This is a genomic window from Bordetella bronchiseptica (genome assembly GCF_900636925.1).
GTDB lineage: Bacteria > Pseudomonadota > Gammaproteobacteria > Burkholderiales > Burkholderiaceae_B > Bordetella > Bordetella pertussis.
This window is the reverse complement of record NZ_LR134326.1, coordinates 3,286,876-3,401,703: the sequence shown is the minus strand read 5'-3', so window position 1 is coordinate 3,401,703 and position 114,828 is coordinate 3,286,876. Positions and strand designations below refer to the sequence as shown.

Sequence of the window (114,828 nt, the reverse complement as noted above, 5' to 3'; positions counted from 1 at the left end):
CAGCAGCCCGATGCGCCCGGCTTTGCCTATGGCTGCCAATTGGCGCATGCGATGGCGCGCAACGCGGCCGGGCTGGCCGGCGAGCTGGCGCAGGTGTGGAGCGCGCAGGGCGAGTTCGGCCGCCAGTTCACCCATCCGGCGCCGGCCAATGATCTGTATCGCAGCCCGCAGGAAGTGGCGGCCGAGGCCGTCAAGGCCTTGTCGACCGGCCTGCAGTTCGCGCGCGACGTCAAGTTGCTGCCGGTGCTGGGCGAGAGCGCGGCGGCGGCGCGGCCCAAGCGCGCGGCGTTCTGGCGCAGCGGCCAGACGGCCGCCACGCTGGCGGCCGGATTGCGCGGCATGCGCGCGTTCTACGAGGCCGGCGGGTATCCGCTGGGCGACGCTGGCTGGATCGACGCCACGGTGAAGAGCGAGCTGGACCAGGCGGCCGGCGCCGCCGAGCGGGCCCAAGGGCCGGCCGAGGCGCTGGCCGAGGACGGCGAGCCGCGCGATGCGCTGGCGCTGGCCGCCCTGGTGATCAAGAACGCCAAGGACGTGGTGGACCAGAACCTGGCGCCCGCCGTCGGCGTGACCATAGGATTCAATGCCCTCGATGGAGATTGACCGTCGCGCCTTCCTGGCGCTGGCGCTGGCCGGCGGCGCCGCACCGCGCGCCCTGTGGGCAACCACCCAGGCCGATCCGCTGTACCTTGCCGCGCGCCGGCGCGGCGAACGGTACGAGGCGGTCGTGCTCGGCCCCGATGGCCGCGACCGCCTCGCCGTACCGATGCCGGCGCGCGGGCACAGCTTCGCGCTGGACGCGCCGCGCCGCCGCGCCGTGGTGTTCGGCCGCCAGCCGGGGTTCTTCGCGGTGGCGTTCAGCGTGGATGGCGCCCGACCGCCGCTGGCCCTGGCCGCCGCGCCGCAACGCCACTTCTTCGGCCATGGGCTGTTCCTGCCCGATGGGCAGCGCATGCTGGCGACCGAGAACGACTACGAGGCCGGCCGCGGCGTGCTGGGCGTCTACGACGCCTCGGCGGGCGGAGGCTACCGGCGCCTGGGCGAGTTCGACACCGCCGGCATCGGCCCGCACGAGGCGCTGTTGCTGCCCGACGGCAAGACCGTGTGCGTGGCCAACGGGGGGATCCTGACGCACCCCGACTACGGCAAGCTGGAACTGAACCTGGACAGCATGCGCGCGTCGCTGGCCTACCTGGACGCGAGCGACGGCCGATTGCTCGAGAAAGTGGAACTCGATCCGGCGCTGCATCGGCTGTCGATCCGCCATCTGGCGGTGGCCGCCGATGGCGCGGTCTGGTTCGGCTGCCAGCACATGGGGCCGCAGTCGGAGCGGCCGGCCCTGGTGGGGCGCCACCGGCGCGGCCGCGCCATCGAGCTGTACGCCGGACCGGCCGAGACGCTGCGCGGCTTTCGCAATTACATCGGCTCGGTGGCGGCGGGCGATGGCGGCCGGGTCATCGCGACTTCCAGCCCGGTGGGCGGGCAGGTGGCGTACTGGGACAGCGCCACGGGGCGCTGCCTGGGCGTGACGGCGCTGGCCGACGGCTGCGGGGTGGCGCCGCTGGAGACGGGCGGCTTCCTGATTTCCAGCGGGCTGGGCGCAATGGTGCACGGCGGGCCGGATGGCGGCGCGCAGGCCATGCTGGAGGCCGGCGGCCAGGTTTCCTGGGACAATCATCTGCGCCGCTACGCGGCCTAGTCCTGCGGCCCGGCGCGTGCGTCATGGGCGCGCCGGGCCGCGTCTGATAGAGTCTGCGCTATTGGCGCCGCGCCGCCGCGCGCGCGAATCTTGACAGGAGCCCGCATGAAAGAAACCCTGAACGAAATCTCCACCCTGATGCCGCAGCTCGTCGACCTGGGAATCAACCTGGGCGTGGCATTGCTGATCCTCATCCTGGGCTGGTGGGCCTCGTCGCTCTTGGGCGGCTGGGTGCGGCGCGCCGCGCAGCGCTCGCCGCGCATCGATCCCACCATCGTGCCGATGTTCCAGAGCACGGTGATCTGGACGGTGCGCATTTTCACGCTGATCGCGGTGCTGGCCCGTTTCGGCGTGCAGACCGCCAGCCTGATCGCGGTGCTGGGCGCCGCCGGCCTGGCCGTGGGCCTGGCCCTGCAGGGCACGCTGCAGAACATCGCGGCGGGCATCATGCTGCTGATCCTGCGCCCGATCCGCGCCGGCGAGTACGTGGCCCTGAGTTCGGGCTCGGACGGCACCGTGGAGGAGGTGGGGCTGTTCCTGACGCGCCTGGTCCAGGTCGATGGCATCCACATCACCCTGCCCAACAGCACGGTCTGGAACGCCACCATCATCAATTACAGCCGCAACGCCAACCGGCGCCTGGATATCCCGGTGACGGTGCATTATGGCGACGACCTGGGCGAGGCCATCGCCAGGCTGGAGGCGCTGGTGCGCGGCCACGAGATGGTGCTGCAGGATCCCGCGCCCATCGTCAAGGCCAGCGAATACCGCGACAACGGCACGGTGGTCAATGTGCGCGTCTGGACCCAGGCCGCGCAATACTGGGACCTGCGCTGGGACCTGTTCCACCAGATCCGGCGCGCCCTGGGCGAGGCGGGGTTCCGCGCGCCCATCCCGGTGCGCGAGATCCAGGGCGGCGGCAAGGACGCGGCCGCCTGAGGCCCGCTACGCCTTGGGCGCCAGGCGCGCCAGTTCGGCGCCGATCCAGCCGGCGATCTCGCGCTGGCGTTGCGCCGGCATGCGGTCGATGATGGCGGTGACGCTGACGGCCAGCACGGGCGCGCCCTGCGCGTCGAGCAGCGCGCACCCCACGCCCAGCGCGCCGCGCACCGCGTGGTTGCCCACCACCGAGTAGCCGCGCGCGCGCGTGTTTTCGATCAGGCGGTGCATCTCTTGCGGCGTCATGCCGCCATATTCGTCCAGCCGGCCCGAGTTGCGCTGGACGATGGCGTGCGCTATCTCGTCGGGCAGGGCGGCCAGCAGCGCCATGCCGCCCGAGCCCACGCCCAGCGGCTGGCGCTTGCCGGCGTAAGTGGCCAGGATCTGCACGGGGTAGCTGCCGATTTCCCGGTGCAGGCTGACCGAGTCGTCGCCGTCCCGTACGACCAGGAACACCGCGTCGCCGGTGCGGTCGGCCAGCCGGCGCAGCACCGGCAGCATCTGGCGCACGCGCGGGTCGGGCGCCGCCAGGTCGGCGTCGGCCGCCAGCTGGGTGCGGTATTTCTTGGTGCCCCGCAGCGGGACCACCAGCCCGGCGTCCAGCAAGGCGGCCAGCAGGCGGTAGATGGTGGGGCGCTGGATGCCGGTCTGGCGCGCGATGTCGGTGACGCTCAGGCCGCGCGGGCCCTGGTCGCGCAGGGCGGCCAGTACCATCAGGCCGCGCCGCAGGGTGCGCGGGCCGGCACCGGAATCAGTCTCTTGCATGGTGCTTGGATATCGGATCGGGTATGCAGGGGCGGAACCAGGGAAAACCATCGTCCGCACAGTGGACTCTACCTTGCCCTGGCGCCTGTGTATAGCGCAAAATCACCGGCTAAACAATTCTTATACGTCCATTACATGGACATTTTTCAGGAGACCTTCCGATGACCAAAAGTCAGCTGCCTCGTCTCGGGCGTTTTGCCGTGCGCCTGTTTGCCGGCATCCTGGGCGCCGCCGCCATCAGCGCGACGGCCCATGCCGCCTATCCCGACAAGCCGGTGCGCATCGTGGTCGGCTTTTCCGCCGGCGGCACCACCGACGTGATCGCACGCATCATGGCCAAGGAACTGACCGAGGCGCTGGGCCAGTCGTTCGTGGTGGAGAACAAGCCGGGCGGCGGCAGCAACATCGCCACCGACTATGTGGCGCGCGCCACGCCGGATGGCTACACCTTGCTGTTCGTGGCGGTGACCAGCGCCATCAACCAGACGCTCTACAAGAACGTCAACTTCGACCTGACCAAGGATTTCGCGCCGGTCGCGCTGGGCGCCAAGGTGCCCAACATCCTGGTGCTCAACCCCTCGGTGCCGGTCAAGTCGGTGCAGGAGCTGGTGGCCTATGCCAAGGCCAACCCGGGCAAGCTGGCTTTCGCCTCGTCGGGCAGCGGCACCTCGATCCACATGGCCGGCGAGCTGTTCAAGCAGCGCGCCGGCATCGACGTGCTGCACGTGCCGTACAAGGGCAGCGCACCGGCGGTCACCGATCTGATCGGCGGCCAGGTGCAGTTCATGTTCGACAACATGCCGTCGTCGTGGCCGCATGTGCAGGCCGGCAAGCTGCGCGCGCTGGCGGTGACCACCACCGAGCGCTCGGCCAGCGCGCCCGACCTGCCGACCATGAAGGAATCGGGTTTCGAGAACTTCGACGTGTCGTCGTGGTTCGGCCTGATCGCCCCGGCCGGCACCCCGCCCGAAGTCGTGAACACGCTGAACGCGGCCATGGTCAAGGCGCTGGACAAGCCGGAGGTCCTGCAGTCGTACGAGAAGCTGGGCGCGGTGGCGCAGAAGACCACGCCGGCCGAGTTCGGCGCCTTCATCAAGTCCGAAGTGGAAGGCTGGGCCCCGGTGGTCAAGGCCTCGGGCGCCACGGTGGACTGACGGCCGGTCCGTCTCGAGCGTGAAGAAGACGCCCGCGAGGGCGTCTTTGCTTTTGGAGCCGTGCGGATGCCTGTCCCGGCGGGGACAGGCACCCTTGCCGCTGGAGTCGCTCTCCGTGTGGGGACAGGCACCCCACCGGCGCGCCGGGAAGGGGGTTATTTCGGGCGGTTCGGGGCGATCATGGCAGTGCACACGCCGCGCAGCATGTCCACTTCGTCGCGGCTGAGCGCGCTGCGCGTGAGCAGGTGCTTCATGCGCGGCATTAGTTTCTTGGGATGCGCGGGGTCGAGAAAGCCCACGGCGACCAGCGCCTGCTCCCAGTGCGCCAGCAGGGCCTGGACGGCCGCGCCGTCGGCCGGGGCGGCGCCCGGGTTGGCCTGCTGGGCCGACGAGGCCGGCAGCAGCGACTGGCCGGTGCCGGCCAGCAGGGCATAGCGCAGCTCCCAGGCGGCCAGTTGCAGGGCCTGGGCGACGTTCAGCGAGCTGTATTGCGGGTTGGCCGGGATATGGCAAATACGGTGACAGAGCTCGATCTGGGCATTGGTCAGCCCGGCGCGCTCGGTGCCCAGAACGATCGCCACCACGCCCGCCTCGGTGTCGTCCAGGTGGCGCCGGGCCAGGCCGGCCGCTTCGCGGATGTCGCAGGGGGGCGGGCCCAGGTCGCGCACCCGCGCGGTCAGGGCGAAGGCCAGGGTGACCGGGGCCAGCGCTTCTTCCAGCGTGTCGTGGACGGCGGCGCGCTCCAGCACGTCGAGCGCCCCGCTGGCCAGCGCCACGGCCTCCGGCTGGGCGGTCATGTCGGGAAAACGGGGGGCGACCAGGACCAATTCGCCAAAGCCCATGGTCTTGATCGCGCGGGCCGCCGAACCCACGTTGCCAGGGTGGCTGGGCTGGGTCATGATGAACCGAACGCGTGAAAATGCTTGAGTCATTTAAAATGCCATGTTTGGCTTAGCGCCTTCCTGGTTTCCGATTGTATTGGCCGCGTGTTTTTCCGGCTTGCAAGGCGGCCGCCCTCACTGCGTTTGTACGGAATTCTATGCATCCGATGCTCAATACCGCCATCAAGGCGGCCCGGCGTGCCGGCACCATCATCAACCGCGCCAGTCTCGACCTGGAGCGCCTTACCGTGGCCCGCAAGGGGCCGCGCGATTATGTCACGGAAGTCGACCGCGCCTCCGAGGAGGCGATCGTCGAAGTCCTGCGCACGGCCTATCCCGACCATGCGGTGCTGGGCGAGGAGTTCGGCCTGCAGGGGCCCGAGCAGGCCGAGTTCCAGTGGATCATCGATCCGCTGGACGGCACCACCAACTATATCCATGGCCTGCCCAATTACGCGGTCTCGATCGCCTTGCTGCATCGCCGCCAGGTGACGCAGGCGGTGGTCTACGATCCGTCGCGCAACGAGCTGTTCACCGCCAGCCGCGGCAGCGGCACGTTCCTGAACGATCGCCGGGTGCGCGTGTCGGGCCGCATCCGCTACCACGACGCGCTGCTGGGCGCGCACTGGCCGCACTCGACCGACCCCGACCAGGGCTCGGGCCGTTTCCGCGCCATGGCCGAGGGCAGCGCCGGCGTGCGCCGGCTGGGATCGACCGTGCTGGACCTGGCCTACGTGGCCTGCGGCCGCCTCGACGGCTTTTGCGGCGTGGGCCTCAAGCCCTGGGACGTGGCCGCCGGCAGCCTGCTGGTGCTGGAAGCCGGCGGCCTGCTTGCCGACTTCGACGGCGAGCAGGGCTGGCTGGACACCGGCAACGTGCTGGCGGGCACGCCCAAGGTCTTCACCCACATGCTCACTGCGCTGCAGCCCCGTACGGCTTGATGCGCCATACGCCGGCTGATCGGCCGGCAGGCCGCGCCCACGCTGGATGCGCGGTCGCCGGGCCGCGCCGGCGCAGGCGCGGCCGAGCGCCGTCACCGGCGTGTCATGGCATTTCCATGTACGATTACCGGTTCCAAAACTTCCGGAGCTCCTGATGGAGTGGCTGCAGGACCCCGCCGCGTGGGTCGGCCTGCTTACCTTGGTCGTCCTCGAAATCGTACTGGGGATCGACAACCTTATCTTCATAGCCATCCTGGCGGACAAGCTGCCCCCCGCGCAGCGCGACCGCGCGCGCATCGTCGGGCTGAGCCTGGCGCTGCTCATGCGCCTGGGCCTGCTGTCAGTGATGTCCTGGCTGGTCACGCTGACCACGCCGTGGTTCTCCGTGGGACCGATGTCGTTTTCCGGCCGGGACCTGATTCTCATGCTGGGCGGCCTGTTCCTGCTCTTCAAGGGCACCATGGAGCTGCACGAACGCATCGAAGGCGGCCAGAGCCTGGACACGGGCGGTCCGCGCGTCTATGCCAGCTTCTGGGTCATCGTGACCCAGATCGTGGTGCTGGACGCGGTGTTCTCGCTGGATTCGGTCATCACCGCGGTGGGCATGGTGGACCACCTGGCCATCATGATGATCGCCGTCATCATCGCCATCGGCATCATGCTGCTGGCGTCCAAGCCGTTGACGCGCTTCGTCAACGCGCACCCCACGGTGGTGGTGCTGTGCCTGGGCTTTCTGCTGATGATCGGCTTTTCGCTGCTGGCCGAGAGCTTCGGCTTCAAGGTGCCCAAGGGCTACCTGTATGCCGCCATCGGCTTTTCCGTGGCCATCGAGGCGCTCAACCAGGTGGCGCGCCGCAACCTGCTCAAGCTGGACGCGCGCCGTCCGATGCGCGAGCGCACCGCCACGGCGGTGCTGCGCATGCTGGGCAAGCGCCCGCCCGCCAGCGACGAGTCCGACCTGCCCAGCGCCATGCCCGCCGTGCCGGCGTTCGGCGTGGAAGAGCGCAACATGGTCAGCGGCGTGCTGACGCTGGCCGAACGTTCCATCCGCTCCATCATGACGCCGCGCACCGATGTGTCGTGGGTCAATATCGATGATGACGCTGCCACCATCCGCCAGCAGCTGACCGCCGCGCCGCACAGTTTCTTCCCGGTGTGCCGGGGCTCGCTGGACGAAGTGGTGGGCATCGGCCGCGCCAAGGACCTGGTGGCCGACCTGATCACGGAAGGGCGGGTGCGCCGCAATCGCCTGCGCGACCCCATCATCGTGCACGAGTCGATCGGCATCCTGCGCCTGATGGACACCCTCAAGCGTTCGCGCGGCCAGCTGGTGCTGGTGGCCGACGAGTTCGGCGCCATCGAAGGGCTGGTGACGCCCATCGACGTATTCGAGGCCATCGCCGGCGAGTTCCCCGACGAGGATGAACTGCCCGACATCGTCGCCGAAAGCGAAAATGTCTGGAAGGTAGACGGCGCCGCCGACCTGCACCACCTGGAGCAGGTGCTGGAGATCGAGGGGCTGATCGACGAGTCCGAGGACTACTCCACCCTGGCAGGCTATCTGCTGGCCCGTTTCGGCCATCTGCCCAAGCCCGGCGATACCTGCGAATTCGAAGGATCCCATCATCGGCGCGTGCGCTTCGAAGTGCTGCAGATGGATGGGCGGCGCGTGGCGCTGGTGCGGGTCGAGCGCCTGCCCTACGACACCGTCGACGAAAGCGAGGCGGCCGACGCCGATTAACCGTTCTTACCCGGATACTGATTAGTGACTGATAGCACGCTCCACCTGCTCAAGGCATTCTTTCTCGGCATCGTCGAAGGCCTGACCGAGTTCATCCCGGTGTCCAGCACCGGGCACCTGATCGTCATCGGCGACTGGATCAACTTCGCGTCCAGTTCGGGCAAGGTGTTCGAGGTGGTCATCCAGTTCGGCTCCATCCTGGCCGTGATGTGGATATTCCGGGCCCGCCTGTGGCAATTGATCCGCGGCACCCTGACCGGGGTGCGCCAGGAGGTCAATTTCACGCGCAACCTGCTGCTGGCGTTCCTGCCGGCGGCGGTCATCGGCGCCATCTTCATCAAGTCCATCAAGCAGGTCTTCTACCACCCCGGGGTGGTGGCGGTGACGCTGGTGGTGGGCGGGTTCATCATGCTGTGGGTCGAGCGGCGCGCGCCGCACACGCCGGGCGATGCGCCCGGCGCGGCCGACGATACCGCCTCGGACGAGCGCGCCACCGCCCATACGCTGGAGCAGATCAGCGCCAAGCAGGCGCTGGGCGTGGGCGTGGCGCAGTGCGTGGCCATGATCCCGGGTGTTTCGCGCTCGGGCGCCACCATCATCGGCGGCATGATCGCCGGCATCCAGCGCAAGACCGCCACCGAGTTCTCGTTCTTCCTGGCCATGCCGACCATGCTGGGCGCGGCGGTCTACGACCTGTACCGCAATATCGGCCTGCTCAGCCAGCACGACATGTCGGCCATCGCCGTGGGTTTCGTGGCGGCCTTTCTCAGTGCGCTGGTGGTAGTGCGCGCGGTGCTGCGCTTCGTGGCCAACCATACCTACCGCGTGTTCGCGTGGTACCGCATCGCCCTGGGCCTGGTGGTGGCCGCCTGGATCTACGCCAAATGAAAAAGAGCCTGTCCCGACGGGGACAGGCTCTTTTTCCCGGCGCGGATAGATACCGTCCCGGCCGTCAAGCGTTCATGGCGCATGACGGGGTGCCTGTCCCCGCGGGGACAGGCACCAGGATTCCTGCGAGGACAGGGGCCTCATGGCGGGGCCTTCAATCTTCGTCTTCGACCAGGTCGAAGCACTGCAGGCCATCGCGGTCGATGACCAGCCAGCCGCCGCGCGGCGGATCGGCGTGGTCGCAGTCCCAGTCCGGCAGCACCCAGCGTTCGCGCTTGCGGCCGTCGACCGACAGCACATGGCGCGCCGGCCGGTGGGTGTGGCCATGCACCAGCACATCGACGTCGGCCTCGCGCAGGGCGGCCTCGACGGCCGCGGGATTGACGTCCATGATTTCCATCGACTTGGCCTGGTTGGCCGCCTGGCTTTCGCCGCGGGCCTGCTCGGCCATGGCCAGCCGTTCGGGGATGCTCATGGCCAGGAACTGCGCCTGCCATTGCGGGTTGCGCACCATGGCGCGGAACTGCTGGTAGGCGCTGTCGTCGGTACAGTACTCGTCGCCGTGCGTGAGCAGGATGCGGCCGTAGTCGGTTTCGAGCAGCACCGGCTCGGGCAGCAGATGCGCGCCGAGCGCGTCGGCCAGCTCCTGGCCGATCAGGAAGTCGCGGTTGCCGCGGCCCAGGTAGACCGGAATGCGCCCGGCGGCCGCGCGGATGCCTTGCAGCACCGCCGCCAGCCAGGGCGGCGCGGCCCGGATGACGTCGTCCCCGATCCAGGCGTCAAAGATGTCGCCCGGAAGAAGCAGGGCCGACGCTTCGTCGGCGGCGGCCTGCAGCAGTCCCAGGAATGCTTCGGCGGTAGCCGGCGTGGCCGGCCCCAGGTGCAGGTCGGAAGCCAGCCACAACGGCCCCTGCAGCGCCAGCTTATTCAAGGACTTCGGCCTTTTCGATGATCACGTCCTCGGCCGGCACGTTCTGGTGGAAGCCACGGTTGCCGGTCTTGACGTTCTTGATCTTGTCGACCACCTCGGTGCCCTCGGTGACCACGCCGAACACGGCGTAGCCCCAGCCGTTGGGCGTGGGCGCGGTGAAGTTGAGGAAGTCGTTGTCGGACACGTTGATGAAGAACTGCGCGGTGGCCGAGTGCGGATCGCTGGTGCGGGCCATGGCGAGCGTGTATTTGTCGTTCTTCAGGCCGTTGTTGGCCTCGTTCTCGATGGGCGCCTTGGTGGGCTTTTGCTTCATGCCGGGCTCGAAGCCGCCGCCCTGGATCATGAAGCCGTCGATGACGCGGTGGAACACCGTGCCGTCATAGAAGCCGTCCTTGGTATAGGCGACGAAGTTTTCCACGCTCTTGGGCGCCTTTTCGGCATTCAGGGTGATGATGATGTCGCCCTGGTTGGTGTGCAGCTTGACGCGGGGATTCGTGCTCATGGATGAGGTGCCTTTTGAAGTAGGGGTGGAGTTGGCGGGCTGGGCGCCCGCGCCTGCGGGCAGCAGGGCTGCCAGCGCGATCGTGCACGCCGTCAGGCGCAGCATCTTAAGCGGAAAATGGCGGAACATCATTTGGGCTGTTTATCCTTCAACAGGGATTCGATTTCCTCGACGCGGGCCTTCATGCCCGGCACGCCGCGAGCCGCCTCCTGGCGGTAGGTGCGCAGGGCCATCATCAGCTGGATGTCGCCGAGGTTGGCGCGCGCGGCGGCGTAGTCGGGATTCGCGCGCAGGGCCATCTGTAGACTGTCCTGGGCGCGTTCGAGTTCACCGCGCGACGCATAGATGGCGGCCAGGTTGTTCCAGGGTTCGGGCAGCTCCGGGAATTGGTTCGTCATGTCACTGTATACCGCAATGGCCTCGTCGGCGCGACCCAGCGCGGCCAGCGCGCGGGCGTGCTGGAACATCAGCTGCACGTCGGCGCCGCGCTGGCCCTTGATGGCGGCCTCGCGCCGCTCGATCAGGCTGAGGGCCTCTTCGTTGGCGCCGCGGTTGAGCAGCTCCTCGATGCGGTCGGTGATCTGCGAGGGCGTGGGGTCCAGGCGCGTGTCCACGCCGGGCTTGGCGGCCTCCAGCAGGTTGGCCAGCCCCTGCCAGCCGCCTTCGGGCGGGTAGGGGTCCAGCTTGGTCTGGTTGGCGTAGCGGTTCTTGGCCGAGCCGCCGGCCATCGACTGCGCCAGCACGGGGGCGCTGGCCGATATGGCGATGGCCAGGGTCAGGAGGGCAGTGCAAAGGCGCGGCTTGGTGGTCACGATGGCATCCGTAGTAAGGCCCGGGGAACCGCGCGCTGCGCGTGCAGTCAGGCCGCTTGCTATACTTGACGATCGCCATTTTAGCCCTGGTTGCGTTTCAGGCTCGAGCGCGGCCGTGCAGGCTGTCCGGGCCGGCGCCATGTGCCTGCCGGCGGGCCCGCCGCGGCGCCCCGGGGCAGCCTGGGTGCGGCGGCGGTGCTGCCTTGCCCGCGCAACCTTTCCAACAATTCCAGAGCGCCATGCTGCACATCTACAACACGTTGTCGCGTACCAAAGAACCGTTCAAGCCGGCCCATGCCGGCCAGGTGCGCATGTACGTGTGTGGCATGACCGTCTACGACTATTGCCACCTCGGGCACGCCCGCATGCTGGTGGCCTTCGACGTGGTGCAGCGCTGGCTGCGCGCCAGCGGGCTGGCGGTCGACTACGTGCGCAACATCACCGACATCGACGACAAGATCATCCGCCGCGCGGTCGAGACCGGCCGGCGCATCGGCGAGGTCACCGAATACTACATCGCCGCCATGCACGCGGACGAACGCGCCCTGGGCGTGCAGCCGCCCGACCGCGAGCCGCGCGCCACGCAGTACGTGGGCGAGATGCTGGACATCATCGGCCGCCTGGAGAGCAAGGGCCTGGCCTACCGGGCCGAGGACGGCGATGTCAATTACGCGGTGCGCGGGTTCGCCGACTACGGCAAGCTGTCGGGCAAGTCGCTCGACGACCTGCGCGCCGGCGAGCGCGTCGCGGTGGGCTCGGCCAAGCGGGATCCGCTGGATTTCGTGCTGTGGAAGTCGGCCAAGCCGCAGGAGCCGGACGACACCAAATGGGAGTCGCCCTATGGGCTGGGCCGCCCGGGCTGGCATATCGAATGCTCGGCCATGAGCAAGACCCTGCTCGGCCTGCCGCTGGATATCCACGGCGGCGGTCCGGACCTGAAGTTTCCCCACCACGAGAACGAGATCGCCCAGACCGAGGGGGCGTTCGGCGGCGCGCTGGCCAATGTCTGGATGCATTGCGGTCCGCTGATGGTCGACGCCGACAAGATGTCGAAGTCGCTGGGCAACTTCCGCACCATCCGCCAGACCATCGCGCAGGGCGCGCTGTCGGACACGCAGGCCGAATACGCGGTCAATCCGCGCGAGGCCGAAATGCTGCGCTTTTTCATCGTGCGCAACCACTATCGCAGCCCGCAGAACTATGCGCCGGACAACCTGGTCGACGCGCAGAACGCGCTCGACCGGCTGTATCAGGCGCTGCAGAACACCGCGGCCGACGGCCAGGGCGTGGACTGGAGCGAGCCGCAGGCGCAGGCCTTCAAGGCCGCCATGGACGACGATTTCAACAGCTCCGGGGCGGTCGCCGCCCTGTTCGAGCTGGCCTCCGAGGCCAACCGCACCGGCAGCGCGCGCGCCGCCGGCCAGCTCAAGGCGCTGGGGGCGGTGCTGGGCCTGCTGCAGCAGGACCCGCCGGCCTATTTCCAGTCGCCCACGCGCTATTCGGCCGCCGCCCGCGAGCAGGGCGCGCCCGCCGCGGCGCTGGACGCCGCCGCCATCGAGGCGCGCATCGCCGAGCGCGCGGCCGCCAAGGCGGCGCGCGACTTCGCCCGCGCCGACGCGATCCGCGCCGAGCTGCGCGCGGCCGGCGTCGAGCTCGACGACAAGCCCGGCGGCCTGACGCAATGGCGTCGCGCTTGAGCCCCGGGAAACGCAGCTCCATGTCCAGCGCCGATATCGTCATCGTCAAGCCCGATTACTGGGACGACGCGGTTGCGCACCTGATGCGCCGCGACCGCATTCTCAAACGCATCATCCCCCAGCACGGTGAAACCTGGCTGACCTCGCGCGGCTCGCCGTTCGTGACGCTGGCGCGCGCCATCATCGGCCAGCAGATCTCGGTCAAGGCCGCCGACGCGCTGTGGCAGCGCTTCCTGGAGACCGTGGGCAAGCGCCCCACGCCGGCCACCGTGCTGCGCGCCGGGCTGCCGGCGCTGCGCGCGGCCGGCCTGTCGCAGCGCAAGGCCGAGTACCTGGTGGACCTGGCCACCCATTTCGGGCAACGCCTGGTGCATCCGGAGAAATGGGCCGCCATGGACGACGAGGCCGTCATCGCCGAGCTGGTCGCGATCCGCGGCATCGGCCGCTGGACGGCGGAGATGTTTTTGATTTTCAATCTGCAGCGCCCCGACGTCCTGCCGCTGGATGATCTTGGGCTGCTGAAGGCAATCTCGTTACACTATTTCAGCGGCGAGCCCGTTTCGCGCTTCGAGGCCCGTGAGGTCTCGCTGGCATGGCAGCCCTGGCGTACCGTGGCGACCTGGTATTTGTGGCGCAGTCTGGAACCGGCAGCGGTCCAGTACTGAACCGGCCAGGCCGCCCATCAACGGAACCTCACATACATGCGCAATACTTTCCTGGAATTCGAACAACCGCTCGCCGAGCTTGAGAACAAGATCGAGCAGCTGCGCTACGTGCAGGCCGACTCCGCGGTGGACATCTCCGACGAAATCGGCCGCCTGCAGCAAAAGAGCCAGAACCTGGCCAAGGAAATCTACGGCAAGCTGACGCCATGGCAGACCGCGCTGGTGGCGCGCCATCCGCAGCGCCCGTACACGCTGGACTACGTGCGCGAAATCTTCACCGACTTCCATGAGCTGCACGGCGACCGCATGTACGCCGACGACCAGTCCATCGTCGGCGGGCTGGCCCGCTTCAACGGCTCGGCCTGCATGGTCATCGGCCACCAGAAGGGCCGCGACACCAAGGAGCGCGCCGCGCGCAACTTCGGCATGCCGCGCCCCGAGGGCTACCGCAAGGCGCTGCGCCTGATGCGCCTGGCCGAGAAGTTCCGCCTGCCCATCTTCACCTTCATCGACACGCCGGGCGCCTATCCCGGCATCGGCGCCGAAGAGCGCGGCCAGTCCGAGGCGATTGGCCGCAACCTGTACGCCATGGCCGAGCTGAAGGTGCCGGTCATCTGCACCGTGATCGGCGAGGGCGGTTCGGGCGGCGCGCTGGCCATCGCGGTCGGCAACGCCGTGCTGATGCTGCAGTACGCAACCTATTCGGTGATTTCGCCCGAAGGCTGCGCGTCCATCCTGTGGCGCAGCGCCGACAAGGCGCCCGAGGCGGCCGAGGCGCTGGCCATCACCGCGCCGCGCCTGAAGGACCTGGGCCTGGTCGACCGCGTGGTCAACGAGCCGGTCGGCGGCGCCCACCGCGACCCGCGCGTGATGGCGCGCCTGCTGCGCCGGGCCCTGGGCGACGCCCTGCGCCAGCTGCAGGGCCTGGGGCCCGAGCAATTGGTCGACCAGCGCCTGCAGCGCCTGATGTCGTACGGGCGCTTCCAGGAAGTCCGCGCCTAGCGGCCGCGCGGGCTGGCCACGCCAGCCCGCCAGCGCGTCACGCCGGCGCCGACAGCCACCATGTCCACCTCCACCGCAGCGCCGGCTCCCTCTCTTTCCGATCTATGCCCCGCGGCCTTGCGCCGGCCGGTGGCGGCCGCCCTGCGCGCCCTGGATCCCGCGCCGGCGCGGCTGGCGGTGGCCGTCAGCGGCGGCGCCGATTCGGCCATGCTGGCCGTGGCGGCGGCCGCGGCCTTGCCGCCCGGCTGCACGCTGCGCCTGTTCCATGTCCACCATGGGCTGCAGGCGGCGGCCGACCAATGGGCTGCGCAGGTGCGCGGCCTGGGCGCGCTGCTGGGCGTGCCGGTGGACGAGGCGCGCGTCACCGTGCCGCCGGGCCAGGGGCTGGGCATGGAGGCCGCCGCCCGCCTGGCGCGCTACCAGGCCCTGGCCGGGCTGGCCCGCCAGCATGGCGTGCGGCATATCCTGCTGGCGCATCACCGCAACGACCAGGCGGAGACCGTCCTGCTGCGCCTGCTGCGCGGCACCGGCCTGCAGGGCATGGCGGCCATGGCGCCGCTCAGCGAGCGCGACGGCGTGGCCTACCTGCGGCCCTGGCTGGACGTCGACCGCGCAGCCATCCTGGCGCTGGCCGGCGCGGTGCGCGCGCAGTGCGGCTGGCAGGCGGTGCAGGATCCCACCAATACCGACCCGCGCTATGCGCGCGCCGCCGTGCGCACGCAGCTCGCCCCGGCGCTGGACGCGCGCTGGCCCGGCTGGCAGGCCATCGTGGCGCGCCATGCGCGCCAAATGGCCGAGGCGGCCGAGATCGTGGCCGAGGTGGCGCGGGCCGATTTCGATACGCTGGAGCCGGCCGATGCCGGCCGCAGTTTTTCGCTGGCGGCCTGGCGCGGCCTGTCGGCGGCGCGCCAGGCGCAGGCGTTGCGGCACTGGCTGGCCAGCCAGGACGCGCCGATGCCGACCGAGGCGCGGCTGGCGGAACTGCAGCGCCAGTTGCGCCAATTGCACGCGCTGGGCCACGACCGCCACTTGCGCTGGCAACACGCCGGGCGCGTCGTGCGCTGCGAGCGCGGCCGCGTCTGGATCGACGATTAGGGCCTGGCGCGCCGGCGCTGCGCAAATTTTTACCGTCGCGTTAAAATACTCAGCTTTGCCCGCCCAGACTCTATGCGGGCTTGTCAGCCAGAGTACGAGATGTCCCTGATCGTTCAAAAGTATGGCGGTACTTCGATGGGCTCGGTCGAGCGCATCAAGAACGTGGCGCGCCGCGTCGCGAAGTGGCATGCTGCCGGCCACAAGGTCGTGGTGGTGCCGTCGGCCATGGCGGGCGAGACCAATCGCCTGCTGAGCCTGGCGCGCGAAATCAGCCCGCAGCCCGACGGCCGCGAGCTCGACATGATCGCCGCCACCGGCGAGCAGGCCAGCAGCGGCATGCTCGCCATCGCCCTGCAGGCCGAGGGCGTGCCCGCACGCAGCTACGCGGGCTGGCAGGTGCCGGTGCGCACCGACTCGTCCTATACCAAGGCCCGCATCAAGTCGATCGACGACAAGCGCGTGCTGGCCGATCTGGACGCCGGCCGCGTGGTCATCGTGACGGGGTTCCAGGGCGTGGACGACGACGGGCACATCACCACGCTGGGCCGCGGCGGTTCGGATACCTCGGCGGTGGCCGTGGCGGCCGCCATCAAGGCCGACGAATGCCTGATCTTCACCGACGTCGACGGCGTGTACACCACCGATCCGCGCGTGGTGCCGGAAGCGCGCCGCATGGCGGTGGTGTCGTTCGAGGAAATGCTCGAAATGGCCTCGCTCGGCTCCAAGGTGCTGCAGATCCGCTCGGTCGAGTTCGCCGGCAAGTACCATGTTCCGACCCGCGTGCTGTCCTCGCTGACCGACCCGCTTATCCCGCTCGAAGAAGAAATGCGTTCGGGCACGCTGATTACTTTTGAGGAAGACGAAAAAATGGAAGCCGCCGTTGTCTCCGGCATCGCCTTCAGCCGCGACGAAGCCAAAATCACCCTGCTGGCCGTGCCGGACAAGCCGGGCATCGCCTATTCGATCCTGGGCCCGGTGGCTGCGGCCAATATCGATGTCGACATGATCGTGCAGAACCAGTCGGTGGCCGGTACGACCGACTTCTCGTTCACCGTCAATCGCAACGAATACCAGCGCACCCTGGACCTGCTCAAGCGCGAGGTCATCCCCGCGGTGAGCGCGCGCGAACTGGTCACCGACGAGAAGGTCGCCAAGGTGTCGATCGTCGGCATCGGCATGCGTTCGCACGTGGGCGTGGCCAGCCTGATGTTCCAGACGCTGTCGCAGGAAGGCATCAACATCCAGATGATCAGCACCAGCGAGATCAAGACCTCGGTGATCATCGACGACAAGTACATGGAACTGGCCGTGCGTTCGCTGCACAAGGCATTCGGCCTGGACCAGGTCCCGGGCGATCAGGTCTAGGAAAAGATCGGCACGATTTTTCGCTGTTCGGGGCAGGGCGCCTGCAGACGCAGTGGAAATCGTGCTAGAATCCTCGACTCTTTTGGAGATGTGCCCGAGAGGCTGAAGGGGCTCCCCTGCTAAGGGAGTATGTGGCTAAAAACTGCATCGTGGGTTCGAATCCCACCATCTCCGCCAAAGATCAAAAAGGCCCTTGAGCAATCAAGGGCCTTTTTCTTTTGCGGCGCGGCGGCGCCTGTCCCCGCGGGGACAGGCGCCTGCAACCGAGCCACGTCACCCGGCCTTCCATCGGCCGGCCACGCCCGGTGCCCGCCCCTGCGGGGACAGGCACCCCCGATCGAGCCACACCGTTCCCGGTGCCTGTCCCCGCGGGGACAGGCACCTGCAACCGAGCCACATCGGACGCATGGAGTTCGAGTTGCGCGCACGCTACGAATAACAGGCCTGTCCTGACATAATTGTCAGTTTTCCGGGAATTCCCTAGTACTGTCCGCGTTTTCTCGTCCATATACTGACTGTCATGTCAGTAAAAATGAGCGCAATATGAAACAGCAGCATGAGCCCGGCATCGCCGTGGTGGTCGGGCCGGACGAGGGCGACAGCTTCTGGCAGCCGGTGCCGGCCAACGGCTTCGTGCGCACCTTGCTCAACCGCGCGAACACCGGCGCCTCGGTCGATTTCAGCGCCGGCACCCAGACGGTCGCGCCGGGCTGCCACGTGCGCGAGCACTTCCATGACGACCGCGAGGAAGTGATCTTCATCACCGAAGGGACCGGCACGGCGCTCATCGACGGCGTCGAGCATCCGCTGGCCCCGGGCGCCTGTCTGTTCCTGGGCAAGTCGCGCAAGCACAGCTTTCTCAATGCCGGGCCCGAGCCCCTGTCGTTCTTCTGGATCCTCATGCCGGGCGGGCTGGACGATTTCTTTCGCCAGATCGGCCGCGCGCGCCAGCCGGGCGAGCCGGCGCCGCAGCCGTTCGCGCGCCCGGCCGACATCGACCGCATCGAAGCCAACACGGTATTCGGCTGGACCGCCAAGTCCTGAGCCGCTCGCCCCGTTTCACCTCTACCCGTACGGAAGTTCCAGTGTTTATCGAAGAACGCGATTACCGCATCAAGCCGGGCAAGGCCGGCCTTTTCGTGGCCACCTACGAAGCGCACGGCCTGGCGCTGCAGAAGAAGTACCTGGGCCGCTTCCTGGGCTATTTCATGTCCGAGATCGGCGAACTCAACCACGTGGTGGCCTGGTGGGCCTACGACAGCCTGGATGAACGCGACGCGGCCCGCTCGCGCATGCTGGCCGATCCCCAGTGGCAGGCGTACCTGGAGCGGGTGACCGACCTGATCGACCTGCAGCAGACCCGCATTCTCAAGCCGGTTTCGTTCTCGCCCATCCAGTAGCAAGCCATCATGAATCACGTAGCAGTAATCGGGGGCGGCATCATCGGCGCCTCCTGGGCCGTTGTGTTCGCGCGCCGCGGGTTGGAAGTGACCATCGTCGAGCGCGACGCGGCGTGCCTGGCCGAGCTGCCCGCGCGGCTGGCCGGCATGATCGAGCGCAGCGCGTCCCTGCTGCGGGCGGGCGAGCAGCCCGGCGACGTGGCGGCGCGCATCGGCGCGACCGACGCGCTGGCGGCCGCGGTGGGCCGCGCGGATTATGTGCAGGAAGCGGTTTCGGAGAACCTGGCGCTCAAGCGTACGCTGTTCGCCGAACTGGACGCGCTGGCGCCGGCCCATGCGCTGCTGGCCAGCTCCACCTCGACCTATGGCGCCAGCCAGTTCACCGAGGCGCTGGCCGGGCGCGCGCGCTGCCTGGTCGCGCATCCCATGACGCCGCCGCATCTGTCGCCGGTGGTGGAGATGGCGGCGTCGGCCTGGACCGACCCGCAGGTCCTGGCCGGCGCCGAGGCGTTCATGCGCTCGCTGGGGCAGCATCCAGTGCGCATCAGGAAGGAGATTCCGGGCTTCGTGCTCAACCGGCTGCAAGGCGCCTTGCTGATGGAAATGTTCCGCGTGATCGCCGACGACGTGATTTCGCCGGCGGACGCCGATGCCCTGATCAGCCAGGGGCTGGGCCTGCGCTGGGCCACGCTGGGGCCGCTGGAGGGTGTGGACCTGAATGCGCCGGGCGGGATTGCCGACTATCTGCAGCGCTACGGCCACATCTTCAATGACATGGCGGCCGGCCAGGGCTTGCCCGCGCCGGTCGATGCCGAGCTGATCAGCGCGCTGGATGGCGCGATGCGCGCCGCGCTGCCGCTGGAGCGCCTGGAGGCCAAGCGCGGCTGGCGCGATCGCGCCATCGCCGGCGTACGGGTGGCGCTACACGATTACACAGGGGAAAAACCATGAAATTGATCAGGGCCGTCGATGGCCTGAATCGCCTGGCGTGCTGGCTGATGGCCGGACTGATGCTGGGCATGACATTGTGCACGCTGTGGCAGGTGTCGGTGCGCTTCCTGCTTACCGGGCTGGGCTGGAACGTGGCCGCGCCGTGGAGCGAAGAGGTATCGCGCTACCTGATGATCTGGATCATCTTTCTCGGCGCCGGCGTGGCCTGCCGCAAGGCGCAGCTGATCGCGCTGGAGCTGGTGGTGACGCTGCTGCCCGCGCCGCTGGGGCGCGCGCTGCGCTTTGCCGCGCTGCTGGGCTGCCTGGTGTTCTTCACGCTGATGATCTACCTGGGCCTGGAGTTCATGGAGTTCGGCGCGATCGAGACCAGTCCGGTGCTGTCCATGCCCAAGACCTGGATCTACCTGGCCATGCCGGTGGGTTTCGGACTGATGTTCCTCAACACCGCGACGCTGATCGCCGAATGCCTGCTGCAAGGCATCGACATCCGCCACGCCAGCCAGCAAGAAGCCCAGGAGTAATCATGCTTTCAGCCGTTGTTCTGCTGTTGCTGCTGTTCGCCGCCAGCATCCCCGTGGCCCTGAGCCTGGGCATCGCGCCGCTGCCGGCGCTGCTGGCGCGGGACGTGCCGTTGCTGGCCGTGCCCCAGACCATGTTCGAGTCGATGGACTCGTTCGCGCTGATGGCCGTGCCGTTCTTCGTGCTGGCCGGGCGCCTGATGCAGACCGGCGGCATCGCCGGGCGGCTGATGGACCTGGGCCTGGCGCTGATCGGCTGGGTCAAGGGCGGCCTGGGCGGCGCCGCGGTGCTGACCACCATGTTCTTCTCGACCATCTGCGGCTCGTCCTCGGCCACCACCGCGGCCATCGGCTCGGTGATGATTCCCGAGATGGAGCGGCGCGGCTATCCGCGTCCGTTCGCCGCGTCGGTGGTGGCCTCCAGCGGCGAGCTGGGGGTGATCCTGCCGCCGTCGGTGCCGATGATCATCTACGCCATGCTGACCGGCACGTCGGTGGCGCAGATGTTCGTGGCCGGCATCCTGCCCGGCCTGCTGATCGGCCTGTCGCTGATCATCACCATCCTCATCATGTCGCGCCTGGGCGATTACGGCGGTTCGCAGCGCGTGAGCGTGGGCGAATGGGCGCTCAACGTCTGGCGCGCGCTGCGCCGGGCCAGCCTGTCGCTGCTGATGCCGGTGATCATCCTGGGCGGCATCTACGGCGGGCTGTTCACCGCCACCGAGGCCGCGGTCGTGGCGGTGGCCTATACCTTCGTGGTCAGCGTGTTCATTTACCGCGAAATCAAGTGGAAGGACCTGCCCGAGATCTTCTGGTCGTCGGCGGTGACCTCCGGCATCGTCCTGTTGATCGTGGGCTTCGCGTCGGTGTTCGCCTATGTGCTGTCGCTCTACCAGGCGCCGCAGCAGGTGGCCGCGCTGTTGCTGGGCGTGTCCGACAACCCGCTGGTATTCCTGCTGCTGGTCAATATCGCCCTGCTGGTGGTGGGCCTGTTCATGGAGACCTTCGCGGCGATCCTGATCCTGGCCCCGGTACTGGCGCCGGTGGCCGTCAGCCTGGGCATCGACCCGGTGCATTTCGGGCTGATCGTGATCGTCAACCTGGCGGTGGGCATGGTCACGCCGCCGGTCGGGGTGAACCTGTTCCTGGTATGCGGCATCGCCCGCGTGTCGATGGAGCGCCTGATGCGCCCGCTGTCGGTATTCCTGGGCGTGCTGCTGCTGGACCTGATGATCATTACCTACGGGCCGGTGCTGTACGCCCGCTTTTTCTGAACCCTGTCACTTCCCAAGGAAGCGCAACATGAACGTCGTGAAATCCCTGTTTGCCGCGCTCGCACTGGCCGGCGCATCGTTCGGCGCCAGCGCCGAGCCCATCCAGATCAATATCGGCCACGCGCTGGGCGACACCAGCTCGTACCAGGTGGCCGGCCTGCATTTCGCCGAGCTGATGAAGCAGAAGGTGGGCGACAAGGTCAAGGTCACCCTGTATCCGTCCGGCGGACTGGGCGGCGAGCTCAAGCTGGTGCAGGGCGCGCGCACCGGCGTGGTCGATGCGATGATCATCGCCCAGGCCTCGCTGGAGAACACAGTGCGCGAGTACCGTGTCCTGTCGCTGCCGTACCTGTTCACCGACTACGAAGAGGCCAACCGCATCATGCAGGGCCCGGTTGGCGATCGCCTGCTGGACGTGCTGCCCAAGTACAACATGGTCGGGCTGGGCTGGGGCGCGGTGTATGCGCGCAGCCTGGCGTCGATGAAGCCGGTTCCCGACCTGGCGGCGATGAAGGGCCTGAAGGTGCGGGTCATCCAGTCGCCGGGCTTCGTCGAAGCCTATCGCGCGCTCGGTTCGCAGCCCACGCCGACCGCCTACGCCGAACTGTTCCTCAGCCTGCAGAACGGCGTGGTCGACGCCGCCGAACTGAGCCCCGACCAGACCGTGGCCGATGGCTTTGCCGACGTGATCAAGTATTACTCGGTGACCGCCGCCCACCAGCTGCCCAGCCTGTTCATCATCTCCAAGGCCAAGTTCGACCGCCTGCCCGAGGACGTGCGCAAGGCTGTCGAGGAAGCGGGCCGCGAATCCATGCAGGTGGCGGTGAAGTTCCAGGACCGGAAGCTGGCCGAGGCGTTCGACGTGCTCAAGCAGCGCGGCGTGCAGGTGCAGTACCCCGACCAGGCGCCGCTGCGCGAGGCGGCCCGTGGCGCGTGGGATCAGATCGCCAAGGCGGCGCCGGGCGGCGAGCAGTTCCTGGTAGAGATCGAAGCGGCCCGCGCGGCCAAGTGATCCGGCAGCGCATGACGGATTTCACCGTGATCCTGCCCGACGGCGCGCGCCTGGCGGCGCGCGAGACGGGCGCGGGCGAGGCCGTGCTGCTGGTCAGCGGGCTGGGCGGCACGGGCGCCTTCTGGACGCCCGTGGCGGCCGGCCTGCAAGGGCGGCGCTGCGTGATGTTCGACCAGCGCGGCGTGGCCGGCTCCACGCGCGGCGATGCCGCGGTGGACATCGCCCGGCTGGCCGCCGACGCCTGGGCCGTGCTGGATGCGCGCGGCATCGAACGCGCCCACCTGGTGGGGCATTCGACCGGCGGCTGCATCGTGCAGCAGATGGCCCTGTCGGCGCCCGCGCGGGCGGCCAGCCTGGTGCTGGGCGGCACCTGGGGCGGGCGCAACGCCTATATGCAGTCGCTGTTCGCCATGCGGGCCGCGCTGCTGGAGGCGTCGCCGGCGCTGTACGAGCAGGCGGGCGCCTATCTGTCGTATCCGGCCGCCTGGTTGCTGGCGCATCCCGAAGCCGTGCCGGCGGCGGCAGCGCCGTGGCCGGCGCAGCGGGTCGCCGTGGTGCGCGAGCGCATCGCCGCCTTGCTGGCGTACGATCGCCTGGACGATCTGCCGGGGCTGGACGCGCCCGCGCTGGTGCTGGGCGCGCGCGACGACCAGATCGTGCCGTTCGCGCTGCAGCAGCAGCTGGCGCGCGTGCTGCCGGGGGCGCAATTGCGCCCGCTGGAGCATGGCGGCCATTTCTTTCCCATTGTGCGCGGCGCCGATTACGTCGCCGCGCTGCTCGATTGGCTTGGACATCATTCCCTATGACGCATCGCATTGCATTCATCGGTCTGGGCGCCATCGCCTCGGACGTGGCCGCCGGCCTGCTGGCCGACGCCGCGCAGCCGTGCCAGCTGGCCGCGCTGACGCGCAACGCCGCGGACCTGCCGCCCGCGCTGGCCGGGCGCGTCGCCTTGCTCGACGGGTTGCCCGGCCTGCTGGCCTGGCGTCCCGACCTGGTGGTCGAGGCGGCCGGCCAGCAGGCGATTGCCGAGCACGCCGAGGGCTGCCTGAAGGCCGGCCTGGACATGATCATCTGCTCGGCCGGCGCGCTGGCCGATGACGCCTTGCGCGCACGCCTCATCGCCGCGGCCGAGGCCGGCGGCGCCCGGATCCGCGTGCCGGCCGGGGCGATCGCCGGTCTGGACTACCTGCAGGCCGTGGCGGGCCGCGACGACGCCGAAGTGGTGTACGAATCGCGCAAACCCGTGGCGGCCTGGCGCGCCGAACTGCCCGGCATGGGGATAGACCCGGATACGCTGGCCGAAAGCCGCACGCTGTTCAGCGGACCGGCGCGCGAGGCGGCGCTGCGCTTTCCCAAGAATCTGAACGTGGCGGCCACGCTGGCGCTGGCCGGCATCGGCATGACGCGCACGCGCGTGGAGGTGGTGGTCGATCCGCGGGCGCGCGGCAACCAGCACCGCATCCAGGTGCGCAGCCCGTTGGGCGAGATGCAGATCGAGCTGGTCAACGCGCCGTCGCCGGCCAATCCCAAGACTTCATGGCTGGTGGCGCAAAGCGTGCTGGCCACGATCCGCCGCCATCTGGCGCGCTTTACCATCGGCTGAGCCGGGAGCAGGACATGACGCAACGCTTATCCGGCAGGATCGCCATCGTGACCGGCGCGGGCTCGGGAATCGGCGAGGCCACGGCCCGCCTGATGGCGCGCGAGGGCGCGGTCGTGGTGGTGGCCGACAAGGCCATCGAGGCGGCCGAGCGCGTCGCGCAGGCCATCGTGGCCGAGGGCGGACGCGCCCAGGCGCGCCAGGCCGACGTGGGCGAGGCGCAATCGGTGCGCGCCCTGGTCGACGCCGTGGCGGCGCGCTGGGAGCGCATCGACGTGCTGGTCAACAATGCCGGCTACGGTATCGCCGCCACCGTGGTCGATACCGACGAGGCCGACTGGTCGGCGCTGATGCGCGTCAACGTCGACGGCGTGTTCCTGGGCTGCAAGTACGTCATCCCGATCATGCAGCGCCAGGGGGCCGGCGTGATCGTCAATACGGCGTCGGCGGGCGCGCTGGTGGGCTTGCGCCAGCGCGCCGCGTATTGCGCCTCCAAGGGCGCGGTGGCGGCGCTGACGCGCGCCATGGCGCTGGACCACGCCACCGAGGGGATCCGCATCAACTGCGTGGCGCCGGGCACGATCGAGTCGCCGTACTTCCGCGAGATCTACGCGCGCAGCGACGATCCCGAAGCCTTGCGCGCCAGCCTGGCGGCGCGCCAGCCCATGAACCGCCTCGGCCAGCCCGAGGAAGTGGCGCGCGCCATCGTTTTCCTGGCCAGCGACGACGCCTCGTTCGCCACCGGCAGCACGCTGGTGCTCGACGGCGGCCTGACGGCGGCGTAGCCGAGGGCGCGCAACTGGCCCTAGAATGCACTGTTTGCCGTGGCGCGGCGGGCCGCCCGGCATGACATCGAAGGAGGCAAGGACACGGTGAAGGAAACCCCGGCTCAGGTTCCCATGAAAGAGCGCATCAAGGAAGTCGCCACCGATATGCTGATCGCGCACGGCAGCTCGGGCTTTCGGTTTCAGCAGATCGCCCAGGCGCTCGACTGCACGCGCGGCAATATCCACTATCACTACCGGCACAAGCACGAGTTGGTGGAAGACGTCACGATCGAGTATTGCCAGCGTACGATCGGCCATTTCGACCAGATCTGGCTGTCGGACTCCACGCTATCGCAGAAGATCCAGCTCAGCATGCAGTTCAACGAGATGCGCTATCTCAAGCGCAACCCGCAGGGCGACACCAGCCATCCCTGGAGCCTGATCGCCCGCATGCGCCTGGAGAGCGCGCTGATCACGCCGGCGGCGCGCGAGGCGCTGGCGCGCTATTCGCACGAGCTGCAGCGCAGCGTGGTGGCGGGGGTGCGCCGCGCGGTCGAAAAGGGCGAGTTGCGGCCCGATACCCCGGTGGAAATGGTGGCCCTGCCCATCATCGAGATGGCCAACAGCGCCGATCCGATCACCCGCGACGCGGGCCGTTTCGACCGTCTGCGCCAGATGTACCAGGCCGTCGACCGGCTGATCCACGACGCCTACGGGATGGCGGGGCACAAGCCGGCGCCTTGAGCGCCTAGGCCTGGAAGCTGTCGGGCCGCGCCTGCAGCACGACCGCGCGGTAGGCTTCGAGCAGCAGTTCGGCATGGCGCGTGAGCGGGCGCAGGCGCGAGCGCACGATGCGCGAGCGCACCGGCAGCGCCGGCAGGAAGGGCTTGATGACGAGGCCGGTGGCGCCAAAGGGCGCGATGGCGGCCGGCTCTACCAGCCCCACGCCCACGCCGGCGCGGATCAGGGCCAGCAGGGCCGCCGACGAGGTGACTTCCACCGCCACCGGCATGCGCACGCCGGCCGAGGCGAAGGCCGTCTCCAGCATGGCGCCGAAGTTGGTCTGCGGCCCGTACGAAAGAAAGGTCTCGTTCCTCAGGTCGTGCGCGGCGACGTGTGGCAGGCCGGCATAGCGGTGGCCGGCCGGCGCCACGCACACCACATGCTGCAGGCCCAGGTCTTCATTGAGCGTGGACACCGACGGGGTGATGTCGTGCACCAGGCCGAAATCGGCCTGGCCGCTCTGCACGCGGTCGACGATGGGCTGGTTGGCCAGGATCTCGACCGTGACCGTGATGCCCTGGTAGCGCTCGCGCAGCCGCTTGATGGCCTGCGGCAGGAAGGTCGTGGCCTGCGTCGGGATGGCGGCCACGTTGACATGGCCCGTGTCCGGGTCGGCCAGGCTGTCGATCTGGCGCTGCACCACCCCGTAGGCGCCGTAGAGCTGCTCGACGCTGTCCTGCAGGCCTTGCGCGTGCGGCGTGGGCACCAGCCGCTGGTGCTGGCGCTCGAACAGGCGCAGCCCGGTGTCGTCCTCGAGCTGGCGCAGCATCTTGCTGGCGGCCGATTGCGTCATGCCCATCAGCCGGGCCGCGCGCGACACCGAGCCGGTGATCATGATCGCATGGAATACGCCCAGTTGCGCAAAGCTGGGCTCGTGCAGCGCCTTGGGCTTGGCCAGGCCGACGGGTAAGGGTGGCATCAGGGGAAGACCTAGGGATAGTACGGACAGGTGCAAAACTCATATATTGCATGAACCCGGCCCGGTGATCACTATGGTTTTTCCCCAAGTTCCCATGCGAGGACGCATACCATGAAGATGTCTGTACCGCAGGATGGCTGGCTGGCCGACGCCGCCGAACTGGCGCTGCAATCCCCTGGACTGACGTCGGCGCGCCGACGCCAGCTGCTGGGCATGCTGGGCGCGGCAGGCCTGGCGTCGCTGGCGCCCATGCGGCCCGCCGCGGCCGCCGCCGACCGCATCGTCGTGTGCAACTGGGGCGGCGACGCCATCAAGAACCAGCCGCTGGTGTGGGGCAAGCCATACGAGAAGGCCACCGGCACCAAGGTCGAATTCGACGGCACGGGGCCGTCGTTCGGCAAGATCCGCACCATGGTCGAGTCCAGGAACGTGGCGTGGGACGTGTGCGACGCCAACCTGGCCGCGGGCCACTCGCTGGGCAAGCGCGGCTACCTGGAGCCCATCGACTACGGCGTGGTCGATCGCAACAAGGTGCGCCCGGGCTTCAGCAGCGAATTCGGCGTCTCGCATTTCATCTACAGCTTCGTGCTGACCTACGACAAGAAGGCCTTTGGCGACCGGCCGCCGCGCACCTGGGCCGACTTCTGGAACACCAAGGACTTCCCCGGCACGCGCATCCTGCCCGACCGGGTGCTGGCCACGCTGGAGGCGGCCCTGATGGCCGACGGCGTGCCGGCCGATGCGTCCCAGCTGTACCCCATCGACGAGCGGCGCGCGCTGGACAAGATCGCCGCCATCAAGGACAAGACCATTTTCTGGAAGACCGGCGCCGAGAGCCAGCAGCTGCTGCGCCAGGGCGAGGCCACCATGGGCCTGGTCTGGCATACGCGCGCCACCGTGATGCGCCGCGAACCGGGGTCGACCATCGATTTCACCTGGAACCAGGGCATCCTGATCCCGGCGGGGTGGCTGGTGCCCAAGGGCAACCCGGCCGGCCGCAAGGTGTTCGATTTCATCGCGTCGACGCAATCGCCTGAAAGCCAGATCGAACTGCTGCGCCTGATGGGCAACGGCCCGGCCAACCCGGCGGCCAACGCCCTGGTGCCGCCCGAGCTGCGCCAGGACAACCCGACCGACGAAGAGAACTTCCGCCAGCAGGTGGTGGCCAACTACACCTGGCATGGCGATAACCAGGACCGCATCTACAACGAGTACGTCAAGGTGATCACGGGCTGAGCAACGCACCATGACGATGTACGCGGATTTGGTATTGCATGGCGGCAGCATCGCCACGCTGGACGACAAGCTGGAGCAGGCCCAGGCGGTGGCGATCGCCGCCGGCCGCATCATCGCGGTGGGCTCGGATGCGCATTGCCTGGCGCTGGCCGGGCCGGGCACGCGCCGCATCGGGCTGGGCGGCGCGTGCGTGATGCCGGGCATCAACGACAGCCATTGCCACCCCGACGGGCAGGCGGTCAAGGCCGGGCGCTGGGACGACGTCTCGCAGGTGGCGACGCAGCAGGCGCTCTTGGCGCGCATCGCCGATTTTCACCGGCGCATGCCGGCCGGCGCCTGGTACCTGGGGTTTCGCTTCGACGATACGCACAGCGGCGGCTATCCCGCGCGCCAGGCGCTCGAACAGGCGGCGCCCGGCCGGCCGGTGTTCCTGTTGCGCCGCGATGCGCAGGTCGGACTGGCCAGCGCGCCGGCCCTGGCCGCGTTGCTGGCCAGCGGCCTGGCGACGCAGGTGCCGCCGCATTGCCTGGACGCCGCCACCGGCCTGGCGCGCGGGCGCGGCGTGTTCGCCTTCACGACCCATATCGCCGCCGCCGACAGCCTGGACGATTACCTGGAGGGCTTCCCGACGCTGTTCGCGGAAATGGGGCGCATGGGCATCACCAGCGTCCACAACGCCCTGACCAGCGCGCTGGCGGTGCAGGCCTACCGCGCGCTGCACGGCGCGGGCCGCCTGCCGGTGCGCGTGGGCATGATGCTCAACGGCCGCGACCAGCGGCTGGTGGACGAGACGCTGGCGGCCGGGCTGCGCTTTGGCGCGGGCGATGACCGGCTGTACCTGCTGGGCGTGGAGTATGGCTCGGACGGCAGCACCAGCGGCCGCACGGCGGCCTATTACCAGCCTTACGTGGGCGAGGAGGGGGGCGATGGCCGGCCCGCCAACCGTGGCGACGTGAATTTCTCCGCCGAGGACCTGGCCGCCAAGGTCGGGCGCGTGATGGCGGCGGGCCTGCAGGCGGCCGCCACCGGCAACGGCGACCGCGGCATCGACTTCGCGCTGGATGCCTTCGAGCAGGGCCTGCGCGCCCACCCCGGCGCAGTGCCGCCACGCATCGAGCATTGCTGCTGCGCGCCGCCGGCCATCCAGCAGCGCATGGCGGCGCTGGGCGTGATCGACTCGTCGGCGGCGGGCTTTGCCTACAACCTGGGCGATGCCTATCTGCGCAATCGCCCGAGCGCGGAAATGGCCTGGATGTGGCCGCACCGCGACATGCTGGACCGCGGGGTGCTGGTCTGCGCGCACTCCGACGCGCCGGTGTGCGAGCGCAATCCGTTCCTGGGCATGTGGTCCATGGTGACGCGCAAGACCGCGTCGGGCGCCAGCCTGGGCGCCGGGCAGGCCATTACGCCGCTGGAGGCGATGCGCTGCTATACCGCCAATCCGGCGCGCGCCGAGGGGCAGGCTGCGCGCAAGGGCACGCTCAGTCCCGGCAAGCTGGCCGACCTGATCGTGCTGGACCGCGATCCGTGCGCCGTCGACCCGGACGAGATCCGCCACACGCAGGTGCTGGCCACCCTGGTGGGCGGCCAGGCCACTTATCGCGCCGCGGGCGCGCCATCCTGGGCGGACGAGCTGCCCATGCGGGAGTAACCATGCGACGATCGCTGCCAGCCTTGCTGGTGTTGCCGGCCGCGGTACTGATAGGCGGGATGTTCCTGCTGCCGGTGCTGCGCATCCTGGCCATCAGCTTCACCGAGCCGCATGCCGGCCTGGGCAATTACGCGGCGCTGTTCACCGAGCCGCTGTACCTGAAGATCATGGCGACCACGGCGCGCATCTGCGCCTGGACCACGCTGATCGCCCTGGGCCTGGGCTATGTGCTGGCCTATGTGATGGCCAATTCGTCGCCGCGCATGCGCAGCTGGATGATCATCGGCCTGCTGGTGCCGTTCTGGCTGTCGGTGCTGGTGCGCGCCTTCGCCTGGGTGCTGCTGCTGGCCAGGGAAGGACCGGTCAACGCCACGCTGATGGCGCTGGGCGTGATCGACAGTCCGCTGGCGCTGCTGCGCAACGAAACCGGCGTGCTGATCGGCATGGTCCATTACATGATTCCCTATGCCGTGCTGCCGATGCTGACCAACATGCTGGGTATCGACCGCTCGCTGATGGCGGCTGCGCGGGCGCTGGGCGCGGGGCCGGTCGCGACCTTCCTGCGCGTCTACCTGCCGCTGTCGCTGCCGGGCGTGCTGGCCGCCGGCGTGCTGGTGTTCATCTTTTCGCTCGGGTTCTTCATTACGCCCGCGCTGCTTGGAGGAGGCAAGACCGTGATGGTGGCGCAATACATAGAATTCGGTATCAGCGAGACCATGAACTGGGGCATCTCGACCGCCTTCGCGGCCACGCTGCTGGTGGCGGTGATCATGAGCCTGGTGCTGGTGTCGCGCGTGGTGCGCGTGCCGTCGCTGTTCGGTGCGCCATGAGCGTGCGCCCCTCTTGGTGGTTCGCCGCGGCGGCGGTGGTGGCGGCGCTGGTGCTGGCCTTTCTGTTCCTGCCGGCGCTGGTGGTGATCCCGGTGTCGTTCACCGACCGCTCCTATCTGTCGTTCCCGGCCGAGTCATGGTCGTGGCAGCACTACCGCCAACTGGTGGACAGTCCGGTGTGGCGCGGCAGCCTGCTGCAAAGCGTGGCGGTGTCGGCGGTGTCCACGCTGGCGGCCACCCTGCTGGGCGCGGCCGCGGCCATCGGCGCATGGCGGCTGGGCGCGCGCCTGGGGGCGCTGGTGCGCCTGCTGGCGCTGCTGCCGCTGATCGTGCCGACCATCGTGGGCGCGTTGGCGTATTACCGCCTGTACATCGACCTGGGCCTGCTCGACACCTTCACCGGAGTGGTCATCGCCCACGTCGTGGCCGCCATGCCTTTCGTATTCGTCTCGGTCGGTTCGGCGCTGGCCAACTTCGATCCGCGCCTGGAGCAGGCCGCGCGCTCGATGGGCGCGCGGCCCTGGCAGGTGCTGTGGCGCATCACCCTGCCGGGCGTGCGCAGCGGACTTGTCTCCGGCGCCATCTTCGCCTTCATCGTGTCGTGGGACGAGCTGGTGGTGCTGCTGTTCGTGACGACCCGCAACGTCTATCTGCTGCCGCGCGCCATGTGGGACGGCATCAACGAGAACGTCGACCCCACGATCGCGGCGGTGGCGACGCTGATGATCGTCATTACCTTCATCTGCCTGTGCGCCGAACGGCTGCTGGCCCACCATCGACAAAAACAGGAGCTGTCATGAACGCTGCGGCCACTACGCCGACGCCTTTGCTGCGCGTGCGCGCGCTGAACAAGCGCTTTGGCGCATTCCAGGCGCTGCGCGGCGTCGATTTCGAGCTGGGCGCGGGCGAGTTCCTGACCCTGCTCGGTCCGTCCGGGTCGGGCAAGACGACCACCCTGATGTCGATCGCCGGGTTCGTCGCGCCGACCTCGGGCGACATTCTCTACCAGGGCGCCTCGATCACCGGACAGGCGCCCGAGGCGCGCGGCTTTGGCATGGTGTTCCAGGGCTATGCGCTGTTTCCCCACATGACGGTGGAGCAGAACGTGCGCTTTCCGCTGGCGATACGCGGCGTCGGCCGCGAGCAGGCGCGCCGGCGCGCCCAGCAGGCGCTCGAGCAGGTGCAGCTGGGCAGCTACGGCGCGCGCTATCCGCGCCAGTTGTCGGGCGGCCAGCAGCAGCGCGTGGCGCTGGCCCGCGCGCTGGTCTACGACCCGCGCATCCTGTTGCTGGACGAGCCGCTGTCGGCGCTGGACAAGAAGCTGCGCGCCGATCTGCAATGGGAACTGCGCAAGCTGAACAAGGAGTCCGGCGCCTCGTTCCTGTACGTGACGCACGACCAGGAAGAGGCGCTGTCCATGTCCGACCGCATCGCCATCTTCAACGAAGGCGGCATTGCCCAGATCGGCTCGCCCACCGAGCTCTACGAGCGGCCGGCCAATCTGTTCGTCGCCGGCTTCCTGGGACGCAGCAATGTGCTGGCCGGCAAGGTGCGCCAGGCCGGCGCCGACGGCGTGGCGGTCGAGTACGAGGGCGGCGTGCTGGAGGTGCCTAAGCCGCGGCGCCAGTATGCGCCGGGCGAGGCCGTCAGCCTGGTGGTGCGGCCGCACCAGATGCGCCTGGACGCCGCCGGGCGCCAGGGGCTGGCCGCCAAGGTGGAAGCCATCAGCTATGCGGGCAACCTGATGAACTATCTGCTGCGCACGCCGCGCGGCACGGCGCTGTTCGCCGAGGCCGTGGCCGGCGCCGGCGCGGCCCTGCGGCAGGACGACCTCGTATCGGTGGGCCTGGACGCGGCGGCGGTCAGCCTGCTGGAGGCCGCCGACTGATCCGTCCCTTGCAGGCGGGCAGCGCCTGTTTTACAACCTTGCAGAAAGCCTGCTATAATCTTTTCTCTTTACAGCGCCCGTAGCTCAGTTGGATAGAGTACTTGGCTACGAACCAAGGGGTCGTGGGTTCGAATCCTGCCGGGCGCGCCACATTTACGGTTGCCGTTTGCGCTTTTTGCGCTCCTGCAGCCGGCAAGCAGTACCGAAGCGGCTTGAGAAGACATTCTCAAGCCGCTTTTTTGCGCCTGTCCCGTGCGGGGCAGAGGCCGCTTTGGCGGCGGGTGCCTGTCCCGGCGGGGACAGGCACCCCTGCCGCAGGTGTCGCTTTCCGTGTGGGGACAGGCACCTCGCGCCTGGCGGTGGGCCAGCCGCCCGCTTCAATCGAGCAAGGGGCGCTGTTCCATGCCGGGTTCGTAGGCGCGCAGGGGTTCGCCCGCCAGGCTGCGCGCCAGCCAGTCGGGGTTGGCCAGGAACGGGCGGGCCAGCGAGACCAGGTCCGCCTGGGTGGCCGCGAGCGCGGTTTCGCAATCCTGCAGCGTGGCCAGGCCGCCGTTGACCATCAGCGCTTTCGGAGCGGCCGCGCGCGCCAGCTGCGCCAGCAGTCCGCCCCACGGTTCGGGCTTGAGGACGCGGCGGCTGCTGATGTGCAGGATGTCGGCGCCAGCCTGGCACAGGCGGGCCAGCAGCGCCGCGATCTCGGCGCCGCCGCCGGGCGGCTGGTAGCGGTATTCGTCCATCTTGTAGATGGAGTAATTGAATCCGATGGGCAGCGGGCAGGATTGCCGCACCGCGCGCAGCACGGCCTCGGCGATGCGGGCGCGGTCGGCGCCCCATTCGTCGTCGCGCACGTTGTAGGCGCTGAGGAAATCGTTGACCAGGTAGCCGCGGGCGCCGTGGATTTCCACGCCGTCGAATCCGGCGTAGTGCGCCAGGCGCGCCGACAGCGCGAAGCCCTCGATGATGCGCTCGATCTCTTCGGCGGTGGCGGCGTGGGCGGGCGCATTGGGCTGTTGGGTCTGCCACGACAGGCCCTGCGCCGCGCCGTCGACCGGGCCCAGCGGGCGGGCGTGCAGGCCCGGCTCGGCCAGCTTGCCGGCATGCTGCAACTGGGCGATGACGCGGCCGCCTTCCTGGTGGACGGCGCGCACCGTGGCGCGCCAATGCTCGGCCTGCGCCTCGCTGGCCAGCCCGGGCTGGTTGAAGTAGGCACGCGCGGCGGGGCCGGCGGTGTACAGCGCTTCGGTGATGACCAGTCCGGCGCCATGGCGCGCGTAACGGGCATAGTAGGCGGCCGTTTCGGCGGCGGGATGGCCATGCGCGTCGGCTTGCGTGCGCGACATGGGGGCGACGGCGATGCGGTTGCGCAGCGCGATGCCGGCGATGTCGATGGGCGAGAGCAGGTTCATGGCTTGGCGGGCAGACAGGGTTCCCCGCCGGTGGCGGGAAGGGTGGCGGGGCAGTCCGGGCTGCGCTCCATGCGGACGATGCGCGGGTTGTGGTCCACCGACAGCGCCGCGGTCAGGCGGCCCGCGGCGCGGCGCAGCGATTGCAGGTAGCTGCCGCACCACAGGCTTTCGTCGTCGGCCGAGTGCATGCGGCTGACGTTCAGCGCGGCGATCAGGCGGCCGTGCTGGAAGATCGGCACGGACAGTCCGGTGGTATGGTCCTCGACCTCGCCGCAGCTCCATGCATAGCCGCGCCGCCGGACCTCCTGGATGATGTCGCGCAGGGCGGTGCGCTCGGTCACCGTGCGGGCGGTCAGCGGCCGCAGTTCGGCGGTCTGCAGATAGCTCTCCAATTGTTCCGGGGTGAAGCCGGACAGCAGGACCCGCCCGGCCGAATGGCAATACAGGGGAATGCGCGAGCCGATCGACAGGCCCTGGTTGAGGGTGCGGTGCAGCGGGATGCGGGCGACGTAGACCAGCTCGGTGCCGTCCAGCGCGGCGATGCTGCAGGTCTGGCGCAGTTCTTCCACCAGCGCTTCCAGCACGGGTTCGGCGAAGCGCCACAGTGGCATGGACGACAGGTAGGCATAGCCCAGCGACAGTACGCGCGGCGTGAGCGCGAAGTGGCGATCGCCGCAGCGCGCCGCGAAGCCCAGCTCGACCAGGGTCAGCAGCACGCGCCGGGCGGCGGCCCGGCTCAGCCCGGTGCGATAGGCCGCCTCGGCCAGGGTCAGGGCGCGCGCCTCGTTGTTGAACGCCTGGATAATGGCCAGCCCCTTGGCCAGGCCATTGATGAAATAGTCTTCCTGCCTGGATTCAGCCATGGCGTCGCCTAGATCTCGACCAGCGCGTCGGCGGCATACAGCCTGCCATCCGGGCCGGCGATGAGTGGGTTGATGTCTACCGAGGCCACGGCGCCCTGTTGCGCATGCAGCCAGGCTCCCAGGCGGGTGGCGGCATGGGCGAGCTCCTGCACGGGCAGCGGATTCTCGCCGCGCACGCCGTCAAAGAGCGCGGCCACGCGCAGCTTGCGCAGGCATTGCTCGGCATGGGCCTGGTCGAACGGATACACCAGCGTGGCGACATCGGGCATGGCCTCGACATACTTGCCGCCGTCGCCAACGATGACGATACAGCCAAACTGGCTGTCCCAGCGCGCCCCGATCATGAATTCGCGCCGGGGCTTGACCATGGACGCGACGATCACGCCGTCGAACGATTTGCCCATGCCCAGCACTTCCTGCCGCAACACGGGAAACAGCGCCCGCGCGCGCTGTTCGTCGGCGATGCCCAGGTGTACCAGCCCGTATTCCGATTTGTGCGGAATCTGCGCCGAGCAGGCCTTGACCGCCCAGGGGCCGGGCAGGCTGCCGAGCGCCGAGCCCATGCTGTCGGCGTCCAGGCACAGGCGCCACGGCGCGGTACGGATGCCGATGGCTTCGATCTGTTCCAGGCTGTCGGCCTCGGACAGCAGGCCCGCCGTGCGCGGCACCGGCGCGGCGGGCGCGTGCGGCGCTGGCCGCGCCAGCCGCAGCGCGGTTTCGCGCAGGCCGGACAGGCGCGCCAGCTGGCCCAGGGCGGCCAGCGCGTCTTCGTCGTGCTCGAAGGTGGCCAGGCCGGCCTGCGCGAAAATCCGGCGGCTGGCGGCCAGCGGGCAGCTGACCACCACCGGCAGGCCCGTCTCGGCGGTGAAGGCGGCCGCGTCGCGGGCGAATTGATCCGTGTCGTATCCCTTGCCGGACATGGGCAGGGTGATGAACAGCGCGTCGCAGGCGCGCGCCGAGGCCAGGATGGGCAGCACCTGGCCGAACAGGTGGTTGTTGCTCAGCAGGGCCGCCGTGAGGTCGATGGGGTTCAGGCTGCTGGCGAAGCCGGGCAGCACGGCGTCGATCCGGGCGCGCGTCTCGGCCGGCAGGGGCGGGACCTGCAGTCCATGCCGCTCGGCGGCATCGGCGCCGGTGACGCAGGCCGCGCCCGAGTTGCTGAGGATGGCCAGGCGGTTGCCGGGCAGATGGCCGCAGCGCAGCAGCAATTGCGCGCCCATGACCAGGCTGCGCGCGTCGGCCACGCGCAGGATGCCGTGCTGGCCGAACCACGCGTCCAGCGCCTTGTCCTCGGTGGCGATGGCACCGGTGTGCGATTGCGCGGCCTGCAGGCCTTGCGGCGAAACGCCGGCCTTCAGGGCCAGCACGGGCACCTGGCGCGAACGCGCCAGCGCGGCCGCGCGCGCCAGGGTGGCGGGCGCGGGCAGGCTTTCCATGTAGAGCAGGATCAGCTTGACTTCGGGGTCGCGCAGCACCGCCTCGGTGAAGTCCGCGACGTTGAGGTCGCATTCGTTGCCGGTGGCGACCGAGTAGCGCACGCCGATGCCTTCGGCGCGCAGGTGCGCGTACGGGACCATGCTCATCGCGCCGCTCTGGCTGATGACGGCCACCGGCCCGTCGGCGGGCGCAACCTCGCCCAGCAGGGTGGCGAAGGTCGCCAGGGCGCCGTTGCTGAAATTGGCCAGGCCCTGGGTGTTCGGCCCCAGCAGGCGCATGCCGGCCGCCGCGGCGGCCGCCTTCATGTGCTCCTGCGCCTGCCGTCCGGGTTCGCCGGTTTCCGCGAACCCGGACGAGATGACGACGCATACGCGCACGCCCAGCCGCGCGCCGTCCCGCACGGCCTGCACCGCGGCCTCGCCGGCCACGCAGACGAGCAGCATGTCGATCGGGACGTCCACCGCGTCCAGGCTGTGCCAGGCGGCGATGCCCTGGACCCGGTCGCGGCCGGGGTTGATCGGCAGGATGCGGCCCTGGTAGCCGTGCTGCAGCATGTACTTGATCGGCCGGCCGCCGATTTTCTCGGGGTTGTCGGAGGCGCCCACGATGGCGACCGAGCGCGGCGCCAGCGCGGCGTCGATCCAGTCGCCGGCGCCGGCCATGCGGGGGGCATTGTCCGCGAGTGTGCTCATTCAGTCGGCCCTCGAACCCGTGCGCTCGATCACGTCGCGCCATTTGGCGGACTCGGCGCTGATGAACTGGCTGAACTGCGCCGGCGTGTTCGGGCGGAAGCTGACGCCCTGCTCGCCGAGAATGCGCGCGACATCCGGCGCCTGCAGGGCGGCGTTGATTTCCTTGTTCAGGCGTTCGACGATGGGCGCGGGCGTGCCGGCCGGCGCGGCGATGCCGAACCAGGCGGTGGCGTCGAAGCCGGGGAAGCCGGATTCGGCCACGGTCGGCGTATCGGGCAGCAGGGGCGCCCGCTCGGCGCTGCTGACGGCCAGGGCGCGGGCCCGGCCGGCCTTGATCTGCGGCAAGGCCGTGGGCAGGTTGTCGCACATCAGCTGCACCTGGTGCCCCAGCAGGGCGGTCAGCGCGGCGGCGCTGCCCGGATAGGCGATATGTTCGGCCTCGATGCCGGCTTGCGCCTTGAACAGCTCGGCGCACAGGTGTCCGCTGGTGCCCGTGCCCATCGACGCGTAGTTCAGGCTGGGCTGCGCGGACTTGGCGTACTTGACCAGTTCCGGCAGGGTCTTGGCGGGGACTTCCGTGTCGACGATCAGCACATTGGGCACGCTGCCGGCCAGGATGACCGGCGCGAAGGCCTGGGCGGGGTCGTAGCGCAGGCTGCGGTAGAGCCACTTGTTGACCGCGAAGACCCCGGAGGAGGCCAGCAGCAGGGTATAGCCGTCGGGTTCGGCGGTGGCGACCTGCTGGGCGCCGATGTTGCCGCCGGCGCCCGGACGGTTGTTGACCACGACCGTCTGGCCCAGCGTGGGCGATATCTTGTTGGCGATGGCGCGCGCCAGGATATCGTTGGTGCCGCCCGGGCCATACGGAACGATCAGCGTGATGGGGCGAGTCGGGTAATCGGCGGCAAACGCGCCGCCGGCGCACAACGCCAGCGCCATGGAGGCTATCCACTTCATGGTGTTTCTCCTTTGTTGAACTGCTTCGGTATGACAGGCGGACATGCCGCGGGACCTGCGGCGCGACATCAGCCCAGATAGGCGACGGCGCGGATCTCGATCAGCGCCGCCGGACGCACCAGGCCGCTGACCAGCACGCCGGTGGCGGCCGGAAACGGACCCGCGCCGAAGACTTCGCGGCGCACGTCGGCGGTCTGGCCGTAGCCGTCGAAGGTCGTGACGTAGTCGACGGTTTCGACGACCTGGCTCAGGTTCCCGCCGGCCTGGGCGAGGACGGCGGCGATCTTCTGGTAGATGTAGCGTGCCTGCGCGGCGATATCGCCCACGCCGACGATCTCGCGCTGTTCGTTGAGCGCCGTCATGCCCGAGATATAGAGGAATCCGCCCGCCCGGACCGCGGGCGAGAAGGTCGAGTTCGGATTGGCGCCGGGCGGCAGCACGGCCTGCAGACTGGAATGCATGGGTTACCCCTGGAGGTGGGTTTTCAACAGGAACGTCAGGTGGACCACGCAGTGCGCCTGGCGCGCCGCGTCGGGAGGGGCGTCCGTCGTGTGGATGGAGACTGCTATCGTGGTCTTCGAGCGGCCCTTGGCGACGTGCTCGATCTGCGCGACCCGGTAGACGCACTGCACCGTTTCGTCCACGTACACCGGACGCATGAACACGGCCTCGACGCCCACCATCGCGACCATGGCGTCGTGCAACTGCGCCGACAGCGGCGTGGCGCCGAGCGCGCTGATGGCCACCAGCAGCAGGCCGTGCGCGATCGGCGCGCGCAGCCCCTGGCGTTGCGCGTAGCCGGCATCGTAGTGAATCGGATGGGCGTCGCCCGTGAGCGCGGCGAATTGCGCAAAGGCCTGGGCGTCCAGGCGGATTTCCCGTTGCGCGACGACCTGGCCGACGGCGAGGTCGGCGGCCGCGAGCTGCCGGGGCGCATGAGAGGGCGGTTGCACGGGCGCCTCTCCTTCAGTCGGCCAGCGAGGCGCTGCCGACCATCACGGTCTTGCCGCCGGACACGGCCTCGATCTCGCCCTGTTCGTTCAGCGTGGCGACGAAAGTGTCGCCGGGGCAGACCGGGCCGATCCATTTCGTGTGCAGCTTGCCGCGGTACAGCCAGTCGCTCGCATAGCGGCGCGCGCCCAGGTCGGCGGCCAGCGCGGTCATGTGCGGGCCGTGCAGCAGGGTGCCGCGAAAGCCGCGCTGCACCGCGTAGTCGTGGTCGTAGTGGATGATGTCGTTGTCGCCGTTGATGCGGCCGTAGCCGTCGATCATGGCCTGGGTGATGTCGAGTGTGCGTTGCATGCGGGCTTACTCCGGGACGTGGAAGGTGTTGAGCAAGGTGGCGATGGGCTGGCCGTCCGCGCCGCGGAAACGGCCTTCCCATTGCACATAGCGGCGGCCGCGCTTCTCGAACTTGCGCAGGATCGTGCCGGTGGCGGTCACGCGCGTGGTTTCGTCGGCCCAGATCGGGCGGTGCCAGGACATTTCCAGTTCGGCCATCACGATGCCCTGGATCGGCGGGTAGGTCTGGTACACCGGCACGGTCATGTAAGGCAGGATGACGTTGGGCGCGGCGGCCTGGCGGCCGTCCACCCGGTACAGGGCGGGGTCGGCCTGGGACGCCTCGAAATACTCCTGGACGATGGCCGGGGTGATGTCGAAGGACACGGGGCCCAGCGCGGCGCCTTCGACGAAGGCGGCATAGGGGGTGCCTGGCGTGTCCCCTTCGCGGGGCTTGATGTCGCTGGGTCGGGTCATGGCAGTCTCGTTCGGTTGCGGGAGTGGCCATCGTAGGAGCGGTGCGCCGATCCTGCCCGTACATCGGCAATCTGTGCGCTAAGCGCACGCGGGCGGCGCGGGCCGCCCCGGCTGCGTCGCGCCGGCGTAAAACCCTGCTGTTATATCGATATATCTGTATATCTAGATTTTTCGATATATGATGCGGGTTCATGAAGAGGCACTCGCATGGCCATCAATACCGAAGACATTCTCAAGGCGCTGGCGCATCCGGCGCGGCGCAATATCCTGGCCTGGCTCAAGGAGCCGCAGCGGCATTTTCCGCAGCAGGAGCACCCGCTGGAGCTGGGCGTGTGCGCCGGCCAGTTCGAGCGCTGCGGCCTGTCGCAATCCACCGTGTCCACGCATCTGGCCATCCTGCAGCGCGCCGGTCTCATCCAGAGCCGCCGGGTCGGCCAATGGGTGTTCTACCAGCGCAATGAGGCCTGCATCGCCGAGTTCCTCCAGACCATGCAGGCCGAGCTGTAAAGCCGTCCGCTCCATTCGTCCGCTTATCCGAGAGGTAATCCATGTCCACGTTGTTCCAACCGCTGAACGCCGGCAAATTGCGGCTCGCCAACCGCATCGTGATGGCGCCGTTGACGCGCAACCGTTCGCCCAATGCCGTGCCGCCGCCCCTGACGGCCACCTACTACGCGCAGCGCGCCAGCGCCGGCCTGATCATCACCGAAGCCACCGCCATTTCCCACCAGGGCCAGGGCTACGCGGACGTGCCGGGGCTGTACGCGCCCGAACAGCTGGCCGGCTGGCGGCGCGTGACGGACGCGGTGCACGCGGCCGGCGGCACGATCGTGGTGCAGCTGTGGCATGTGGGGCGCATTTCGCACACCACCCTGCAGCCGGGACAGGGCGCGCCGGTCGCGCCCTCGGCGATCCGCGCCCAGGCCCGCACGTACCTGGTCGATGCGCAGGGCAAGGGGCAGTTCGCCGATACCTCGGAGCCCCGCGCGCTGGCGCTGGACGAGCTGCCGGGCATCGTGGAGGATTACCGGCGCGCCGCGCGGGCCGCGATCGACCATGGTTTCGACGGGGTCGAGCTGCATGCCGCCAATGGCTACCTGCTGGACCAGTTCCTGCGCTCGGGCAGCAACCATCGCGACGACGCGTACGGCGGCTCGATCGAGAACCGGGCGCGGCTGCTGCTGCAGGCGCTCGATGCGGTCTGCGCCGAGGTCGGCGCCGATCGCGTCGGCATCCGGCTCTCGCCGGTCACGCCGGCCAACGATGCGCACGACGACCAGCCGCAGCCCTTGTTCGAATACGTGCTGCGCGAGCTGGCGCGGCGCGGCCTGGCGTACGTGCACGTGATCGAGGGGGCGACCGGCGGCGACCGCGCCTACCAGCAGGGGCCGGCCCCGTTCGACTACGCGGCGCTCAAGGCGGCCTACCGCGCCGCCGGCGGCGCCGGCGCCTGGATGGTGAACAACGGCTACGACGCCAGCCTGGCCGAACAGAAACTGTCCAGCGGGCAGGCCGACCTGGTGGCGTTCGGCAAGCCGTTCATCGCCAACCCCGACCTGGTGGCGCGCTTGCGCCAGGGCGCTGCGCTGAACGAGGGCGACCGCGATACGTTCTATGGCGGCGGCGAGCGCGGCTATACGGACTACCCCGCGCTCGCCTGAGCGCTCACAGGGTCAAGGCGCGGCCGTCGTGCAGCGAGGGCTCGATGCGTCCGTCGGGTTGCCGCTGCATGGGCGGCCCGCTCCAGGCGGCCGGTTCGTCCGCTTCGTCGGGCAGCGCGACGGCGAGCGGCGCCGGCTCCGATAGCGGCGCCGCATCCGGCATGACCGCGGGCGCCACCACGGGCGCCATGGCGGCGGCCACGACCGGCTCGATCGCCGCCGGCACGTACCAGGCGCTGACCTGCACGATGGCGCCGGCTTCGTCATGGTCGACCAGCAGCCGGTTGGCGCCTTCCGGCAGCGGCCAGCGCGGCGGCAGCGCGTATTCCGGGTCCAGCCCCACGCCGACCTCTTCGTTGTCGCGCGCGCGGATCCAGCCATGGAAGCGGCAGACGATCATCCAGGCCGTGAGCGCCGCCGCCATGGTCGCGACCACCGTGATATAGACCAGCAGCTCGGCGATCTGCGCGGCGGTGCCGCCCACCGTGACCAGCGAGTGATGGATGTACAGGCTGAACGCGACCCAGGTCAGGATGACCAGCAAGGGTCGCACGATGCGGTACCAGCAGCCGTACAGCAAGCCATCGGCCACCCCGTGCTGGTGCACATACTCGCGCAGCGGCGACGCGCTTATATCAATGATCAACGCTTTCATGTTTGATTCCTCGGTCGGGGCTTACCCACCGCGCCCGGCTTTGGGCTCGGCGAAACAGGACGCGCGGCAGCGCGAAGACGGTGGTGATCATGCCGATGATCCAGAACGCGATCGGATACCAGACGGCATCGGCGAAGTAGCGGAAGATGCGGTAATCGTAGGCGCGGTCGACGATGCAGCCGGCGAACAGCTGCGCCAGGCAGGTCAGGAACAGCAGCGTGCCGTGCCAGCGCGGGAATATCTCGAACTGCCAGGCGGGCGGCAGCGCCACGAACTGGCCCAGCACGGCCATGCAGATCAGGAACAGCATGGCGTAGGCCCATAGCACGCTCAGGCTGAACTCCAGGAAGATCGGCCACATCAGGATCTGGCGCGGGTTGAGCATGCGCGGGGCGTACTTCAGCGCGGTCTCGATGCCGCCGCGCGCCCAGCGGTAGCGCTGCTTGAACAGCCCGCGGAACGTCTCGGGCATCAGGATCCAGGTCAGCGCGCGCGGTTCGTAGCGCAGGGTCCAGCCGGCCAGCTGCAGCTTCCAGCTGATATCGATGTCCTCGGTCTGCATGTCGGGGCTCCAGTAGCCGACCTGGTGCAGCGCCTGCTTGCGGAACATGGTCATGACGCCGGAGACGGTCATCAGCTTGCCGTAGAGCTGCTGGGTGCGCTTGATCAGCCCCACGATGGACGAGAATTCGCCCACCTGCATGCGGCCCAGCACCGTCGAGCGGTTGCGGATGCGCGGGTTGCCGGTGACCGCGCCGACGTGCCCGGCGTGCAGGAAATGCGTCAGCATGTAGGTGATCGAGTCGGGGTGGGGCAGCGAGTCCCCGTCGATGCACAGCAGGAACTCGGCGTCGCTGAGCTGCGCGGCCGTGTTCAGGCCGATGGCCTTGCCCTCGTTGCGGCTCTGGTGCACCACCAGCAGGCGCGGATACTGCTCGGCCAGCTCGTTGAGCAGCGCGCCGGTATTGTCGCGGCTGCCGTCGTTGACGGCGATGATGCGATAGTTCGGATAGTGCATGCGGTCCAGGTGCGCGATCACCTCGGCCACGTTCTCGCCCTCGTTGTAGCAGGGCACCACGATGGCCACGCGCGGCACCCGCGGCAGCAGCGTGGCGCGGTGCTTGCGTCCCTGCTCGAACAGGAAGAAATGCAGCAGCCCGCCCACGATCCAGAAATACGACATGAAGAACGGGTAATAGAAAACGAAACTGGACAGCACGCTCTTGACGGAGTCGTTCATGGGCTACCTCTGCGTCGGCTCGGCCTGCGACGCACTGCCGTACAGCGTGGTCTGGCGCGATAGTTCCTGGGCCTTGGTCAGGCGGCGCTTTTCCAGCGTCGACTTCAGCGACATCACGTCGCGCAGCGCTTCGGCGTCAGGGTGGTTGGCGATGAAATCGTCCGGGTAGTAGCCATAGTTGATGGCGCCCAGGCTGCGCAATTGCACCATCTGCCTGCGCAGTATCTCGGTGTCGATCGGCTTGCCCACGCGCCAGTCGCGCGCCTGCAGCTCGAAGATGGTGCGGTCCAGGCCCTTCTGGCGCGCCACGGCGGCCACCAGCTGGCGCATCCATTGCTCGGGCCGCGCGGCGCCCTCCATGTTGGGCATGGCCATCAGCGCCACGAAATCGTAGCTCTTGAGGAATTCAGGCAGGCTCTGGCCGTACCAGGCCTCCGACACGGGATCGAGCACCGGCTGGGCGTAGAGATTGCGCGCCACTACCATGTCGCGGTCGTTCTGGTAGCCGGACACGATATGGCGTAGGTGCATCGTGAAGTCGATCAGGTAGCGGATCTTGCCCTTGGACCATTGCTGGGCCAGCTTGGGGTCGGCGCGTATCGCCGCGATATCGGGCGGCAGGCCCCAGCCCTGGTAGGTGGCCAGCGCCTCGGGGCTGCTGTCCTCGGTGTCGTCGAGCACGGCGTCGTCGTGGAACAGCAGGCCGTCGAAGTGGGCCGCCTTGGCCAGGTCTTCGTAGATCTCGCTGATGACGCGGTGGGCGTCGGGATGGAAAGGGCTGAGCCGGGTCGGACTGCCCAGGCCGCGCTCGCCGGGCTTGCGGGTCGTCGACTGCACCACCTTGCCATAGGCCGGGTTGCCGGGCGGCACCGAGAAGGTCAGCACGGGCAGCCAGGCGTACACCATCACGCCGGCGCGGGTCTTCAGCTGCCAGGCCACGCGGTTGAACAGATCGGCGCGCATCGGCAGGTGGCGGTTGGGGAAGTACACCTCGGTAATGTCGCCGTCGCCCTTGGGATCGGCGAAGGCCTGCAGGTAGACGGCGCTGGGCGCCAGGTCCTTCATGCGGTCGATCAGCTGGCCGAGGTTGCGGTTCTGCTGTTCGGGGTCGGGGTCGTAGATGTAGTCCAGGTCGACCTGCACGATGCGCTCGATCGGGCGGACCTGGCCGTGGTAGCTGACCGGCTCGCGCATGGCGCGGGCGACCGTGGCGACGTTGACCTCGTAGTCCACCAGGCTGCGGCGGATCTGCGTCAGCGCGACGTCGGGGGTGTTGGGGCCGGGCTGCAGCGTCAGGCCGATGTTCAGGCCCACCTCGGCGGCCACCTGGTCGGTGTCGCGATTGTGCGCGCCGTAGGGCCAGACGATGGAGCGGATGGTCACGCCGGTGTGTTCGCGGATCAGGTCGGCGCTGGTCTTGAGGTCCTGGCGCACGCGGGCGCGGTATTCGGCGTCGTTCTCGTAGCGCCCGCTGGCCGGCAGGTACTGGCGCGAGGACGCCGCGGGCTGTTCGTTGCCCTGCGGGTTGGCCAGCACGCCGCGGTGCAGGTTGTGCGAGTGGGAGGCCAGCTCGACCAGGCCGGACTGCGCCATTTCGCGCAACTGCGCCCAGGTCATGAAGAAGTCGTGCGGCACTTCGATCTTGGGGCTGAGGCGGATCTTGGTGCCGGCCGGCGCGTCGGTCCAGCTGGTGACGACGGCGACCACCGCGGGATAGTTGAATTTCTTCAGCAAGGGAAACACCTTGGTGTAGGTGCTGGCGTAGCCGTCGTCGAAGGTCAGCAGGATGGGGCGCGGCGGCAGCGGGCGCACGCCGGCGCGCGAATCGATGATCTGTTGCATGCTGATGGGGTTGAATCCCTTCACGCGTATCCACTCGAACAGATCGGTCAGCGTGCGCGTCTCGATGGCGAACTGATCGGGCATGTCGGCAAACGAGGCGCGCAGGTTGTCGCGCACGTCGTGCATGCACAGCACCCGGAATGTCAGGCCGTCGTCGGGATCGGGGGGCGGGAGCATGTCCACCTTGTAAGCGCGCGCGGGCAGCATCAGCAGGCCCAGCGCGCAGCAGGCAAACCATTTCAGCAGGGTCCGATGCATGGCGGTCATGGTGCTCAGAAGGGAATGTTCAGGGTCAGATAGAACAAGGTGCGGTTCTCCGGGTCGCCGTCATAGCTGTGGCGGCCGTAGCCCACGCCATAGGTGATGCTGGTCTGGCGCGGCAGGTCCCAGACCTGTTCCAGGCGCAGCTGCCACAGGGCGCTGTTGCCATGTTCGGCCTGGTTGTAGACCCCGCCGGTGGCGTAGACGCGCTGGCGGAACGCGTACTGGCCGTCGCGCCACGGGCGCCATTCGTACATGGCGGTGACCTGCGCGGTCAGGTCGTGGTCGGGGCTGAAGTATTCGGTGTCGGTCTTGCTGTTGTTCGAGTACGCCACGCTGGTCCAGGTGCTGACGCTGTGGCGCGGCACGGTCCACAGGTTCTGGAACCAGGTGGCGCCGATGGTCTGGCGGGTGTTCGAGTCGCTGTAGCGCTGCAGCTGGTAGGCCACGTCGTAATAGGTGCGCTCGGTCGGCTGGTAGCGCGCCGATACGCCGCTGCTCCAGCCATGGATGCCGGCGCGGTACGCTTTCCAGGGCAGGTCGTTGCTGTCGCTGTCGAAGTTGGCGGCCAGGCGCCAGCCGTCCGACGGCAGCCAGGCCACATTGGCCGAGGCGCCGAACCGGCCCGACGGGCCGGTGGACTGGTGCAGCTCGGTCGAGGCCTCGATGCTGCCGCGGCGGTACTCCAGGCCGGCGCCGTTGCGCACCCGCGACTTGTGGCCGTCGCCCAGGTCCGCATAGCCGGTGAACTGGTGGAAGAACAGGCGGTAGTTGTGCGAGATCGGGCTGGTGTACAGCATGGTGTTGAGCGACCACTCGCGGTTGGCGATGGTGGAGTTGTCGTTGCTGCTGTTGTCGCCGCCGTGGCCGATGTCTCCGCCGAAATCCATGGTCAGCAGCGGCGACTGGTACACCTCGTAGTCGCGCTGGAGATTGCGCACGCTGCTGCTTTCGGGAAAGCGCTCGGACAGCGTGGTGACGATGGCCTCGGCTTCGGGATATTCGCGCAGCGCCATCGAGGCGCGCGCCAGGCCGGTCATGGCCTGGATATCATCCGGCCGCTCGGCCAGCGCGGTGGTGAACGCCGCCTTGGCCTCGCGCGGGCGGGCGTCGCCCAGCCGGGCGCTGGCCGCCGCGTTGCGCAGGCCCGAGCTGAACGGCGCATCGTGCTGCAGGGCGTCGATGGCCAGCGTGCCGGCCTCGGTCTCGCCGGAATACATCAGGTACTGCGCGCGCAGGCGCTGCGCCGTGGCGTAGTCTTCATTGGGCCGTTCGGCGACCGGCGCGTTCTCCACGTATTGCGGCGAGGTTTTCTCGATGCGCTGCAAGAGCTGCTCGGCATCCTCGTAGCGGCCGCGGTCCATGTAGGCGAAGAACAGCGACTCCTGGGTCGGGACGCGGTCGATGTCGCCCGGGCCGGCCTTGGCCAGCGCCTCTTCGTAGCAGGCGATCGCCTCGTCGTAGCGTTCCTCGTATGCGTAGGCGTTGCCGGCCGAAACCAGCACGTAGGGATGCACCGGCGTGTTGGTGGCGCGCAGCCCCTCGTACAGCTTGATGGCGTCCGCGTAGCGGCCGCGCAGGCCCAGGCCGTAGATCATGTCGCTGATCACCGCCGTGCGCAGCGACCCATACTCGGGCGCCAGCGGCAGGCTGTCGAGCAGTTGCCAGCCATCGGCCAGCGCCGCGTCCAGCGTCGCGAAACGCTCGGGTCCGGTCAGGTTCCAGGTTTCGGCGCGCGACCAGCGCAGGCGCTGGGCGATCGCGGCATGCTGCAACTGCGCATATTCCAGCGGCGTGAACAGCGCCCGGTGTTCGGTGGCCAGGTCCAGCGCCAGATTGGCCGCGCCGCTGCGGCTGGCCTCCTGCACCTGGTCCCGCACCGACGGGGCGGCGGCCGCTGCCGCGCCCACGAACGCCAGCCCCGCCACCAGCAGCCGAGTCCGCCGCAGGCCACGCACGGATGCGGGCCGGGTACGCCTGGTTTGATCGTTGTTCATAGGACAGCGTTCTACGAAAACGCCAGATCCGCGCGGGACGTGGCCGATTGATGGGGTGGAGGCCATCTTAGAAATGACGCCACGGTTTGAATAGGGCGCCATTTGGCGTACCGCCCCTGCACCATCCTTCAGATGGCACTTTTGGATGAGGGCAATCTTTTGTATGCTGTAAAAAAATCCACTGACGTATTGTGTAATGAGCAAATCTATGAGAAGCGCGGCCAAATGGTGGGGCCCTGCGGCCACCTGGACGCTGGCGGCCCTGCTGGTGTTGCTGGTGGGCCACGGCGTGGTGCCGGAAGCGGCGCGGGTCTCCGACGCGCCGTTGCTGCATGCCATGGCCGGGCATGCCTACCTGCTGAACTGGGCCGCCGGGTTGATGGCCCTGATCGGCTGGGGCGACAGCCTGGTCCTGTATCGCCGCACCCGCCGCCGGGCGGTTTGAAAAGCCGGCTGGACAGTTTGAAAAAACGCGGTATAATTTCGCCTCTTTACAGCGCCCGTAGCTCAGTTGGATAGAGTACTTGGCTACGAACCAAGGGGTCGTGGGTTCGAATCCTGCCGGGCGCGCCAATATGAAAAGCCGCCATGCCTTGTGCATGGCGGCTTTTTGCTTTGGGCGGCGCGCGCGCTTGCGGCGCTTGCCCTGCCACGGGTTTGAGGGCCGGCCGTATGCCCTTACACTTGCCGTACTTTTCGCAGCCACTTTGACTTTTCGAGGTGAAGGCGGACTGCCGTGGCGTGCCTTGCCGGCGAGTGGGGCGCGGGGCGGCGGCGCGCCGCAGGAGCCTATGCCCGCATCCCAGGACAAACTCGATGTGCCGCCCGGTCCTTATCATTTTTCCGAACAGGTCGGCCATTTGTTGCGGCGCGCCTACCAGCGCCACGTGGCGATCTTCCAGCAGACCATTCCCGATTCCAAGCTGACCGCGGCGCAGTTCGTGGTGCTGTGCGCGTTGCGCGACCAGGGCGCGTGCTCGCTGGTCGACGTGGTCAAGGCGACGGCCATCGACCAGGCCACCGTGCGCGGGGTCATCGAGCGCCTGAAGGCGCGCAAGCTGCTGGCCGTCTCGCACGACCCGGCCGACCGCCGCAAGGTGCTGGTGACGCTCACGCCCGACGGGCGTGCGCTGGTCGAGGAAATGGTGCCGTTTGCCGAGCAGATCACGCAAAGCACCTTCGGCGGGCTCAATCCCGCCGAGCGGGTGGCCATCGTCTACCTGTTGCGCAAGATGAGCGACGCCGACGATCTTGTCGGACGGCAGTCCGATTCCTAGGGAAAATACTAGGCAAATTAAAGTGTCAACGCTCTAATTTTCGGCTTGGCCGTCAATCTGTCGAGGCGTCGCCACAAGCAGGAAAAGGCGTTGTCCCTGGATTTTATTGATTTGTAATTCAATGATTTTGTGTGAATATTCGGGTATTCCCGTAGAAATCCGAATAGCCTTTATCGTGATGTGGTTATAGGGTGCCGGTCCGGTGTTTACATGCAGAATTCAAGTGTGTACGCTTTATCATATCCCGCGCGTCCAGGCTTGCAGGCTAGCCGCGTCCACACGCAGTGATACCGTCGTCAACTCAAGGGGAAAATCATGAACGGTCGCAACCGCTACGCCCGATTGCTGGGCGCAACCTGCCTGACGCTGCTGGGCGCATCGGCCTGGGCACAGGACACCATCAAGATCGGCGAGATCAACAGCTACAAGTCGCAGCCCGCGTTTCTCGAACCCTACAAGAAGGGCATGCAACTGGCGCTGGACGAGGTCAACGACGCGGGCGGCATCGCGGGCAAGAAGCTGGAGCTGGTCATCCGCGATGACAACGCCAACCCGGGCGAGGCGGTGCGCGCCGCCGAGGAGCTGATCTCGCGCGAGCGCGTGGACATGCTGACCGGCTCGTTCCTGTCGCACATCGGCCTGGCGCTGACCGACTTCGCCAAGCAGAAGAAGGTGTTCTTCCTGGCCAGCGAGCCGCTGACCGACAAGATCGTCTGGCAGGACGGCAACCGCTATACCTACCGCCTGCGCACCTCGACCTACATGCAGGTGGCCATGCTGGTGCCCGAGGCGCTGAAGCTGAAGAAAAAGCGCTGGGCTATCGTCTATCCGAACTACGAATACGGCCAATCGGCCGTGGCGACCTTCAAGACCCTGATGAAGGCCGGCCAGCCCGACATCGAATTCGTCTCGGAACAGGCCGCGCCGCTGGGCAAGGTCGATGCCGGCAGCGTGGTGCAGGCGCTGGCCGACTCCAAGCCCGACGCGATCTTCAACGTGCTGTTCGCCGCCGACGTGACCAAGTTCGTGCGCGAGGGCACCACGCGCGGCCTGTTCAAGGAGCGGCCGGTGGTCAGCGTGCTGACCGGCGAGCCGGAGTATCTCGATACCTTCCGCGACGAGACGCCGGCCGGCTGGATCGTCACCGGCTATCCGTGGCAGTTCATCGAAACCCCCGAGCACCAGGCCTTCCTGAAGGCCTACCAGGCCAAGTTCAAGGACTATCCGCGCCTGGGTTCGGTGGTGGGCTACAGCGCCATCAAATCGCTGGCCGAGGGCATCAAGCGCGCCGGCGGCAAGACCGACACCGAGTCCATGATCAAGGCGTTCGCGGGCCTGAAGCTGACCATCCCGTTCGGTCCGATCGAATACCGCACGCTGGACAACCAGTCCACCATGGGGGCCTACGTGGGCAAGCTGGCGTCCAGGGACGGCAAGGGCGTGATGGTCGATTTCCGTTATGTCGACGGCGCCGCCGCCCAGCCTTCGGACGAGGAAGTGCGCAAGCTGCGCAAGGCCGATTGATCCACGCGCGGCGCGTCCGTGTCGCGGGCGCGCCGTCGCGGGCGGGATGCATCGCCGCGGCGATGCGTGATTTCCTAGAGGTATCGCGGTTATGGATCTGACAGGTTTTCTGGCCCAGCTGCTCAACGGGCTGGCCGAGGCATCGTCGCTGTTCCTGGTGGCGGCGGGGCTTTCGCTGATTTTCGGCGTGACGCGCATCGTCAATTTCGCGCACGGCTCGCTCTACATGCTGGGCGTGTACGTGGCGTATTCGATCGTCGAGCGCGTGGGCGGCACCGCGCTGGGCTTCTGGTTCGGCCTGGTGGCCGCGTCGCTGGCCGTCGGCGTGGTGGGCGCGGCTATCGAGGTCGTGCTGTTGCGCCGCATCTATCGCGCGCCGGAGCTGTTCCAGCTGCTGGCGACCTTCGCCCTGGTGCTGGTCATCAACGATGCCGCGCTGTGGATCTGGGGCGCCGAAGACCTGCTGGGGCGGCGCGCGCCGGGGCTGACCGGCGCGGTCGACCTGCTGGGCCGCCAGTACCCGGTCTACAACCTGGTGCTGATCGTGATCGGGCCGGTGGTGCTGGGGCTGCTCTGGCTGCTGCTGACGCGCACGCGCTGGGGCACCCTGGTGCGCGCGGCCACGCAGGACCGCGAGATGCTCGGCGCGCTGGGCGTGAACCAGGCCTGGCTGTTCACCGGCGTGTTCGCGCTGGGCGCCATGCTGGCCGGGCTGGGCGGCGCGCTGCAATTGCCGCGCGAGCCAGCCAGCCTGAGCCTGGACCTGCGCACCATCGGCGACGCGTTCGTCATCGTGGTGGTGGGCGGCATGGGGTCGATCCCGGGCGCCTATGTGGCCGCGCTCATCATCGCCGAAATCAAGGCGCTGTGCATCGGCCTGGGCACCGTGACCCTGCTGGGCTTCAGCGTGTCGTTCTCCAAGCTGACGCTGGTGGTGGAGTTCGCCTTCATGGCGCTGGTGCTGGTGTTCCGCCCCTGGGGCCTGTTCGGACGCCCGCAGGGCGCCAGCCGCAACTCGGCGCCCATCGAGGCGCCGCTGCGGCCGGCCGCGCCGCGCCTGCGCATCCTGTGGGGCGTCCTGCTGGCCGCCCTGGCGACGCTGCCGCTGCTGGCGCAGTGGCTGCCGTACGCGGTGGTGCTGACGCAGGACATCCTGATCGCCGCGCTGTTCGCCGTCAGCCTGCATTTCATGATGGGGCCGGGCGGCATGCATTCGTTCGGCCACGCGGCGTACTTCGGGCTGGGCGCGTACGGCGCGGCCTTGCTGCTGAAGGCCGCCTCGCTGCCCATGGAGGCCGCGCTGGCCTTCGCGCCGCTGGTGGCCGCCCTGGGCGCGCTGATCTTCGGCTGGTTCTGCGTGCGCCTGTCGGGCGTCTATCTGGCCATGCTGACCCTGGCGTTCTCGCAGATCGTCTGGTCGGTGGTGTTCCAGTGGGACGACTTCACCGGCGGCTCCAACGGCATGATCGGCGTCTGGCCGGCCGAGTGGCTGTCCGGCACCGCCTACTACTATCTGGCGCTGGCGGTGGTCGCGGCCGCCGTGCTGGGCCTGCGGCGCGTGCTGTTCTCGCCATTCGGCTACGCAATGCGCGCCGGGCGCGATTCCAGCCTGCGCGCCGACGCCATCGGCATCGACGTCAAGCGGGTGCAGTGGGCGGCTTTCGTGGTGGCCGGCGCGTTCGGCGGGCTGGCCGGAGCGCTGTATGCGTTTTCCAAGGGCAGCATTTCGCCCGACACCATGGCGGTGAGCAAGTCGGTCGACGGCCTGGTGATGGTGCTGCTGGGCGGCATCCAGACCCTGATCGGCCCGGTGGTGGGCGCGACGGCGTTCAACGTGCTGCAGGATTACATCATGCGCGCCACCGAGTACTGGCGCGCGCTGTTCGGCGGCGTCATCCTCCTGCTGGTGCTGGTGTTCCCGCAAGGGATCGCGGGATTCTGCCGGCAGGCGGGGCAATGGTGGAGCGCGCGCGCCGGCAAGGACCGGCCGCCGCGCAAGGGCGGCGCCTTCATCGGCGGACCGCGGGAGAAGCAGGCATGAGTCTGTTGCAGGTCAGGAATCTCAGCAAGGCGTTCGGCGGCGTGCGGGCCGTCGATGACATCAGCTTCGATCTGGCGGCCGGCGAACTGCTGGCATTGATCGGCCCCAACGGCGCGGGCAAGTCCACCACCTTCAACATGGTGGGCGGGCAGCTGCCGGCCACCACGGGCTCGGTCAGGCTGGACGGCCACGAACTGGTGGGCATGCGGCCGCGCGACATCTGGCGACTGGGCGTGGGCCGCACCTTCCAGATCGCGGCGACCTTCGCGTCGCTGACGGTGGTCGAGAACGTGCAGATGGCGCTGCTGTCGCACCATCGGCGCATCTTTTCGTTCGGCTCGCTGGCGGCGCGCCAGTACCGCGAGCCGGCGCTGGCGCTGCTCGAACAGGTGGGCATGCGCGACCAGGCCGAGCGGCCCTGCAGCGAGCTGGCCTATGGCGACGTCAAGCGGGTCGAGCTGGCCATGGGGCTGGCCAATGATCCCAAGCTGCTGCTGATGGACGAGCCCACCGCCGGCATGGCGCCGCAGGAGCGCAATGCGCTGATGGCCCTGACCAAGCGGCTGGTGGTCGATCGGGGCATGGCGGTGCTGTTCACCGAGCACAGCATGGACGTGGTGTTCGCGTACGCGGACCGCATGATCGTGCTGGCGCGCGGCCGCCTCATCGCCGAGGGGCGCGCGCAGGAGATCCGCAACCATCCCAAGGTGCAGGAAGTGTATTTCGGCACCGGCAAGACCTTCGAGAAACATTCCGCCGGAGCCGCAGCATGAGCACAGTCGCCGAGCCTACCCGCGCCGCCGCCGCCACGCAGGCGCCCGCGCTGCTGCGCGTGGCGGGGCTGAATGCCTGGTATGGCGCCGCCCATATCCTGTTCGACGTGGACCTGGAGGTGCGGCGCGGCGAAGTGGTGGCGCTGATGGGGCGCAACGGCGCGGGCAAGTCCACCACGTTCAAGGCCGTCATGGGCCTGCTGGCCAAGCGGCGCGGCGCGGTGGAGTTCATGGGCCGCGATATCGCCGGCCTGCAGCCGTTCGAGATCGCGCGGCTGGGCCTGGGTTTCGTGCCCGAGGACCGGCGCGTGTTCACCGACCTCACGGTCACCGAGAACCTGGAGGTGGGCCGCCAGCCGGCGCGGCGCTGGCCGGACGGCAGCGCCGCGCCGAACTGGCAGCCGGGCGCGCTGTATGAGCTGTTTCCCAACCTGGGCGCCATGCAGGACCGTCCGGGCGGGCAGATGAGCGGCGGCGAGCAGCAGATGCTGACGGTGGCCCGCACGCTGATGGGCAACCCTTTCCTGGTGTTGCTGGACGAGCCCTCCGAGGGGGTGGCGCCCGTCATCGTCGAGCAGATGGCCGGCATGATCCTGGCGCTGAAGGCGCAGGGCGCCAGCATCCTGCTGTCGGAGCAGAACGTGCATTTCGCCGAACTGGTTTCCGATCGCGTCTATGTGCTGGAGAAGGGCCAGATCCGCTACAGCGGGTCGATGGCCGAACTGGCCGACAACGAGGAAGTGCGCCGCGCCTACCTGACGGTGTGAGCGCTGCCTGGCGCCGGCAACAGGTGCCTGTCCCGACATACAGGGTGTGCCTGTCCCCGCCGGGACAGGCACACTGCCGTACACCATCGACGCTTGACCGCCAAGACGGTGTCTGTCCCGGTTGGGACAGGCACCTGTTGCGGGCGGCTCTGTTCATTGCTGCCGCGACAGCTTCCGCACCCGTTGCGCGACGTCCTGCCAGGCCGGCTCGCCCGGCGCGAAGCGGGCGCGCATGTATTGCACCAGTTCGGCGATCTGTCCGGCGTCCAGGCTGTCGCCGAAGGCGGGCATGTAGCCCAGCTGGCCGTTGGCGGGCTCGACGATGCCGTGCAGGATGACCTGGATCAGGTTGTCGGGGCGCGCGCTGTGCAGATTGGTGTTGAGCGCCAGCGACGGCCGCACGCCGAATTGCGGCGCGGTATGGCGCGTTTCGTGGCAGACGGCGCACGCGCCCTGGAACAGGCGCTCGCCGTTTGGCGGCAGCAGGCGCGCGCCGGGTTCGCTGGCGCGCTCCAGCGCCTGCACCGTGGCTTCGACGCCGGCGCTGTCGGCGGCCGGGCCCAGCGACGACAGGTAGTGCGCCATGGCGCGCACGTCCGCATCGGGCAGCTGGGCCATGCTTTGCACGACCGGCGCCATCGGGCCGGCGGCCACGCCGTGGCGCGCCGAGAAGCCGGTGCGCAGATAGGCGTAGAGATCTTGTTCGGTCCACGGCACCGGCGCGCGCGACAAGGCGTTCAGGGCGGGAGCGTCCCAGCCTTCGGCCACGCCGCCGCCCAGGAAGTGCCGTTCGCCGCCGCGTTCGGCGCCCAGGCTGTTGCGCGGGGTGTGGCAGGCGCCGCAGTGCCCGGCGCCCTGCACCAGATAGGCGCCGCGGTTCCACAGCGTCGAGCGTTCGGGGTCGGGCTGGTAGGGGCGCGCATCGTGGAACAGCGCATTCCAGCCGGCCATCAGCGGGCGCAGGTTGTAGGGGAAGGGCAGGCGCGTCGGCGGCGGCGTGGCCGCCACCGGCGGCTGCGCCATCAGATAGGCGTACAGCGCCTGCATGTCGGCCTCGCTCAGCTTGGCGAACGAGGTGTAGGGGAAGGCGGGGTACAGCTGGCGGCCATCGCGGTGGATGCCTTGGCGCATGGCGCGCTCGAACGCCGCATACGACCATTGCCCGATGCCGGTCGCGACGTCGGGCGTGATGTTGGTGGTGTAGATGGCGCCGAACGGGGTGTCCAGCGCCAGCCCGCCGGCATTGGGCGCGCCGCCCGGCGCGGTGTGGCACACCACGCAGTCGCCGGCGGCGGCCACCAGCCGGCCGCGTTCGATCGCCGCGGCCGAATACAGGCCGGGTTCGGGCCCGGCGATGGGCGCGATGGCCGGACGCCACGGCCAGGCGGCGACCACCAGCCCGGCCGCCGCGGCGGCAATGCCGCCCAGCCAGGCGTAGGCGCCACGATTGCCGCGGCGCGCCGGCGCGGCGGCGGACAGGGCGCGGCGCGCCTGCGCGCCGTTGAAGGGCGGCTCGCGCAGGCGGATGCCGGTGGCGTCGAAAATCGCATTGGCCACCGCGGCCGCGGCAGGCAGCGATGCGGTGTCGGACCAGGCCAGCGCGGCCGGCGTGGCCAGCGCGCGGGCCGGACGCACGACTTCCGGTGTCGGCAGCTGGCCGGCGATCGGCGCGGCGGGGATGCTCCAGTCGTCGTAGGCGGCCGGCGGGCCGAGCAGGCGGCCCGCGGTATCGCGCAGATGCTGTTCGATGCGCGGCGCGTCCTGGCCGGGCGCGGCCGCCGCTTCGAGGTCGTGGCCGACCACCACGCGGGTCAGCGCGACGCTGCCGCTGTCGGGGTCGACCGATACGTCGGCCACCCAGGCCGACCAGCTGCGCAGCGGCGGGTCGACGCTGTCGTCGATGACGCTGGCATAGGCGAAGCCGCGTCCGCCGCGCCCGGATGCCTGCCAGCCGGCCTGCTGCGCGACTTGCCGGATCAGCGCCGCGCCGCGCGCATCGTCCAGGTGGCGCAGCCGGTACTCGACCGGATCGACGCCGGCGCGGATCGCGGCCTCGTCGAGAAACGACTCCAGCGCGAACACCTGGGCCGCGCGCTGCCCGGGCAGGCGGGCCGCGCCGGGCGGCAAGGTGCCCTGGCTGTCGGCGGCCAGCCGGACGGCGCCAAAGCGGTAGGGCGGGGCATCGGCGGGCGCGGCGCCCGCGCCGCCGGCCAGCAGGCGGGCCAGGCTGGGGCGGGCCAGGCCGGCGCCGTCGTGGCGGATGCGCAGCGCGGCAACGCCGCCTTGCGCGTCGAAGTCCGCACCCAGCCGGATCGCGCCGCTGGCCGGCGCGGGCCATGCTATCGGACTGCCGGCCACGCGCACCGGCTGGCCCACCGCGCGCGACAGCAGCGCCGCGTCGGCGGCCGTGTCGAGGGCCGCGAGGTCGGCGGCCTGCCCGGGCGGGACGCCATAGGCCAGCACGCGCACCGCATCCGGCGGCAGGTCCAGCAAGGCGGCCAGTTCGCGCCGCAGCGCCGGCGCGGCGGCCGCCGTCCACACGGTCAGCGCGCCCTCGCGCCACCAGGCCAGCGCCCAGGTCGACATGCCGTGGCTGTCCGCCGCCGGCCAGCGGTAGCGCTGTTCGAGCGCCATCGGCGCGTCGGCGTCGGCGGGGCCGTGTTGCCATAGCGGGTGGGCGTCGGCGCCCGGCGGGGCGGCGCGCCACTGTACCGGCAGCCGCGCGGCGGCCTGCTGCGCCAGCTCCGGCCGGGTGGCGACGATGCCGACGAAGTCGCGCGCCACGAGCACGCGCACGATGCCGGGCAAGCCTTGCAGGGCGTTGTCGTCGACGTGGGCGGCGCGCGGGCCGGTATAGCGTTCGCCATTCCAGCTGGCGCGCGGGGGGCGCAGCACCAGGCCGGCCAGCACGCCGGCGGCCGGCGGCGCCAGGTCGGCACTGCCGGCCGGCATGGCGGCCATGGGGCCGGCGTCCGGCGGGCCGGCGCGGCTCATGCCTGCCGCGCGGCCCACAGGCGCGCCGCGCGGCGCACCGCCGCCATGATTTCGATATGGGTGCCGCAGCGGCACAGGTGGTACTGCAGCTCGCGGCGGATGTCCTCGTCGGTCGGCGCGGCATTGCGCAGCAGCAGCGCCTGGGTGGCGATGATCATGCCGTTGAGGCAGTACCCGCATTGCGCGGCCTGCTCGTCGATGAAGGCCTGCTGCACCGGGCCGGGCGCCTGCGGCGTGCCCAGCCCTTCGAGGGTGGTGATGGCGTGCCCGGCCGCGCCGCGCACGGGTATCGTGCAGGCGCGCGCGGCCACGCCGTCGATCAGGACGGCGCACGCGCCGCATTCGCCCAGTCCGCAGCCGAACTTGGGCCCGTTCAGGCACAGGTCGTTGCGCAGGATGTAAAGCAGCGGGGTGTCGGGGTCCGCCGTCACCGTGTGGCGGCTGGCGTTGACCTCGAGCGTGAAGTCGCGAGTGGCTGCAAGCATGGCGATACGGCAAACCTCGATGCGGCGCGGCAAGCTGCGCAGGTTATCCGGACTGGGCGCCGCGCGGCCAGGGGGATAACCCCTGGTGGCGCGCCGGCGGCCGGCGGCCTCAGGCCGCCGCGCGCCGGCCCTCGACCAGCGGCTCGGCGTACACGTCGTAGCCGAAGCACCAGTCCGGGTTTTCGTTGGTGCGCAGCCATGTATTGTCGTGCGATACCCGCTGCACGCGGCTGGCGCGTTCGGCGCGGTTGTCCTCGTACAGGCGGAAGGCGGCGGCATGGTCCTGCAGCCCGGTCTGCTCGAAGATGCGCGTCAGCATGGCGGCGTCCTCGATCGCCATGGCCGCGCCTTGCGCCATGTGCGGCTTCATCGGGTGGCAGGCGTCGCCCAGCAGCACGATGCGGCCGCGGCTCCACAGCGGCAGCGGATCGCGTTCGAGCAGGGGCCATTTGGAAACCTCGGGCGTGGCCTCGATGAGCGCCTGCACGGTCGGATGCCAGCCGGCGAAGGCTGCGCGCATTTCCGCCTTGCTGCTGGGCACCCAGCTCTTGCCCATGTCCCATTGCTGCTCGGGCACGCCGGTCACGTAATAGATCTCATCGCGCTTGCCGGTGACGAAGTAAACCATCATATGGCGATCGTCCGACCACCACTTGACGCACATGTCGAAGGGCAGCGAGCCGCTGTCCAGCGGCGTGGGGAATACCGCGCGGTGCGCCACGTAGCCGGTGTACTTGGGCAGCTCGGCGCCCAGCAGGTGTTCGCGCAGCCGGGAGTTGACGCCGTCGGCGCCGATCACGATCTCGGCTTCCTCGACCGAGCCGTCGGCGAAATGCAGGCGCACCACGTCGTCGTCCTCGTCCACGCGCGTCAGGCGCTTGTTGAACTGCAGCAGGCCCGCCGGCAGGGCGGCGGTCATCAGGGCATGGAAGTCGCCGCGGTGCACCGTCAGGTACGTGGCGCCGTAATGCGAGACCGCGTAGTCGCCCAGCGGAATGCGGGCCAGCTCCGCGCCGCTCTGCCAGTCGCGGCTGTACCAGTAGTCCGGATGCGAGCCCTGGCGGTTGAGCTCGTCCTCGATGCCGATGCGCCGCATGATCTTCATCACGTTGGGGCCGAGATGGATGCCTGCCCCCAGGCGGGAGAAGGCCGGCGCCTGCTCGTACAGGCGTACATTGAAGCCGGCGCGCGCCATGAGCGCCGCGCCCGCGGTACCGCCGAGACCGGCGCCGATGACAGCGATTCTGGGTTTGCCTTGCACGGTGTTTCTCCTGGAGTGAGGCGTGGAGCGGACCTGCGGTGCTCATGAAAATAAAGTGTACACACTCAAAAATGGCAAGTAAACAGGGAATCGCCAGGCGGTTCGTTCGAGGCTGTCCGGTATGGCGATGGTTTGCAGCAAGCTGTTGTCTATGTGGAACTTTTGTGCGGGTTTTCCCTTAGATGGATGATCCGGAAAGGCGTGATCCGATCTATTGCCATGCCGTGGCATAGCTGTGAAAATAAAGCGTACACATCTTATTAAGGGCGTCTTTCGGCGTCCGGTTACCGGGAGCAGGGCGTGCAGAAGACCTACCGCATTGGCCAGATCGTGCCGAGTTCGAATACGACGATGGAGACGGAGATTCCGGCGATGCTGCTGGCGCGCCAGCAGATTCGTGGTGAGCGTTTCACCTTTCATTCGAGCCGGATGCGGATGAAGAAGGTGGTCAAGGAGGAGCTGGCGGCGATGGACGCGGAGTCGGATCGGTGCGCGGTGGAGCTGAGCGATGCGCGGGTGGACGTGCTGGGCTATGCGTGCCTGGTGGCGATCATGGCGATGGGCCGGGGGTATCACCGCCAGTCGCAGGCGCGGCTGACGGCGCACACGGCGGCCAATGGGGGCGAGGCGCCGGTGATCACCAGCGCGGGGGCGCTGGTCGATGGGTTGAAGGTGATGGGGGCGAAGAAGATCGCGGTGGTGGCGCCGTACATGAAGCCGCTGACCGAGCTGGTGGTGGACTACATCGGGAACGAGGGCTACGAGGTGGTGGATTACCGGGCGCTGGAGATTGCGGACAACCTGGAGGTGGGGCGCCATGATGCGGGGCGGCTGCCGGAGATCGTGGCGGGGCTGGACTATCGCGAGGCGGATGTGATCGTGCTGTCGGCGTGCGTGCAGATGCCGTCGCTGGGGGCGATTGCGAAGGTGGAGGCGCAGACGGGCAAGCCGGTGGTGACGGCGGCGGTGGCCACGACGTACGCGATGCTCAAGGCGCTGGGTCTGGAGGCGGTGGTGCCCGGTGCGGGCGCGCTGCTGTCGGGCGCGTACTGAGCCGGGGGAGGAGCGAGCGATGAGCAATTTTCGGTATGGCGGCAACGTGCAGGCCAACGGGATCCGGCAGCACTACCTGCGCTATGGGGGCGAGCGGGCCGGTCGCGATCCGGTGATCATCGTGCCGGGGATCACCAGCCCGGCGGTGACCTGGGGGTTCGTGGGCGAGCGTTTTGGCGAGCAGTTCGACACCTACATCCTGGATGTGCGCGGGCGGGGGCTGTCGCAGTCGGGGCCGCAGCTGGACTATGGCCTGGATGCGCAGGCCGAGGACCTGCTGGCGTTTGCGCGCGCGCTGGGGCTGTCGCGCTACAGCGTGGTGGGCCATTCGATGGGCGCGCGCATCGGGATCCGTGCGGCGCGCACGGGCGAGGCGGGGCTGGCGCGGCTGGCGATGGTGGATCCGCCGGTGTCGGGGCCGGGCCGGCGGGCGTACCCGTCGAAGCTGCCGTGGTACGTGGACTCGATGGCGCAGGCGCGCCAGGGGATGACGGGCGAGCAGATGAAGGCGTACTGCCCGAGCTGGACGGCCGAGCAGCTGCAGCTGCGCGCCGAGTGGCTGCACACGTGCGAGGAGCGGGCGGTGATCGCCAGCTTCGAGGGGTTTCACGAGGACGACGTGCACGCGGACCTGCCGCGGGTGCGGGCGGCGCGGCTGCTGATGACGGCCGAGCGCGGCGAGGTGGTGCTCGATGCGGACGTGGCCGAGATCGAGGCGCTGGCGCCGGGCACGGCGCACGTGCGGGTGGCGGGCGCGGGGCACATGATTCCGTGGGACAACGAGGAAGGTTTTTACGCGGCGTTCGGGGATTTTCTGGGCGCGCGCCTGCGGGCGGGCTGAGGCCGCGATGACACAAGGAGAGTGGCGATGCCGGTGAGCGATTACGAGATGATCCGGGCCTGGACGCAGGTGCTGAGCCTGTCCAGGCTGCAGGCGGGGCAGACGGTGACGGTGCTGACCAGCGCGGCCACGCACCCGCAGACGCTGGGCACGGCGCTGGTGGCGGCGCAGTCGCTGGGGGCGGTGGTCAATCGGCTGGACCTGCCGCCGGTCAATGGGGAGAAGGCGCTCAGCCGCGACGCGCTGGCGTACCTGGGGACCACGCCGCTGACGGGCAACAAGGCGGCGATCGCGATGCTCAAGGCCAGCGACCTGGTGCTGGACCTGATGACGCTGCTGTTCTCGCCCGAGCAGCACGAGATCCTGCAGGGGGGCACGAAGATTTTGCTGGCGGTCGAGCCGCCGGAGGTGCTGGCGCGGCTGGTGCCCACCGAGGGGGACCGGCAGCGGGTCAAGGCGGCGGCGGCGCGGATCGCGGGGGCGCGCGAGATGACGGTGGAGTCGGAGGCGGGCACGCGGCTGCGCTGCGGGCTGGGGGAGTTTCCGGCGATCAGCGAGTACGGCTACGTGGACGAGCCGGGGCGGTGGGACCACTGGCCCAGCGGGTTTGCGCTGACCTGGCCCGACGAGGGCTCGGCCAACGGCACGATCGTGATCGACCGGGGCGACATTTTGCTGCCGCAGAAGTCGTACGTGAGCGAGCCGATCGTGCTGACGGTGGAAAACGGCTACGCGACGCGCATCGAAGGGGGGCTGGATGCGGAGATGCTGCGCGAGTACGTGGCCACGTTCAAGGACCCGCAGGCGTACGCGATCTCGCACATCGGCTGGGGCCTGCAGCCGCGGGCGAGCTGGACCACGCTGGGGTTGTACGACCGGGAGGCGACCATCGGCATGGATGCGCGGGCCTACGAGGGCAATTTCCTGTTCTCGCTGGGGCCGAACAACGAGGCGGGGGGCAGCCGCACGACGGCCTGCCATATCGACATTCCGCTGCGCCGCTGCACGGTGCGCCTGGACGGGCGCGAAGTGGTGCGCGAGGGCAAGGTACTGGACTGAGGAAGGGGCAGGGACATGGGCAATGATCTGGGCAGCTACGAGCGCCAGGGGTTCGGGGCGGCGCTGCCGTTGAAGGCGCCGTACGGGCTGCTGATCGTGGACTTCGTCAACGGGTTCGCGGACCCGGCGCAGTTTGGCGGGGGCAACATCGCGGCGGCGATCGAGACCACGCGCACGGTGCTGGCGGCCGCGCGCGAGCGGGGCTGGGCGGTGGCGCACAGCCGCATCGTGTATGCCGATGACGATGCCGACGGCAACATTTTCAGCATCAAGGTGCCGGGGATGCTCACGCTCAAGGAGCACGCGCCGGCCAGCGCGATCGTGCCGCAGCTCGCGCCGCAGGCCGGCGAGTACGTGGTGCGCAAGAGCACGCCGTCGGCGTTCTACGGGACGATGCTGGCGGCGTGGCTGGCGCAGCGCGGGGTGCAGACGCTGCTGGTGGCCGGGGCGACCACCAGCGGGTGCGTGCGCGCCAGCGTGGTCGACGCGATGTCGGCGGGTTTTCGGCCGCTGGTGCTGTCCGATTGCGTGGGCGATCGCGCGCTGGGCCCGCACGAGGCCAACCTGTTCGACATGCGCCAGAAATACGCCGCCGTGATGACGCATGACGAGGCGCTGGCAAAGACAAAGTGACACACACACACCCAGGTGCCTGTCCCCGCACGGGGGACAGGCACCTGCCGAATCCTGGGTGCCTGCCCTTCCCGTGGGGACAGGCACCTGCCGAATCCTGGGTGCCTGCCCTTCCCGTGGGGACAGGCTCCTGCCGAATCTTGCTCCCTGCGGGCACAGACGCGCCGAGTATGAGGACGGTCATGCAAACACCCAGATCGCAACGAGAGGCCTTGCTGCGCGCCGCGGACGCCTTGCTGGTCACGCGCGCGCCGACGGCGGGGGCGCGGCCCGCGCCGGGGCAGCCGGGCGCGGCGTCCGATTATGTGCCGGCCACGCCGGACGTGTTCATCGCGGTGCGCGCCGACGGCCGGGTGCAGGCGTTCAACGGGCACGTGGACCTGGGCACGGGCGTGCGCACGGCGCTGGCGCAGATCGTGGCCGAGGAGCTCGACGTGGCGTTCGAGCGGGTGGAGATGGTGCTGGGGCATACCGAGGCCGCGCCGAACCAGGGGCCGACGATCGCCAGCGCCACGATCCAGATCACCGCCGTGCCGCTGCGCAAGGCGGCCGCGCAGGCGCGCGCCTGGCTGCTGGCGCGCGCCGCCGACGCCTTGGGGATGCCCGCCGACATGTTGCGCGTGGACGATGGCGTCGTGCGCGCCGGGAACGGCCGCGCCACCGATTACTGGACATTGCTGGCCGGCGGCGGCGCCACGCTGGCCTTGGCCGACGCGGTGGCGCTCAAGCCCAGCGCGCAATATCGCGTCGTGGGCCGGGCGGTGCCGCGCGTGGACATTCCGGCCAAGGCCACCGGCCAGCTCACCTATGTGCACGATATGCGGCTGCCGGGCATGCTGCACGGCCGGGTCGTGCGTCCGCCCTATCCGGGACGGGATGTCGGCGGCTTTGTGGGCCACAGCCTGCGCGACGTGGACCGCGCCTCGATCGCGCACCTGCCCGGCATCGTCGATGTGGTGGTGCTGGGCGATTTCGTCGGCGTGGTGGCCGAGCGCGAGGAGCAGGCCATCAAGGCGGCGCGCCAGTTGAAAGTGCATTGGGCCGCGCCGCCGCCCGCGCCCGACCTGAGCGACCTGGCGCGCGCGCTGCGCGACCAGCCGGCCACGCCGCGCGAACTGGTGGCGCAAGGCGATGTGGACGCGGCGCTGGCGCACCCGGACGCGCTGCGCCGCACCTACGTATGGCCGTACCAGATGCACGGATCGATCGGCCCGTCCTGCGGGCTGGCCGACTACCGCCCCGATGGCCTGACGGTCTGGTCGGGCACGCAGAATCCCCATATGCTGCGCATCGACCTGGACCGCCTGCTCGGCCTGGGCGAGTCGCGCATCGAGATCGTCCGCATGGAGGCGGCCGGCTGCTATGGCCGCAATTGCGCCGACGATGTCTGCGCCGACGCCGCGCTGCTGTCGCGCGCGGTGGGACGGCCGGTGCGGGTGCAGCTCAGCCGTGAGCAGGAGCACGCCTGGGAGCCCAAGGGCGCGGCGCAGCTGATGGAAGTCCGTGGCGCGGTCGACGCGCAAGGCGGCCTGGCCGCCTACGACTTCGCCACCCGCTATCCGTCCAATGACGCGCCCTTGCTGGCCCTGCTGCTGACCGGGACGCTCGCCGCCGGGCCGCGTACGCTGCAGATGGGCGACCGTACGGCCGTGCCGCCGTATCGCTACGACAGGCTGCGCGTGGTGTGCCACGATACCGCCGCCATCATGCGCGCGGCCTGGCTGCGCGGCGTGTCGGCCCTGCCCAATTCGTTCGCGCACGACTGCTTCATCGACGAACTGGCCGAACGCGCCCAGGCCGATCCGCTGGCGTTTCGCCTGCGCCACCTGGACGATCCGCGCGCCATCGACCTGCTGCGCGAAGTGGCAAGCCGCGCCGGCTGGCGGGAAGGGCGGCGCGGCAGCCGCGGCCAGGCGGACGCACGGCATCGGCTGCGCGGCCGGGGCCTGGCCTACGCGCGCTACGTGCACAGCAAGTTTCCGGGTTTCGGCGCGGCCTGGGCGGCCTGGGTGGTGGACCTGGCCGTCGATGCGCGCAGCGGCGCCATCACGGTCGAACGGGTGGTGGTGGGCCAGGATACCGGCATGACCGTCAACCCCGATGGCGTGCGCCACCAGTTGCACGGCAATGTGATCCAGTCGCTCAGCCGCGCCTTGAAGGAGCAGGTGTCGTTCAACCAGGCCGGCGTCAGCAGCATGGAGTGGGGCGCCTATCCCATCCTCGGTTTCACCGAGGTGCCGCCGATCGAGGTCGTGCTGATGCCGCGCCAGGACCAGCCGCCCATGGGCGCGGGAGAATCGGCCTCGGTGCCGGGCGCCGCCGCGCTGGCCAACGCCCTGTTCGACGCCACCGGCCGGCGCTTTCGCGAGCCGCCGTTTACGCCCGAGCGGGTGCGCGCGGCGCTGGCGGGCTGACCGCGCGCGCGGCCGCGTTGCGCCAGATCAAGGCCGGCGGCGAGCGCCCGATGCATAATGGGCCTGGCGCGACTGGGATTTTCCGCAAACGCCATCGCGCTCGTTCCGGAGATGCGATGCGACGCCTGAGAACAATATTCATTCTGCTGGTTGCGGCCCTGTCCGTCCTGTGGCTGAGCCAGAACCCACCCGGCGCATGGGGCGAGGGCTTCTGGGCCATGCGCAAGCCCCTGATCTACTACACCGGCATCCTGGCCCTGGGCATGATGTCGCTGGGCGTGATCCTGGCGGCGCGGCCGGCCCGCTTCGAAGGCGCCCTGGGAGGGCTGGACAAGTTCTACCGGCTGCACAAGTGGCTGGGCCTGGGCGGCGTGGCGCTGGCGCTGACGCACTGGCTGCTGAAGATCGTGCCGCCCTGGATGGCCGCGCAGGGCTGGACCGTGCGGCCGCCGCGCGTGCCCGCGCCGGCCGGGCAGGCGGCCCTGTACGACCCGTTCCAGGCCTGGCACGGGGTGGCCAAGAGCCTGGGCGAGTGGGGGCTGTACGCCTTGCTGCTGCTGGCCGCGCTGGCCCTGTACAAGCGCTTTCCGTACCGGCACTTCTTCCGCACGCACCGGCTGATGCCCGCGCTGTACCTGGTGTTCGTGTTCCATGCCGTGGTGCTGATGGCGCCGGCCTACTGGCGCGGGCCCATCGGGCCGGTGATGGCCGTGGTCATGGCCGCCGGCGGCGCGGGCGCGCTGTTGTCGCTGCTGGGCCTGATCGGCCGTCCGCGCCAGGCCGCCGGCCGCATTGCGCGGCTGGAGCGATTCGCCGACAACGCGGTGATGCAGGTCGACGTGCAGCTGGAAACGCGCTGGCCCGGGCACAGGGCGGGCCAGTTCGCGTTCGTGACCTTCGACCGCGCCGAGGGCGCGCACCCGTTCACCATTTCGTCGGCCTGGCGCGACGACGGCTTGCTGCGCTTCAGCATCAAGGGTCTGGGCGACTACACCCGCAGCCTGCCGGCGCGCTTGCGGGTGGGCGACGGCGTGACGGTGGAGGGGCCCTATGGGCGCTTCGATTTCCGCGCGAACGGCAGGCCGCAGATCCTGGTGGCGGGCGGCATCGGTATCACGCCGTTCCTGGCGCGGCTCCAGGACATGGCCGCGGCGCGCTCCGATGGCGCGCCGGCGCACGAGGTGGACCTGGTGTATTCCACCAACGCGCCGGACCCGGATTTCATCGGCGAGCTGCGCGCCCTGGCCGAGCGCGCCCGGGTCGGCCTGCACGTGCTGGTGACGCAGCGCGACGGCAAGCTGAGCGCCGAGCGCCTGGTCGACATGCTGCCGCGGGCCGTGCAATCGGAAGTGTGGTTCTGCGGGCCGGCCGGGTTCGGCCAGGCCCTGCGCGAAGGCCTGGCTGCCCGCGGCATGCCGCCGGCATGCTTTCACCAGGAGCTGTTCGAGATGCGCTGACGGCGTACCGCTAGAAGCGGTACATGGCGCTCAGGGTGACCGTGCGGCGCTGGCCGTAGAAGCAATCGCCGCGCCGCAGGCACACCACCTCGTAGGTCTTGTCGGCGATGTTGGCGACGTTCAGCGCATAGCGCCACGAACCGGTGTCGTAGCTGAGCATGGCGTCGAACAGGGCCACCGAGCCGGTCTCGGGCGCGGACCCGTCGCGAAACGCGTTCAGGTAGCGCACGCCGGCGCCGGCGGCAAAGCCATGCACATCGCCCACGCTGAACCGGTATTTGCTCCACAGCGAGAACGTGTGCTTGGGCAGGCCTTCGAGCTGCGGGTCGATGTCGGTGTAGTTGTAGTTGGCGATCACATCCATCTGCGGCGTGACGCGGCCGCGGAATTCCAGTTCGATGCCGCGCGTCCTGGTCTTGCCGGTCTGCACCTGGTTGGTGGGATCGGACGGGTCGTTGGTCTGGCGGTTGCGCTCGCGCAGGTCGTAGGCCGCCAGGGTGGCTTCATAGCCGGTGTCCTGCGGCATGTACTTCAGGCCTGCTTCCCATTGCTTGCCGCGCATCGGTACCCAGCGGTTGCCGCTGTTGTCGGTGCCGGCGATGGGGGTGAACGACTCGCTGTAGCTGAGGTAGGGCGACCAGCCGTTGTCGGCGGCGTACATCAGGCCCAGCCGCTTGGTGGTGGCGTTGTCGGTTTCCTTGTCGGCGCCCTCGACGCTGTTGGCGACGCGGTCGTGGCGCAGGCCCGCCACCACGATCCAGTTGCGGTCGAACTTGATCTGGTCCTGCAGGTAGACGCCGATCTGCTGCTGCTTGTTCTTGGGCACGTCCGACATGGCATAGTCGGGCAGGGTGCCGTAGACCGGCTGGTACAGGTCCAGCGGCGCGCCGAACCCGCTGCCGGTCTCGCCGGTCTCGCGATAGCGGCTGTAGTCCACGCCCATCAGCAGGGTATGTTCGGCGCGGCCCCAGTTCACCTTGCCTTCGAGGTTCTGGTCGGCCAGCAAGGAACGCATGCGCGGGTTCTTGATGTACAGGTAGCGATTGACCACGCGCTGGTCGGCGTCGATGAAGGGATTGTCGGGGTTGCCGTAGACCGCCGGATACAGCGTGCTGTAGTCGACCTTGCTGGAAGTGTGGCGCAGGTTCTGGCGCACTTTCCAGTTGTCGTTGAACTTGTGCTCGAACTGCCAGCCCACGCTGAATTGCTCGGTGTCGTAGCGGTCGAAGCCGGGTTCGCTGGTGAAGCGGCGGGTGGGGATGCGGCCGTTGGGGTTGCCGCTGACCGTGCCGCTCCAGGGCAGGAAGGCCTGGGTCGTGCCCGACTTGTCCTTCTGCCAATAGGCCTGCAGCGTCAGCGAGGTGGCGGCGCTGGGCTGCCAGGTCAGCGACGGCGCGACCATCATGCGGTCGTCCTTGGTGTACTGGACCTGCGTGTCGCTGTCGCGTCCGAGGGCCACCACCCGGTACAGCCAGGTGCCGTCCTCGGTCAGCGGGCCGGTGAGATCGGCCTGGATCTCCTTGCGGTTGTGGTTGCCCACGGTCACGCCGATCTCGCGCATGGCCTCGGGCTGCGGCCGCTTGCTGACGAGGTTGACCACGCCGCCGGTGCTGCCCTGGCCGTACAGCATCGAGGCCGGGCCGCGCAGGACTTCGACGCGCTCGAGCCCGTAGACCTCGGTGCGCGGATTGTTGTAGTTGAAGAACTGCTTCAGGCCGTCGAGATACTGGACCGGTTCCACCCCGCGCACCCGCACGTAGTCGCCGCGGTTGTCCACGCCATAGGCGTTGGGGCGCACCCCCGCGGCGTAGTTCATGGTGTCCTGCACGTTCTGCGCGCCCTGGTCGATGATCTGCTCGCGCGGGATCACCGTGACGGCCTGCGGGGTTTCCGACAGCGGGGTATCGGTCTTGGTGGCGGTGGCGCTGCGCGTGGCGGCATAGCCGTCGACCGGGCCGGTGGCGGTCTCGCCCCTGCCGGTGACCTGCACGGCGGGCAGGGTGGTGGCTTCGGTGGCGGTCTGCGCCTGGGCGGCGCCGGCCGCCAGCGAGGCGGCCAGCGACAGATGCAGCAGGCGCGGCGCGGCCGGGCGGCGCCGCTGTGGCGTGCGGTTGTCCAAGGGGAGTCCTCTTTCCTTTGTATGTCTAAGACTGCAAATTCTATCGTCAATCAGAATGATTCACATTAAGTATTTTGCGCAAACTGTTTCGGCGATGAAACACAGCCGGCCTTGCAGCGCGGCGCGTCAGCGGGGGTGGGGGCCGGTCTCGCGCGGGCGCCGGGTTCCGCCGGCGCGGCGGTCGGCCTTCTCGGCGATCAGGTTGCCGGCGGCCATGGCGCGGCCGCGCGCCTCGATGCGCGCCAGGAGGTCGCGCAACTGGTCGATTTCGGCCGGATCCAGCGATTCGGCCAGCAGGTCGTTGAGCTGGGCCACCGCGGGCAGCACCGCCTGGTAGTGCGCCAGGCCGGCCTCGGTGGCCTCGATGTGCACCACGCGGCGGTCCGACAGGCCGTGTTCGCGCTGCAGCCAGCCCTTGCGGCACAGCGCCCCGACGGTGCGCGACGTGCGCACCAGGTCCAGGCTGGCCGCGGCGGCCAGCGCCGCCGACGTCATGCGGCCGTGCTCGACCGCCGCGGCCAGGATGCGCCATTCGCGCCGGGTGATGCCGTAGCGGCCTTCGCACAGGCGGACGAACACCGGGTTGGACTGCGACCAGGCCTGGTACAGCCGGTACATCAGCATATCCTGGAGACAGGCGGCAGGGCGGGACATGGCGGCGTTGGAGACCTTGCGGGGCTTATTGGATTAGATCCATCGAGTATCGGCTTGTTAGATTGTCGGCACAACAATGAAAGGAGACAAGCGATGTTCAAGTCGATGCTGGCGGCCGTCCTGGCGCTGGGAATGTCGGGGCCGGCGGCGCAGGCGGCCGCGCCGCTGGACGGCCCGCTGACCATTGTGGTGGGCTATGCGCCCGGCGGCAGTTCCGACCGTATCGCCCGGCTGGTGGCCGAGCGCCTGAAAGACCGGGTAGGCGTGCCGGTCATCGTCGAGAACAAGACCGGCGCGGGCGGGCGCATCGCGGCGCAGGCCTTGCGGCAGGCCTCGGCGCAGCAGAATGTGCTGATGCTGGCCAACCCGGCGGTCATGGTGGTGGCGCCGCTGGTCTACGCCCAGCCCGGCTACGACGCGCAGCGCGATTTCCAGCCGCTGTCGCTGGCCAGCCGCTACAAGTTCGCGCTGGCGGTGCCGGCCGGTTCGCCGCTGCGCACGCTGGCCGACCTGCGCCAATGGATCGCCGCGCATCCGAAGCAATTGACGGTGGGGGTGCCGGCCACCGGCAGCCTGCCGCACTTCTTTGCCCTCATGCTGGGCCGCGAAGTGGGCGAAGACGTCGAGGTGGTGGGGTACCGCGGATCGGGCCCGCTGATCACCGAGCTGATCGGCGGCATCCTCGGCCAGGGGATCGACACGCTCGATACGCTGCTGCCGCAGCACCAGGCGGGCAAGCTGCGCATCCTGGCCACCTCGGGCCAGACGCGCGACGCGCAACTGCCCGACGTGCCGACCTTTCGCGAAGCGGGCGTGGACCTGGCCGCCGACGGCTGGAACGCCTTCTTCGCCCCGGCGGCCATGCCGGCGGACAAGGTCGAGCGGCTGGGCCGCGATATCGCCGCCGTCATGAGCGAGCCCGCCATGCAGCAGGCCGTGCGCGCGGTCAACCTGGAGCCGGTCGCGCAGGACGCGGCGCAGACCGCCGCCTCCTTGCGGGCCTATCGCGACCAATGGGAGCCGGTGGTGCGCCAGTCCGGCTTCACCGCCACCCAGTAAGCGGCCGGAATCCGTCATGACACAAGTGCAGAACGTGCTGTTCATCATGGCCGACCAGCTGCGGGCCGACCACCTGGGCTGCTACGGCCACCCCTACCTGCGCACCGCCAGCCTGGACGCGCTGGCGCGCCGCGGGGTGCGGTTCGAGCGGGCCTTCGTCAACTCGGGCGTGTGCGGACCGTCGCGCATGAGCTACTACACCGGCCGCTATCCCTCCAGCCACGGCGCCACCTGGAACCGCGTGCCCTTGTCGGTGGGGGAGGTGACGCTGGGCGAATACCTGGCCGGCCATGGCCTGGACCTGGCGCTGGCCGGCAAGACCCATGTGCTGCCCGACGCGGCGGGCATGCAGCGGCTGGCCCTGGATGGCGGTTCGGAGCTGGGCCTGCTGCTGAGCCGGGGCGGCTTTCGCGAGCTGGACCGCTACGATGGCCACCACGAGCCCGGCGCCGAAAGCGGCTATCCCGCTTTCCTGCGCCGCCACGGCTATGACTCGCCCGACCCCTGGAGCGACTACGTCATCTCGGCCATCGACGCCGGCGGGCAGGTGGTCAGCGGCTGGCACATGCGCAATACCTATCTGCCGTCGCGGGTGCGCGAGGCGCATTCCGAGACGGCCTACATGACCGGCCAGGCGCTGGATTTCATGCGGCAGCGCGGCGGCCAGCCCTGGGTGCTGCACCTGAGCTACGTCAAGCCGCACTGGCCCTACATGGCGCCGGCGCCCTACCACAGCATGTACCGGCCCGAACAATGCCTGCCGGTGCTGCGCACGGCGGCCGAGCGCGAGGACGCCCATCCGGTGGTGCAGGCCTATCGCCAGCACGAGGAAAGCCTCAGCTTCGCGCGCGAGGATTGCGTGCGCATCGTCCGGCCCGCCTACCAGGGGCTGATCCAGCAGCTCGACGACCATCTCGGCCGGCTGTTCGACTACATGGAAGGCGCGGGGCTGATGCGCAACACGCTGGTCATTTTCACCTCCGACCACGGCGACTTCCTGGGCGATCACTGGCTGGGCGAGAAAGAGCTGTTCTACGACACGGTGCAGCGCGTGCCGCTCATCGTCATGGACCCGAGCCCGGCCGGCGACGCCGTGCGCGGCACGGTCAGCGCAAAGCTGGTCGAGGGGGTGGACATCGTCCCGACCATCCTGCAGGCGCTGGAGGTGCCGTTGCCCACGCATCGCATCGAAGGGCGGGCGCTGCAGCCGCTGCTGCACGGCGAGACGCAGGCGCCATGGCGCGATTGCGTGTTCTCCGAGCTGGACTACAGCTTTCGCCAGGCGCGCCTGCTGCGCGGCAAGACGCCGCAGCAGGCGCGCGCCTGGTCGGCGCGCACCGACCGCTGGCGCTATGTGTACTGGCAGGACGAGCCCGAGCAGCTGTACGACCTGGCCAACGATCCGGGCGAGCTGCAGGACCTGGGCCGCTGCCCGGCTCACGAGGCGGTGCGCGCCGAGATGCGCGCGCGCCTGCTGGAATGGTCGCTGGGGCGCAAGACCCGCGTCACGATCGCCGATTCCGCCGTCGAGCGCAGCACCAACGCGCACAAGCGCGCGGGCATCCACTTCGGCCAGTGGTAGGGCCGGCGCCGGACGGCGCCGCTAGGCGGGCCGTCCGGCCTCGTCGCGCAACTGGCGGCGCAGGATCTTGCCCACGTTGGTGCGCGGCAGCTCGGTGCGGAATTCCACCGAACGCGGCACCTTGTAGCCGGTCAGGTTGGCGCGGCAGTAGGCGATCAGCGCCGCGGCGTCCAGGTCCGGGTCCTTGCGGATCACGAACAGCTTGACCGCCTCGCCCGAGCGCGCGTCGGGCACGCCCACGGCGGCCACCTCGCGCACCCCGGGGTGCAGCGCCACCACGTCCTCGATTTCGTTCGGATAGACGTTGAACCCCGAGACCAGGATCATGTCCTTCTTGCGGTCGACCAGGAAGACATAACCCCGCGGGTCGACGTAGCCCATGTCGCCGGTGCGCAGGAAACCGTCGGCATGGAAGCTGAGCGCGGTTTCGTCGGGCCGCCGCCAATAGCCCGGCGTGACCTGCGGACCGCGCACGCAGATTTCGCCCGTCGCGCCCAGGGGCAGCTCCTCGCCGTGTTCGTCGCGGATCGACAGCTCGGTCGAGGGCACAGGCAGCCCGATGGAGCCGGTGAAATCCGGGGCGTCGAGCGGATTGATGGTGACCGCCGGCGAGGTCTCGGTCAGGCCATAGGCCTGCGCCAGCGGCTTGCCGGTGACGGCGCGCCAGCGTTCGGCGACCGAGCGCTGCACCGCCATGCCGCCGCCCAGGGTCAGCCGCAGGCGCGAGAAGTCGAGCCGGGCGAAACCGGGGTGGTCGAGCAGGGCGTTGAACAGGGTGTTGACGCCGGTGATGCAGCTAAATGGCGTCTTGCGCAGCTCGCGCACGAAGGCCGGGATATCGCGCGGATTGACGATCAGCAGGTTGCTCGCGCCGATCTTCAGGAAGGTCAGGCAGTTCGCCGTCAGGGCGAAGATATGGTAGAGCGGCAGGGCCGTCACCACGCATTCCCGGCCTTCCTTGACCAGCGGCCTGACCCAGGCGTGCGCCTGGCACAGATTGGCGATCAGGTTGCCGTGGGTGAGCATGGCGCCCTTGGCCACGCCGGTGGTGCCGCCGGTGTATTGCAGGCAGGCGAGGTCGGCGTGGCCCAGCGCCGGCGCCGCGTGGGGCAGGCGCTCGCCTTCGGCCAGCACGTCGCGCAGGCGCCGCGCGCCCGGCAGCGACCAGGCCGGCACCATGCGCTTGACCCGGCGCACCACGAAGTCGACCACAGGGCCGCGCGGCCAGCCCAGCTGTTCGCCGATGGAGGTCACGACCACGTGTTCGAGGGCGGTCTGCGGCAGCGCCTGTTGCAGCGTGGCGGCGAAGTTGTCGGCCACCACGATGGCGCGCGCGCCGGAGTCGGCCAGCTGGTGCGCCAGTTCGCGCGGCGTGTAGAGCGGATTGCAGCTGACCACCGTGCAGCCGGCGCGCCAGGCGCCGAACAGGCAGATGGGGTATTGCAGCAGGTTGGGCATCATCAGCGCGACCCGCTCGCCCCTGCCCAGGCCGCGCGCCTGCAGCCAGGCGGCGAAGGCGCGCGAGCGGCGGTCCAGTCCGGCGTAGCTCAGCGTGCGGCCCAGGCTGATATAGGCGGTCTTGCCGGCAAAGGTCCGGCAGCTGTCTTCGATCACCTCGGCCAGCGAGGCATGCGCGCCGCTGTCGATCTCGGGCGCCACGCCCGCCGGATAGCTGGCCAGCCAGATTTTTTCCATGGGCGGTCCTAGTTGCCGGGCGGGGCCGGCTCGAGCGGCGTGCGCGCCGGCGCGCCGGCCTGCGTCTTGCGCTTGTAGAAGGTCTTGTCGGCGATATAGACCGTGCGCTCCACCACCGCGTAGACCTCGCCATGGCGGTCGCTCAGCGCCACGCTGTAGGTGCGCGTGGTTTCGTGATCGCGCGCCAGCTCGGCGCGAATCGCGGCGATTTCATCGCGGCCGATGCGGAAATCCGCATACAGCGTGGCGTAGGCCGGCTTGCGGTAGCGGATGGTGGCGGCCTTGTCCCAGACGATGACGCCGGGCCCCAGCGCCATCATCAGCATGGTGGGGTGCGCGCCGTCGGTCACCGAGAACAGCGATCCGCCATACATCGAGCCGACGATGTTGCGGGTGCGCCGGCCCAGCGGCAGCCTGATGCGGATGTGCAGGAAGTCGGCCGCGATCTCCACCACCCGCCCGCCGGTGGCGCGGAAGGCGGGGTGCAGGTTGAACCCCACGCGCAACAGGCGCGCCCGCCAGCGCGGCGGCACGCGTTCGATCCACTGCAGCTTCACAGCGCCTCGAAGATGCCGGCCGCGCCCATGCCGGTGCCGATGCACATGGTGACCATGCCGTACTTGCCGCCGGTGCGGCGCAGGCCGTGCACGATGGTGGCGGTGCGGATGGCGCCGGTCGCGCCCAGCGGGTGGCCCAGCGCGATCGCCCCGCCCAGCGGGTTGACCTTGGCCGGATCGAGTTCGAGGTCGCGCATGACCGCCAGCGACTGCGCGGCGAAGGCTTCGTTCAGTTCGATCCAGTCCAGGTCCTGCTGGGCGATGCCGCTGCGCGCCAGCACCTTGGGAATGGCCATCCTGGGGCCGATGCCCATGATCTCCGGCGGCACGCCGGCCACCGCGAAATCGACGAAGCGCGCCAGCGGCTGCAGGCCGTACTCGCGCAGGACGCGCTCGGAGACCAGCACGACGGCGGCCGCGCCATCGGACATCTGCGAGCTGTTGCCGGCGGTGACGCTGCCGCGCGCGGCGAATACCGGCCGCAGCCTGGCCAGCGCCTCGGCGGTGCTGTCGGGGCGCGGGCCTTCGTCCTGTTCGATCCAGCGTTCGGCCACGCGCACGGCGCCGTCGCGTCCGCCGGCCAGGTGCGTGCGCACCTGGTAGGGCGTGATCTCGGCCTTGAAGTGGCCGGCGGCGATGGCGGCGCAGGCCTTCTGGTGCGAGGACAGCGAAAAGGCATCCTGGTCCTCGCGCGAGACTTTCCATTGCTCGGCGACTTTTTCGCCGGTCAGCCCCATGCCGAACGCCATGCCGAGGTTTTCCTCGTGCGCGAAGACGGCGGGGTTCATCGCCACCTTGTTGCCCATGATCTGCGGCATGGCGCTCATCGATTCGGTGCCGGCGCCTATCATCACGTCGGCCATGCCCAGCCGGATGCGGTTGGCGGCATCGGCCACCGCCTGCAGGCCCGAGGCGCAGAAGCGGTTGACGGTGACGCCGGCCACGCTTTGCGGCAGGCCGGCAAGCAGCAGGCCGATGCGCGAGACGTTCATGCCCTGTTCGGCCTCCGGCATGGCGCAGCCGGTGATCACGTCGTCGATGCGCTCGGGCAGCAGCGCGGGCACCTGCGCCAGCACGGCCCGCAGCACCGCGGCCAGCATGTCGTCGGGGCGCGTGGTGGCGTAGGCGCCATTGCGCTTGCCCACCGGCAGGCGGGTCGCGGCGACGATGTAGGCGTCCTGAATCTGTTTGCTCATGATGAATCCTCAGTTGCGCAGCGGTTTGCCGGTGTCCAGGGTGTGGCGGATGCGCGCCTGCGTTTCGGGCGTGCGCAGCAGCGCCATGAATTCGCGCCGTTCCACGGCCAGCAGCCACTGCTCGTCGACGCGGGTGCCGGCCTCGACCTCGCCGCCGCACAGGGCCACGGCGGCGCTGCGTGCCACGCGGTAATCATGGGCGCTGATCATGCCGCCTTCGCGCATGTTGACCAGCACCATCTCGAAGTTGGCGATGCCGGTGCGGCCGGCCACCGGGATGTCGCGCGGCGCGGGCGCCGGCGCGTGGCCGCTGTCGGCCGCGGCGCGCGCCTGGCGCAGCGCCACCCACAGCAGCTCGTCCGGATGGAACACCACCGTGTCGCCGTCGTGCGCGTAGCCCATGTCCATGGCCTGCAGGGCGCTCTTGGCGACCTGGGCAGTGGCGATGTTCTGGAACACGGGCTGCAGATAGGGAAACACCTCGGCCGGCGTGGCGGTGGCCGCGGCCAGGCGCGCGGCGCGCACCGCCAGGGCCTTGCTGCCGCCGCCGGCGGGGATCAGGCCCACGCCGGCCTCGACCAGGCCGATGTAGCTTTCCAGCGCGAGCACGCGGTGGCTGGCATGCATGATGAACTCGCAGCCGCCGCCCAGCGCCATGCCCTGTACCGCGACCACCGTGGGGATCTGCGCGCGGGCCAGCGCCAGCGAGGTGCGCTGGAACTGTTCGACCGTGGCTTCCAGGCGCTCGAACTCGCCCGCCGCGCAGGCCTGGTAGACCTGTTCCAGGTTGGCGCCCACGGCGAACGGCGCGTCGTGCCACATCACCAGGGCGTCGAATTCGCGCTCCGCGCGGGCGATGGCCTGCTGGATGCCGTCGAGCACTTCCTCGCCGATCGTGTGCATCTTCGAGGTGACCGACAGGATGGCGATGCCGCCGTCCTGCTCGGGCAGGCGCCACAGGCGCACGCCGGGCGCTTCCCAGACGGTTTCGCCGCGCGGCGCGGGCGACTCGCCGACCAGCTTCTCGGGAAACAGCTGGCGTCGGTACACCGGCAGCGCCGAGCGCGGGCGCAGCTGGCCGTCGCGCGCCGAGTACGAACCCTGCGGCGTGTGCACGCCGGTGCGGCCGCTGTCCAGGGCCCAGTCCGGCAGGGGCGCGGCGCTCATGGCGCGGCCCGCGGCGATGTCCTCGGCAATGGCGCGCGCGGTGTCCTGCCAGCCGGCCGCCTGCCAGGTCTCGAAGGGGCCCTGGGCCCAGCCGAACCCCCAGCGCATCGCCAGGTCCAGGTCGCGCGCGTTGTCGGCCACGCCGGCGAGCTGGCAGGCGCTGTAATGGAAAATGTCGCGCAACAGGCTCCACACGAACTGCGCCTGCGGGTGCGTGCTGGCGCGCAGTTGCGCCAGGCGCCTGGCCGGATCGCGCTCCTTGAGGATGGCGGCGGTCTCGTCGGCCAGCGCGCCGGCCGAGGGCCGGTACTGGCCGCTGGCCGGGTCCAGCACCTGGATCTCCTTGCCGGCCTTGCGGTAGACGCCCGCGCCGCTTTTCTGGCCCAGCGCGCCCTGGTCGATCAGGGCCTGCAGCCAGGCGGGCAGTTCGAAGTACGCATGCCACGGATCGTCGGGCAGGTTGTCGCGCATGGTGGCGACCACGTGCGCCAGCGTGTCGAGGCCCACCACGTCTGCGGTGCGGTAGGTGGCGCTCTTGGGACGGCCGATCTTCGGTCCGGTCAGCGCGTCGACCTCGTCGAACCCCAGGCCCAGGCGCTGGGTGTGGTGCATGGCCGCGAGGATGGAGAACACGCCGATGCGGTTGGCCACGAAGTTGGGCGTATCCAGGGCGCGGATGACGCCCTTGCCCAGGCGCGAGGTCAGCCAGCCCTCCAGCTGGTCGACGACCTCGGGCCGCGTATGGCGGGTGGCGATGATTTCCACCAGCCGCATGTAGCGCGGCGGGTTGAAGAAGTGGATGCCGCAAAAGCGCGGCCGCAGCGCCTCGGGCAGGGCGCCGGCCAGGGTTTCGATCGACAGGCCCGAGGTATTGGAGGCGACGATGGCGTGCGGCGCCACGTGCGCGGCGATGCGGTGGTAGAGATCGGTCTTCCAGTCCAGCCGCTCGGCGATGGCCTCGATGACCAGGTCGCAGCCGCCCAGCCGCTCCAGGTCATCGTCGTAGTTGGCGGGCGTGATCAGCGCCAGGCGGTCCGGGCGCGCCAGCGGGGCCGGCTCGAGTTTGCGCAGGCCGGCCAGCGCCTTGTGGACCACGGCGTTGCGCTCGCCCTGCGGCGCGGTCAGGTCGTACAGCATGACCGGCACGCCGGCATTGGCAAGATGGGCCGCGATCTGCGCGCCCATGACGCCGGCGCCCAGGACGGCGGCTTGTTTGACGACGAACTTGCTCAAGGAAACCTCCAGTCGTTGCGGCCCCGGGCGCCCGAGCCCCCGGGGTGTGGTCTTGCGGGCCGGGCCCTTGCTAGAAGCGGGCCGAAACCTGCATGCCCACGATATTGCCCTTGCTGTTGTACGTGCCGGCGACACGGCCCTTGGTCAGCGGGTTGCCCGAGGTCGTGTCGATGTCGGTGTCGCGCAGGTACAGATAGGTATAGCCCAGATCGACCGTCACGTTGTCGGTCGGCGCGTACTGCACGCCGGTCGAGAACCACCAGCGGTCGGTGTCGGGCAGCGAGGTCGGTCGGTCGGCCTCGTCGTGCACCGGCGACTGGTCGAAGGCGACGCCGAACTTCCACTTCCATTGTGCCGCGAACTGGTAGTTGGCGCCCAGCGCCACGCGCCAGCTGTCGCGGAACTTGAGCGGCAGCTCGTCGGTCGGGCCGTTCTTGTTCTTGATCTTCAGCTCGGGGATGCTGCTCCAGCCGGTCCAGGAGATGTCGCCCAGCAGCTCCCAGCGGTCGTTGAGCTGGTGCGACACGCTCAGGATGAGCGAGTCCGGCAGGTCCACCGACGCCTTGGCGTCGTACGAGGCCGAGGCGCTGCGCCCGCCCGGCAGGGCGATGTTGTCCACGTCCGTGTTGCCGCTGGCGGTGTGCTTGATGCGCGAACGGTAGGACAGGCCGACGCGGGTGGCGTCGGTGGGCTGCAGCATGAAACCCACGTTCCAGCCCCAGGCGTCGCCGTCCATGTCCAGCGTGGCGTCGCCGTTGGTGAACATGGGCAGCCCGGGCACGGGCTGCACCACGGTCTTCTTCTTGTAGGTGGCGTCGATGCGCTGCCAGTTGATGCCAAAGCCCATCGAGAAGCGGTCGTTGACCTTGTACGCGATCGACGGGTTGATGTTGATGGTCTTGATGTCGAACTTGTTGGAGTGGTACTGGCCCGCCCAGCCGCTGTCGTACTTGGTCATCAGGCCGAACGGCGCGCCCATGCCCAGGCCCAGCCACCACTGGTCGGCCACCTGCCATGAGACGTAGGCGTTGGGCACGACGCCCAGGCTGCCGGCATCGCCGCCGTTGCCGCCGGCGGGCCTGCCGCCGCCCAGCAGCGTGGGGTCGCGGCTGTCGCCGTTGTCCGAGAATTTGAACGAAGGCCAGATGGCGTTGACACCGCCCGACACGTTCACGCCGGGCAGATAGGTCATGCCGGCTGGATTGAAGTACATGATGCTGGCGTTTTCCGGGTTTGCCGCCGAGCCGGCGTAGGCGTTGCCCAGCCCGCTGGCGTTCTGTTCGAGCAACTGGAAACCGGCCGAGTGCGCGGCGCCGGCCGCCAGGCCGGCCAGCGCCGCAACCAGTGTTTTCAAGGTCACCGATCGTCCATTCATGGGTTCTGTCTCCTCGCGTTGTGACGTGACTGCCTTGCTTGGGGACGGCTTTCCGCTCTTGGTTCGCCGTGCTAAGGCCGCTGGACGGCTTCTCGTTGACTTGCGTATTGCAGCGGGCCGCCCGTGTAGGGGGCAAAGCCCGTGCCGAAAATCGCGCCCGCGTCGGCCAGGTCCGCATCGGCCACCACGCCGGCGGCCACGCGCTCGCGGGCGCTGTCGATCAGGGGCTGGAGCAGGCGGTCGACCAGCCCTGGCGGCACGCCGCGCGCGGCCGGCTTGACCGCCTTGCCGTCGCGCCAGGCATAAAAGCCGCGGCCGCTCTTGCGGCCCAGTTCCTTGCGCGCCAGGCGTTCGGCCAGGCAGCGCGGCGGCGCTTGCTCGCCGGTGAGCTGGGCGCCGGCGGCCGCCGCGATGTCCAGCCCGACGGTGTCGGCCAGCTCGAGCGGCCCCATCGGCATGCCGAAGGCGGCCATGGCGGCGTCGATGGCCGCCGGCGCCATGCCCTCGTCGACGCAGCGCATCGCTTCCAGCATGTAGGGCGCCAGCACCGCATTGACCAGGAAACCCGGCGCGTCGCGCACGGGCAGCGGCAGCTTGCCGATGCGGCCGATGAAGGCGCAGGCCCGCGCCAGCGCGCGCGGATCGCCGTCGGCGGCGAGCACGACTTCGACCAGCGGCATGCGCGCCACCGGGTTGAAGAAATGGATGCCGACCAGCCGCTGCGGCTGGTCGAGGACCTGGGCCAGCCCGGCCAGCGACAGGCTGGAGGTATTGGTGGCCAGCAGGGCGCCCGGTTTCAGGCGCGGTTCGAGCTGGCGGTAGAGGGCCTGCTTGGCCTGGGCGTTCTCGCTGATGGCCTCGATGACCAGGTCGGCTTGCGCCACGCCATCGCCCTGGGGGTCGGGAACCAGGCGGTCGAAGGCGGCGCGCGCGGCGCGCCGGTCCTTCAGCTTGCGGGCGAAGAAGGCGCCGGCGCGCGCCAGCGCCGGCGCGATGCGCGCCATGTCCTGGTCTTGCAGCGTGACGGTCAACCCGCGGTAGGCGCACCAGGCGGCGATATCGCCGCCCATGACGCCGGCGCCCACCACGTGCACGCGCCGCACGGGCGCGTCGACGGCGGCCTTGCCGTAGCCCTTGAGCCGTTCCTGCAGGCGGAACACGCGTAGCAGCTGGCGCGCCGTGTCCGAAGCCAGGATGCCGTCTATCAGGTCGGGCGCATGCAGGGCGTTGCCGCCGTGGCGCGCCCAGATGTCGATGATGGCGCGCGGGGCGGGGTAGTGGCCCTGCGGATCCTTGGCGGCCACGCCCTGGCGCGCGCGGCGCGCCGCCAGCGCCTTGAGCGGCCAGCGGTTCAGCCAGGCCGGCAGGCCGCGCGCGCGGCGCGGCGCTCGGCCCGACAGCACGGTGGCGCGGGCGGCGGCCTGCAGCAGCCGCGGCGGCACGCGCGCGTCGACCAGGCCCAGCGCCGCGGCGCGGCGCGCGTCGACCCGGCGTCCGGTCAGCATCATGTCCAGCGCGGCCGGCGCGCCGATCAGCGCCGGCAGGCGCCGCATGCCGCCCCAGCCGGGGAAAATGCCCAGCATGGCTTCCGGCAGCCCCAGCGCGGTGTCGGCGTCGTCGGCGGCGATGCGGTAGCGGCAGGCCAGCGCCAGTTCCAGGCCGCCGCCCAGGCAGTGGCCGCGTATCAGCGCCAGCGTGGGGTACGGCGTCGCCGCCAGCCGGTTGAACAGCTGCCAGCCGCGCGCGACCAGTTCGCGCGCCTGCTGCGGCGTCTGCAGCGCGCCGAATTCGTTGATGTCGGCGCCGACGATGAAGCCGTTCTCCTTGCCCGACAGAATGACCAGTCCCTTGGGCGGCTGGGCCTGCAGGGCGTCGAGCACCGCGGCGAGTTCGGCCATGACTTCGGCCGACAGCGAGTTCGCGGCGGCGTCGGCGCGCGCCAGCGCCAGCCATGCCAGGCCGTCGGCTTCACGGTGCAGGCGCCAGTGGGTGTAGGCCAGGTCGGGCGTGTTCATGCGCGCTCCTCGAGGTTTTCGACCAGCATGGCCCCGCCCTGGCCGCCGCCGATGCAGATGGCGGCCATGCCGTGGCGCATGCCGCGCGCCTTCAGGGCCTGCAGCAGGTGCAGCACGATGCGCGCGCCCGAGGCGCCCACCGGATGGCCCAGCGCGATGGCGCCGCCGTCCACGTTCAGGCGGTCCTGGTCCAGGCGGCCCCAGGCCCCGGTGCCGAAGTGTTCGCGGCAATAGGCCTCGTCGTCCCAGGCCGCCAGGCAGGCCAGCACCTGCGCGGCGAAGGCTTCGTTGATTTCCCACAGGTCCAGGTCGTGCAGGCCCAGTCCATGCCGCTGCATGATGGGCGTGGCCGCGTGCACCGGCCCCAGGCCCATCTGGGCCGGATCCAGGCCGGCCCACTGGCTGTCGAGGATGCGCCCCAGCGGGCGCAGCCCCCATTTGCGGACCGCGGCCTCCGAAGCCAGCAGCAGCATGGCCGCGCCGTCGGTGACCTGCGAGCTGTTGCCGGCCGTGATGTTGCCCCACGGCTTGTCGAACGCCGGGCGCAGGCGCGCCAGGCGTTGCGGGGTGGAGTCGTCGCGCACGCCATCGTCGTCGGGGTAGACGGCGCCGCGCGTATCGGCCAGCGGCACGATCTCGCCCAGCCGGCCGGCTTCGCGCGCGGCCAGCACGCGCAGGTGGCTGCGCGCCGCGTAGGCGTCCATGGCGGCGCGGTCGATGCCGAAGCGGGTGGCCAGGTTCTCGGCCGTCTGTCCCATCGACAGGCCCACCACCGGATCGGTCAGGCCCTTGAGCAGGCCGATGACCGGCGCCAGGTAGCGCAGGCGCAGCGCGCCCAGCGCGCGCAGCCGGGCGCCCAGGCCGCGCGTGCCATACCAGCGCGCCAGCCACTTGACCATGTCGTCGGAGAACAGCAGCGGCGCGCGCGACAGCGCGTCGGTGCCGCCGGCCAGCACCAGGCTGCTGCGGCCCAGCTGCAGATTGGCGATGGCCGAATCGAGGGCCTGCATGCCGGAGGCGCAATTGCGCATCACCGTCCACCCGGGCACGCGGTTGCCGCAGCCCAGCCGCAGGGCGATGACGCGGCCGATATTGACTTCGTCGGGCGAGGGCGCCGCGCAGCCGACGATGACTTCGTCCAGGTCGGTGGGGGCGAAAGGCTGGCGCAGCAGCAGCGCGCGGCCGGCCTGCACGGCCAGGTCGGCGGCCGAGAACGGTCCGGGGCCGTTGCGCGCCTTCAGGAAGGGGCTGCGCGTGCCGTCGACGATGTATACCGGTTGAAAACGCATGCCTGTCGCTCCTTATGCCGCCTGGCGTCGCGCCGCCGGCCTGAGTGCGCCGGTAATGCCGTAATCGAAGGGAAAATCGTCCACGCCGATGACGCGGTCGCGCAAGCGGTTGCGTCGTTCGACGAGGCGGTAATCGTCCTCGTCGAGCACGCCGGCGGCGTGGGCGGCCTGGGCGATGTCGCGCACATTGGCGCGCGGATCGCCTTCGAGGTCGCCGGATTTCTCGGCGGCGCGGATGCGCGCCTCGAGGGGTTCGGCCGCGATCGCCGCCGCCAGGGCCTGTTCCAGCGCGCCCACCGGCTCGTCCTCATTGGCGGGGATGAAGCAGCTGGCGGTCAGGCGGTCGCGCGCCGCGCCGGGGGCGATCAGCAACTGCGCCACCGCCTGGCCCAGCCTGTCGTCCGGCTCGGCCTGGGGATGTCCCCATGGGAAGATGATACGTCGCATCGTCCAGGCCACCAACCGGTTGGGCAGATTGTCCAGCACGCCTTCGAAGGCCTGCTGCAGCCGGTACAGCGCGTCGCGCACGGCCCAATGCGCCAGGGGCTCGTCCTCGGCCTGGCGGCCGTCGTCCTCGAAACGCTTGAGCACCGCGCTGGCCAGGTACATCTGCGCCAGGATGTCGCCCAGCCGCGCCGACAGCCGCTCGCGCCGCTTCAGGCTGCCGCCCAGCGCCAGCATGCAGGCGTCGGCCAGCAGCGCGAAGGCGCTGCTGTAGCGCGACAGCGCGCGATAGTAGGCGTGCATCGAAGGCGCCGCCGCGCGCGGGGCGCGGCTCAGCCGCGCGCCGCTCAGCGCGCCGCCCAGCGCCCGCAGCGCGTTGCCGGCCACGTGGCGGGCATGGCCCCACAGCGCGCGGTCGAACTCGCGCAGGCCGCGCGCGGCGTCGGGGTCCTGCGCCGCGCGCATTTCGGCCAGCACGTAGGGATGGCAGCGGATCGCGCCCTGGCCGAAGATGATCAGGCTGCGCGTGAGAATGTTGGCGCCTTCCACCGTGATGCCGATCGGCAGTTGCTGGTAGGCGCGGCCCAGGAAGTTCGACGGACCCAGGCAGATGCCCTTGCCGCCGCTGATGTCCATGCCGTCGTTGACCACCTGGCGGGCGCGTTCGGTGACGTGGTATTTGACGATGGCCGATGCCACGGCGGGCTTTTCGCCCAGGTCCACGGCGCCGGCCGTCATGACGCGCGCCGCGTCCATCAGGTAGGTGTGGCCGCCGATGCGCGCCAGCGCCTCCTCCACGCCTTCGAATTTGCCCACCGGCATGCGGAACTGGCTGCGCACCCGCGCATAGGCGCCCACGGCGCGCGCGGTCAGCTGGGCCATGCCTGCGTTGGACGACGGCAGCGAGATCGAGCGGCCCGCCGCCAGGCATTCCATCAGCATGCGCCAGCCCTGGCCGGCCATGGCGGGCCCGCCGATGATGAACTCCAGCGGCATGAATACGTCCGTGCCGCGGGTGGGGCCGTTCATGAACATCGCGTTGAGCGGAAAATGGCGCCGGCCGGTGTCGACGCCGGGATGATCGTGCGGCACCAGTGCGCAGGTGATGCCGAGATCCTTGCGTCCGCCCAGCAGGCCGTCCGGGTCGTACAGGCGAAACGCCAGCCCCAGCAGCGTGCAGACGGGCGCCAGCGTGATGTAGCGCTTGTCCCAGGTGACGCGCATGCCCAGGACTTCCTGGCCTTGCCACTGGCCCTTGCAGACCGTGCCGTGGTCGGGAATGGCGGCCGCGTCCGAGCCGGCCCACGGGCTGGTGAGCGCGAAGGCCGGTATTTCCTCGCCGCGGGCCAGGCGCGGCAGGTAGTGGCGCTTCTGCGCCTCGGTGCCGTAGTGCAGCAACAGTTCGGCCGGCCCCAGCGAGTTGGGCACCATGACCGACACCGCCAGCGCCGACGAGCGCGTCGACAGCTTGGTGACGATCGCCGAATGCGCATGGGCGCAGAAGCCCAGGCCGCCGTATTCCTTCGGAATGATCATGCCCAGGAAACCCTGTTCCCTGATGTAGGCCCATACCTGCGGCGGCAGATCGAAACGCTCGTGGGTAATGTGCCAGTCATCGACCAGGCGGCACGCCTGTTCGGTCTCGTGGTCGAGAAAGCGCTGTTCGGCCGCGCTCAGGACCGGACGCGGATAGTCCAGCAGCTTGCGCCAATCCGGGCGGCCGCCGAACAACTCGCCTTCCCACCACACGGTGCCAGCCTCCAGGGCCTCGCGTTCCGTGTCGGACATGGCAGGCAGCACCTTGCGGTAGGCCGCCAGGATGGGGCGGCTCAGCAGGGCGCGCCGCAGCGGCCCGATGCCCAGCAGCGCCGCGGCCAGCAGCGCCGCGCCCGACAACACGACCAGTACAGCGTTCATGCTCCAGCCTCCGCAAGAAATGGGCCTAAGGCAGTTCGGGCAGGGGCGCCCGCAGCCCGCCCAGCAGGAAGCTGAGCAGGCGGGGCAGCAGCCAATGCGGGTTGTCGGGCGGTTCGGCCTGGTCGAATGTCCAGCCGGTCACGAAACGCAGGGTGTCGGTGCCCATGATGGCGTACGACGTGGCGCCCAGCATGAACTGGAAGCGCCACATGATTTCGGCGCGCGGCACGCCCGGCAGCGCCGCGAACAGCGCGTTCTTGTAGCGCTCCATGACGTCGGCGTACTCCTCGGCGAACAGCGTCCGGATGAAGCCGCTGGGGTCGGTCATGGTGCGTTCGAGCAGGGGCAGGAAGGACTTGCCCGCGTGGTTGGGGCTGGCGGCCAGGCGCAGCAGGGTGCCGAAGAAGGCATCGACGATCTGCGACGGCTTGAGCGGGGTGCCGCCGGCGGCGGCCTCGAGTTCATCGAGCAGGCGCAGGCGCTCGCGGTTGACCTCCTCCAGCCTGCGCTTGAGCACGGCCTGGACCAGCGCCTCCTTGGAGCCGAAGTGGTAATTGACCGCCGCCAGGTTGACGCCCGCCGCGCTGGTGATCTGCCGCATCGAGGTGCCGTCGTGGCCTTGTTGCGCGAACAGCTGCTCGGCGGTTTCGAGAATGATCTCGCGCGTCGAAGTGGATTTCAGTTCGTTCATGGCGCCCTGATTCATACGTTCGTTTGAATTAATTATAGGGAGCGGAACGCGGCAAAAGGCCTAGAGGCTATCCCGGATAGGGTAGACCCTAGGAATGGCCATGGATGAGGGAAGGGGCGGGCGCGGCTGATGCCGGCGGCAGTAGCCGGGAATAATATTTTTGCAACGCAGCATCGGTATGAGGCAAATACTGTTTCAACCCTCTATTTATGAGACCTCTGTCTCTCGTGGCGCGGAATTGTTTTGTAATTATTTTGTATACAAAGATCGGAAACCCATATCGTCGACCTGGCCGGCGTACACCCTTTTATTATCTCGTCCAGCGCGCCGCGCCACCCCGGAAAGCCAGGCTGCGCCTGGGACAGATGCGCCGGCCTGGCCAGGAAGGACACCGGTTGTGTACCAAGGCGGTACTCCGCGCGACGAAAAAGAACGGATTTATTTTCTGCAACCGGGAAGTCATTTTTATATCCGAAGCAATAATCATGGCGCGCATTTCCGGTAAATCGGAAGGCCGTGGCGACAGGAGAAACGGCCGGTAAATTCGGCACACGAGGTGTGTCCGGACCACGCCGGCCGGCGGCCGCGGGCGCCGAGTTCACCAAGGGGATTCCCTCGCCAGCAGGGGGCGGGGCGGGCCGTGCCGGCCGGCCGGCGTAATGCCTGGAATACTGCCTGGAGGGCTACGGTTTTTTTATAACAAAGTTATTTGCCTGATCTGGCTTGAATAAGCGCATGATATCTTTTGGCGAGTACGGAAATATATTTCTTATTATTTCTGCGGATTGCGCTGTTTCTCTCCCGCCAAGACGGGCCGTGCGCGGGTCCATGACCCATAAAGAGAATAGAATCGTTGCTCCATGCGGCTTTCCAGGCGGTGTGGAGGGTTTCTTCGAGATGTGGAAAAGGTGGGATGAGGGCTGCGATCAGGGTCGACCCTAGTGTTTAGTTCTTCCGGACGACATGGTTTTTCTGGGATTAATTCGGCGTAAGCCTGCTTGCTTTTACCAAATCCGACAAATATTATGATTTCATGCCATTTGCCGAATGGCTGGCGGAAGTAAGCCGGTTGAAGTAGAGAGTGTGCATCATTGGTGCGATGCAATATTCGGGGTCGGCGGCAGATGGCAGGGCAGCCTTCAGTGCAGCGAAGGTTCCGTTCATGTGGAAGAACAAGAGTGAGGAAACCATGGCCAAAATGGTACTCATTGAAGCGCACCCACTGTTGCGACTCGGTCTCTGGCAAATCCTGAGCGAGCTCGACGACATTTGGGAAATACAGGGAATGGGGGTGGCGGATCTGTCCAAGGCGGACGCCACGCAGTCGGAGGCCGACTTGCTGATATACGGCCTGCCAACCGACCCGGACCTGGCAGTGGGTGCGCTGAGTGAAATCCAGAGTGTGTTGTCGCCCAAGCGGATCCTGTTGCTGAGCGACATCATGCCTTTGCCGATTCCAATGCAGGCGCTGCCGGTCAATGCGGTCTGCGGCTGCCTGCCCAAGACCGCGCCGGTGGAGGTGCTTGAAGCGGCCATCCGCCTGGTGATGGCGGGCGGCCAGTGCTTCCCCGGCGAGCAGGCCCTGCAGCCTGCCATCGCGGCGGGCTATCCCTCGGCCATGCGCGTCACCAATGACGGCGTCAAACCCACCATGCCGATCTCGACCGGCGCCCAGTTGCTGCAGATCACGCCGCGCCAGTACGAGGTGCTGGTGCTGCTGGCGCGAGGCTACCCGATCAAGACAGTCAGCCGCATGCTCAATATTTCCGTGGCGACCGCCAAGACCCATGCATGCACGCTGTATCAGCGCCTGCATGTGAAGAACAAGGGCGAGGCGGTCTATACGGCGTTGCAGCGCGGGGCGACGCTGGAGTGGGCCGAGGCCGGCGCGCGCGAAGCCGAGCGACCGACCTATGTCTGCCGCTAGGGCAGGCTTGCCGGCCGCCGTCACGCGAGTGGCTGTCGACCGGTAGCCATCCTCCCGGCCAAAAGATAGGGCTCATTCATTCTCCTGAAGGAGAGGCATGCATGGTTGCCGCTGATAGCATGAATCTCATCTGCATACACACGCCTGCGTGGCCCCGGCAGCGGGGCGCCACGCGTGGCGCGGGTGACAGATGGAGATTCCCGCGCAAGCGCCCGCAGGCCGTCGGCCTCGACCATGCATACGTCGTATCGCAGGTGCGCATGGGCATGCGCGGGTCCGACCCGGACTCGCCGCTAAAGGCCCGTGCGCATGACGACCGTTCTCATCGAAGACTATGCGTTGTTGCGAATCGCCATCCAGCACGTGCTGGAGCATGGGCGCGGCGCCGGACAGGTACGGGCGCTCGCTTCCGCCGAACTGGAGGCCGTGGCGAGCAGCGTGGACCGGCCGCCGGAACTGGCGATCCTGGGCTGTTCGGGCGTGAGCGAGCACGACCAGCTGATGCTCACGCGCGTTATCGCGACGCTGGCGCCGCGCAACATGCTGCTGCTGTATCCCGAGCTCGATCTGGCGGTGCTCACGGCGGCCGCGCGCGCCGGCGTGGCGGGCTATGTGGCCAAGTCGCTCAGCCCCGACGCGCTGGGCGCGGCGATCAGCCTGGTGATGGCCGGCGGCCAATGCTACCCGCTGCCGGTGCAGGCCAGCGCGACGCCGGTGCGCGGCGCCATGCAGCTGACCCAGCGGCAGGAACAGATACTGCGCCTGATGGTGCAAGGCAAGACCATGCGCGAGATCAGCCGCGAGGTCGGCACGTCCGTGGCCACCGTCAAGAGCCATGCGCGCACGCTGTACTGGAAGCTGAACGCGCGCAACCAGGCCGCGGCCGCCTATGCCGCCGTCAGCCTGGGGCTGGTGCCAGGCCTGCGCGAGGACAAGGATACCGGCCCGGCGGACCCGCCGGCGTAGTCCGTCTGCCGGAGAGGCGAGGACGGCAAAACACGGTGCAATGCGGCTACCGCCGCTGGCGTGCCTGAACCGGCGACGGCCATTATTCGCGCGAAATCTTTATGGATACGCCCACCATGCACGGATCTTTCGACTGGGACGGCTCGCGAACCGGCGCCGGGGTCTTCGGGCCCTACGATATCCGCGGCCGCACAGGCGAGGAGATCGATGCCGGATTCGCCCACGCGCTCGGCCTGACGCTCGGACGGCGCGCCGTGGCCACGCATGCGGGCGCGGTGGTGGTCGGGCGCGACGCCACCTTGAGCAGCGTCGCGCTGGCGGCGGCGCTGCAGGCGGGCATACGCGCCGCCGGCACGCACGTCATCGACATCGGGCGGGTCACCACGCCCATGATGTACTACGCCACCCGCCTGACCGAGACCGGCGCGGGCGTGGCCGTGACAGGCCGGCGCGACGGGCAGGCCCACAGCAGTTTCAAGATCATGATGCATGGCGCCGCGCTGTACGGCGCCGGGCTGGGCGAGTTGCGCGAGGCCATGATCGAGGCCGACGGCGCCGCCGACGCGGCCGAGTCGCCGGGCGCGCGCCGGCAGCTGGCCGTGCTGCCCTGCTATCAGGCGCGGTTGTTGTCCGACATCCGGCTGCGCCGCCCGCTCAAGGTGGCGCTGGACTGCGGCCACGGCGTCACCAGCCTGTATGCGCCGGACCTGCTGCGCGAGCTGGGCTGCGAGGTGACGGCGCTGTTCGCCGACGGCGACCCGGGGCCGGCCGACCATCCCGCCAACCCGGGCGACCCGCGCAACCTGCAGGACCTGATCTATTGCCTGCGCTATTCGGACTGCGAAGTGGGGCTGGCGTTCGACGGCGACGGCGACCGCCTGGCGGTGGTGTCCAAGAGCGGCGAAATCATCTGGGCCGATCGGCTGCTGGTGCTGCTGGCGCGCGACGTGCTGGCGCGGCGCCCGGGCGCATCGGTGATCTACGACGTCAAGTGCGGCCGCCTGGCCCCGCGTGGCATCGAGCAGGCGGGCGGCGAGCCGCTGATCTGGAAATCCGGGCCGGGGCAGATCAAGGCGCGCATGCAGGAGACCGGCGCGCTGCTGGCCGGCGAAATGAGCGGGCGCCTGTATTTCAAGGACCGCTGGTACGGTTTCGACGATGCGATCTATGCGGCCGCGCGCGTGCTGGAGCTGCTCTCGGGCGTGGCCGATGCGACGGCGTTGCTGACGCAGGCGCCGGCGTCGTTCACGGCGCCCGAGACGCGGGTGGCGCTGCCCGAGGCGGACCTGCAGGCCATCCTGGCGGCCATGCAGGTGCGCGGCGGCTTCCCTGGCGCGCGGCGCATCACGTACCTGGACGGCGTGCGCGTGGACTACGACGACGGCTTCGGCCTGGTCCGCCAGGCATGCGGCGCCGCGGTCCTGGCGCTGCGCTTCGAAGGCGACACGGCCGCCGCGCTGGCGCGCATCCAGGCCGAGTTCCGGCGCGAACTGGCGCGCATCGCGCCGCATCTGTCCATTACCTTCTGAGAGGCTCGCATGCCGGAAAACGCCCAGCCCCATGCGGTCATCCCCGCCGCGGACCTCCAGCTTTCGGCGCAAAGCCCGCAGTGGCGCGTGTTCGCCGCGGCGGCGCCCGGCGCGTCGCTGGTGGCGCGCCCGCTGCGCGTCATCGAGGCGGCGGGCATTTATGTGGACCTGAGCATGCAACGCCACAGCAGCGCGCTGGCCCAGGCCGGCCTGGCGCTGCTGCAGGCGCGCGACGTGCTGGGCGCGCGCGCCGCGTTGTTCGCGCCGGGCGCGCCGGATGCCGCGCATGGCCGCTATCCGGTGCTGCGCGCGGGCTACGGCGCCCATCCGGAAGAGCAGTGCGACATCGAGGTCGAGATCGAATACGCGCGCATGCTGGAGTTCGTGCGCGAACTCGATCGCGGCGGCGCCTGCCCAGCGGTGCTGTATCTCGGCGGGGGGGCGGGGCAATGGGCCTTGCGGCTGGCGCTGCAGGCCTTCGGCGGGCCGGCGCAGCGCCGCCAGCTGCGCTTTGTGAGCGGCGGCGACGCAGCGGCGCTGCACGAGGCGCTGGCGGGGCTGGACCCGCGCCGTACCCTGGTGGTGGCGGCCAGCCGCGGTTTCGAACCGTCCGAGACGCTGGACAACGCGCGCGCCGCCATAGACTGGCTGCGCCGCGCCGGTATCGACGATGTCTCGGCGCACCTGGTGGCCGTCACCGGCAACGAGTCGGCGGCGCGCGCGCTGGGCGTGGCGGCCGCGCGGGTCTTCCGCCTGCCGTCCTGGCTGCAGCCGCGCCACGAGCTCTGGTCGGTGGGCGCGCTGCCGGTGGCGCTGGCGCTCGGCGTCGACATGCTCAAGGCGCTGCGCAGCGGCGCCGCCGCCATGGACCAGCATTTCCTGCAGGCCGCGCCGGCGGTCAACGCGCCGATGCAGATGGCGCTGGCCGCGGTGGCCAACACCAGCGCCATGCACTGGCCGACCCACGCGCTGGCGGTGTACAGCGCCCGCCTGGCGGCGCTGCCGGCTTGCGTGCAGCAGCTGGAAATGACCTTGGCGGGCCGCGCGCCGGCCAGCCTGCCCGCCTATCCCGTGGTCTGGAGCCCGGCCGGCGCGCCCGGACCGGGCGCGTTCTTCGAGTGGCTGCATCGGGCGCCGGCCGGCGCTCCGGTGGATTTCATCGCCGGCCTGGACGAATACCCGGCCAGCCCGCCGGCCCACCGCGCCCTGCTGGCCAATTGCCTGGCGCAGCGCGAGGCGCTGCTGCGCGGCCTGCCCGCCGGGCCGGGCCAGCCGGCTGCCGGCGGCGGCCGGCCTTCGACGCTGGTCGTGCTCAGGCAGGTCGACCCGCGCGCCGTCGGGGCCTTGCTGGCGCTGTACGAGCACAAGGCGTTCGTGCAGGCGGCGCTGTGGGGCGCCGCCCTGGGCGGCGCCGACCAGGCCCAGGCCTGTCAGCGGCTGGCGCAGGACATCGCGCGCCAATTGGCGGTGCCGCCGGCGGCCGGGCCGGTCGACTGGGGCCATGATTCGTCCACGGCGTTCTGGATCGACCGCTATCGCGAGCAGGGCGGCGCGGGCGCGGCGGCCGGCCGCACGGCATAGCCGGCCCTAAACCCTGTTGGCGTATCGGCCGCCGCGCGCAAACGACGGCGAGCGGTTACAGTTGATGCAACGGCGGCGCCGGGCGGCGCCGCGCGGCATCATCAACGAGGCTACGCCATGTTTCATCTGTTCTGTGTGACGGCCCCGGCGGCCGTCCTCACCGCCACGCCGGAGTCGCGCGCATGAGCGGTTCTTCCCATTATCCCGTCGCCAACTGGAACCTCGACGGCATCGTCTCCGGCCTGCGCGGCGCGCGCCAGGAGTGGCGCGGCCCGCGCGGCCGCCTGCGCGAGGAGTCCGAGTCGGGCGTGCGCGAGTTTCCTTCCCAGGAAAGCCTGCGCGACATCATGCGGCAACTGTTCGGCGCGCTGTTTCCCATGCGCCTGGGCCCCATCGACCTGCGCGAAGAGGTCGAGGATTTCTACGTCGGCCACACCATCGGCGCCGCGCTGGACGCGCTGCTGCACCAGGTCTGCCTGGAGCTGCAGCACCTCGGACGCGACGATCCGCAACCCTACGGACAGGTGCTCGAGCGCGCGGTCGACATCGTGCGCCGCTTCGGCGCCGAGTTGCCGGCGGTGCGCAAGGCGCTGGACCTGGACGTCACGGCCGCCTACCAGGGCGACCCGGCCGCGCGCAGCGTCGACGAGGTGCTGCTGTGCTATCCGGGCGTGACCGCCATGATCCACCACCGCCTGGCCAATGTGCTGTATCGGCTGGGCGCGCCCATGCTGGCGCGCATCGTCGCCGAGATCGCCCATTCCGACACCGGCATCGACATTCATCCGGGCGCGACCATCGGGCGCAGCTTCTTCATCGACCACGGCACGGGCGTGGTGATCGGCGAAACGGCCATCATCGGCGAGCGCGTGCGGCTCTACCAGATGGTCACGCTGGGCGCCAAGCGCTTTCCGCCGGGCGAGAACGGCGAACTCAAGAAAGGCCTGCCGCGCCATCCCATCATCGAGGACGACGTGGTCATCTACGCCGGCGCGACCATCCTGGGCCGCATCACCATCGGCCAGGGTTCGACCATCGGCGGCAATGTCTGGCTCACGCACAGCGTGCCGCCGAACAGCACCGTGACGCAGGCCGGCGCGATCAACGACATGCCCGATTGCGGCCTGGGCGGCTGAGGACGCAACCATCCCGCTTGCCCGGCCCCGGCGGCCGGGCGCGCTTTCCGGAGCAGGCGCAATGAAATCGGATTCTCCCGCCGTCAATCCGGCGCCGCCGCTGTGGCCCATCATCCTGGCCGCCGGCATCGTGCTCGGGCTGTCGCTGGGCCAGCGGCACAGTGTCGGCCTGTACCAGCTGCCGCTGGTGCAGTCGTTCGGGCTGACGCGCGAAACCTTCTCGTTCGCCATCGCCATCCAGAACATCGTCTGGGGCCTGGCGCAGCCGTTCTCCGGCTACCTGGCCGACCGCTACGGCACGGCCCGCGTGGTGGCCGGCGGCGCCTTGCTGTACGTGGCGGGCTTGCTGCTGACCACGGTGTCGGACGGACGGCTCAGCCTGACCCTGTCGGCCGGCGTGCTGGTCGGGCTGGGGCTGGCGGGCACGGCCTGGACGGTCAACGGCGTGGTGGGCCGCAGGGCGCCGGCCGCGCGCCGCTCGGCGGCGCTGGGCGCGGTCTCGGCCATGGGCGCGCTGGGGCAGTTCGTGATGCTGCCCCTGGGCATGTACCTGATCGGTGCCTTCGGCTGGCAAGGGGCGCTGGGGCTGTGCGCGGCGGTGCTGGCCTGCATGGCGCCGCTGGCCTGGCTGTTGCGCGAGGCGCCGCGCCAGCCCTCGGCCGCGCCGGCCGCGCCGGCCACCCAGTCCGGCGGCGGCGTGCGCGCCGCCCTGGGCAACCGCGACCTCTGGCTGCTGTGGCTGGGTTTCATGGCCTGCGGGTTCCACCTGGCATTCATCGCTACCCATCTGCCCGCCTATCTGGCCGACAAGGGCATAGGCGGCGGCACGGCGGCGCTGGCGCTGGGGCTGGTCGGCCTGTTCAATATCGCCGGTACGTTCTTCTTCGGCCTGATGGGCGAGCGCTATCCCAAGAAATACGTGCTGGCGTTTCTCTACCTGGTGCGCACCGCGGTGATCACGGTGTATTTCCTGGCGCCGGTCAGCCAGTTCTCCACCTTGCTGTTCGCCAGCGCGATGGGTTTCCTGTGGCTGGGCACCGCGCCGGTGACGACCGGCCTGGTGGCGCAGCTGTTCGGCCTGGGCGCGCTTTCCACGCTGTTCGGCGTGGTGTTCCTCGGGCACCAGGTCGGCAGTTTCCTGGGCGTGTGGCTGGGCGGCGTGATCTTCGACCTGTCGGGCTCGTACGATGCGGTGTGGCTGCTGTCCATCGCCATCGGCCTGTTCTCGGCCGCCATGCACCTGCCGGTGCGCGAGCCGGCGCGCCGGCTCGCGGCCGCGGCGCCGTGACGGGGCGCGCGCGTGGATAGCCGCATGTCCGACCTGCAGGCGCTGCGGGGGTTCCTGGGCGGCAGCGAACGCCTGTTCGTCCTGACCGGCGCCGGCTGCAGCACTGCCTCCGGCATTCCCGACTACCGCGACGGGCAGGGGCAGTGGAAGCGCAAACCGCCGATCGACTTCCAGGCGTTCATGGGCGGGCAGCCCGCGCGGGCGCGCTATTGGGCGCGCAGCATGGTGGGCTGGCGCCATTTCGGCCAGGCCCGCCCCAATGCCGCGCACCATGCGCTGGCGCGCCTGGCGCAGCGCGGCCAGGTCGACCTGCTGGTCACGCAGAACGTGGACCGGCTGCACCAGGCCGCCGGCGGCCGCGAAGTGCTGGACCTGCATGGCAGGCTGGACGAAGTGCGTTGCATGCAGTGCGACTGGCGCGGGCCGCGCGGGCCATGGCAGCACACGCTGGAACTGGCCAACCCGCAATGGGCGGCGCTGCAGGCCGGCGCGGCGCCCGATGGCGACGCCGACCTGGAGGGGCAGGACTTTTCCCGGTTCGTCGTGCCGTCCTGTCCGCGGTGCGGCGGCATCGTCAAGCCCGATGTGGTGTTCTTCGGCGAGACCGTGCCGCGCGAGCGGGTGCAGCGCGCCTACGCCGCGCTGGAGCATGCCGACGCCGTGCTGGTGGTCGGCTCGTCCCTGATGCTGTATTCCGGCTATCGCTTCGTGCAGGCCGCCGCCCGCGCCGGCCTGCCCATTGCCGCGATCAACCTGGGCCGCACCCGCGCCGATGACATGCTCGCCCTGAAAGTCAGCCGGCCCTGCGACGAGGTGCTGGCCGAGGTCGTGTCCTAGGGTGCCTGTCCCTGCGGGGACAGGCACCTGGAGTCTGCGTGCACCGTCAGCGGGTGCCTGTCCCCGCAGGGGGACAGGCACCCTTGCCACAGGTGTCGCTCCCCCCCCCCGGCGCCTTGGCGGCGGGTTACACCGCCAGCGGCACCGCGTCGCCCAGCAGCGCCTGGTGGGCGGCGTGCCAGGTGCCGCCGTCGGGCGCGTACAGCAGGCCGCCGGAGCGGTGGGTGGGCTTGTACGGCGAGCCGTCGAAGTGCGCGCTGTAGCCGCCGGCTTCGCGGTGCAGCAGCCAGCCCGCGGCGTGGTCCCAGGGCGTCAGCTTGTTGTAGAGCAGCACATGGCAATGGCCCGAGGCGGCCAGGCGGTACTCGTGCGCGGCGCAGCGCAGCGACGCGGTCGAGCCCAGGCGCGCCTGGTTGGCGGTGACCTGCTCGCGCAGGCCGTCGGGCAGGTTGGAGGTGGAGATCATGCCGTCCATCTCATTGGCCGGGGCCGCGCCGGCCACGTGCAGCGCCTGCTGCGTGCCGTCCTCGTAGTCGATCCAGGCGCCTTCGCCGCGCACGGCCAGCGCCGCGTCGTGGCCGATGGGGTCGTAGATCACGCCGGCCAGCACGTCGCCGCGATGGCACACGGCGACCATCATGCCGAACAAGGGCAGGCCGGCCACGTAGTTGCGGGTGCCGTCGATGGGGTCGATGAGAAAGGCCAGGTCGGCATCGACCAGCATGTTGAGCAGCGCCGGGTTGCGCGCCGAGGCTTCCTCGCCGATCAGCACCGCGCCCGGATACAGCTTGCCCAGGCGCGCGGCGATGTGGCGCTCGGCCTCTTCGTCGGCGATGGTGACCAGATCGCGCGGCGAACTCTTGCCGCGCACCGCGTCCTCGGTCAGGTGGCGAAAGCGCGGCAGGACCTCGGAACGGGCGGCTTCGGCAAGCAGGGCGGCGATGCGGCGCGTTTCGTCGCGCGAGAATGTCCGGTTCATGGAATGGGGGAACAATGTACGACCCGCAAATCTAGCATGGGCCGGCGCGCCGGCCTATGACAAAAATGGCCGGGGCTTGGCGCCTGGGTGTGCGGCGTTTGGATGAGGGCGGGCGCGGCAAGGCGAAAAAAGGCCGGCGCCCGAAGGCGCCGGCCTTGCTTGCCCGCGGGCTGGACTCAGGCGCCCAGGTCCACGCAGAGGTATTTCAGCTCGAGGTAGTCCTCGATCCCGTACTTCGAGCCTTCGCGGCCCAGGCCGGATTGCTTGACGCCGCCGAACGGGCCGACTTCATTGGAGATGATGCCGGTGTTGATGCCGACGATGCCGTATTCCAGCGCTTCGGAGACGCGCCAGATCCGGGCGTAGTCGCGCGTGTAGAAGTAGGCGGCCAGGCCGAAGATGGTGTTGTTGGCCATGCCGATGACTTCGTCTTCGCTTTCGAACTTGAACAGCGGGGCGACCGGGCCGAAGGTTTCCTCGACGGCAAAGCGCATCGACTGCGTGACGTCGCGCACCACCGTGGGCTGGAAGAAGCTGCCGCCCAGCGCATGCGGCTGGCCGCCGGCGATGACCTTGGCGCCGTGCGCGGTGGCGTCGGCGATGTGTTCCTGCACCTTGGCCACGGCGGCGGTGTCGATCAGCGGGCCCTGGGTGACGCCCTGTTCGAAGCCGTCGCCCACCTTCATGGCGTTGACCTTCTCGACCAGGCGCTTGGCCACTTCCTCGTAGACGCCAGCCTGCACGTAGATGCGGTTGGCGCATACGCAGGTCTGGCCGGCGTTGCGGTACTTGGAGGCCAGGATGCCGTCGATGGCGCGATCCAGGTCGGCGTCGTCGAACACGATGAACGGCGCGTTGCCGCCCAGTTCCAGCGACAGTTTCTTGATGGTGGGCGCGCATTGCTCCATGAGCGTGCGGCCGACTTCGGTCGAGCCGGTGAAGCTCAGCTTGCGTACCACTTCGCTTTCGCACAGGGCCGCGCCGATTTCACGCGAGCTGCCGGTCACGACCTGGAACACGCCGGCCGGCACGCCGGCCTGCTCGGCCAGCACGGCCAGCGCCAGCGCGGTCAGCGGCGTCTGCTGGGCCGGCTTGACCACCATGGTGCAGCCGGCGGCCAGGGCCGGGCCGACCTTGCGGGTGATCATGGCGGCCGGGAAGTTCCACGGCGTGATGGCGGCGGTCACGCCGATGGGCTGCTTGAGCACCATCAGGCGCTGGCCGCCCTTGGGGCTTTGCAGGATGTCGCCGTCGATGCGCTTGGCTTCTTCGGCGAACCACTCCAGGAAGGACGCGGCGTAGGCGATCTCGCCGGCGGCCTCGGCTACGGGCTTGCCTTGCTCGGACGTCATGATGACGGCCAGGTCCTGCTGGTTTTCCATCATCAGCTGGGCCCACTTCAGCAGGATCGCGGCGCGCTCCTTGCCGGTCCTGGCGCTCCAGGCGGGCAGGGCGGCCTCGGCGGCGTCGATGGCCTGCTCGGCTTCCTTGCGGCCCAGCTTGGGCACCGAGATGATGGTCTTGCCGGTGGACGGGTTATCGACCGGGATGGACGGGCCGTTGCCGGCGCCTACCCACTTGCCGTCGATGTAGCAGGCGTCGCGCAGCAGTTCGGCGCGGCTCAGGGGTTGGGTCAACTGCGTCATGAAAAATCCTCCTCAATACAGACGCGGGATGGTGGCGCCCATGGGGGCGCCCCCATCCCGCGTCGAACGATCCAAACAATCAGGCGGCGATGGTTTCGGCCAGGATGTCCAGCGCGCGAGCGAACTGGTCATCGGGGATGGTCAGGGGATACAGGAAACGCAGAACGTTTCCGTACACACCGCAGCTTAGCAAAATCAGGCCGCGCTCGATGGCTTGCTGCTGGATGCGCTTGACCGCCTCGGCGTCGGGCTTGCCGGTGGCCGGGTCGTTCAGCTCCAGCGCGACCATCGAACCCAGGCCGCGCACGTCGGCGATGGCCGGGCACTTGGCGCGCAGGCCTTCCAGGCGGTCCATCAGGCGCTTGCCCAGTTCGGCGGCGCGCTCGCACAGTTTTTCCTCGGCGATCACGTCCAGCACCGCGTGCGCGGCGGCCACGGCCAGCGGGTTGCCGGCGTAGGTGCCGCCCAGGCCGCCGGCGGCCGGGCCGTCCATGACTTCGGCGCGGCCCACCACGCCCGAGATCGGCATGCCGCCGCCCAGGCTCTTGGCCATGGTGATCAGGTCGGCCTGTACCGAATGGTGCTGCATGGCGAACAGCTTGCCGGTGCGCGCGAAGCCGGTCTGCACTTCGTCGGCGATCAGCAGGATGCCGTGCTCGTCGCACACCTTGCGCAGCGCCTGCATCAGTTCGGGCGGCGTGACGTTGAAGCCGCCTTCGCCTTGCACCGGCTCGATGATGATGGCGGCCACGCGCTTGGGATCGATGTCGACCTTGAACAGCAGGTCCAGGGCCTTGAGCGAGTCGGCCACGCTGATGGCCTGCGTGGCGTTGGGGAACGGTACGTGGAACACGTCGCCCGGCATCGGGCCGAACGCCAGCTTGTAGGGCGCGACCTTGCCGGTCAGGGCCATGCCCATCATGGTGCGGCCATGGAACGCGCCCGAGAACGCCACCACGCCCGAGCGGCCGGTGTAGGCGCGGGCGATCTTGACGGCGTTTTCCACCGCCTCGACGCCGGTGGTGAAGAAGGCGGTCTTCTTCAGGCCTTCGATCGGGGCCACGGCGTTGATGCGCTCGGCCAGCGATACGTAGCCTTCGTACGGCACGATCTGGTAGGCGGTGTGGGTGAAGTTGTCCAGCTGGGCGGCGATGGCGGCCTTGACCTTGGGATGGCGATGGCCGGTGTTCAGCACCGCGATGCCGCCGGCGAAGTCGATGTACTCCTTGCCCTCGGCATCCCACAGGGTCGAGTTTTCCGCCCGCACGGCGTAAAAGTCACACATCACGCCGACGCCGCGCGGGGTGGCCAGCGTACGACGCGTATTCAGATCTCGGTTTTTCATCTCAGGCTCGTTAGGCAAATGGAATGCCGTATGCACGGCGCAATGTGGCGGCCGCCATGGGACGCCGTCCAGCTTCTATTTAATGCTAAGATGGCCCCATTCAGGGGAACCACTTTTACAAAACAGGTAGAACCAATTGAGGTCCATTGTCGGCGATTTGTTGCTCCTGCGCCTGGGGGACGTGGCCGAGGGCCCGATGAACCAGCGTCTCTACCGCGCCATCCGCGAGGCCATCCTCGATGGCGCCATCGCGGCCGACACGCGCCTGCCCGCCACGCGCGACCTGGCGGCCGAGCTGGGCATCGCGCGCAACACCGTGGTGCACGTCTACAGCCAGCTGCAGGCCGAGGGCTACACGCACAGCCGCCAGGGCAACGGCACTTTCGTCACCGCATCGCTGCCTGACGCCTACCTGGCCAGCGGCCGCCACGCGCGCCGCCCGGCCATCGCGGCGGTTCGCCCCACGCTGTCCGAGCGCGGCGCGCGCATCGTCGACCAGGTGTCGGCCTCGCCGTACCAGTGGGGCGCCTTCATGCCGGGCGTGCCCGATCTTACCGAGTTCCCGCACCAGAAGTTCGGCCGCCTGTTCAGCACGCTGTGGCGCAATCCCCACCCGGAGATGCTGACCTATGCCTACGGCGGCGGCCTGCCGGCGCTGCGCGAGGCGCTGGCCCAGCACCTGGCCCTGACCCGCTCGATCGACTGCGATCCCGAGCAGATCATCATCACCGAGGGCTCGCACCAGGCCATCGACCTGGCCACCCGCATCCTGGGCGGCCATGGCGACCTGGCCTGGATCGAGAACCCGGGCTACTGGGGCGCGCGCAGCGTGCTGATCGCCAATGGCATCCGCATCGAGCCGCTGCCGGTCGACGAAGAGGGCATGCAACTGCCGGCCGAGCCGGTGGCGCAGCCGCCGCGTTTCATTTTCGTGACGCCGTCGCACCAGTACCCGCTGGGCTCGGTGATGTCGCTGGCGCGGCGCCGGCAACTGCTGGCGCTGGCGCGCAGCTGGGGCAGCTGGATCATCGAGGACGACTACGACAGCGAGTTCCGCTTCTCGGGCCGGCCGATTTCCTCGCTGCAAGGACTGGAGCCGGACGCGCCGGTGATCTACCTGGGTACGTTCAGCAAGACGCTGTACCCGGGCCTGCGGGTGGGCTACCTGGTGCTGCCCAAGGCGCTGGCCGGCGCATTCCAGGCCGCGCACGCCGAGCTGTACCGCGAAGGCCACCTGGTCACGCACGCGGTGCTGGCCAGCTTCATCGCCGAGGGCCATTACGCCGCTCATATCCGCCGCATGCGCATGCTGTACGGCCGGCGCCGCGCCATCCTGGTCAACCTGATCGAGCGGCGCCTGGGCGCCCAGTGGCTGCATCCGGATTCGAGCGACGCGGGCCTGCACCTGGTGCTGGACTTCCCGTCGGGGCTGGACGACAAACAGGTGATGCAGGCCGCCCATGCGCGCGGCGTGCTCACGCGCGCGCTGTCGCGCTACTACGCCGAAGGCACCACGCCGCGCCAGGGCCTGCTGCTGGGCTACGCCTGCGTGCCGGAGAACGACATCGCGCGCAAGTTCGAGCTGGTGCTCGACAGCCTGGCCGAAGTGGCGCAGCGCAGCCGCGCCTAGCCAGGTGCCAGCGCCGCCGCCAGCCCGGCCGCGTTGCGCATGCCCTGGTCCTCGTAGTTGGTGTTGAACACCGCGTGCGTCTGCCGCGCGCGCTCGGCCAGGCGCCTGACGCGCTCGGCCAGCTCGGCGAGCTCCTGCGGCGAGTATTCATACTGGAAGCGGCTCGACGAGGCCGCCGCGCGGCTGTTCCAGGCGCCGGCGTTGCGGCCGTGCAGGCGCACCAGCGCCAGCTCGGGGTGGGTGCGCGCCCAGACCGGCGGCACGCTGTTGGCAAAGCCTTGCGGGCTGTCGACCACCGTGTGCACCAGCTCCAGCTCGCGTTCCAGCGCCAGGGTCCAGTTGCTGGCGGCCGCGCTGTCGAACCAGCTGGCGTGGCGCATTTCCGCGGCCATGACGAGCCCGCCGGCATCGCGCAGGCGGGCCGCGCAGTCGCGCACGCGGGCCACGCCGCGCGCCTCGCGCCGCACCCAGGGCGCAAACTGGCAATGCACCGCGCCCAGCTTGCCGGCCTGGCGCAGCGGCTCCAGCGCCAGCACGTAGCGGCGCCACAGTTCGTCGCGCACCGCGCCCGGCACCTGGTCGTCGAACACCGCATCGCCCGCGCCGGGCACTTCGCGCCGCAGGTCGGCCGGCAGCGCCGCGCGCGGCGTCTGGTGGCCCGTGAAGAGGCGAAACGCCTTGATATTGAAGACAAAGCCCGGCGGCGTGCGCTGCGCCCACAGGTAAGCCGTGTGCGGGTCGGGCAGGGCGTAGAAGCTGGCGTCGATCTCGGCCATGCCGAATCGGGTGGCGTAGTACTGCAGGCGCGCTTGCGGCGTGCGCGCGGCCGCGGGGTAGAACCGGCCGCACGCCAGCAGGGTGGGGTCGGTCCAGGAGGCGGTGCCGATGAGGATGTTCATGCCTGGGCGCAGCGGCCGTTCGGACGAAATGCTGGAAATTCTGTATAAATATACAGTATCGTCCAATTCGCCCGTTTCCATGTCTGAACCTGTTTCCCGCGCCCCGGCGCCCGCCGATGATCCCCTGGCCGAACTGAACCCCGCGCAGCGCGAGGCCGCCGCGTACGGGGTCGATGCGCCGGCCAGCCAGGCGCTGCTGGTGATCGCCGGGGCCGGGTCGGGCAAGACCAATACGCTGGCGCACCGCGTGGCGCACCTGATCCTGCATGGCGCCGATCCGCAGCGCATGCTGCTGTTGACGTTCTCGCGCCGCGCCGCGCAGGAAATGGAACGGCGCGTGGGCGGCGTGCTGCAGCGCGTGATGGGCCTGCGCGCCGGGCACGCGGCGCCTGCGTTGCCGTGGGCCGGCACGTTCCACAGCGTGGGCGCGCGGCTGCTGCGCGATTGCGCGCCGCGCATCGGCCTGTCGGAGGCCTTTACCGTGCACGATCGCGGCGACGCCGAGGACTTGATGGGCATCGTGCGCCACGAGCTGGGGCTGTCGGCCACCCACAACCGCTTCCCGCTCAAGGGCACCTGCCTGGCCATTTATTCGCGCGTGGTCAACAGCCAGGCGCCGCTGGCCGAGGTGCTGCGCCAGGCGTTCCCGTGGTGCGAAGCCTGGGAGGCCGAGCTCAAGCGCCTGTTCCAGGCCTATGTGCTGGCCAAGCAGGAGCAGAACGTGCTCGATTACGACGACCTGCTGCTGTACTGGGCCGAGATGATGCGCGACGCGGGGCTGGCCGCCGATGTCGGCGCGCGCTTCGACCATATCCTGGTCGACGAGTACCAGGACACCAACCGCCTGCAGGCCGCCATCCTGCTGGCCATGAAGCCCGACGGCGGCGGCCTGACCGTGGTGGGCGACGACGCGCAGTCGATCTATTCGTTCCGCGCCGCGAGCGTGCGCAACATCCTCGATTTCCCGCAGCAGTTTCCCGGCGGCGCCAAGGTGGTCACGCTGGAGCGCAATTACCGCTCCACCCAGCCCATCCTGGATGCGTCCAACGCGGTCATCGGGCTGGCCGCCGAACGCTACGCCAAAGCGCTGTGGACCGATCGCGCCTCGTCGCAGCGCCCCGAGCTGGTGAGCGTCAGCGACGAAGCCGGCCAGGCGCGCTGGGTGGCCGACCAGGTGCTGGCGCAGCGCGAGGGCGGGGCCACGCTCAAGTCGCAGGCGGCGCTGTTTCGCGCCTCCAGCCACAGCGCCGCGCTGGAGCTCGAACTGACCCGGCGCAACATCCCGTTCGTGAAATTCGGCGGCCTGCGCTTTCTCGAGGCCGCCCATGTCAAGGACATGCTGTCCGTGCTGCGCTGGGCCGAGAACCCGCGCTCGCGGCTGGCCGGTTTCCGGGTGGCGCAGCTGGTGCCCGGCATCGGCCCGGCCACCGCCGGCAAGCTGATGGACGCCATGGCGCAGGCGGCCGATCCGCTGGCGGCCATGCGCGAGTTCCAGCCGGGCGCGGCGGCGCGCCAGCAGTGGAGCGAATTCGTCGCCACCTACGCGACGCTGCGCGAGGCGCGCCGGCCCTGGCCCGCCGACGTGGATGCCGCGCTGCAATGGTACGGGCCGCAACTGGAGCGCATCTTCGACGACGCGCGCGTGCGCCGCGCCGACCTGGAGCAGCTGGCCCGGCTGGCCGGCGGCTATCCGACGCGCGAACGCTTCCTCACCGAGCTGACGCTGGACCCGCCCGACGCGACCTGCGACGAGTCCGGTCCGCCGCTGCGCGACGAAGACTATATGATCCTGTCCACCATTCACTCGGCCAAGGGCCAGGAGTGGAAGTCGGTCTACATCCTGAACGCGGTCGACGGCTGCATGCCCTCGGACATGGCCACCGGCACGGCCGAGGAGATCGAGGAAGAGCGGCGCCTGCTGTACGTGGCGATGACGCGCGCGCGCGAGCGGCTGCAGGTGGTGGTGCCGCAGCGCTTCTATGTGCACCAGCAGACCGGGCTGGGCGACCGCCACGTCTACGGCTCGCGCACCCGCTTCATTTCCGAGGCCATGCTGCCGCTGTTCGAGCACCTGCCCAAGCCGCCCGAGCTGCCGTTCGACCGCGCCCGCGCCATCGAGCCGGCCGCGCCGCGCATCGACGTGGCCAGCCGGGTGCGCGGGCTGTTCTCGTAGCGGCCGCGCCGGGCGCGCGACGGTATCATAGGTGCCCAGGCGCATCCCGGCCCGGGATGCGCACAGGGAGACAGTGCAATGACCCAGAACGTTCAGGCCGCGGGCGCGCCGCATGGCGGCGTGGTGGCTTCGGTCGCCTACCTGAATGGCCGCCGCGCGCGCGACGTGCCCATCGACGATATCGCCGGCTACGAGCGTCCCGAACACGGCCTGCTGTGGATCGGCCTGCACGACCCCGACCCCGGCCTGCTGCGGCGCGTGACCGAGGACCTGGGCGCCTGCGACAAGAACCAGGAGGAAATGGTCGAGCCGCACCGGCGCGCCAAGATCATCGACTACGGCAATATGGTGCTCATCGTCGCCATCACCGTCGAGATCGAGGGCGACCGGCCGGTGTTCGGCGAAACCCAGTTCCTGGTCGGCGACGGCGTGCTGGTGACGGTGCGGCGCGGCGCCACGGCCACCCACAGCACCCTGCGCGAACGGCTGGAGGCCACGCCCGACCTGCTCAAGCGCGGCAGCGACTACGTGACCTCGGAATTGCTGGACCTGCTGGTCGACCGCTACGTGGCGGCGGCGGCGCGTCTCGAAAGCGTGGTCGAGAGCGCCGAGCAGAAGCTGCTGATCCGCGGCGCCAAGGACGCCGACATCCGCAAGCTGTACCGCCAGCGCCGCGACCTGCTGCGCATCCATACCGCCATCGCTCCCCTGGCCGAGATCTGCCGCCGCCTGGCGCGCGTGGAGATGTCGCAGATCGATGAGCATGCGCGGCCGTATTTCGGCGAGGTGGCCGACCGCGTGCTGCGGGTCGACGAGCTGCTCAATGCGCTGCGCGAGGCCCTGGCGTTCGCCTTCGAGGCCAGCCAGATGATCGCGCAGGCCCAGCAGAACGACACCACGCGCCGGCTGGCGTCCTGGGCCGCCATCCTGGCCGTGCCCACCGCCGTGGCCGGCATTTACGGCATGAACTTCGAATACATGCCCGAACTGAAGGCGCCCTGGGGCTACCCGGTCACGCTGCTGGCCATCGGCACCGTGTGTTCCATTCTCTACTGGCGCTTTCGCAAGTCGGGCTGGCTGTAGCGCCGGCCCGCACGCGCGCGCGCTGTGGCACACTGCGGCCACCTTCCGACGACGACGAACCGATGCTGCGCAACAAACTCCAACCGCGAGGCGGGCGCCGCGGCCTGGCCGGACTGCTTTCGGCCCTGCTGCTGGCGGCCCTGGCCGCGCTGATCAACTGGCTCTGGCCGCAGGATCATCCCCAGGCGCCGCCGGCACGCCAGGCGCCCGCGGCCAGCGCGGGCGGCGTGCCCGCCGGCAGCTATACCCTGACCGGTCCCATCGTCAACGTGGCCGATGGCGATACCGTGACCCTGCGCGCGCCGGGCGGCCAGCGCCGCATCCGCATGGACAGCATCGACGCGCCCGAGGAAGGGCACGGCAACGAGCAGCCGGGCCAGCCGTTCGCGCAGGCCTCGCGCCAGCACCTGGCCGGCCTGGTCGCCGGCAAGACCCTGACCGCGCAATGCTACGAGCGCGACCAGTTCGACCGCGACGTGTGCGCCCTGATCCTGCCCGACGGCCGGTCGGCCAACCGGGCCCAGGTCGAGGCCGGCTACGCCTGGGCCTATACGGCGCGGCGCGGCGACTACCTGCGCGATCCGGCCATGCCCGGCCTGCAGCGCCAGGCCCGCGAGGCCGGCCGCGGCCTGTGGGCGCAGTCCGGCGCGATCGAGCCCTGGAAGTGGCGCTATGACTGCTGGCGCCAGCGGCGCTGCTGAGCCGGCGCGATCCGTCTTCCGATACGGGCATCCCGGGGTATGGCGGCTCGCCGGCCTTTGCTATCCTTGCGCGAGCATTCGAGATAGGATGGTTACATGACAGGCATGTCCAGGCTGCTGCGTATCGCGGCGCTCCTGTTGCTGGGCGCGATGGCGGGCTGCTCCCGCGAAAGCCCCATCAACAGCCCGTACCCCGCCGGCGCGATGGCCGACAATGCGCTCTACACCGCGTTCGTCAAGCGTTCGCCCAAATACCTGGATCCGGCCAGCTCCTACTCGACCGACGAGACGCCGTACACCTACAACATCTACGAACCGCTGTACGGCTACCATTACCTGAAGCGCCCGTACGAGCTGGTGCCGCGCGCCGCGGCCGCCATCGATGCGCCGCGCTACCTCGATGCGCAGGGCCGCGAGCTGCCGGCCGACGCGCCGGGCGCGCAAATCGCCGAAAGCGTCTACGACATCCGGCTGCGGCCCGGCATCCGGTTCCAGCCCCATCCGGCCTTTGCCCGTCGCGCCGATGGCGGCTACCAGTATTTCCCGCTGGCCGAGGGCGAGCTGGCCGACAAGTTCTACATTCCCGACTTTCCCGCCACCGGCAGCCGCGAGCTGGTCGCCGACGACTACGTCTACGCGCTGCGCCGGCTGGCCAGCCCGCGCGTGGTGTCGCCCATCTACTCCCTGATGGCCGACCATATCGTCGGCATGAAGGACTACGGCGACCGCCTGCGGGCGCGCGACCAGGCGCTGCGCCGCGACCTGCCCGGCGGCGCGCGCACGCTGCCCTGGCTGGACCTGCGCGAGGCCGACGGCTTTGCCGGCGTGCAGGCGCTCGACGCCCATACCCTGCGCATCCGCGTGATCGGCAAGTACCCGCAGTTCAAGTACTGGCTGGCCATGACCTTCACCGCGCCCGTGCCCTGGGAGGCCGACCGCTTCTACAGCCAGCCCGGCATGGCCGAGCACGACCTGTCGCTCAATACCTGGCCGGTGGGCACCGGCCCCTACATGCTGGTCGAGTCGCGCCAGAACTGGCGCCATGTGCTGGCGCGCAACCCCAACTTCCGCGGCGAACCCTATCCGTGCGAAGGCGAGCCGCAGGACCGCGCCGACGGCCTGCTGGCCGATTGCGGCAAGCCCACGCCGTTCATCGACCGGGTGGTATTCAGCGTCGAGAAAGAGGCGGTGCCGCTGACCGGCAAGTTCATGCAGGGCTACTACGACGTGCCGCAGGTCGAGCGCGGCGAGTACGGCGTGTCCATGCTGGTGGCCGCCGGCGACTCGCCCGACAAGGCGGCCCTGTACCGCGACCATGGCATACGCCTGCCCACCACGGTGGAAACCTCCAACTGGTACATGGGTTTCAACTGGCTCGACCCGGTGGTCGGACAGGGCGACACGCCGGCGCAGCAGGAGCGCAACCGCAAGCTGCGCCAGGCCATCAGCATCGCCTTCGACTGGGAAGAATACGTGGCGGTGTTCGAGAACAGCCAGGCCCAGGTCGCCTACGGACCGGTGCCGCCGGGCGTGCTGGGCTACAAGCCCCCGCCCGAGGGCTACAACCCCGTCGTCTACGACCTGGCCGACGGCAAGCCGGTGCGCAAGCCGCTCGATACCGCGCGCCGCCTGCTGGCCGAGGCCGGCTACCCCGACGGGCGCAACGCGCAGACCGGCGCGCCGCTGGTGCTGTATTACGACGCCATGACGGGCGCGGGCGCCAGTCCCATGTTCGACTGGATGCGCCGCCAGCTGGCCAAGCTGGGCATCCAGATGGACGTGCGCTCCACCGACTACAACCGCTTCCAGGACAAGATGCGGCGCGGCACGGCGCAGCTGTTCCTGTGGGGCTGGAACGCCGACTATCCCGACGCCGAGAACTTCCTGTTCCTGCTCTACGGGCCCAACGCCAAGGCCTCCTCGGGCGGCGAGAACGCGGCCAATTACGCGAACGCCGAGTTCGACCACCTGTTCGAGCAGATGAAGCTGCTTGACGACGGCCCCGAGAAAGAGGCCTTGATCGCCCGCATGACGGCCATCGTGCAGCGCGACGCGCCCTGGATGTTCGGCTATTTCCCCATGTCGGGCGGCGCCTACCAGCAATGGGTGGGCAACGCCAAGCCCACCCAGATGGTGCGCAATACGCTGCAATTCATGAAGATAGACCCGGCCACCCGGGTGGCGCGCATCGACGAATGGAACCGGCCGCTGTGGTGGCCATTGGGAGTGCTGGTGCTGCTGCTGGCGCTGGTGATCTGGCCGTCCTACCGGGCGCTCAAGCGCCGCGAGCGCCAGACCGTCTACGGCGCGCGCGCAGCCGCCCCCACCCCGGAGCAACGACCATGACCGGCTATGTCATTCGCCGCCTGCTGTACGGCGTGCTGATCCTGATCGGCGTCAACCTGTTCACCTTCGTGCTGTTCTTCGCGGTCAACACGCCCGACGACATGGCGCGCCTGGCCATCGGCGGGCAGCGGGTCAGCCAGGACGCCATCGAGAAATGGAAGACCGAACGCGGCTACGACAAGCCGCTGTTTCTCAACACCCGGGCCGAGGGCGCGGCGCGCTATACCGACACGGTGTTCTACCAGCGCTCGGTGCCCTTGCTGGCGATGGACTTCGGCGCTTCGGACGGCGGGCGCGACATCGGCCGCGAAATCCGCACGCGCATGGGCCCCAGCCTGGCGCTGGCCCTGCCCACCTTCGTGCTGGGCCTGTTCGCCAGCGTGGTGTTCTCGCTGACCCTGGTGTATTTCCGCGCCACGCGGCTGGACTTCTGGGGCGTGGTGCTGTGCGTGGTGCTGCTGTCCATATCCAGCCTGTTCTACATCATCGCCGGCCAGTGGCTGTTCTCCAAGCTGCTGCGCCTGGCGCCGTATTCCGGCTTCGCCGACGGGCTGGACATGGTCAAGTTCCTGGCGGTGCCCGTGGTGGTGGCGATCATCGCCCGGCTGGGGCCCGAGGCGCGCTTCTACCGCACGCTGTTTCTCGAGGAAATCGGCAAGGACTATGTACGCACCGCCCGCGCCAAGGGCCTGAGCGAGTCGGTCGTGCTGTTTCGCCATGTGCTGCGCAACGCCATGCTGCCCATCCTCACGGGCACGGTATCGGCCATTCCGCTGCTGTTCATGGGCAGCCTGATCGCCGAGTCCTTCTTCGGCATTCCCGGCCTGGGCAGCTACACCATCGACGCCATCAACGCGCAGGACTTCTCCATCGTCCGCGCCATGGTGTTCCTGGGATCCGCGCTCTATATCGTGGGCCTGATCCTCGCCGATATTTCGTACACGCTGGCCGACCCCCGCGTGCGTTTCGAGTAATCGCCATGCCGCTCTTCGTCTTTCTCTGGACCGACATCGCCCTCTACCTGCTGGTGGCCGCCGTGCTGGCGTACGCGTGGCGCGTGAGGCGTTCCCCGACGCTGCGGGCCACCTGGGGCAGGGTGGCGCGCGACGCCCCGGCCATGTGCTCGGCGGTGGTGCTGATGTGCTTCGTGGTGGTCGGCCTGCTCGACTCCGTCCACTACCGCGCGCGGCTGGCGCCCGCGCCCGGCGTGGCGGCCGATGCGCCGCCGGCCTATGCCCCGGTGGTGCGCTCGGCGCTCGACGGCCTGCTCGCCGCCACGGTGCTGGCCCGCCCCGAGAAGACCTATTCCGAGCCGCTGGCGGTGCGCCAGTTCACCAAGGAAACCCTGCTGATCGACGGCAAGCCGCAACGCGACTTCCCGCTGCTGCGCAGCGGCGGGGCGCACCTGCAGGACCCCGACGCCCAGCGCTGGCCCGACCTGCGGCAACGCTTCTGGACCGGCCTGGGGCTGGGGGCGGCCGCCGCGCTGGCCGGCGGCCTGCTGCTGGCGCTGGCGCTGGCGCGGCGCCGGGCGTCGCTGCGCGCGGCCCTGGCCGACCTGGCGGCCAACCGCACCGAGCTGCCGTGGCGCGCCATGTGGATCACCTACGCCATCATCTGCCTGCTGGCGCTCACCGTCTCGATGCTGGCCGGCGGCTACCACGTGCTGGGCACCGACCGCACCGGCAACGACGTGCTGTGGCAGGCGCTCAAGAGCGTGCGCACCGCGCTCATCATCGGCAGCCTGACCACGCTGGCCATGCTGCCGCCGGCGCTGGCGTTCGGCATCGCGGCGGGCTATTTCAAGGGCAAGGCCGACGACGCCATCCAGTACCTGTACACCACGCTCACCTCCATTCCCAGCGTGCTGCTGGTGGCCGCCTGCGCGCTGATGATGCAGGTCTACATCGACAACCATGCCGAGCTGTTCGACACCTCGGCGGCGCGCGCCGACCTGCGGCTGTTCCTGCTGTGCATGATTCTCGGCCTGACGGGCTGGGCCGGCCTGTGCCGGCTGCTGCGCGCCGAGACCCTCAAGCTGCGCGAGCTCGAGTACGTGCAGGCGGCGCGCGCCTTCGGCGTGTCGCACTGGCGCATCATGACGCGCCACCTGCTGCCCAACGTCATGCACATCGTGCTGATCACCGTGGTGCTGGAGTTCTCCGGGCTGGTGCTCTACGAGGCGGTGCTGTCGTACCTGGGCATAGGCGTGGATCCCAGCATGAACTCCTTCGGCTCGATGATCGACAGCGCGCGCCTGGAAATGTCGCGCGACCCCATGATCTGGTGGAACCTGCTGGCCGCGTTCGGCTTCATGCTGGCGCTGGTGCTGGCTGCCAACCTGTTTGCCGACGCCGTGCGCGACGCCTTCGATCCGCGCACGCGGCGGTTCAGGCCGGCGCGCGCGGCCGCGGCGGGAGCCCTGCCATGACCGCGTCCGCGCCTTTGCTGCGCATCGAAGGGCTGGATGTCGACGTGGCCGGCGAGTCCGGCGTCACGCATGCCGTCAAGCGGCTGCAGCTGGCCGTGGCGCAGGGCGAGACCTTCGCCCTGGTCGGCGAGTCGGGCAGCGGCAAGAGCATGACCGCGCTGGCCCTGCTGCGGCTGCTGCCCGATGCCGGGCGCATCGTCGGCGGCCAGATCGAACTGGGCGGCACCGACCTCAACGACCTGTCCGAGCGCGCCATGCGCGGCGTGCGCGGCGGACGCATCGGCATCATCTTCCAGGAGCCCGCCACCAGCCTGAATCCCGTGATGCGGGTGGGCGACCAGATCGTAGAGACCCTGGCCGCCCATACGCCCTTGCGCGGCGCGGCGGCGCGCGAGCGGGCCATCGACTGGCTGCGGCGCGTCGGCATCCCCGAGCCCGAGCGGCGCATCGATGACTATCCGTTCCAGTTCTCGGGCGGCCAGAAGCAGCGCCTGATGATCGCCATCGCGCTGGCGGCCGAGCCCAAGCTGCTGATCGCCGACGAGCCCACCACGGCGCTCGACGTCACCGTGCAGGCCCAGGTGCTGGAGCTGCTGGCCGGCATCCAGCGCGAGATGGGCATGGCGGTGCTGCTGATCACGCACGACCTGGCGGTGGTGCGCAACGTGGCGCATCACGTGGCCCTGATGCGCGGCGGCGAGATCGTCGAAAGCGCCGACGCGCGCACGTTCTTCGAGCGGCCGCGCCATCCCTATGCGCGCGAACTGTTCGAGGCCATTCCCACCTTCGCCAAGCGCGGCCGGCCGCTCTCGGCCCAGGGCCGCGCGGCGGGGCAGGGCAAGGCCGCGCCCGAGGCCGGCGCGGTGGTCCTGGATGTGCAGGACCTGCTGGTGCACTATCCGGTGCGCAAGGGCGTGCTGCGCCGCGTGGCCTCGTGGGTCGAGGCCGTCAACGGCGTCACCTTCACCCTGCGCGCCGGCGAGACCCTGGCGCTGCTGGGCGAATCGGGTTGCGGCAAGACCACCACCGGCAAGGCCTTGCTGCGCCTGGTCGAAGGCGCGCGCGTGCAGGGGCGCGCCATGCTCGATGGGCACGATCTGCTGGGCGCGTCGCGGCGCGAGCTGCGGCGGCTGCGGCAGGACATCCAGATCGTGTTCCAGGATCCCTTCGCGTCGCTCGACCCGCGCATGCGGGTCGGCGATATCCTCGAAGAGGGCATTGCCTCGCTGCGCCCCGAACTGGCCGCTTCGGCGCGCAGGGCGCGGGCCGTGGGCCTGCTGGAGCGGGTGGGGCTGCCGGCCGACACGCCCACGCGCTATCCGCACGAATTCTCGGGCGGCCAGCGCCAGCGCATCGCCATCGCGCGGGCGCTGGCGGTCGAACCGAAGGTGCTGATCTGCGACGAACCCACTTCGGCGCTGGACGTGTCGGTGCAGGCGCAGATCCTCGATCTGCTGCGCGACCTCCAGGCCGAGCTGGGCATCGCCTACCTGTTCATCACGCACAACTTCGGCGTGGTCGAATACCTGGCCGACCGCATCGCGGTCATGCACGGCGGACGCGTCGTCGAGATGGGGCCCGCCGACACCGTGCTGCACGCGCCGCGCCACGAGATGACGCAGCGCCTGCTGGCCGCCGTGCCGCGCCTGCGGTTCGGGGCGGAGAACGCGTAGAGAGGGATGCGGTGCCTGTCCCCGTGGGGACAGGCACCGTGCCAACCGTCAATCGTTGACGAAGTCCCGGCCGTGGCGCGACTGCAGCCACATGAGCGTTTCGTGGCGCAGCGAGCGGGCGTACTGCGTCAGGAAGGCATGCACGGTGGCCAGCTGGTGGGCATCGTACTGGCGGCTGAGGAAAGTGACTTCCTCGGCCGCGGCGCGGCGCTCCTCGGCCAGCGCCCGGCAGCGCTCGGCGACGGGCCGGATCACGATGACCCGCCGGTCCAGCGGGTGCCGGCCGCGCTGAACATAGCCTGCGGCTTCCAGGCGGTTGATCAGCGCGGTGGCGCCCCCCCAACTGATGCCGAGCAACTGGCCCAGTTGTCCGGTCGGCAGGGCATCGAACTCCAGCACCAGGTCCAGGGCCTTCAGTTCGGTCAACGACAACCCCAGCCTTTCGGCCATGGCGGCCTGGCTGGCCGCCATGTAGACCGTCAGTTGCCGGGCCAGGACTTGCGCGATTTCCTCCACGCTGTCCGGCCGGCGGTCATGGCCTAGGGGGTCGCCCGAGGAGACTCGTTGGTCTTGCTGTGAGATACGGTCTATATCCAGCATGGCGGCGCTCCGCTTTTTCGGGCTCAAGGTCGGTTACTTCAGGGCGCTGGTCACGCCGCCGAGGATGCCGCCCAGCAGGCCGCCGCCGGCGCCGCCGGCGCCACCCGTGGCGCCACCGGTCACACCGCCCGTCACGCCAGCCACGGTGCCGGTCACGCCGCTCAGGATGCCGCCCAGCAAGCCGCCATTGGCCGCGCCGCCGGTATTGCCGCCAGCGGCCGAGCCGCCGCCGACCGCGCCGGTCACGCCGCCCAGCAGGCCGCCGCCCGCCGCGCCGCTACCGACCGCGCCGGTGACGCCGCCCAGCAGGCCGCCCAGCAGGCCACCGTTGGCCGCGCCCGGTGCGCCGCCCGTGCCGCCCGAGCCGCCGCCGGTAACGCCACCCAGCAGACCACCCAGCAGACCGCCGTTGGGGGCGGCGCCGCCGCCCAGGTTACCGGTCACGCCGGCCAGCAGGCCGGTGACGGGAGCCAGCAGGCCACCGTTGGCGCCGCCGCCGGTGATGCCGCCCAGGCTGCCGGTGATCGGGCTGAGCAGGCCGCCCTGGCCGCCCAGTCCCAGGCCGCCGGTCAGCGAGGAGACCGCGCTGGTGGCATGGGCCAGGGTGTTGCCCAGGGGGTTGGTGTTGCCCGGCGTGGCGTGCAGCAGGCCGCCGGCGCTGGCTACCGCGCCGCCCAGGCCGCCGAGCACGCCGTCCAGGCCACCCACCGGCAGGCCGCCGGGCAGCTGGCCGCCCGCGCCGGCGAGCGTGCCGCCCACGCTGGTCAGCAGGCCGGCCACCGGCGCGCCCAGGTTGGTGGTGGCGCCCACCGTTTGCGTGAGATTGGTGACGGCGCCCGCGACCGGGCTGATGGCCGGATCGAGGCCGGCGCCGATGCCGCCCAGCGCCTCGCCCAGGCCCAGCGACGCAACGTTGTCCGCGGCGGTGCCGGTGTTGGTCAGCGCGGGCTGCAGAATGGGTTGGGTCGGGCCGTCGAGGACGCCGCCGGCGATGCCGCCCACCAGTTGGTTGACGGGATTGAGCAGGCCGCCCTGGCCGCCCAGCGCGCCGGTCAGCGCGCCCACGGCGCCGGTGGCGTTGCCCAGCACGGCGGTCAGCGGCTCGGGATTGTTGGCGTCGGCATGGAGCAGGCCGCCGGTGCTGGCCACGGTCTTGCCCAGGCCATCGACCAGGCCGCCCAGGCCGGTGCTCAGCCCGCCGGGCAGGCCCGTGCCGGCTACCGTGTCGCCCAGGCCGCTGACCGTCCCGCCGACTTGCGTCAGCACGCCGTCGACCGGCGCGCCCAGTCCGGTGGTGGCGCCGATCTGCTGCGTCAGGCCGACGGTCGTGTCGACCACCGGCTTGAGCGTCGGATCCAGGGCCTTGCCCACCGCGCCCAGCGCGTTGTCGGCGCCCAGCGGCAGCAGGCTGTCGGTCGCGCCGCCGGTGTTGCCCAGTGTGGTTTCCAGCAGGCCCGCGCGTACCGGGTCCACCGGCGTGGTCGGATCCGGATTGCCGGGGGTGCCGGGGCCGCCAGGGCCGCCGGGGTTGCCCGGGCCGCCCGGGTTGGTGGGAATGACGGGGGCGGACGCGCGCTTGCTGCTGCTGTTGCCGCCGCCGCCGCAACCGGCCAGCGCGGCCACCATGATGGCCGTCAACAGGGGAACCGCGAAACGGGTCGGGCGGTGGTGGGTCTTGGTCTTGGCGTACATGATCCGTGCTCCTCAGGGTTGGAAGTTCAGGCCCCCTCATTGGCCCGATGCCCCATACCAAGCACAAACCGTGCCAGCTTTTTTCAAGACGTCGCGAAATCCCTCCGCAGCCCTTCGGCGATAAAAAATAATTTCATTGTTTTCATCGAGTTGCGAGCGTTTCTTGCATATTCGCAAGCGCTTGGAAACCGCATGCTCAGGACATCAGGCCGTCTGCGAATGTTGTTTTTTCGCGAATATCGGCCCGATGTTACGGCTGGCGTTACGGCGACGTTACGTAACGTTCCGCCGTGTTGCCCGTGTTTCAGAGCGCGTCGTAGAACAGCGAGTAGTTGGCGTTGAAGCGCACGTCGCGATCGCCGTTGACCGTGCTGGACCCGACCGGCTTGGCGACGTTGAAGTCGAACAGGTAGAACTTGTCGTCGGTAAAGCGCACGCCCAGCGACAGCGACGAAAGGTGCCGCTCGTTGAGTTCCTGCAGGCCCTTGTTGTTGTACCAGGTGCGCGCATAGTCGGCCATGGCGTAGGGCTGCACCGCGCTCAGGTAGCGCCAGCCCAGCCCGAAGCGGCGGTTGATTTCGGCCGACACGCCCACGCCCTTGTCGCCGCTTTGCTCGCCCTGCGGGTAGCCCATGGCGAAGCGCCAGCTGCCGAACGACACCTGTTCCGAACTGGGCAGGATGTCGCTGCTGTATTGGCCGGCCCCGGACAGGACCAGGCCGAATTGCGCCGGCAGGGTAAAGGCCTGGCGCACGTTCAGGTTGAAGCGGGTGAAGTCCAGGTCGACGTCGGGAATCGCCGAATAGCCGTAGTTGGTATCGATCGACTTTTTCGCGCCCATGGCGTCGAAGCCCTTGGACACCGACACGGTCAGGTCGGTGGAGCGTTGCGGCAGGATGTCGATGTAGCGCAATTCGGCCGTGGCCGCGCGCACGCGGGTGTCCTGTTGCAGCCACCGGTCGCTGTCGCGGTGGGTGTAGCGGTCCTTGGCGTTGACGGCATACATGCCCAGCGTACCGGTCAGCGAGCGCTGATTGTTCAAGAGGAACGGATAGCTCACGCCCACGCCGATGCGGTCATTGGTGACCTTGCGGTCGAAGCCCAGGTATTCGATGGCGTCGTCCTGCGGTTTGGCCTGGTAGTGGTAGCCGTCGACCTTGATCGAGAAGCCGTCGGCGCCGATGGGCAGGCGCGCTTCGCCGGCAACATATTTCACGTCGTCGCTGTTGAGCGGGATGCTGGTGGTCAGCTTGAGCTGTTCGCCCAGCGGCGTGAGGCTGTGCGCGCCCAGGTCGACCAGCGGCTGCATGCCGGTGCCCAGGTCGGCCACGCCGCCATTGGCGGTGAACTTGTCGTGGGTGGCCGCGATCACCAGTTCGGTGGCGCCGTCGGCCCGGCGCGGCAGATCCAGCGACGGCGTGATTTTCACGCCCGGCACGATGCGCATCAGGTTGAGCTGGCGCTCCAGCGTGGCCTGGGTCAGCGGCTTTTCCGCCAGCAGCGGGCCGGCCAGGGTTTCCAGCCTGCCCTTGGCGTTGCCGATGTCCCCATCGATGCGCACATTGCCGATATGGCCTTCCACCACGGTGACCACCACCAGGCCGTTGGCGAAGTCCTGGTTCTGCACCAGCGCGAACGACAGCGGATAGCCGCTCGAACGGTACAGCTCGGTGATCCTGTCCACCTGCTGCACCAGTTGCGCCACGGTGATTTCCTTGCCGGCCAGCGGCGTCAGGAACGCCGCCACCTGGTCGAATGGCAAGGCATGCACGCCGGCCACGTCGAAATTGCGCGGCACGATGCGCTGCGCCAGGCGCGCCTGCACGGCGCGCTGTTCAGGCGTGGGCGCCTGCAGGGCAGGCGCCGGCGCGGCGGGCGCGGTCGGTCGTTCGAGCTGCGGCAGCGCGTCGACCGGATTGCCGCGCAAGGGGCCGTCGGCGCGGCTGGCGGCCGGCAGCGCCGCCAGGCCGGCGACAAGGGAACAGCAAAACAGATCCGTGGCGATTGTGCGTTTCATTGATTTTGTGTCTGCAGCTTGGAATTAATCGGAAATCTGTCAGTACGCGGAGCAATGTATATCGTCTCCGAATATTGCAATTATTTGCGTTGTTTTCTA

97 protein-coding genes and 3 tRNA genes (1 of these 100 only partly in view) are annotated in these 114,828 nt (G+C 69.5%); 61 read left to right on the top strand and 39 right to left on the bottom strand.

Annotated features, from left to right (window positions below; all coding sequences use genetic code 11):
• The 3 genes from EL288_RS15790 to EL288_RS15780 form a co-directional block, all read left to right on the top strand.
• Nucleotides 1-603, top strand: the 3' portion of a protein-coding gene (locus EL288_RS15790) for an imelysin family protein (RefSeq protein ID WP_126621984.1). Its footprint begins 486 nt before the window's first position; only the last 603 of its 1,089 coding nucleotides appear in the window; its start codon lies off the left edge, out of view; the stop codon is at nt 601-603.
• Nucleotides 593-1,699 carry a DUF1513 domain-containing protein gene (locus tag EL288_RS15785; RefSeq protein ID WP_003809978.1) on the top strand — a complete coding sequence of 369 codons (1,107 nt, stop codon included), beginning with the start codon at nt 593-595 and terminating at the stop codon, nt 1,697-1,699. Before EL288_RS15790 ends, EL288_RS15785 begins: the two co-directional genes overlap by 11 nt.
• A gap of 105 nt (nt 1,700-1,804) precedes the next feature.
• On the top strand, nt 1,805-2,638 hold the full coding sequence (locus EL288_RS15780; RefSeq protein WP_003809983.1) for a mechanosensitive ion channel family protein: 834 nt from the start codon (nt 1,805-1,807) through the stop codon (nt 2,636-2,638).
• A 6-nt stretch (nt 2,639-2,644) separates the two neighbouring features.
• Here EL288_RS15780 and EL288_RS15775 read toward each other — a convergent pair whose 3' ends face one another.
• The gene (locus EL288_RS15775) at nt 2,645-3,403 is read right to left on the bottom strand and encodes an IclR family transcriptional regulator (protein ID WP_033459683.1); all 759 of its coding nucleotides are present in this window, start codon (nt 3,401-3,403) and stop codon (nt 2,645-2,647) included.
• 161 nt (nt 3,404-3,564) lie between these two features.
• Here EL288_RS15775 and EL288_RS15770 point away from each other — a divergent pair, with 161 nt between their 5' ends.
• Nucleotides 3,565-4,557, top strand: a complete 993-nt coding sequence (locus EL288_RS15770) for a tripartite tricarboxylate transporter substrate binding protein (protein ID WP_003809986.1) — start codon at nt 3,565-3,567, stop codon at nt 4,555-4,557.
• Between the two features lie 155 nt (nt 4,558-4,712).
• On the opposite strand, the gene EL288_RS15765 is transcribed toward EL288_RS15770, so the two are convergent.
• Nucleotides 4,713-5,489 carry an RNA methyltransferase gene (locus EL288_RS15765; RefSeq protein WP_003809988.1) on the bottom strand — a complete coding sequence of 259 codons (777 nt, stop codon included), beginning with the start codon at nt 5,487-5,489 and terminating at the stop codon, nt 4,713-4,715.
• A gap of 107 nt (nt 5,490-5,596) precedes the next feature.
• Here EL288_RS15765 and EL288_RS15760 point away from each other — a divergent pair, with 107 nt between their 5' ends.
• From EL288_RS15760 to EL288_RS15750, 3 genes are all read left to right on the top strand, one after another.
• The gene (locus tag EL288_RS15760; protein ID WP_003809990.1) at nt 5,597-6,379 is read left to right on the top strand and encodes an inositol monophosphatase family protein; all 783 of its coding nucleotides are present in this window, start codon (nt 5,597-5,599) and stop codon (nt 6,377-6,379) included.
• 154 nt (nt 6,380-6,533) lie between these two features.
• Nucleotides 6,534-8,120 (top strand): TerC family protein, encoded by a 1,587-nt coding sequence (locus EL288_RS15755; protein WP_003809992.1) that lies wholly within the window; start codon nt 6,534-6,536, stop codon nt 8,118-8,120.
• A 24-nt stretch (nt 8,121-8,144) separates the two neighbouring features.
• Nucleotides 8,145-9,008, top strand: coding sequence for an undecaprenyl-diphosphate phosphatase (locus EL288_RS15750; protein ID WP_003809994.1), 864 nt, complete (start codon nt 8,145-8,147; stop codon nt 9,006-9,008).
• A 154-nt stretch (nt 9,009-9,162) separates the two neighbouring features.
• Here EL288_RS15750 and EL288_RS15745 read toward each other — a convergent pair whose 3' ends face one another.
• From EL288_RS15745 to EL288_RS15735, 3 genes are all read right to left on the bottom strand, one after another.
• Entirely contained in the window at nt 9,163-9,939 is a 777-nt protein-coding gene (locus EL288_RS15745; protein ID WP_003809997.1) for a UDP-2,3-diacylglucosamine diphosphatase, read from the bottom strand.
• Nucleotides 9,932-10,441 (bottom strand): peptidylprolyl isomerase, encoded by a 510-nt coding sequence (locus EL288_RS15740; RefSeq protein WP_003809999.1) that lies wholly within the window; start codon nt 10,439-10,441, stop codon nt 9,932-9,934. The genes EL288_RS15745 and EL288_RS15740 overlap by 8 nt, the downstream gene beginning before the upstream one ends.
• Nucleotides 10,442-10,569: 128 nt before the next feature.
• Nucleotides 10,570-11,253, bottom strand: coding sequence for a tetratricopeptide repeat protein (locus EL288_RS15735; RefSeq protein ID WP_003810001.1), 684 nt, complete (start codon nt 11,251-11,253; stop codon nt 10,570-10,572).
• A gap of 239 nt (nt 11,254-11,492) precedes the next feature.
• Here EL288_RS15735 and cysS point away from each other — a divergent pair, with 239 nt between their 5' ends.
• The 16 genes from cysS (at nt 11,493) to EL288_RS15655 (ending at nt 25,346) form a co-directional block, all read left to right on the top strand.
• Nucleotides 11,493-12,950 (top strand): cysteine--tRNA ligase, encoded by a 1,458-nt coding sequence (gene cysS / locus EL288_RS15730; protein ID WP_003810003.1) that lies wholly within the window; start codon nt 11,493-11,495, stop codon nt 12,948-12,950.
• 20 nt (nt 12,951-12,970) lie between these two features.
• Nucleotides 12,971-13,615: a DNA-3-methyladenine glycosylase family protein gene (locus tag EL288_RS15725; protein ID WP_003810006.1), complete on the top strand. Its 645-nt coding sequence runs from the start codon at nt 12,971-12,973 to the stop codon at nt 13,613-13,615.
• 36 nt (nt 13,616-13,651) lie between these two features.
• Complete coding sequence (locus tag EL288_RS15720; protein WP_003810007.1) at nt 13,652-14,617, top strand: acetyl-CoA carboxylase carboxyltransferase subunit alpha; 966 nt, start codon at nt 13,652-13,654, stop codon at nt 14,615-14,617.
• A gap of 129 nt (nt 14,618-14,746) precedes the next feature.
• Nucleotides 14,747-15,712 (top strand): tRNA lysidine(34) synthetase TilS, encoded by a 966-nt coding sequence (tilS, locus tag EL288_RS15715; RefSeq protein WP_172452888.1) that lies wholly within the window; start codon nt 14,747-14,749, stop codon nt 15,710-15,712.
• A gap of 99 nt (nt 15,713-15,811) precedes the next feature.
• A complete protein-coding gene (locus tag EL288_RS15710; RefSeq protein ID WP_010930633.1) occupies nt 15,812-17,077 on the top strand; it encodes an aspartate kinase in 1,266 nt (421 codons plus the stop codon).
• Between the two features lie 84 nt (nt 17,078-17,161).
• Nucleotides 17,162-17,254 (top strand) — tRNA-Ser (locus EL288_RS15705).
• A gap of 366 nt (nt 17,255-17,620) precedes the next feature.
• Nucleotides 17,621-18,121 carry a cupin domain-containing protein gene (locus tag EL288_RS15700; protein WP_003810014.1) on the top strand — a complete coding sequence of 167 codons (501 nt, stop codon included), beginning with the start codon at nt 17,621-17,623 and terminating at the stop codon, nt 18,119-18,121.
• Between the two features lie 41 nt (nt 18,122-18,162).
• Nucleotides 18,163-18,477, top strand: a complete 315-nt coding sequence (locus tag EL288_RS15695) for an NIPSNAP family protein (protein WP_003810016.1) — start codon at nt 18,163-18,165, stop codon at nt 18,475-18,477.
• Nucleotides 18,478-18,486: 9 nt separating this feature from the next.
• Nucleotides 18,487-19,428, top strand: coding sequence for a 3-hydroxyacyl-CoA dehydrogenase (locus EL288_RS15690; RefSeq protein ID WP_033459681.1), 942 nt, complete (start codon nt 18,487-18,489; stop codon nt 19,426-19,428).
• Nucleotides 19,425-19,949, top strand: a complete 525-nt coding sequence (locus tag EL288_RS15685) for a TRAP transporter small permease (RefSeq protein WP_003810020.1) — start codon at nt 19,425-19,427, stop codon at nt 19,947-19,949. Before EL288_RS15690 ends, EL288_RS15685 begins: the two co-directional genes overlap by 4 nt.
• Before the next feature lie 2 nt (nt 19,950-19,951).
• Nucleotides 19,952-21,220, top strand: coding sequence for a TRAP transporter large permease (locus tag EL288_RS15680; protein ID WP_003810021.1), 1,269 nt, complete (start codon nt 19,952-19,954; stop codon nt 21,218-21,220).
• 28 nt (nt 21,221-21,248) lie between these two features.
• Nucleotides 21,249-22,232, top strand: a complete 984-nt coding sequence (locus EL288_RS15675; RefSeq protein WP_033458118.1) for a TRAP transporter substrate-binding protein — start codon at nt 21,249-21,251, stop codon at nt 22,230-22,232.
• Complete coding sequence (locus EL288_RS15670) at nt 22,229-23,038, top strand: alpha/beta fold hydrolase (protein ID WP_003810025.1); 810 nt, start codon at nt 22,229-22,231, stop codon at nt 23,036-23,038. The genes EL288_RS15675 and EL288_RS15670 overlap by 4 nt, the downstream gene beginning before the upstream one ends.
• Entirely contained in the window at nt 23,035-23,838 is an 804-nt protein-coding gene (locus EL288_RS15665) for an aspartate dehydrogenase (protein WP_010928468.1), read from the top strand. Before EL288_RS15670 ends, EL288_RS15665 begins: the two co-directional genes overlap by 4 nt.
• Before the next feature lie 14 nt (nt 23,839-23,852).
• Nucleotides 23,853-24,620: an SDR family oxidoreductase gene (locus EL288_RS15660; protein WP_003810029.1), complete on the top strand. Its 768-nt coding sequence runs from the start codon at nt 23,853-23,855 to the stop codon at nt 24,618-24,620.
• Nucleotides 24,621-24,707: 87 nt separating this feature from the next.
• Nucleotides 24,708-25,346, top strand: a complete 639-nt coding sequence (locus tag EL288_RS15655) for a TetR/AcrR family transcriptional regulator (protein ID WP_033459687.1) — start codon at nt 24,708-24,710, stop codon at nt 25,344-25,346.
• Nucleotides 25,347-25,350: 4 nt separating this feature from the next.
• Here the strand turns inward: EL288_RS15655 and EL288_RS15650 are convergent, their stop codons facing one another.
• Nucleotides 25,351-26,304 (bottom strand): LysR family transcriptional regulator, encoded by a 954-nt coding sequence (locus tag EL288_RS15650; RefSeq protein ID WP_003810033.1) that lies wholly within the window; start codon nt 26,302-26,304, stop codon nt 25,351-25,353.
• Nucleotides 26,305-26,415: 111 nt separating this feature from the next.
• Here EL288_RS15650 and EL288_RS15645 point away from each other — a divergent pair, with 111 nt between their 5' ends.
• The 6 genes from EL288_RS15645 (at nt 26,416) to EL288_RS15620 (ending at nt 32,059) form a co-directional block, all read left to right on the top strand.
• Nucleotides 26,416-27,540 (top strand): ABC transporter substrate-binding protein, encoded by a 1,125-nt coding sequence (locus EL288_RS15645; RefSeq protein WP_015064169.1) that lies wholly within the window; start codon nt 26,416-26,418, stop codon nt 27,538-27,540.
• Nucleotides 27,541-27,550: 10 nt separating this feature from the next.
• Nucleotides 27,551-29,191 (top strand): amidohydrolase, encoded by a 1,641-nt coding sequence (locus EL288_RS15640; protein WP_010926289.1) that lies wholly within the window; start codon nt 27,551-27,553, stop codon nt 29,189-29,191.
• 2 nt (nt 29,192-29,193) lie between these two features.
• Nucleotides 29,194-30,021: an ABC transporter permease gene (locus tag EL288_RS15635; RefSeq protein ID WP_003810039.1), complete on the top strand. Its 828-nt coding sequence runs from the start codon at nt 29,194-29,196 to the stop codon at nt 30,019-30,021.
• A complete protein-coding gene (locus EL288_RS15630) occupies nt 30,018-30,821 on the top strand; it encodes an ABC transporter permease (protein WP_003810041.1) in 804 nt (267 codons plus the stop codon). The genes EL288_RS15635 and EL288_RS15630 overlap by 4 nt, the downstream gene beginning before the upstream one ends.
• Nucleotides 30,818-31,909: an ABC transporter ATP-binding protein gene (locus tag EL288_RS15625; protein ID WP_003810042.1), complete on the top strand. Its 1,092-nt coding sequence runs from the start codon at nt 30,818-30,820 to the stop codon at nt 31,907-31,909. Before EL288_RS15630 ends, EL288_RS15625 begins: the two co-directional genes overlap by 4 nt.
• Before the next feature lie 73 nt (nt 31,910-31,982).
• Nucleotides 31,983-32,059, top strand: a tRNA-Arg gene (locus EL288_RS15620).
• A gap of 227 nt (nt 32,060-32,286) precedes the next feature.
• Here EL288_RS15620 and EL288_RS15615 read toward each other — a convergent pair.
• Genes EL288_RS15615 through EL288_RS15580 form a run of 8 tightly spaced genes read right to left on the bottom strand, consistent with a single transcriptional unit; the run spans nt 32,287 to nt 39,022 of the window.
• Nucleotides 32,287-33,315 carry an NADH:flavin oxidoreductase gene (locus EL288_RS15615; RefSeq protein ID WP_003810045.1) on the bottom strand — a complete coding sequence of 343 codons (1,029 nt, stop codon included), beginning with the start codon at nt 33,313-33,315 and terminating at the stop codon, nt 32,287-32,289.
• Entirely contained in the window at nt 33,312-34,178 is an 867-nt protein-coding gene (locus EL288_RS15610; protein WP_003810047.1) for an IclR family transcriptional regulator domain-containing protein, read from the bottom strand. Before EL288_RS15610 ends, EL288_RS15615 begins: the two co-directional genes overlap by 4 nt.
• 8 nt (nt 34,179-34,186) lie before the next feature.
• Complete coding sequence (locus EL288_RS15605; RefSeq protein WP_050486127.1) at nt 34,187-36,307, bottom strand: acetate--CoA ligase family protein; 2,121 nt, start codon at nt 36,305-36,307, stop codon at nt 34,187-34,189.
• Entirely contained in the window at nt 36,308-37,333 is a 1,026-nt protein-coding gene (locus tag EL288_RS15600; protein ID WP_003810050.1) for a Bug family tripartite tricarboxylate transporter substrate binding protein, read from the bottom strand.
• Nucleotides 37,333-37,725, bottom strand: a complete 393-nt coding sequence (locus EL288_RS15595) for a RidA family protein (RefSeq protein ID WP_003810051.1) — start codon at nt 37,723-37,725, stop codon at nt 37,333-37,335. Before EL288_RS15595 ends, EL288_RS15600 begins: the two co-directional genes overlap by 1 nt.
• Nucleotides 37,726-37,728: 3 nt before the next feature.
• On the bottom strand, nt 37,729-38,217 hold the full coding sequence (locus EL288_RS15590) for a MaoC family dehydratase (RefSeq protein ID WP_003810053.1): 489 nt from the start codon (nt 38,215-38,217) through the stop codon (nt 37,729-37,731).
• A 13-nt stretch (nt 38,218-38,230) separates the two neighbouring features.
• Nucleotides 38,231-38,566 (bottom strand): MaoC family dehydratase, encoded by a 336-nt coding sequence (locus EL288_RS15585; RefSeq protein ID WP_003810055.1) that lies wholly within the window; start codon nt 38,564-38,566, stop codon nt 38,231-38,233.
• Nucleotides 38,567-38,572: 6 nt separating this feature from the next.
• Nucleotides 38,573-39,022: a PaaI family thioesterase gene (locus EL288_RS15580; RefSeq protein WP_003810057.1), complete on the bottom strand. Its 450-nt coding sequence runs from the start codon at nt 39,020-39,022 to the stop codon at nt 38,573-38,575.
• 207 nt (nt 39,023-39,229) lie between these two features.
• Between EL288_RS15580 and EL288_RS15575 the strand changes: the two genes are divergently transcribed.
• Both EL288_RS15575 and EL288_RS15570 read left to right on the top strand, forming a co-directional pair.
• A complete protein-coding gene (locus EL288_RS15575; RefSeq protein WP_003810059.1) occupies nt 39,230-39,529 on the top strand; it encodes an ArsR/SmtB family transcription factor in 300 nt (99 codons plus the stop codon).
• A gap of 41 nt (nt 39,530-39,570) precedes the next feature.
• Nucleotides 39,571-40,683, top strand: a complete 1,113-nt coding sequence (locus EL288_RS15570; RefSeq protein ID WP_003810063.1) for an alkene reductase — start codon at nt 39,571-39,573, stop codon at nt 40,681-40,683.
• A gap of 4 nt (nt 40,684-40,687) precedes the next feature.
• Here EL288_RS15570 and EL288_RS15565 read toward each other — a convergent pair whose 3' ends face one another.
• Genes EL288_RS15565 through pgaA form a run of 4 tightly spaced genes read right to left on the bottom strand, consistent with a single transcriptional unit; the run spans nt 40,688 to nt 46,678 of the window.
• Nucleotides 40,688-41,338, bottom strand: coding sequence for a hypothetical protein (locus EL288_RS15565; RefSeq protein WP_003810065.1), 651 nt, complete (start codon nt 41,336-41,338; stop codon nt 40,688-40,690).
• Nucleotides 41,319-42,578 carry a poly-beta-1,6-N-acetyl-D-glucosamine synthase gene (gene pgaC / locus EL288_RS15560; RefSeq protein WP_003820153.1) on the bottom strand — a complete coding sequence of 420 codons (1,260 nt, stop codon included), beginning with the start codon at nt 42,576-42,578 and terminating at the stop codon, nt 41,319-41,321. Before pgaC ends, EL288_RS15565 begins: the two co-directional genes overlap by 20 nt.
• A gap of 3 nt (nt 42,579-42,581) precedes the next feature.
• Entirely contained in the window at nt 42,582-44,687 is a 2,106-nt protein-coding gene (gene pgaB, locus EL288_RS15555; protein ID WP_003810068.1) for a poly-beta-1,6-N-acetyl-D-glucosamine N-deacetylase PgaB, read from the bottom strand.
• Nucleotides 44,688-44,692: 5 nt separating this feature from the next.
• The gene (gene pgaA / locus EL288_RS15550; RefSeq protein WP_003810070.1) at nt 44,693-46,678 is read right to left on the bottom strand and encodes a poly-beta-1,6 N-acetyl-D-glucosamine export porin PgaA; all 1,986 of its coding nucleotides are present in this window, start codon (nt 46,676-46,678) and stop codon (nt 44,693-44,695) included.
• A 208-nt stretch (nt 46,679-46,886) separates the two neighbouring features.
• Between pgaA and EL288_RS15545 the strand changes: the two genes are divergently transcribed.
• The 7 genes from EL288_RS15545 to EL288_RS15515 all read left to right on the top strand — a co-directional run bounded on the left by EL288_RS15545 (nt 46,887) and on the right by EL288_RS15515 (nt 53,060).
• Nucleotides 46,887-47,123 carry a hypothetical protein gene (locus EL288_RS15545; protein ID WP_003810072.1) on the top strand — a complete coding sequence of 79 codons (237 nt, stop codon included), beginning with the start codon at nt 46,887-46,889 and terminating at the stop codon, nt 47,121-47,123.
• 51 nt (nt 47,124-47,174) lie between these two features.
• Nucleotides 47,175-47,251, top strand: a tRNA-Arg gene (locus EL288_RS15540).
• Nucleotides 47,252-47,469: 218 nt separating this feature from the next.
• On the top strand, nt 47,470-47,955 hold the full coding sequence (bpsR, locus tag EL288_RS15535) for a MarR family transcriptional regulator BpsR (protein WP_010926293.1): 486 nt from the start codon (nt 47,470-47,472) through the stop codon (nt 47,953-47,955).
• Nucleotides 47,956-48,270: 315 nt separating this feature from the next.
• Nucleotides 48,271-49,479: an ABC transporter substrate-binding protein gene (locus EL288_RS15530; RefSeq protein ID WP_003810076.1), complete on the top strand. Its 1,209-nt coding sequence runs from the start codon at nt 48,271-48,273 to the stop codon at nt 49,477-49,479.
• Between the two features lie 91 nt (nt 49,480-49,570).
• On the top strand, nt 49,571-51,520 hold the full coding sequence (locus EL288_RS15525; protein WP_003810078.1) for an ABC transporter permease: 1,950 nt from the start codon (nt 49,571-49,573) through the stop codon (nt 51,518-51,520).
• On the top strand, nt 51,517-52,293 hold the full coding sequence (locus EL288_RS15520; RefSeq protein ID WP_003810082.1) for an ABC transporter ATP-binding protein: 777 nt from the start codon (nt 51,517-51,519) through the stop codon (nt 52,291-52,293). Before EL288_RS15525 ends, EL288_RS15520 begins: the two co-directional genes overlap by 4 nt.
• Nucleotides 52,290-53,060, top strand: coding sequence for an ABC transporter ATP-binding protein (locus EL288_RS15515; RefSeq protein WP_003810083.1), 771 nt, complete (start codon nt 52,290-52,292; stop codon nt 53,058-53,060). The genes EL288_RS15520 and EL288_RS15515 overlap by 4 nt, the downstream gene beginning before the upstream one ends.
• A 153-nt stretch (nt 53,061-53,213) precedes the next feature.
• Here EL288_RS15515 and EL288_RS15510 read toward each other — a convergent pair whose 3' ends face one another.
• The 3 genes from EL288_RS15510 to EL288_RS15500 form a co-directional block, all read right to left on the bottom strand.
• The gene (locus tag EL288_RS15510) at nt 53,214-56,054 is read right to left on the bottom strand and encodes a c-type cytochrome (protein WP_080703280.1); all 2,841 of its coding nucleotides are present in this window, start codon (nt 56,052-56,054) and stop codon (nt 53,214-53,216) included.
• Nucleotides 56,051-56,539, bottom strand: a complete 489-nt coding sequence (locus EL288_RS15505; RefSeq protein ID WP_003810087.1) for a (2Fe-2S)-binding protein — start codon at nt 56,537-56,539, stop codon at nt 56,051-56,053. The genes EL288_RS15510 and EL288_RS15505 overlap by 4 nt, the downstream gene beginning before the upstream one ends.
• 109 nt (nt 56,540-56,648) lie before the next feature.
• Nucleotides 56,649-57,800, bottom strand: a complete 1,152-nt coding sequence (locus tag EL288_RS15500; protein WP_010926295.1) for an FAD-dependent monooxygenase — start codon at nt 57,798-57,800, stop codon at nt 56,649-56,651.
• 300 nt (nt 57,801-58,100) lie between these two features.
• Here EL288_RS15500 and EL288_RS15495 point away from each other — a divergent pair, with 300 nt between their 5' ends.
• The 6 genes from EL288_RS15495 to EL288_RS15470 all read left to right on the top strand — a co-directional run bounded on the left by EL288_RS15495 (nt 58,101) and on the right by EL288_RS15470 (nt 65,257).
• Nucleotides 58,101-58,853, top strand: a complete 753-nt coding sequence (locus EL288_RS15495) for a maleate cis-trans isomerase family protein (RefSeq protein WP_003807356.1) — start codon at nt 58,101-58,103, stop codon at nt 58,851-58,853.
• A gap of 19 nt (nt 58,854-58,872) precedes the next feature.
• Entirely contained in the window at nt 58,873-59,694 is an 822-nt protein-coding gene (locus EL288_RS15490) for an alpha/beta fold hydrolase (protein WP_003807374.1), read from the top strand.
• 27 nt (nt 59,695-59,721) lie between these two features.
• Nucleotides 59,722-60,753, top strand: a complete 1,032-nt coding sequence (locus tag EL288_RS15485) for a M29 family metallopeptidase (RefSeq protein ID WP_033459516.1) — start codon at nt 59,722-59,724, stop codon at nt 60,751-60,753.
• Nucleotides 60,754-60,768: 15 nt separating this feature from the next.
• Nucleotides 60,769-61,386: an isochorismatase family protein gene (locus tag EL288_RS15480; protein ID WP_003807378.1), complete on the top strand. Its 618-nt coding sequence runs from the start codon at nt 60,769-60,771 to the stop codon at nt 61,384-61,386.
• Between the two features lie 182 nt (nt 61,387-61,568).
• Complete coding sequence (locus EL288_RS15475; protein ID WP_232018692.1) at nt 61,569-63,800, top strand: xanthine dehydrogenase family protein molybdopterin-binding subunit; 2,232 nt, start codon at nt 61,569-61,571, stop codon at nt 63,798-63,800.
• 50 nt (nt 63,801-63,850) lie between these two features.
• Nucleotides 63,851-65,257 (top strand): ferredoxin reductase family protein, encoded by a 1,407-nt coding sequence (locus EL288_RS15470; RefSeq protein WP_003810093.1) that lies wholly within the window; start codon nt 63,851-63,853, stop codon nt 65,255-65,257.
• Nucleotides 65,258-65,267: 10 nt separating this feature from the next.
• Here EL288_RS15470 and EL288_RS15465 read toward each other — a convergent pair whose 3' ends face one another.
• Entirely contained in the window at nt 65,268-67,376 is a 2,109-nt protein-coding gene (locus tag EL288_RS15465) for a TonB-dependent siderophore receptor (RefSeq protein ID WP_033457766.1), read from the bottom strand.
• A gap of 126 nt (nt 67,377-67,502) precedes the next feature.
• A complete protein-coding gene (locus EL288_RS15460; RefSeq protein ID WP_003810097.1) occupies nt 67,503-68,030 on the bottom strand; it encodes a MarR family winged helix-turn-helix transcriptional regulator in 528 nt (175 codons plus the stop codon).
• 93 nt (nt 68,031-68,123) lie between these two features.
• On the opposite strand from EL288_RS15460, the gene EL288_RS15455 reads away from it, so the two are divergent.
• Together EL288_RS15455 and EL288_RS15450 are read left to right on the top strand one after the other, a co-directional pair.
• On the top strand, nt 68,124-69,089 hold the full coding sequence (locus EL288_RS15455) for a Bug family tripartite tricarboxylate transporter substrate binding protein (RefSeq protein ID WP_033459638.1): 966 nt from the start codon (nt 68,124-68,126) through the stop codon (nt 69,087-69,089).
• Between the two features lie 16 nt (nt 69,090-69,105).
• Nucleotides 69,106-70,671, top strand: a complete 1,566-nt coding sequence (locus tag EL288_RS15450) for a sulfatase-like hydrolase/transferase (RefSeq protein WP_033459637.1) — start codon at nt 69,106-69,108, stop codon at nt 70,669-70,671.
• 21 nt (nt 70,672-70,692) lie between these two features.
• Here EL288_RS15450 and EL288_RS15445 read toward each other — a convergent pair whose 3' ends face one another.
• The 9 genes from EL288_RS15445 to EL288_RS15405 all read right to left on the bottom strand — a co-directional run bounded on the left by EL288_RS15445 (nt 70,693) and on the right by EL288_RS15405 (nt 84,250).
• Nucleotides 70,693-72,366 carry a long-chain-fatty-acid--CoA ligase gene (locus tag EL288_RS15445; RefSeq protein ID WP_015039376.1) on the bottom strand — a complete coding sequence of 558 codons (1,674 nt, stop codon included), beginning with the start codon at nt 72,364-72,366 and terminating at the stop codon, nt 70,693-70,695.
• Between the two features lie 8 nt (nt 72,367-72,374).
• Entirely contained in the window at nt 72,375-72,923 is a 549-nt protein-coding gene (locus tag EL288_RS15440) for a PaaI family thioesterase (RefSeq protein WP_003810105.1), read from the bottom strand.
• On the bottom strand, nt 72,920-74,119 hold the full coding sequence (locus EL288_RS15435; RefSeq protein ID WP_003810108.1) for an acetyl-CoA C-acyltransferase: 1,200 nt from the start codon (nt 74,117-74,119) through the stop codon (nt 72,920-72,922). Before EL288_RS15435 ends, EL288_RS15440 begins: the two co-directional genes overlap by 4 nt.
• A gap of 9 nt (nt 74,120-74,128) precedes the next feature.
• Complete coding sequence (locus tag EL288_RS15430) at nt 74,129-76,519, bottom strand: 3-hydroxyacyl-CoA dehydrogenase/enoyl-CoA hydratase family protein (protein WP_033459636.1); 2,391 nt, start codon at nt 76,517-76,519, stop codon at nt 74,129-74,131.
• Between the two features lie 70 nt (nt 76,520-76,589).
• Nucleotides 76,590-77,894 carry an OmpP1/FadL family transporter gene (locus EL288_RS15425; protein WP_033459635.1) on the bottom strand — a complete coding sequence of 435 codons (1,305 nt, stop codon included), beginning with the start codon at nt 77,892-77,894 and terminating at the stop codon, nt 76,590-76,592.
• A gap of 71 nt (nt 77,895-77,965) precedes the next feature.
• Nucleotides 77,966-79,909 carry a 3-hydroxyacyl-CoA dehydrogenase NAD-binding domain-containing protein gene (locus EL288_RS15420; RefSeq protein ID WP_033459634.1) on the bottom strand — a complete coding sequence of 648 codons (1,944 nt, stop codon included), beginning with the start codon at nt 79,907-79,909 and terminating at the stop codon, nt 77,966-77,968.
• Nucleotides 79,906-81,198, bottom strand: a complete 1,293-nt coding sequence (locus tag EL288_RS15415) for an acetyl-CoA C-acetyltransferase (protein WP_033459632.1) — start codon at nt 81,196-81,198, stop codon at nt 79,906-79,908. The genes EL288_RS15420 and EL288_RS15415 overlap by 4 nt, the downstream gene beginning before the upstream one ends.
• A 12-nt stretch (nt 81,199-81,210) precedes the next feature.
• Nucleotides 81,211-83,559 (bottom strand): acyl-CoA dehydrogenase, encoded by a 2,349-nt coding sequence (locus tag EL288_RS15410; protein ID WP_003810115.1) that lies wholly within the window; start codon nt 83,557-83,559, stop codon nt 81,211-81,213.
• 25 nt (nt 83,560-83,584) lie between these two features.
• Nucleotides 83,585-84,250 carry a TetR/AcrR family transcriptional regulator gene (locus EL288_RS15405; RefSeq protein WP_033459640.1) on the bottom strand — a complete coding sequence of 222 codons (666 nt, stop codon included), beginning with the start codon at nt 84,248-84,250 and terminating at the stop codon, nt 83,585-83,587.
• 1,162 nt (nt 84,251-85,412) lie between these two features.
• On the opposite strand from EL288_RS15405, the gene EL288_RS15400 reads away from it, so the two are divergent.
• From EL288_RS15400 to EL288_RS15370, 7 genes are all read left to right on the top strand, one after another.
• Nucleotides 85,413-86,177 carry a response regulator transcription factor gene (locus EL288_RS15400; protein WP_003810118.1) on the top strand — a complete coding sequence of 255 codons (765 nt, stop codon included), beginning with the start codon at nt 85,413-85,415 and terminating at the stop codon, nt 86,175-86,177.
• Nucleotides 86,178-86,486: 309 nt separating this feature from the next.
• Complete coding sequence (locus EL288_RS15395; protein ID WP_003810119.1) at nt 86,487-87,143, top strand: response regulator transcription factor; 657 nt, start codon at nt 86,487-86,489, stop codon at nt 87,141-87,143.
• A 101-nt stretch (nt 87,144-87,244) separates the two neighbouring features.
• Nucleotides 87,245-88,672, top strand: a complete 1,428-nt coding sequence (locus tag EL288_RS15390) for a phosphomannomutase/phosphoglucomutase (RefSeq protein ID WP_003810121.1) — start codon at nt 87,245-87,247, stop codon at nt 88,670-88,672.
• Nucleotides 88,673-88,681: 9 nt separating this feature from the next.
• Nucleotides 88,682-90,253: a glucose-6-phosphate isomerase gene (locus EL288_RS15385; RefSeq protein ID WP_033459630.1), complete on the top strand. Its 1,572-nt coding sequence runs from the start codon at nt 88,682-88,684 to the stop codon at nt 90,251-90,253.
• A 182-nt stretch (nt 90,254-90,435) separates the two neighbouring features.
• Nucleotides 90,436-91,389, top strand: a complete 954-nt coding sequence (epsC, locus tag EL288_RS15380) for a serine O-acetyltransferase EpsC (protein ID WP_003810126.1) — start codon at nt 90,436-90,438, stop codon at nt 91,387-91,389.
• Nucleotides 91,390-91,450: 61 nt separating this feature from the next.
• A complete protein-coding gene (locus EL288_RS15375) occupies nt 91,451-92,677 on the top strand; it encodes an MFS transporter (RefSeq protein ID WP_003810128.1) in 1,227 nt (408 codons plus the stop codon).
• A gap of 12 nt (nt 92,678-92,689) precedes the next feature.
• Nucleotides 92,690-93,514: an NAD-dependent protein deacetylase gene (locus EL288_RS15370; protein WP_003810130.1), complete on the top strand. Its 825-nt coding sequence runs from the start codon at nt 92,690-92,692 to the stop codon at nt 93,512-93,514.
• Nucleotides 93,515-93,641: 127 nt separating this feature from the next.
• Here EL288_RS15370 and EL288_RS15365 read toward each other — a convergent pair whose 3' ends face one another.
• The 3 genes from EL288_RS15365 to EL288_RS15355 all read right to left on the bottom strand — a co-directional run bounded on the left by EL288_RS15365 (nt 93,642) and on the right by EL288_RS15355 (nt 97,484).
• Nucleotides 93,642-94,493 carry an inositol monophosphatase family protein gene (locus EL288_RS15365; RefSeq protein ID WP_033446872.1) on the bottom strand — a complete coding sequence of 284 codons (852 nt, stop codon included), beginning with the start codon at nt 94,491-94,493 and terminating at the stop codon, nt 93,642-93,644.
• Between the two features lie 176 nt (nt 94,494-94,669).
• Entirely contained in the window at nt 94,670-96,139 is a 1,470-nt protein-coding gene (locus EL288_RS15360; RefSeq protein ID WP_003810134.1) for an NAD-dependent succinate-semialdehyde dehydrogenase, read from the bottom strand.
• A gap of 79 nt (nt 96,140-96,218) precedes the next feature.
• Nucleotides 96,219-97,484 (bottom strand): 4-aminobutyrate--2-oxoglutarate transaminase, encoded by a 1,266-nt coding sequence (locus EL288_RS15355; RefSeq protein WP_003810137.1) that lies wholly within the window; start codon nt 97,482-97,484, stop codon nt 96,219-96,221.
• Nucleotides 97,485-97,620: 136 nt separating this feature from the next.
• Here EL288_RS15355 and pdxR point away from each other — a divergent pair, with 136 nt between their 5' ends.
• Nucleotides 97,621-99,114: a MocR-like pyridoxine biosynthesis transcription factor PdxR gene (pdxR, locus tag EL288_RS15350; protein ID WP_010928502.1), complete on the top strand. Its 1,494-nt coding sequence runs from the start codon at nt 97,621-97,623 to the stop codon at nt 99,112-99,114.
• Here the strand turns inward: pdxR and EL288_RS15345 are convergent.
• Nucleotides 99,111-100,094 (bottom strand): DUF72 domain-containing protein, encoded by a 984-nt coding sequence (locus EL288_RS15345; RefSeq protein WP_080707694.1) that lies wholly within the window; start codon nt 100,092-100,094, stop codon nt 99,111-99,113. The genes pdxR and EL288_RS15345 overlap by 4 nt on opposite strands.
• Here EL288_RS15345 and EL288_RS15340 point away from each other — a divergent pair.
• From EL288_RS15340 to EL288_RS15310, 7 genes are all read left to right on the top strand, one after another.
• The gene (locus EL288_RS15340; protein ID WP_126621982.1) at nt 100,093-102,186 is read left to right on the top strand and encodes an ATP-dependent helicase; all 2,094 of its coding nucleotides are present in this window, start codon (nt 100,093-100,095) and stop codon (nt 102,184-102,186) included. The genes EL288_RS15345 and EL288_RS15340 overlap by 2 nt on opposite strands.
• A gap of 78 nt (nt 102,187-102,264) precedes the next feature.
• Nucleotides 102,265-103,269 carry a magnesium and cobalt transport protein CorA gene (locus tag EL288_RS15335; RefSeq protein ID WP_003810145.1) on the top strand — a complete coding sequence of 335 codons (1,005 nt, stop codon included), beginning with the start codon at nt 102,265-102,267 and terminating at the stop codon, nt 103,267-103,269.
• A gap of 62 nt (nt 103,270-103,331) precedes the next feature.
• Entirely contained in the window at nt 103,332-103,970 is a 639-nt protein-coding gene (locus EL288_RS15330) for a thermonuclease family protein (RefSeq protein ID WP_010926304.1), read from the top strand.
• Between the two features lie 96 nt (nt 103,971-104,066).
• Nucleotides 104,067-106,316: an ABC transporter substrate-binding protein gene (locus EL288_RS15325; protein WP_003810151.1), complete on the top strand. Its 2,250-nt coding sequence runs from the start codon at nt 104,067-104,069 to the stop codon at nt 106,314-106,316.
• Nucleotides 106,313-107,290, top strand: coding sequence for an ABC transporter permease (locus EL288_RS15320; RefSeq protein ID WP_003810153.1), 978 nt, complete (start codon nt 106,313-106,315; stop codon nt 107,288-107,290). The genes EL288_RS15325 and EL288_RS15320 overlap by 4 nt, the downstream gene beginning before the upstream one ends.
• Nucleotides 107,291-107,295: 5 nt before the next feature.
• Nucleotides 107,296-108,747, top strand: a complete 1,452-nt coding sequence (locus EL288_RS15315) for an ABC transporter permease (RefSeq protein WP_010926305.1) — start codon at nt 107,296-107,298, stop codon at nt 108,745-108,747.
• Nucleotides 108,744-110,420: an ABC transporter ATP-binding protein gene (locus EL288_RS15310; RefSeq protein ID WP_033459629.1), complete on the top strand. Its 1,677-nt coding sequence runs from the start codon at nt 108,744-108,746 to the stop codon at nt 110,418-110,420. The genes EL288_RS15315 and EL288_RS15310 overlap by 4 nt, the downstream gene beginning before the upstream one ends.
• A gap of 48 nt (nt 110,421-110,468) precedes the next feature.
• Here EL288_RS15310 and EL288_RS15305 read toward each other — a convergent pair whose 3' ends face one another.
• The 3 genes from EL288_RS15305 to EL288_RS15295 all read right to left on the bottom strand — a co-directional run bounded on the left by EL288_RS15305 (nt 110,469) and on the right by EL288_RS15295 (nt 114,729).
• On the bottom strand, nt 110,469-111,020 hold the full coding sequence (locus EL288_RS15305; protein WP_003810160.1) for a MarR family winged helix-turn-helix transcriptional regulator: 552 nt from the start codon (nt 111,018-111,020) through the stop codon (nt 110,469-110,471).
• A 33-nt stretch (nt 111,021-111,053) separates the two neighbouring features.
• Nucleotides 111,054-112,712: a collagen-like triple helix repeat-containing protein gene (locus EL288_RS15300; protein ID WP_003810162.1), complete on the bottom strand. Its 1,659-nt coding sequence runs from the start codon at nt 112,710-112,712 to the stop codon at nt 111,054-111,056.
• A 304-nt stretch (nt 112,713-113,016) separates the two neighbouring features.
• Nucleotides 113,017-114,729, bottom strand: a complete 1,713-nt coding sequence (locus EL288_RS15295; RefSeq protein ID WP_126621981.1) for a ShlB/FhaC/HecB family hemolysin secretion/activation protein — start codon at nt 114,727-114,729, stop codon at nt 113,017-113,019.
• Nucleotides 114,730-114,828: the final 99 nt, after the last annotated feature.

Coding starts and splice junctions, on each gene's coding strand:
- EL288_RS15785 (WP_003809978.1), top strand. CDS start 593: ATGGAGATTGACCGTCGCGCCTTCCTGGCGCTGGCGCTGGCCGGCGGC.
- EL288_RS15780 (WP_003809983.1), top strand. CDS start 1,805: ATGAAAGAAACCCTGAACGAAATCTCCACCCTGATGCCGCAGCTCGTC.
- EL288_RS15775 (WP_033459683.1), bottom strand. CDS start 3,403: ATGCAAGAGACTGATTCCGGTGCCGGCCCGCGCACCCTGCGGCGCGGC.
- EL288_RS15770 (WP_003809986.1), top strand. CDS start 3,565: ATGACCAAAAGTCAGCTGCCTCGTCTCGGGCGTTTTGCCGTGCGCCTG.
- EL288_RS15765 (WP_003809988.1), bottom strand. CDS start 5,489: ATGACTCAAGCATTTTCACGCGTTCGGTTCATCATGACCCAGCCCAGC.
- EL288_RS15760 (WP_003809990.1), top strand. CDS start 5,597: ATGCATCCGATGCTCAATACCGCCATCAAGGCGGCCCGGCGTGCCGGC.
- EL288_RS15755 (WP_003809992.1), top strand. CDS start 6,534: ATGGAGTGGCTGCAGGACCCCGCCGCGTGGGTCGGCCTGCTTACCTTG.
- EL288_RS15740 (WP_003809999.1), bottom strand. CDS start 10,441: ATGAGCACGAATCCCCGCGTCAAGCTGCACACCAACCAGGGCGACATC.
- cysS (WP_003810003.1), top strand. CDS start 11,493: ATGCTGCACATCTACAACACGTTGTCGCGTACCAAAGAACCGTTCAAG.
- EL288_RS15725 (WP_003810006.1), top strand. CDS start 12,971: ATGTCCAGCGCCGATATCGTCATCGTCAAGCCCGATTACTGGGACGAC.
- EL288_RS15720 (WP_003810007.1), top strand. CDS start 13,652: ATGCGCAATACTTTCCTGGAATTCGAACAACCGCTCGCCGAGCTTGAG.
- EL288_RS15710 (WP_010930633.1), top strand. CDS start 15,812: ATGTCCCTGATCGTTCAAAAGTATGGCGGTACTTCGATGGGCTCGGTC.
- EL288_RS15700 (WP_003810014.1), top strand. CDS start 17,621: ATGAAACAGCAGCATGAGCCCGGCATCGCCGTGGTGGTCGGGCCGGAC.
- EL288_RS15690 (WP_033459681.1), top strand. CDS start 18,487: ATGAATCACGTAGCAGTAATCGGGGGCGGCATCATCGGCGCCTCCTGG.
- EL288_RS15685 (WP_003810020.1), top strand. CDS start 19,425: ATGAAATTGATCAGGGCCGTCGATGGCCTGAATCGCCTGGCGTGCTGG.
- EL288_RS15680 (WP_003810021.1), top strand. CDS start 19,952: ATGCTTTCAGCCGTTGTTCTGCTGTTGCTGCTGTTCGCCGCCAGCATC.
- EL288_RS15675 (WP_033458118.1), top strand. CDS start 21,249: ATGAACGTCGTGAAATCCCTGTTTGCCGCGCTCGCACTGGCCGGCGCA.
- EL288_RS15665 (WP_010928468.1), top strand. CDS start 23,035: ATGACGCATCGCATTGCATTCATCGGTCTGGGCGCCATCGCCTCGGAC.
- EL288_RS15660 (WP_003810029.1), top strand. CDS start 23,853: ATGACGCAACGCTTATCCGGCAGGATCGCCATCGTGACCGGCGCGGGC.
- EL288_RS15650 (WP_003810033.1), bottom strand. CDS start 26,304: ATGCCACCCTTACCCGTCGGCCTGGCCAAGCCCAAGGCGCTGCACGAG.
- EL288_RS15645 (WP_015064169.1), top strand. CDS start 26,416: ATGAAGATGTCTGTACCGCAGGATGGCTGGCTGGCCGACGCCGCCGAA.
- EL288_RS15640 (WP_010926289.1), top strand. CDS start 27,551: ATGACGATGTACGCGGATTTGGTATTGCATGGCGGCAGCATCGCCACG.
- EL288_RS15635 (WP_003810039.1), top strand. CDS start 29,194: ATGCGACGATCGCTGCCAGCCTTGCTGGTGTTGCCGGCCGCGGTACTG.
- EL288_RS15630 (WP_003810041.1), top strand. CDS start 30,018: ATGAGCGTGCGCCCCTCTTGGTGGTTCGCCGCGGCGGCGGTGGTGGCG.
- EL288_RS15625 (WP_003810042.1), top strand. CDS start 30,818: ATGAACGCTGCGGCCACTACGCCGACGCCTTTGCTGCGCGTGCGCGCG.
- EL288_RS15615 (WP_003810045.1), bottom strand. CDS start 33,315: ATGAACCTGCTCTCGCCCATCGACATCGCCGGCATCGCGCTGCGCAAC.
- EL288_RS15610 (WP_003810047.1), bottom strand. CDS start 34,178: ATGGCTGAATCCAGGCAGGAAGACTATTTCATCAATGGCCTGGCCAAG.
- EL288_RS15605 (WP_050486127.1), bottom strand. CDS start 36,307: ATGAGCACACTCGCGGACAATGCCCCCCGCATGGCCGGCGCCGGCGAC.
- EL288_RS15600 (WP_003810050.1), bottom strand. CDS start 37,333: ATGTCGCGCCGCAGGTCCCGCGGCATGTCCGCCTGTCATACCGAAGCA.
- EL288_RS15595 (WP_003810051.1), bottom strand. CDS start 37,725: ATGCATTCCAGTCTGCAGGCCGTGCTGCCGCCCGGCGCCAATCCGAAC.
- EL288_RS15585 (WP_003810055.1), bottom strand. CDS start 38,566: ATGCAACGCACACTCGACATCACCCAGGCCATGATCGACGGCTACGGC.
- EL288_RS15580 (WP_003810057.1), bottom strand. CDS start 39,022: ATGACCCGACCCAGCGACATCAAGCCCCGCGAAGGGGACACGCCAGGC.
- EL288_RS15575 (WP_003810059.1), top strand. CDS start 39,230: ATGGCCATCAATACCGAAGACATTCTCAAGGCGCTGGCGCATCCGGCG.
- EL288_RS15570 (WP_003810063.1), top strand. CDS start 39,571: ATGTCCACGTTGTTCCAACCGCTGAACGCCGGCAAATTGCGGCTCGCC.
- EL288_RS15565 (WP_003810065.1), bottom strand. CDS start 41,338: ATGAAAGCGTTGATCATTGATATAAGCGCGTCGCCGCTGCGCGAGTAT.
- pgaC (WP_003820153.1), bottom strand. CDS start 42,578: ATGAACGACTCCGTCAAGAGCGTGCTGTCCAGTTTCGTTTTCTATTAC.
- pgaB (WP_003810068.1), bottom strand. CDS start 44,687: ATGACCGCCATGCATCGGACCCTGCTGAAATGGTTTGCCTGCTGCGCG.
- pgaA (WP_003810070.1), bottom strand. CDS start 46,678: ATGAACAACGATCAAACCAGGCGTACCCGGCCCGCATCCGTGCGTGGC.
- EL288_RS15545 (WP_003810072.1), top strand. CDS start 46,887: ATGAGAAGCGCGGCCAAATGGTGGGGCCCTGCGGCCACCTGGACGCTG.
- bpsR (WP_010926293.1), top strand. CDS start 47,470: ATGCCCGCATCCCAGGACAAACTCGATGTGCCGCCCGGTCCTTATCAT.
- EL288_RS15530 (WP_003810076.1), top strand. CDS start 48,271: ATGAACGGTCGCAACCGCTACGCCCGATTGCTGGGCGCAACCTGCCTG.
- EL288_RS15525 (WP_003810078.1), top strand. CDS start 49,571: ATGGATCTGACAGGTTTTCTGGCCCAGCTGCTCAACGGGCTGGCCGAG.
- EL288_RS15520 (WP_003810082.1), top strand. CDS start 51,517: ATGAGTCTGTTGCAGGTCAGGAATCTCAGCAAGGCGTTCGGCGGCGTG.
- EL288_RS15515 (WP_003810083.1), top strand. CDS start 52,290: ATGAGCACAGTCGCCGAGCCTACCCGCGCCGCCGCCGCCACGCAGGCG.
- EL288_RS15510 (WP_080703280.1), bottom strand. CDS start 56,054: ATGAGCCGCGCCGGCCCGCCGGACGCCGGCCCCATGGCCGCCATGCCG.
- EL288_RS15505 (WP_003810087.1), bottom strand. CDS start 56,539: ATGCTTGCAGCCACTCGCGACTTCACGCTCGAGGTCAACGCCAGCCGC.
- EL288_RS15490 (WP_003807374.1), top strand. CDS start 58,873: ATGAGCAATTTTCGGTATGGCGGCAACGTGCAGGCCAACGGGATCCGG.
- EL288_RS15485 (WP_033459516.1), top strand. CDS start 59,722: ATGCCGGTGAGCGATTACGAGATGATCCGGGCCTGGACGCAGGTGCTG.
- EL288_RS15480 (WP_003807378.1), top strand. CDS start 60,769: ATGGGCAATGATCTGGGCAGCTACGAGCGCCAGGGGTTCGGGGCGGCG.
- EL288_RS15475 (WP_232018692.1), top strand. CDS start 61,569: ATGCAAACACCCAGATCGCAACGAGAGGCCTTGCTGCGCGCCGCGGAC.
- EL288_RS15470 (WP_003810093.1), top strand. CDS start 63,851: ATGCATAATGGGCCTGGCGCGACTGGGATTTTCCGCAAACGCCATCGC.
- EL288_RS15460 (WP_003810097.1), bottom strand. CDS start 68,030: ATGTCCCGCCCTGCCGCCTGTCTCCAGGATATGCTGATGTACCGGCTG.
- EL288_RS15455 (WP_033459638.1), top strand. CDS start 68,124: ATGTTCAAGTCGATGCTGGCGGCCGTCCTGGCGCTGGGAATGTCGGGG.
- EL288_RS15450 (WP_033459637.1), top strand. CDS start 69,106: ATGACACAAGTGCAGAACGTGCTGTTCATCATGGCCGACCAGCTGCGG.
- EL288_RS15445 (WP_015039376.1), bottom strand. CDS start 72,366: ATGGAAAAAATCTGGCTGGCCAGCTATCCGGCGGGCGTGGCGCCCGAG.
- EL288_RS15435 (WP_003810108.1), bottom strand. CDS start 74,119: ATGAGCAAACAGATTCAGGACGCCTACATCGTCGCCGCGACCCGCCTG.
- EL288_RS15425 (WP_033459635.1), bottom strand. CDS start 77,894: ATGAATGGACGATCGGTGACCTTGAAAACACTGGTTGCGGCGCTGGCC.
- EL288_RS15420 (WP_033459634.1), bottom strand. CDS start 79,909: ATGAACACGCCCGACCTGGCCTACACCCACTGGCGCCTGCACCGTGAA.
- EL288_RS15415 (WP_033459632.1), bottom strand. CDS start 81,198: ATGCGTTTTCAACCGGTATACATCGTCGACGGCACGCGCAGCCCCTTC.
- EL288_RS15410 (WP_003810115.1), bottom strand. CDS start 83,559: ATGAACGCTGTACTGGTCGTGTTGTCGGGCGCGGCGCTGCTGGCCGCG.
- EL288_RS15405 (WP_033459640.1), bottom strand. CDS start 84,250: ATGAACGAACTGAAATCCACTTCGACGCGCGAGATCATTCTCGAAACC.
- EL288_RS15400 (WP_003810118.1), top strand. CDS start 85,413: ATGTGGAAGAACAAGAGTGAGGAAACCATGGCCAAAATGGTACTCATT.
- EL288_RS15395 (WP_003810119.1), top strand. CDS start 86,487: ATGACGACCGTTCTCATCGAAGACTATGCGTTGTTGCGAATCGCCATC.
- EL288_RS15390 (WP_003810121.1), top strand. CDS start 87,245: ATGGATACGCCCACCATGCACGGATCTTTCGACTGGGACGGCTCGCGA.
- EL288_RS15385 (WP_033459630.1), top strand. CDS start 88,682: ATGCCGGAAAACGCCCAGCCCCATGCGGTCATCCCCGCCGCGGACCTC.
- epsC (WP_003810126.1), top strand. CDS start 90,436: ATGAGCGGTTCTTCCCATTATCCCGTCGCCAACTGGAACCTCGACGGC.
- EL288_RS15375 (WP_003810128.1), top strand. CDS start 91,451: ATGAAATCGGATTCTCCCGCCGTCAATCCGGCGCCGCCGCTGTGGCCC.
- EL288_RS15365 (WP_033446872.1), bottom strand. CDS start 94,493: ATGAACCGGACATTCTCGCGCGACGAAACGCGCCGCATCGCCGCCCTG.
- EL288_RS15360 (WP_003810134.1), bottom strand. CDS start 96,139: ATGACGCAGTTGACCCAACCCCTGAGCCGCGCCGAACTGCTGCGCGAC.
- EL288_RS15355 (WP_003810137.1), bottom strand. CDS start 97,484: ATGAAAAACCGAGATCTGAATACGCGTCGTACGCTGGCCACCCCGCGC.
- EL288_RS15340 (WP_126621982.1), top strand. CDS start 100,093: ATGTCTGAACCTGTTTCCCGCGCCCCGGCGCCCGCCGATGATCCCCTG.
- EL288_RS15345 (WP_080707694.1), bottom strand. CDS start 100,094: ATGGAAACGGGCGAATTGGACGATACTGTATATTTATACAGAATTTCC.
- EL288_RS15335 (WP_003810145.1), top strand. CDS start 102,265: ATGACCCAGAACGTTCAGGCCGCGGGCGCGCCGCATGGCGGCGTGGTG.
- EL288_RS15330 (WP_010926304.1), top strand. CDS start 103,332: ATGCTGCGCAACAAACTCCAACCGCGAGGCGGGCGCCGCGGCCTGGCC.
- EL288_RS15325 (WP_003810151.1), top strand. CDS start 104,067: ATGACAGGCATGTCCAGGCTGCTGCGTATCGCGGCGCTCCTGTTGCTG.
- EL288_RS15320 (WP_003810153.1), top strand. CDS start 106,313: ATGACCGGCTATGTCATTCGCCGCCTGCTGTACGGCGTGCTGATCCTG.
- EL288_RS15315 (WP_010926305.1), top strand. CDS start 107,296: ATGCCGCTCTTCGTCTTTCTCTGGACCGACATCGCCCTCTACCTGCTG.
- EL288_RS15310 (WP_033459629.1), top strand. CDS start 108,744: ATGACCGCGTCCGCGCCTTTGCTGCGCATCGAAGGGCTGGATGTCGAC.
- EL288_RS15305 (WP_003810160.1), bottom strand. CDS start 111,020: ATGCTGGATATAGACCGTATCTCACAGCAAGACCAACGAGTCTCCTCG.
- EL288_RS15300 (WP_003810162.1), bottom strand. CDS start 112,712: ATGTACGCCAAGACCAAGACCCACCACCGCCCGACCCGTTTCGCGGTT.
- EL288_RS15295 (WP_126621981.1), bottom strand. CDS start 114,729: ATGAAACGCACAATCGCCACGGATCTGTTTTGCTGTTCCCTTGTCGCC.